A 110,383-nucleotide genomic window follows, 5' to 3' on the forward strand; every position below is an offset into this window, starting at 1 on the left:
ATCGCGCGAACTCACGTTTCGAAGGCTACCCAACGGTCAACCGGCGATTCGCGGTGGCCGTCGTTTGGGACGCGACTCACACTCCGGCCCGCCACCGCGGCCCCTTCCCCCGCCTTCCGCGGTCCGGCCCCGACCCCGCCGGAGGCCTGTCGCGCACCGCTGACGGGATCGGGACCGGGCCCGCTCGCTAATGTGTCTCGCATGACGAAATGGGAGTACTCGACGGTGCCGCTGCTGGTCCACGCGACCAAGCAGATTCTCGACAACTGGGGCCAGGACGGCTGGGAGCTCGTCCAGGTCGTGCCGGGGCCGAACCCCGAGCAGCTGGTCGCCTACCTGAAGCGTCCGAAGGAGTAGGGCCGGTGTCTCCGGAGGAGAAGCTGGCCGAGCTCGGCCTGACCCTGCCCGAGGTCGTGGCGCCGCTGGCGGCGTACGTCCCGGCCGTCCGCTCGGGCGACCACGTCTACACGTCGGGCCAGATCCCGATGGTGGACGGCAAGCTCGCGGCGACCGGCAAGGTCGGCGCCGAGGTGAGCGCCGAGGAGGCCCGCGAGCTCGCCAGGACCTGCGCGCTCAACGCCCTCGCCGCGGTCGCGTCGGCGGCGGGCGGCCTGTCCAACGTGGTCCGGATCGTCAAGGTCGTCGGCTACGTGGCCAGCGCCCCCGACTTCACCGGGCACCCGCAGGTCGTCAACGGCGCCAGCGAGCTGCTCGGTGAGGTGTTCGGGGAGGCCGGCAGGCACGCCCGCAGCGCGGTGGGCGTCGCCGTCCTGCCGCTGGACGCGCCGGTCGAGGTCGAGTTGATCGCTGAGGTCCGCTGACGCTCCGATTGTCCGGAGCGTGATCCGTACCACATGATGGACCGGAAAACCGAGTGATGTTCGGGTGAAAGGTTCGGATATGGGTGGAATTCCGCTCCCGGGGGAGCTCGGCGAGCGCGCACGCGACATCCTGGCCGGGCGGGTGGAGCCCGTCCCGGCCCGGGATGCCGCCACCGTGGTCGTCCTCCGGGAGGGCGTCGAGGTCTACCTGCTCCGGCGGAAGGCGAGCATGGCCTTCGCGGCGGGGGCCTACGTCTTCCCCGGCGGCTCGGTGGATCCGCGCGACGCCGACCACGCGATCGCCTGGGCCGGGCCCTCGCCCGCGGAGTGGGGCGAGGTCTTCCGCGCCGACGACAAGACCGCGCGCGGCCTGGTCTGCGCGGCGGTCCGGGAGACGTTCGAGGAGTCGGGCGTGCTGCTCGCCGGGCCGTCGCCGGAGTCCGTCGTGGCCGACACCACCGGGGACGACTGGGAGGCCGACCGGCTCGCCCTGATCGCGCGGAGCCTCTCCTTCGCCGACTTCCTGGACAAGCGCGGCCTGGTCCTCCGCGCCGACCTGCTCCGCCCCTGGGCGCACTGGATCACCCCCGAGGTCGAGAACAAGCGGTTCGACACCCGCTTCTTCGTCGCCGCGCTCCCTCCCGGCCAGCGCACCCGCGACGTCGGCGGCGAGGCCGACCAGGTGGCCTGGGTGCGGCCCGCCGAGGCGATCGAGCAGGCCGGGAGCGGCCGGATCTTCCTGATGCCGCCGACCCACCGCACCCTGAAGGAACTGGCCGCCTACGAGAAGGTCACCGACGTGCTCCAGGCCGAGCGGGAGATCGTCACCTTCATGCCGAGGATCGCCGAGGTGGACGGTGAGATGCACATCGTCCTCGACGACGACTACCGGTTCGGCGGCTCCTGACGTGAGCGGTCTGCGGATCCCGCTGGAGGGGCCGGACGGCGCCGGTACGGCGCACGCGCTCAACCTGCTCGCCCCGAACCCGTCGCCGATGACCCTGGACGGCACCAACACCTGGGTGATCGGGCGCGGGGAGGAGGTGCTGGTCGTCGATCCCGGCCCGGACGACGGGCGGCACCTGGCCCGGGTCGCCGACCACCTGCGCGACCGCAGGGTGGTCGCGATCCTGCTCACCCACGGCCACCACGACCACAGCGGTGGCGCGCGGGCCTTCGCCGGCCTGGTGGGGGCCCCGGTGCGGGCGCTGGACCCCCGGCACCGGCTCGGCGACGAGGGGCTCGGCGACGGCGACGTGGTCGCCGCGGGCGGGCTGGAGCTCCACGCGGTCGGCACGCCCGGCCACTCGTTCGACTCGCTCTGCTTCTGGCTGCCCGAGGACGGGGCGATGCTGACCGGGGACACCGTGCTCGGCCGGGGCACCACCGTGATCGCCCCGGACGGCGACCTGGCCGACTACCTCCGGTCCCTGGACCGGCTGCGCGCCACCGCCGAGCGGGTGGGGGCGCGGGCGCTGCTGCCCGGGCACGGCCCGGTGCTGTCCGACCCGATCGCCGCCCTGGACGGGTACCTCGCCCACCGCAGGCAGCGCCTGGACCAGATCCGGCGGGCGCGCGAGCGGGGCGCCGCCACGCCGCGGGAGATCGTCGAGGTCGTCTACGCGGAGGTGGACCGCTCGCTCTGGCCGGCGGCCGAGATGTCGGTCCGGGCCCAGCTCGACTACCTCGACGGGCTCCGGGGCTGAGTCCGGCACGCCGGGCGGGGCGGGAGCCGTCCCGCCGTCAGAGCAGGGTGCGCGCCATCTGGCTGACCAGGCACTCCTCCCCGTCGACGGACGACGGCGCGAGATGGTGGTTGATCTCGAGCGAGACCAGCCCGTGCATGGTGCCGAAGAGACCGAGCAGCCAGTGCCGCTCGTCGGCCGGCAGGCCGGAGAGCTCCTCGAAGCGGTAGGAGCGGCCTTTGACCTCGCCGATGACGGACAGGAACGGGCGGTAGACGGACCGCTCGGCGGACACGGTCGGTCCCTCGGCGGGTGCCGCGTAGCCGGGCAGCTGATCGGTCCAGATCAGGTTGAAGCGCCGGGGGTTGGCGACGGCCCAGGACCGGTAGGCCCGGACGCAGGCGAGGAAACGGTCGGCGGGAGCGGCGCCCTCGGCGGCGCGCCCCTCCTCGACGGCGGCGGCGAGCCGCTCGAAGCTGTCGGTGATCATGGCTGTGAACAGGTCTTCGAGGCTTGGGAAGTACGTGTAGAGCGACGCCGGGTTCATGCCGACCTCCCGGGCGATGCCGCGCCAGGACACGTTGTCGGGACCGCCCTCGTCGAGCCGGCGGAGGGCGATGGCGATGATCTCCGCGGTGAGTTCGCGGCGCTGGCGGCCCCGCCGCGACTCCTCTCGGTGCTCGTTCACCTGAGAGAGGTTATCCCGAACGCTCTTGACTTTCCAAACACTGTTGGGGCTTCTCATGCCAAACACCGTTTGAATTTCGAACGGTGATTGATCGTGCCGGTGTCGCCCGCGCCGCGCCGCGGCCCGCCGGCCCGGCCGTTCCCCGTGACCGACCAGCAAAGGAAACCGCCATGACCACCGTCGCGCTCGGACCCCTACCGGCATCGGGTGAACGCGTCCGAGGACTGCTCACCGTCGCCGTGAGCCTGCTCATCTTCGTGCCGCTGACCGTGCTCGGCGCCGCCATCGGCTGGCCGGCCTCGCTCGGCGACCCCGCCGAGACCGCATTGCCCCGGCTGCTCGAGAACGAGCTGCCGACCCGGCTGGGATATCTCGTGTACCTCGCCTACAGCGTCGCCTTCCTCCCGGCCGCCGTCGGCGTCTCGCTGTGGCGGAGGCAGGGGCCGGTCACGGTCGCCGTCTGGATCGCCGTCGGCGCCGCCGCCGCGTCCGCCCTCGCCCGGACGGTCGGGATCACGCGATGGCTGTCCACCGCGTTCCCGCTGGCCGAGCAGTGGCGGCGGAACCCGTCGCAGGCGACGAGAGAGGCGATCGCCGTCCAGTTCGGCACCCTGAACGACTTCGGCGGCGCCATCGGCGAGATCCTCGGGGTCAGCGTCTTCGCCGCGCTGTGGCTGGCCGCCACGATCGCCGGGCCGGGCCTGCCCCGGTGGGCCCGCCGCGCCGGTGTCCCCGTCGTCGTCCTGGTCGCCGCCCCGGCCGTCGAGCTGGCGGGCGTCGACTCCGGCGCCCTGGTCAGCCTGTCCAGCGCCTCGATCACCCTGTGGCTGGCCGCCGTCGGCGTCGCGATGGCGCGAGGCCGCGCCGATCGGGGGCGCGGCGCCGGGAGCGCGCAGGGCCGCGCTCCTCTGCCGGGCGGGCGGTGACGGGCCGCCCGCAGGAACGCCCGGTCCCGCTAGCGGGAGCGGTTGTGCAGGCGCTCGATGTCCATGATGACCACGGCCTTGGCCTCGATGCGCAGCCAGCCGCGCTGGGCGAAGTCGGCCAGGGCCTTGTTCACGGTCTCGCGCGAGGCCCCGACGAGCTGGGCCAGCTCCTCCTGGGTGAGGTCGTGGTGGACCCGGACGCCGTCGTCGACCTTCTGGCCGAAGCGGTCGGCCAGGTCGAGCAGGGCCTTGGCGACCCGGCCGGGGACGTCGGTGAAGACCAGGTCGGCCAGCACGTCGTTGGTACGGCGCAGCCGCTGGGCCAGGGCGCGCAGCAGGTGCAGGGCGACCTCGGGGCGGCCGGTCAGCCAGGGGCGCAGGTCGTCGTGGCCGAGCCCGGCGAGCCGGACGTCGGTCAGGGCGATGGCGGAGGCCGTACGGGGGCGGGGGTCGAACAGCGAGAGCTCGCCGAACATCTCGCTCGGCCCGAGCACGCTGAGCAGGTTCTCCCGGCCGTCGGGCGCGGTCCTGGAGAGCTTGATCTTGCCTTCGAGGACGACGTAGAGCCGGTCGCCGGTCTCGTTCTCGCTGAAGAGGGTCTGTCCCTTGGAGAGCCGGATCTCGGAGATGCTCGTGCGCAGGGCGGCGGCGCCCTCACGGTCGAGTGCGGCGAAGAGAGGGGCCTTGCCCAGCACGTCTTCGGTGTTCACGATGCCTCCTTGTTCACGGCTGACCTGTCGCCGGCCGGTTCGCCGCACTCATGTGGTGCTGTCGCGAACGCCGCGTTCTCCATCCCCGGTATCCGCAACAGCCATTGTGACCCATCCCACCGCCCGCTCTCCAAGGGCCCCGTGGGAACGGACGGGAGCGCATAAGGTGTCGGAATGCCCCGTGAAGACAGTCCGGCGGGCGAGTCCCGGCTGGCGCTGGTCCGCCGCGCCCGGCGGATGGACCGGATCCTGGCGGAGACCTACCCCGACGCGCACTGCGAGCTCGACTTCGGCGACCCGCTGCAGTTGCTCGTCGCCACGATCCTGTCCGCGCAGTGCACCGACAAGCGGGTCAACATGGTCACACCCGCACTTTTTGCGAAATATAAGTCTGCGGAAGACTACGCCGGGGCGGACCGGGCCGAGCTGGAGGAGGTCATCCGGTCCACCGGGTTCTTCCGGGCCAAGGCCGGCAGCATCATCGGCATGGCCCAGACCCTGTGCGACCGCCACGGCGGGGAGGTCCCGGGAAGGCTGAAGGACCTCGTGGCGCTGCCGGGCGTCGGGCGCAAGACCGCCAACGTGGTCCTCGGCAACGCCTTCGGCGTCCCGGGGATCACCGTGGACACCCACTTCCAGCGGCTCGTCCGCCGGTTCGGCTGGACCGCGGAGACGGACCCCGTCAAGATCGAGCAGGTCGTCGGCGGATTGATCCCGAAGCGGGACTGGACGATGGCCTCCCACCGCCTGATCTGGCACGGCCGCCGCATCTGCCACGCGCGCAGGCCCGCCTGCGGCGCCTGCCCGCTGGCCGCCCTCTGCCCGGCGTACGGCACCGGCCCCGCGGACCCCGCCGAGGCCGCGAAGCTGGTCCGCCCGGGCCCGTTCTCGTAGCCCCGGCCGGGCCGGCGGGCGTCCGCGGACCTGGAGAACCGGGCCGGCCGGGACCGCGAGCCCGGGAAGCACCGGCGGGCGACGCCGTGTTGGAGAGCATCGGAGGTGTGATCGTGGAAGTGCCTGGATGGTTGGAGACGCTGGCCGAGCGGGCCGCGAGGGCGACGGTTCCCGCGGAGCTGCGCCCGCCCCGGTCCGGAGGGCGGCCGGCCGCTGTTCTGCTGCTGTTCGGCGAGGGGCCGCTCGGCCCCGACGTGCTGCTGATCCAGCGCAGCTCGCGGGGGCGGCGGCACGCCGGGCAGCCCGCCTTCCCCGGTGGGGGAGTCGACCCCGCCGACGGCGGCCCGGTCGCCGCCGCGCTGCGCGAGGCGGAGGAGGAGACCGGCCTCGACCCGGCAGGCGTCCACGTGGTCGGCACCATGCCCGAGCTGTACGTCTGGCGCAGCGACAACCGGGTCACCCCGGTCATCGGCTGGTGGCACACGCCCTCGGCCGTGCACGCGGCCTCGCCCGACGAGGTGGAGGCGGTGGAGCGGGTCCCGATCGCCGAGCTGGTCGACCCGGCCAACCGGCTCAGGCTGAGGCACCCGAGCGGCTACTCCGGGCCCGCGTTCCGGGTGCGGAACCTGCTGGTCTGGGGGTTCACCGCGGGCGTGCTCGACGGGGTCCTCGCCGACTCCGGCTTCGCGCTCCCGTGGGACGCGTCACGGGTCGAGGACCTCCCGCCCGACGTCCTGGACCTCGCCTCCCGCGGCTAGCCGGCGCGGCCGGCGCCGGGCGACCGGCCCGGCTCCGCGCCGGCTCCCCCGTTCTCCGCGGGCGGGGAGCCGCCGACCAGGGCCATCCCGAGGCAGGCCCAGTCGGCGACGTCGTCGTCGGGGTCCGCGGCCAGGCGGCGCAGCGCGGCCAGCCCCGCCGGGTCGGGCGGGCTGCCGACGATGTTCGGCAGCGCGTAGGCGGCGCCGTACCGGACACCGGCGTCGGGGTGCTCGGACAGCGTGATCACCGAGGGCAGCGCGCGGGGGTCGCGCAGGTGGCCGAAGGCGATCAGCACCGAGTAGAGCACCATCGGGTCGTCCTCGCTGGCGGCCAGGTAGCGCAGCACCGGCAGGCTCCGGTCGGTGAAGCCGAGCCCGGCGAGGACGTCGATCCCGAGCATGCGCTCGGCCGCGCTCCCGCCCCCGCACAGCCGCCGCGCCGCGGTGAAGGTCTCCAGATCGGCGCGCTCGTGCAGGGCGGTGATCGCCTGCCAGCGGGCCGTACCGTCCTGGTCCGGGTCCCGCAGGGCCTCCTCGATCAGCGAGGAGACGGGCACCGGTCCCCCGATCGTCGCCATGAGGCCACGATAACCAGCACGCGGCCGCCGGAAGGAGTGCACGCGCGGCGCGGCGGCTGGATACCTTAAAGGGGTGAGCGGTGATCTCCTCGACCTCGTCCTGATCGCGTTGATGGTGGCCTTCGCCGTGTCGGGATACCGGCAGGGGTTCATCATCGGCGCGTTGAGCTTCGTCGGGTTCGTCGGCGGCGTGCTGCTGGGCGTCTTCATCGCGCCCCCGATCGCCGAGGCCGTGGTCGACGGCGACACCGAGCGGGCGCTGCTCGCCATCGTGATCGTCTTCCTCACCGCCATCGTCAGCCAGTTCGCGTCCTCGACGATCGGCGCGGTGGTCCGCAGCCACGTCACCTGGGAGCCGGCGAAGGTCGTCGACGCGGTCGGCGGCACGTTCGCCAGCGCCATGGCGGTGCTGATCGTCGCCTGGTTCATCGGCTCGCTGTTCGCCTCCTCGCCGTTCACGCTGATCAGTGAGCAGGTCAACAAGTCGCTGCTGCTGGGCGCCGTCGACCAGGCGATCCCCCAGGCGGCCAAGGACATCCAGAAGCCGATCAAGAACTTCATCGACACGTCGGGCTTCCCGCAGGTGTTCGAGAACATCGGGGCCGCCCAGTTCGTCGACGTGCCCCCGCCCGACCAGAGCACCTCCACGAGCCCGGAGCTGGCCCGCGCCCGCAAGGGCATCGTCAAGGTCCAGGGCGTCGCGTCGAGCTGCCGGCGGCACATCGAGGGCACCGGGTTCGTCTACGCGCCGAACAAGATCATGACCAACGCCCACGTGGTCGCCGGGGTGAACCAGGACCTCTCGGTCGTCGACTACCGCAACAACGTCCGCCCGGCCAGGGTCGTGCTCTACAACCCCGACCGGGACATCGCGATCCTGCACGTCGCCGACCTGAACCTGCCGCTCCTGAGGTTCGACGGCACCGCCTCCAAAGGCGACGACGCGATCGTGGCGGGCTTCCCGCACGGGAAGGGCTACACCCTCGACCCCGCCCGCATCCGGACCCGCCAGCGGGCCGTGGGCTCCGACATCTACGAGAGCAAGACGGTCAACCGCGACGTCTACTCGATCCGCGGCCTGGTCCGGCCCGGCAACTCCGGCGGGCCGCTGCTCACCCCCGACGGCCGGGTCTACGGCGTGGTCTTCGCCGCCGCGCTCGACCAGCAGGAGACCGGTTACGTCCTCACCGCCGGTGAGGTCGCCCCGGACGCCGACGACGGCTCCCGGCTGTCCAACCGGGTGGACACCCAGGAGTGCGACCACTGACCCCTACAGCAGGGCTCTGATCCCGGCGATCGCCACCGCGGCGTCCAGGCCCGACGGCTCCCGTGCGGCCAGTTCCCGGGCCGCCCGGGCGAGCGTCCCGTACGGCGCGCCGTACCGGCCGATCCGGTCGGCGCCGCGCGCCAGCAGCGCCGAGGCACCGCGCGGGTTGCCCCGCTGCAGGTGGGTGAGGCCGACGCAGATCTGCGCGAGCCCCTGCCAGAGCTCCCGCTCCTCGGCCGGGCCGGTCTTCCAGCGCGCCTCCAGCACCTCGTGCGCGTGGAAGGGCCGCTCCTCGCCGAGCAGGCGGCGCGCCTCGGCGAGCGCCTCCGCGGCGTCCGGGGCGTAGTCGTCGGGGATCCGCTCCACCCCCTCGGCGCCGTGCGGCAGGGGGCGCCCGAAGGCGTCCCGGGGCCGCTGGTTGCGGGCGCGCCCGTCCGGGTCGCGGTCCCTGGAGGGCGTCGGGCCCTCCGCGCGGGCGCCGGGGCCGCCGGAGGTCACCGGTCGGGCTCCTCGTCGGCGAGCCAGCCGATCAGCTCGGCGTCGAAGACCTCGGGCCGCTCCTCGTGCGGGAAGTGCCCGGCGCCCTCGACCAGCCGCCACCGGTAGGGGGCGGCCACGTAGCGGCCGGAGCCCTGGGCGGTGCGCGGCAGCATGCGCCCGTCGAGCGCGCCGTGCAGCTGCAGCGTGGGCGTCTCGATCTCCGCGCGCATGGTCCTGGCGTAGCGCAGCCCGTCCGGGCGGAACTGCGAGCGGGCGAACCAGCGGTGGTACTCCAGCGCGCAGTGCGAGACGTTGGGGACGCGGAACGCCTCGCGGTAGGTCCGCGAGACCTCCTCCTCCGGCCATCCGGGCCCGGACCACTCCCGCAGGAACCTGCCGACCAGGGCGGCGCCGGCGGCGGTCAGCCGGCGCTCGGGCAGGATCGGCAGCTGGAAGCCGAGCGCGTGGCGGCTCGCCCTGAGCTGGCCGAACGGCTCCGAACGCAGCGCGGAGCGGAGCCGGAGCGGGTGCGGCGCCGAGACCGGGACCAGCCGCCGGACCACCTTGGGGTCCAGGACGGCCATCGTCCAGGCCACCAGGCCGCCCCAGTCGTGACCGACGACCGTGGCCCCGGTCTCGCCCAGCGCGCGGACCAGCCCGGCCGCGTCGGCGGCCAGGGCGGGCAGGTCGTAGCCGCGCGGCGACTTGTCGCTCCCGCCGTAGCCGCGCAGGTCGACGGCCACGGCGCGGTATCCCGCCGCGGGCAGGGAGACGAGCTGGTGGCGCCAGCTCCACCAGAACTGGGGGAAGCCGTGCAGCAGCAGCACGAGCGGGCCCTCGCCGGCCTCCACGACATGGAAGCGGGTGCCGCGTGCGTGCACGGAGCGGTGGGTCCACGGGCCCTCGGCCCGGATCACGGACTCCTCGGACTGGTTCACTTCTCCGGACTCACCGACTCCCGGTGTGAGCCGAGCCGACCGGCGGTGGGCGGCGCGGGGACGGCGGCGGGGGCGGATTCGCTCTCGCCGCTCTTCAGGTGCTTCAGCGAGCGGATCGTCCGCCTCATTCCCGTGAGTCCCTTGAACCGCCGCACGCCGATGAAGACCAGCAGACCGGCGAGGATCACGTAGAAGCCGGTGACGGTGCCGAAGGCGGCGACCTCCGGCCAGTCGAACACGGCCACCAGGGCGTAGGCGATGACGAACGAGATGAGGATCAGGCACAGGTGGGCGATGAACGCCGCGGCGGCGAACAGCCCCACCGCCATGCCGACCCGCTTGGCGTCGAACCTGAACTCGGCCTTGGCCAGCTCGATCTCCGCGCGGACCAGGGTGGAGAGCTGTCCGGTGGCCGCGGCGACCAGGGCGCCCAGCGACTCCTCCTGCTGCGGCTCCGTGGCCGGATTCTGCGTCATGAACGTCTCCTATCGAGCGCGGGTGACAACATCATCCTGCGCGTTGAGGTGTTTGCGCACGCGCACCCTGAGCAGGACCGCCGCCAGAACCGAGGCGGTGAGGCTCGCCGCGAGCACGCCGGTGGTCACCGCGGCCGCCCTTTCAGGATCATCGCCGAAGGCGAGACCGCCGATGAGCAGCGACACGGTGAACCCGACTCCGGCCAGTATCGACACCGCGGCCATGTCCCGCCAGTGCAGTTCCTCGGAGAGTCTCGCCAGGCCGAGCCGTACGGCCAGCCACGCCCCGCCGAAGACGCCGAGGAACTTTCCGGCGACCAGACCGGCGATCACACCGAGGACGACCCTGTCGCCGGCGACCGCGCCGAGGCTGCCGGCGTCGAGGACCACCCCGGCGGAGAGGAAGGCGAAGACCGGGACCGCGAAGCCCGCCGAGACCGGCCGGAGGCGGTGGTCGGCCCGTTCGGCGGGGGAGCTCTCCTCGCCGGGGCCGCTGTGCACGCGGGTCATGAGGCCGAGTGCTACCCCGGCGACGGTCGCGTGAACGCCGCTGATCTCCACGAGGTACCAGGCGAGGACGGCCAGCGGAACGTAGATCCACGCTCCCCGGACCCGCCTGGCCTGCAGCAGGCCGTACAGGGCGATGACCGCCGCCCCGGCGGCCAGGGCGAGGAGGTTCAGGTGGTCGGTGAAGAAGACGGCGATGATGGTGATCGCGCCGAGGTCGTCGACCACCGCGCTGGTCAGCAGGAACGCCCGCAGCGCGGCGGGCAGCGCGCTGGCCGTCACGGCCAGTACGGCCAGCGCGAACGCGATGTCGGTGGCGGTGGGGACCGCCCAGCCCCGGCCGGCCTGCGGCGCGCCCCAGCTCACCGCGAGGTAGACGAGGGCGGGCATGATCATCCCGGCGACGGCGGCGAGGACGGGCAGGGCCGCCTTGCGGAGGTTGGCGAGCTCGCCGTGGACGAACTCCTCCTTGACCTCGATGCCCGCGACGAAGAAGAAGATCGCCAGCAGGCCGTTCTGGGCCCACTTGTAGAGCTCGAGGTCGAGGTGGAGGGCGTGCGGGCCCACGACGGTGGTGCGCAGCGCCTCGTAGGAGTCGTGGGACACGTTGGCCCACACCAGCGCGGCGACCGTGGCCAGGAGCATGATGACGCCGCCCACGGTCTCGGCGCGGAGCGCCTCGGCGAGCTGGCGGGCGTAGCGGACGGTGGGCTGGAAAGGCCACAGTTCGGCGGCGCGGCGCATGGAACCTCCGGGTCTACGGCGGAGGTCGGTTCCCCCACCGGCCGACCAGACTTCCCGGCACACCTGCCCCAATCCTACACAGACCACCCTAAATGATCTTTGCGGTGCCGGGGCGGACGGGAAGGGCCGCGCACGAGGAGGGGGTGCGGACCCGCGGGTCCGCGCCCCCTCCGGGAGCAGGTCAGTCCTCGCTCTTGGCGCTGGGCAGCTTCTCGGAGATGAGGTTCATCACGGTGCTGTCGGCCAGCGTGGTGACGTCGCCGATGCTGCGGTTCTCCGCGACGTCGCGGAGCAGGCGGCGCATGATCTTGCCCGAGCGGGTCTTCGGCAGCTCGGGGACGACCAGGATCTGCCGGGGCTTGGCGATCGGGCCGAGCGTCCTGGCCACGTGGTTGCGGAGCTCGGCGGCGATGTCCGCACCCTCCTCCGCGCTGCCGCGCAGGATCACGAACGAGACGATGGCCTGGCCGGTCACCGGGTCGGTCGCGCCGACCACGGCCGCCTCGGCGACCTTCGGGTGGGAGACGAGGGCCGACTCCACCTCGGTGGTCGAGATGTTGTGGCCGGAGACGAGCATGACGTCGTCGACGCGGCCGAGCAGCCAGATGTCCCCGTCCTCGTCCCGCTTGGCGCCGTCGCCCGCGAAGTACATCCCCTCGAACCGGGACCAGTAGGTGTCGATGTAGCGCTGGTCGTCGCCCCAGATCGTGCGGAGCATCGACGGCCACGGGTCGCGGATCGCCAGGAAGCCGCCGCCGCCGTTGGGCACGCTCTCGCCCTGGTCGTCGACCACGTCGGCGGTGATGCCGGGGAGCGGGCGCATCGCCGCGCCGGGCTTGGCGCTGGTCACGCCGGGGAGCGGGCTGATCATGACGGCGCCGGTCTCGGTCTGCCACCAGGTGTCGACGACCGGGGTGCGGTTGCCGCCGATGTGCTCGCGGTACCAGACGTAGGCCTCGGGGTTGATCGGCTCGCCGACGCTGCCCAGGATGCGCAGGGACGACATGTCGTACTTGGCGGGGATGTCGTCGCCCCACTTCATGAACGTGCGGATCGCGGTCGGCGCGGTGTAGAGGATCGTGACCTTGTACTTCTGGACGATCTCCCAGAAGCGGCCGCGGTGCGGGGTGTCCGGGGTGCCCTCGTAGATGACGCTGGTCGCGCCGTTGGCGAGCGGGCCGTACACGATGTAGGAGTGACCGGTCACCCAGCCGATGTCGGCGGTGCACCAGTAGATGTCGTTCTCGGGCTTGAGGTCGAACACCGCGTGGTGGGTGTAGGCGGTCTGGGTCAGGTAGCCGCCGGTGGTGTGCAGGATGCCCTTCGGCTTCCCGGTCGTGCCGCTGGTGTAGAGGATGTAGAGCGGGTGCTCGGCGTCGTGCGGGACCGGCGCGTGCTCGGCGCTCTGGCGGTCGACCAGGTCGTGCCACCAGACGTCCTTGTCGGTCCAGTCGACCTCCTGGCCGGTCCGGCGGACCACGAGCACGCGCTCGATGCCGGGGCACTCCTTGACCGCCTCGTCCACGGTCGGCTTGAGCGCGCTGGGCGCGCCGCGGCGGTAGCCGCCGTCGGCGGTGACCACGACCTTGGCGTCGGCGTCCTTGATCCGGCCGCTGAGCGCGCTGGCGGAGAACCCGCCGAAGACCACCGAGTGGATCGCGCCGATGCGGGCGCAGGCGAGCATCGTGATCGGCAGCTCGGGGATCATCGGCATGTAGACCGCGACCCGGTCTCCCTTGCCGACGCCCAGCTCGGTCAGGGCGTTCGCCGCCTTGGCGACCTCCCTCTGCAGGTCGGCGTAGGTGATCGTACGGCTGTCGCCCTCGGGCTCGCCCTCCCAGTGGTAGGCGACCTTCTCACCCAGCCCCGCCTCGACGTGGCGGTCGACGCAGTTGTAGGCGACGTTCAGCTCGCCGCCGACGAACCACTTGGCGAAGGGCGGGTTCCAGTCGAGGGCGGTGTTCCAGCGGGTGGACCAGCTCAGGCGGTCGGCCTGCTTCTCCCAGAACGCGAGGCGGTCTGCCTCGGCCTCGGTGTAGGCCTGCGCGGTCACGTTCGCGGCCGCGGCCAGCTCGGCAGGAGGAGCGAACCGCCGGGTCTCGTGCAGCAGGTTCGACAGCGTCTCCTGGGTCTCACGCGGTTCGGAACCAGGGGTCTCCGGGGCCACTACGCACTCCTTCTCGTACTGCTTGTCGGCTTTGGATGTGTCCCACTTCACCAGCCCGCAGGGGGCTGCCACAAGAGGTCTAGACAGGTCTGTACCAATCGGTGATGCGGGACGTGCGACTTCGCATCACTTCTAACGCTCAGTAGTCATCGCGGAGGAAATGTTGTGATTCCGACACCATAGAAATGTAGAAGGCGTTATTCCAGCGCATCTGGTACGGCTGTGCGCCGGATGGCCCGATGCGTTCGGTGAACGGTCGGGCGGCCGTTCTCCGGCGGATTCCCCGCGGATTCCCGGCGGATTCCACCGCGGCGTCGGGAGGCCGGTGACCGGCGGGTAGGGTCGGGGACCGTGAGCGACCCATTGGCTGCCATCGCCGACCTGCCCGGAGTGCCGGAGGCGGTGGCCGACGTGCGAAAGGCCGTGGACCGCCTCTACGGGCACCGCGTGCTGCGGCGCAAGAGCCCGGAGGTCTCGGCGAGGTCCGCCCTGCGCGGGGCCCGGGCGTCCGCCGCGCTCGACGGCGTGGACGTGCCGCTGGAGGCCATCCCCGAGGTCACCGACCCCGTGGTCCAGGGCGCGCTGCGCGTCTCCGCCGAACTGGGGCGGCTGGGGCCGACCTGGCGTACGGCGCCGCGCCAGGTGCTGGCCCGGCTGCACACGCTGGCCGCCGCCGGCCTGACCGAGGACCTCGGCCGCCCGCGGGCCTCCGCGGAGGCGCCCGATCCCCTCGGGCTGGGCCCCGCGCCCGGGCCCGAGGCGACCGTGGCCCGGGTGGACGGACTGGTCGGCCTGGTCACGGGGGCGTCCAGGGCGCCCGCGCTCGTGCTGGCCGCCGTCGTGCACGCCGAACTGGCCGTGCTGCGCCCCTTCGGCTCGGCGGACGGGGTCGTCGCGCGGGCGGCGGAGCGGCTGACGCTGGTGGAGTTCGGGCTGGACCCGAAGTCGCTGTCCGCGGTGGAGCTGGGGCACCTGGAGCTCGGGCCGGCCTACGGGGAGAGCCTGCGCGCCTATCTGACCGGCACCGCCGACGGGGTCGCGACCTGGGTGCGGCACTGCGCCTCGGCGGTCGTCCTCGGGGTGCGGGAGGCCACGGCGATCTGCGAGGCCATGCAGCGCGGCTGAGGTGTGCGGTGCGGCCGGAGCGATCTGCGAGGCCGGGGTGTGCGGCGCGGCGTGCGGGTGGCCGGTGGGCGCGTCCGGTGGGAGCTCGGCCGGCGGAGGAATTACGGACAGCCCGCGGGCACAAAGCGGACGGCGCCCCAACGAGGGGGCGCCGTCACCGGCACGTCTCATCGGGTTACCAAGCGTGCACCTGTATTCGTCGGACGGGACAAGCCCGTTTCGACGCGCCTCCCGCGGCTGGTCGCGCGTGGGTGCCCGATGGCCGTGCCCGGACACTTGGTCCGTGCCACCTTTGTACGTCGGATCCGGGCTGATGGGAACCCCTGGGAGCAAGACCTTTACGGATTGCGGGACATCCGGCGGCGAGCCGCCCCGGACGCCGCACGGCCGTACGGTCCCCGCCCGCGGGCCGATCCGGCGTCCCGGCATGATCACAGCCTGTGATCGGCAGTCCGCCGGTCCGGGCGGCGCCCGGACCGGCGGGCCGGACGGTACGGGCCTGCGGTCCGCTCGGTGGCCAGATTGTTATTTGAAAAAAACCAGCGGAAACCAGAGATTACTCCTCGACGAAATCCATACGATGGGGCAGCATACGGTTGTATCTCCAGAAACCGGGGCATTGTGTGCGGACTGCTCTACTGGTCTCTTGCCACACCCGGTCCATCTGTTGAAAGCTTTCTTCTGAAACGGGACCGGCTCTACCCCCCCGGAGCCGGACCGGTCGGCGGCCCCCGCTCTCCCCCCCAGCGGGGGTCGCCGTTCACTTCTCCACAGGCGGGCCGGTCGCCGGCCGTTCGTCCACAGAACGCCGCTCAGGGCCGTGACGGGACCGGCTCCTCCCGGAAGGTGGGTCTCCCACGCTTCAGGGAGGCACCCTTGGACCGCCCTCTGGTCATCACCGAAGACCACGATCTGCTCGACGACCTGCTCCGTGTCGCCGCCGCCGCCGGAGCGGAGCTCGACGTGGCCCACACACCCGCGCACGCCCGGCCCTACTGGACCCGCGCTCCGATGGTCGTCGTCGGCAGCGACCTGGCGGACGCCCTGGCGGCGACCGGTCCGCCGCCCCGCCACCGGGTCGTCCTGGTCACGCGCACGCCGGGAGACCCCGACACCTGGCGCCGGTGCGTCGCGGTCGGAGCCCAGGCGGTCCTGGAGCTGCCCTCCGCCGAGCGGCAGCTGGTCGACGAGTTCGCCGACGCGGTGGAGCCCGCGTCACGGGCCGGTCTCGTCGTCTGCGTCGCCGGTGGGCGGGGCGGAGCCGGAGCCAGCGTCCTGGCCGCCTCGCTCGCGCTGACCGCATCCCGCACGCATCTGCGCACCCTCCTCGTCGACGCCGATCCCCTCGGCGGCGGCCTCGACCTCCTGCTGGGCCAGGAGGAGGCGGCGGGCGCCCGCTGGTCCGACCTGGTCGCCCGGGAGGGCAGGGTCAGTTTCACCGCGCTCCGGGCGGCCCTGCCCAGGGTCTCCGAGCTGACCATGCTCTCCTTCCACCGGGGCGAGGCCCAGGACATCCCGGCCGAGGCGATGCGCTCGGTCCTCGACGCGGGCCAGCGGGGCTTCGACCTCGTGGTCGCGGATCTGCCCCGCCGGCCCGATCCCGCCGCGGTGGAGGCGCTGAGCCGGGCCGCCGTCACCCTCCTGGTGGTCACCGCCGACGTGCGCGGGGTGCTCGCCGCGGCCCAGGTGCTCAGCGGACTGCGGGAGCACACCGCCGAGGTCCGGGCGGCCGTCCGCGCGGGTGTCCTGGACGACGAGGTGGTCACCGCCTCCCTCGGAGTCCGGTGCGCCGGAGGCATCCCGGACCAGCCACGGCTCGCCTCCGCTCTGAACCGCGGCGACATCCCCCCGATCGGCCGCCGGACCCCGCTCGGCCGGTTCTGCGGGGCGTTCCTGCACTCCCTGCTCGAATCCGGGCCCTTCCCGGCGGGAACCGCCCGCCTCCCCGCACGGGCCGGGCAGCCCCCACGCGGCACCGGGCCCTCTCCGCTCGGGCCCGAGCCCTCTCCGCCCGGCACCGGGTCCTCCCCGTCCGCAGCGGGACGGCCCCTGCCCGGGGCGAGGAGATGAGCCGGCCCGCGCCCGGCGGCGCGGTCTCCCCCGACCTGGTCGAAGCGGTCCGGGTAAGGCTGGCCCGGACCGGCGTCGAGCCCAGCGCCGCGCATGTCGCCGTCGCGCTCCGGGCCGAGCGGGCGGTGCTGGGCGACGCGGAGGTCCTGGCGGTGGCCCGCGCCCTGTGCGCCGACCTGATCGGCGCGGGTCCGCTGGAGCCGCTCCTGGCGGAGGCCGAGATCACCGACGTGCTGGTGAACGGCCCGCGCGAGGTGTGGATCGACGACGGGCGGGGCCTGCGCCGGACCTCGGTCACCTTCCCCGACGAGGACGCCGTCCGGCGGCTCGCCCAGCGGCTGGCCGCGGCGGCGGGCAGGCGCCTCGACGAGGCCAGCCCCTACGTGGACGCCCGGCTCGCCGGCGGTGTCCGGCTGCACGCCGTGCTGCCCCCGCTCGCGCCCTGCGGCACCTGCCTGTCCCTGCGGCTCCCGCCGCGCCGCACGTTCGCCCTTCCCGAGCTGGTCGAGGCGGGCGCGATCAGAGCCGACACGGTTCCGGTCCTCGCCGCGGTGGTCGAGTCGAGACTCTCCTTCCTCGTGTCGGGCGGCACCGGCACCGGGAAGACGACGCTCCTGTCGAGCCTGCTCTCTCTGGCCGGCCCCGGCGAGCGCATCCTTCTCGTGGAGGACTCCGCCGAACTGCGGCCCCTGCACCCCCACGTGGTGCGCCTGGAGTCCCGCCCGGCCAACCTGGAGGGCGCCGGGGCGGTGGGCCTGCGCGACCTCGTCCGCCAGGCGCTGCGCATGCGCCCGGACCGCCTCGTCGTCGGGGAGGTGAGGGGCGCCGAGGTCGTCGACCTGCTGGCCGCTCTCAACACCGGGCACGAGGGCGGTTGCGGCACCCTCCACGCCAACGCGGCGGCCGATGTGCCACCTCGGCTGGAGGCGCTGGCCTGTGCCGCGGGGCTCAGCAGGGACGCGGTCCACAGCCAGATCGCCGCGGCGCTGGACGCCGTCGTCCACCTCACCCGGGACCACGCCGGCGGCCGTCGCAGGGTCGCCGAGATCTGCATGATGGTCCGCCGCCCCTCGGGCCTGGTCGAGGCCGAGCCGGCGCTCACCTTCTCCCCGGACGGCTCCGCCACCCCCGGTCCAGGCCTGGCCGCCCTCGCCGCCCGGGCTCCCGGCATCTCCGTGCGGTCATGACCGCGGCGGCCGTGGTCCTCACCCTGCTGGCGGTCTGGCTGTGGACGGGACCCGATCCGGGAACGCTCCGGCTCGCACGCCTGCTGCGGCGCGACCGTGCGGACCCCCGCCCTCGGCGGTGGTGGCCGAGCCGGGCCTCCTGGCCGGCCGGGCGGGCGGAGGCGTGGAGAGCGGCCTCGGCGGAGCTCTGCCAGGGACTCGCCGCCGAACTGGCCGCCGGGCGCACGGCGGGCGAAGCGCTGACCCGGGCCGTGGCCGCGGCGGCCCTCCCCGATCCGGTGGCGTTCCGCTCGGTGATCGCCGCGGCGAGAGACGGAGGCGACGTTCCCGCGGCGCTGCTGGCCGCGGCTCCGGACCGGGGAGGCGAAGGGCTCCGGCGGTTGGCGGTGTGCTGGCAGGCGAGCGCGACCGCAGGAGGAGGGCTCTCGGTTCTCGTCGACAGGGTGGCCGCCTCCCTCCGCGAGGCCGAGGCCCACCGGCGGGACGTCGCGACCCAGCTCGCCGGGGCGCGTGCGACCGCCCGCCTGCTCGCCGGGCTCCCGGCGCTGGGCCTGCTGATGGCGGCGGGACTCGGCATGCGTCCCTTCGGCTTCCTGTTCGGGGGACCGGCGGGTGCGGGCTGCCTGGTGCTGGGGGCCGCGCTCGACGGCTGCGGCCTGTGGTGGACCCACCGCCTGGTCACCCGGGCCGAGCAGGCCTGAGCCCGCCCGCATCCCGCCCGGGGGCGCGGGCCGAGGCTCCTTCGCTCCGCCCGGTGCGGGGCGGAGACCTCTCGGACCCCGCTCCGGGCAGGTCCCTGGAGGGCTTCGGCGGGACCGCGTCCGGAGGCGAGTCCCCACGCCGTTCCCACGTCGCCGATCTGGAGGAGTTCGATGCACGCGTTGTCGGCCGGTGCGGCGGCCGTACTGCTCACCGGGGCGGCCGTCTGGCTGTGGACGTCCTCCGGCGATCCCGTCCGCCGGCTGCGCCGGGCAGGCCCGCGCTCTCCGGCCGTTCCGGAGCCGCAGGCGGTGCGATCACGCACGGCGGGACCGGCCGCGCAGGGCGGTGCGGCGGGAGGCGCCGCCGGGAGGCGGCCGGAGCGGGGAGAGCTGGCCGTCGCGGTCGTCACGGGAGTGATGATCTTCCTTGCGGTCGGCGGTGTCGCCGGAGCCGTCGCGGGAGGGGCCGGATCCGCGGCCGTGGCCCTGATCCTCCGGAGGAGGGAGCCTCCGGCGTTGCGCCGGGAACGCGAGCGGATCACCGCGGACCTGCCGCTGGCGGCCGATCTCCTGGTGGCCTGCCTGCGTGCGGGGCAGCCGGTCACCGGGGCGCTCGACGTCACCGCCCAGGCGATCGGAGGGCCGCTCGGAGAGCGCCTCGCGTGGGTGGGCGGGCAGTTGAGGCTGGGGGCCGACCCGGAGGGCGCGTGGTCCGCTCTCGCGGGCGAGCGCGAGCTGGCCCCGCTCGCCCGGACCATGAGCCGGGCGGCGCTCAGCGGCGCTCCCGTGGCCGATGTGCTGGCCCGGTTGTCCGACGACGCCCGGCACGCGGCCCGGGCGATGTCGGCGGCCGCCGCCCGCCGGGTCGGCATCCAGGCGGTCGCGCCTCTGGGCCTGTGCTTCCTGCCCGCGTTCGTTCTCCTGGGCATCGTCCCGGTCGTGGCGGGACTCGCCGGAGAGATCTTGATTCCGTAGGTCGTCCACAGGCTTGGCGGCTTCTCCGGAAGTCGTCCACAGAACCCTGTTCGTATCCACAGGCGCATGCGCCCGTCGGAGAGCCTGGTCCGACCGACGCCGGGCACGGGGCCCGGCCTCGATCATGAGGAGGAACCGATGGCCGGATCGAGCACCGACGGTCTCCGGCGTGCGTCGTCGAGGTGGTGGCGGAGCCGCTGGACCCGGCTGACCACCGCCCAGGGCCGGGAGAGCGGCATGTCCACCGCCGAATACGCGGTGGGCACGATCGCCGCCTGCGCGTTCGCAGCCATCCTTTTCAAGGTGGTGAACAGCCCCGAGGTGCAGGAGATGGTCAGCAGCCTCATCGACCGGGCGCTGAACGTGGCCGGGTGAGCCAGGTGAGCCAGGTGACCCGTTCATCCGCTCCGTGCTTCTCCCGGGGGTCCGTGACCGCGGAGACCGTGGCGGTGCTGCCCGCCCTCGTCGCGGTTCTCGCCGCCGGGCTGTGGGCGGTGGCGGCGGTGGAGGCCCGGCTGGAGTGTGCCGACGCGGCCCGGGCGGGTGCTCGGGCCGCGTCCAGGGGAGAGTCGCTGGACCGCGTGCGGAGCGGCGTCCTGGCCGCCGCTCCGGCGGGGGCGCGGGCGGAGGTGGTCAGAGACGGCGAGCGGGTCCGGGTGGAGGTGTCCGTGGGGGTCAGACCCCGCTGGGGCGCCTCCCTCCCGGAGGTGGTCGTGCGCTCGACCGCCGTCTCCGTCGTCGAGCCGGGCGCGGGCCTGCCGGGCGGTCCCGGGGCCGGGCCGGGAGCGCCCGCCGCCGGCCCGGACGGCGGACGGCGGGATGACGTCGTGGAGCGGTGAGGCCGTGCGGAGTCCGGGGGAGCGGGGGTCGGCGACGATCTGGATGGCCGGGGTCCTGGCGGTGATCTTCGCGGTGGCGGCCGCGGCGGTGTTCGCGGGCGCCGCCCGGGTGGCGCGTCACCGGGTGCAGGCCGCCGCCGACCTCAGCGCGCTGGCCGCCGCCCGGCTGGCTTTCGCCGACCCTGTGCGCGGATGCTCTGAGGCGGCTTCACTCGCCGCGGAGAACGGGGCCAGGCTCATGGGATGCGCCGCCGGTGACGACGGCGTCGTCACCGTCCGGACGGCCTGCCGGTTCTCGCTGCCGGTGGTGGGCGAACGGGAGATCGCGGCATACGCGCGCGCCGGACCCGTCCACATCACCGGCCCCACCGGTTGAGGAAGGCCCGGGCCGGGGGACCTGCGACGGGTCCGGGATGCGGGATGCCCGAACCGCCCGGGGAGGCCGGAGGCGGCGGGGCCGCCCTCTCGCGGAAGGGCCATCCTCGGGCGGGGAGCCGCGCCTTTCCCGGTGCGGCGCTGCTCCCCCCATCGGGAACGCTCGGCCTGAGAGGGGCGGAGCCCTATGCCGTCGGGGCGCAGAACGGCCGTCCGGAAGCCAGGTCGCAATCGAATCACGACTTCTTGGACGACATGTCCAAGAGATGGAGGTCTCTCATAAGGTTCCGCTTACCTTTCGCCTCCGCTTTCCCGTCCTCGGGTCCGGGAAGGCGGGGCTGCGAGTCGCCCGGCAGGACGGCCGTCCCCGGTGGCCGGGCCCGCTCGCGGCCGTGGGTTCAGGAGGTCCGGGCCGGTGGGAGCCGGTCCGGAGGACTGGCGCGTCCGGACGCCCGTACGGCGGGCGGCCGGGGGCGAGCGGCTCTCGACGAAGGGAAGCGTCGTGACGACGGTTCGCAGGCTGGTCGCCGCGGCGGCGATCGCGCCCATCGTGTCCGTGTCCGCGGTGCTCGCCGCGGCGGCCCCGGCGCAGGCTCAGGCGCGCCTGGACATGCCGTCACGGGTCACCTCGGGCCAGGGGGTGACGATCTCCGGCAAGGTCGACTTCGCGTTCGACGCCATCCTCTACGTCAACGGCCAGGAGGTCGCCAAGGGAGACCAGCGCGTCTCCTACACCTGGGATCCCGGGGACCGCCCGAACGGCAGCTACAAGATCAGACTCGTCCAGCAGGGCAAGCTGCTGGGCGGCAAGTGGGACGAGACGTCCGAGACCCTGGTGCAGGCCGTTCCTCCGGCCACCCCCGGAGGGGTCGCCGTGCGCCTGCAGGGGGACCGGGCGGTGGTGACCTGGGACAAGGGGGCTGAGCCCGACCTGCGGAGCTACGAGATCTCCACGAGCGAGACCGGCAAGGTCGGCAGCGTGCAGGTGGACGGCGCGTGCGGGGGCGGTTCGTGCAAGGCGACCCTGGCCGTGCCCGCCAAGGCGGCCGGCCGGCGGATCGGGTTCACGGTGCGGGCGCTGCGGAGCGACGGCGGCGGCGGCACCCTGGCCTCGGGGCAGTCCGCCGCCGCCACGGTGAGCATCCCCGCCGCAGCGCCGCAGGGCACGGACGCCGGCGAGAACGGCACGTCCCGGAAGAGCACGGACGAGGGCGCCGGCACCCGGCGGAGCGACCAGAGCGGCGGCACGAAGAACAGCGGCGAGAAGAGCGGCGGCAAGCAGACCGGAATCGAGAACCTGCCCCAGCTGCCTCCGAAGAAGCCGGCGGCCGCTCCGACCCGGCCGGCGAAGACGGCGGCCGTGCCCACGAAGGTGCCCGCACTCCCCAAGGAGGTCCGGGAGGACGCCGCGCTCGCGACGGCGGGACCGGGGACCGGGAGCAAACCGGGGAAGGGCTCCGGGAGCGGTGGCAAGAACGGTACGGCGCCGCCCCTCGACCCGCAGACCGCCGGGACCGGTACGGACGTCGCGCCGGCCGTGGACACGAACATCACGGCGCGGTCGGCCGAGTCGCCGGCCGGCGGAATGGTCCAGGGCCTGTCCATCGCGGGCGGACTGGTCCTGCTGATCCTCGGAGCGCACTTCGGTGCATGGCTCCGCCGCAAGAGGCTGGTGGCGGTCGCGGGAGGTCCCGGCGCCGCGGGAGGCTCCGGGGCCCCGGCGGTGGACGGAGACCCGCGAGACGACTCCACGACCCGGGCCGGCAGGGACGCCCCCGCGGCGGCCGGTGCCGCCGCGGTGACCGGTGCCGCCGCGGTGACCGCCCGCCGCCCCGCGGTCATCCTCGCGGTGGCCAAGACCCCCCATATACAGCCGTCACCGGCGCAGTCCCCTCCCGCGTCCTCGCCGGCCCCCCGCCCCGAGACCCCCTCCGTCTCCCGCCCCGCGCCGTCCTCCCCGGATCCCGGGCCTCCGGTCTCCGCGACCCCGGCGGGCCGGCCGTTCTCCCCGCACACGGTGGACCGGCCGGTGAGCCCCGAGCCGGCCTCCGCTCCCGAACCGGTCGCCTCCCCGGGGCGGCCGGCCCGCGTCCCCGGGCGGCCGGTCCAGGGACCGGCGCCGGTCCCGGCGCCCGTCGTGCCCGCCGAGTCCATGCGGCTGGCGCTGCCCGCCGCCGCTCCGATCGCCGAGGTGGGCGTCGTGACTCCGGTGGCGGTCCGGATCGGCGACACTCCGGCCGCGGCCCGGACCGGCGACCGCTGGGACGACTACCTCCCGCCCGCCCCCCGCTCCATGGAGGACAGCGGGTTCTGGGAGCGGCCGCAGCCCGGCGCCGCGGACTTCTGGGCGGCCGACGAGGAGGACCCCGCCTACTCCGGCCGCCGGCCCCAGGGGGGCTGAGCGGCCCTGAGCCGTCCGCGGGCCCTGAACCGTCCGCGGGCCGAGCCGTCCGCGGGACCGGTGGCGGCTGCGGGGCCGCGGCCGTCGGCCGGGAGGGTCAGCCGGGATCCGGCGAGAGCAGGACGGCCAGCAGCCGTAGCGCTCCGGCCTTGTCCAGGGGCTCGTTGCCGTTGCCGCACTTGGGCGACTGGATGCACGAGGGGCAGCCGCGATCGCACTCGCAGGAGGCGATGGCCTCCCGCGTGGCGGTGAGCCAGTCGAGGGCGCGGGCGTAGCCGCGTTCGGCGAAGCCCGCGCCGCCCTCGTTCCCGTCGTAGACGAAGACGGTCAGCAGGCCGGTGTCGGCGTGGAGCTCGGTGGAGACGCCGCCGATGTCCCAGCGGTCGCAGGTGGCGAACAGCGGGAGCAGGCCGATGGAGGCGTGCTCGGCCGCGTGCGCCGCCCCGCCCAGGTCCGTCCCCGCCTCCGCCAGGGACGTGACCGCCGAGGCGGGCAGCGTCCACCAGACCGCCCGCGTGCGCAGCGTGCGCGGGGGCAGGTCGAGGTCCTCGTCGCCGAGCGGTTCGCCGCTCTGCAGGCGGCGCTTGAGGTAGGACACGACCTGGCGGGTGACCTCCACCGAGCCGAAGTGGAGCTCTCCCGGCCCGAGCGGCCGGGAGCGCAGGGACTCCAGGACGGAGATCTCGGTGACGTCCCTGGCGAAGGTCGTGTAGTCGGGCGCACCGGCCTCGACCAGAGCGACCCCCGCCTCCAGGTCGAGTTCCTCCACCATGAAGGTCTCCCCCCGGTGGATGTAGACGGCGCCGGTGTGCACGGTCGTGTGCGAGGCGGGCTCGTCCACGGTGCCCAGCAGCCGCCCGGTGGACGACTCGACGACCTGGACGGGCGAGCCGCCGGTGCCCCGGATGTCGGCGAGGTCGACGGCCCGCTCCCGCCTGGTCCAGAACCACCCCGTGGGACGCTGCCTGAGCATGCCCTCGCCCACCAGGCCGGTGATCACGTCCTTGGCGGCGGGGCCGAAGACCTCCAGGTCGTCTTCGGTGAGAGGGACCTCGGCGGCCGCCGCGCACAGATGCGGCCCGAGGACGTACGGATTGTCGGGGTCGAGGACGATCGCCTCGACCGGGCGGCCGAACAGGGCCTCGGGGTGGTGGACCAGGTAGGTGTCGAGCGGGTCGTCCCTGGCGATCAGCACCGCCAGCGCGTCCTGCCCGGCCCGGCCGGCCCGCCCGGCCTGCTGCCAGAGTGACGCGCGGGTCCCCGGCCAGCCCGCGATGAGCACGGCGTCCAGCCCCGACACGTCGACGCCGAGTTCCAGGGCGTTGGTCGTGGCCAGGCCGAGAAGCTCCCCGGAGCGCAGCGCCTTCTCCAGCTCCCGGCGCTCCTCCGCCAGGTATCCGGCGCGGTAGGCGTCCACCTTGCCCTGCGCGCCGTCCTGCAGGTCCGGGGGGAGGCCCGCGTCGGCGGCCAGGTCGGAGAGCCTGGCCCGGGCGGAGAGCGCCACGGACTCGGCGGCGCGCCGGGAGCGCACGAAGGCGAGGGTGCGGACGTCGGCGAGCACCAGGTCGGCGAGGAGGTCGGCGGCCTCGGCGGTGGCGGGGCGGCGCAGGGGCGCGCCGCGTTCGCCCCTCAGATCGGCCAGGGGAGGCTCCCAGAGGGCGAAGGTGATCGCCCCCCGGGGGGAGGCGTCCGTGGTCACCTCGGCCATCTGGAGGCCTGTCAGCCGCATGGCGAAGGTCCGGGGCTCGCTCGCGGTCGCGGAGGAGAGGAAGAAGACGGGGCGGGAGCCGTACCGGGCGCAGATCCGGCGCAGGCGGCGCAGGATCTGCGCCACGTGCGAGCCGAAGACGCCCCGGTAGCCGTGGCACTCGTCGACCACGACCATGCGCAGCCGCCGCCAGAAGGACGACCAGCGGGAGTGGCGGGGCAGCAGGACGCGGTGCAGCATGTCGGGGTTGGTCAGGACGTAGTTGGCGTGCTGCCGGATCCGGTCCCGCTCCTCGAACGGGGTGTCGCCGTCGAAGGTCGCCGCGCGGAGCTCGGGCGCGCCGAGGGACTGCAGGGCGCGGAGCTGGTCGGCGGCCAGGGCCTTGGTGGGCGTCAGGTAGAGGACCGTGCCGCCGTCGAGGACCGAGACGGCGGCGGGGACCTGGTAGGCCAGGGACTTGCCGGAGGCGGTGCCGGTGGCGATGATCACGTTTTGGCCACGGTGGGCGAGGTCGGCGGCCTCGGCCTGGTGGGGCCAGAGGCCCTGGACGCCCTGGTTCGCCCAGCGCGTAACCAGCGGTTCGGCGACCCAGTCCGGCCATCGGACTTGACCGGCCTGACGTGCTGGAACATGCTCCACATGAGTGACGCGCTCCCGACGTGCGGGAACGCCGAGCAGACAGGACAAGGGGAGGTCTGGGCGCAGGGGTGATGAAGAGGACGGACTCACTGGTTTTCAGTCTCGTATCTCTGGGCAGAGTCGCCGGGAATCGTGATTTCGTATAGACACTGAGCGTACGCATGGTTGAATGCCGCGCGTCGGGGCTTGTCGTCGCGGGACCTCCGGGTCCCAGAAGTCACGCCCGAATCGGTATTTTCGCAGGCAAGGCGCTGGAGGATCTGTGGATCTGAAGTTGGACCACCATTCCGAGGACCGTCTCACCATCGTCGAGGTCGAAGGTGAGATCGATGTCTACACCGCGCCCAGGTTGCGTGAGCTCCTGATCGACCTCGTCAACAAGGGCAACTTCCACCTTCTCGTCAACATGGAGAAGGTCGACTTCCTCGACTCCACGGGTCTGGGCGTCCTGGTCGGCGGGCTCAAGCGGGTCCGGGCGCACGACGGCTCCCTGGAGCTCGTGTGCACCCAGGAGCGCATTCTGAAGATCTTCCGTATCACCGGGCTGACCAAGGTCTTCGGCATCTACGCGTCGGTCGACGAGGCCAAGGAAGCGCACGGTCGAGACAAGTAGTCATGGCTACCGTCGAGCTGACGTTCAGCGCCCTTCCCGCTCACGTGCGTACGGCGCGCCTGCTCGCCACGGCGATCGCACGCCGCACCGGGGTGGAGGAGTCCCTGCTGGACGAGGTACGGCTCGCCGTCGGTGAGGCCTGCTCCCGGGCGGTCGAGGCGCACCGCCTCCACTGCCCGGGGGAGCCGATCCGCATCGAGCTGTGCGACGACTCCGGGCGGTTCGAGGTGATCGTCACGGACTCGGCCCCCAGCGACGAGCAGGGGCCGGAGTTCGGCGTGCCGCGCTTCGACGACATTCTCGGCCAGGGGCCCGGCGTGTTCATGCCCGGATTCGGCATCGCGGTCATCGCGGGGCTGGCCGACGACGTCGAGGTCTACCCCAGCCAGAAGGGCATGCGGATCCGGATGAGCTGGCCCGCGGCGGCGGGCGGCCTCTCCCCCGTCTGACGGCTGGAGAACCGTTCCGGCGGAGCGGTCACGCCTCCCTCGGGGCGGCCTCGGCGCTCCTCAGGGCCGGCCATGGGATCCTGCGGGGCGGCGGAATCCGCGGGGCCGGTCACGGGATCTCCTGGCGGCCGCCGATTCCTCTGCGGGGCGGGCCGGCCGCCTCCTTCCGCGGGGCCGGTCACGGGATCTCCTGGCGGCCGCCGATTCCTCTGCGGGGCGGGCCGGCCGCCTCCTTCCGCGGGGCCGGTGACGCGGCGCCGGGAGTGCCCGCGTGATGCCCGCCGCACCCGTGCGGGTCCGGACGGCACCGGTCGCGGAAGCGGGTTCCGGGCCGGGGGCGGGCGCCGCGCCGTACCGGTGACCGCCGGGAACGGCGGGCGGGCGGCTCGGGACGGCTCCCGCGAGCCCTGTGACCGGGCTCGGCACGAGGGCGTGTCCGGCTGCCATGCACGTCCCGGCAGGCGTGCCAGTCCTTCTCGCAGGCAGGCCGCGAATGAGGACGACCTTTTCCGCCTATACGGACAAACCGAAATATCGGTGGGACGGAAAGGTTGAGAAGTCCGAAGTGCCGATCTAAATGCCGATAAAGGAGATCGGCTGTCCGGGGATTAGCGGACACGTCATTAATTGGCCGCGTGTAGAGGCTTCATATCCGCGTCGCCGCTGCGTAGACTCCCGGCACCGGCCAAGGTTTGTCCTTCGGAACGGGCCGTGAACAGGCCCGATTCGCAAGGAAGTCTGCGGACGTAACCGGAAGCGGCACTGCCAACCACCCGGACGTGCGCCGCAGCCCGCCGACCCGTTCACCGCAGCGCACTCCGGGCAGGACGTGATCCCGTCTTGCCGAGGAGAGTCGGATGCCTGTGCTCCATCTCGCCGCTGTCGATGACACAGCGGTATCCCTGAGCGGTTCCCACCTCACGATAGTGATCGTGGTCGCCGCCGTCGCCCTGCTCGCGCTCGCCGTCGCCGGCGGGCTCGTGCGCGAGGTGCTCGCCGCCGACCAAGGCACCGAGCGCATGCGAAACATCTCGCGAGCCGTACAGGAAGGAGCCGCGGCCTACCTGACGCGGCAGTTCCGGACGCTCGCCCTGTTCGTCGTCCTGATCCCCTTCCTGCTGCTCCTGCTCCCGGCCGCCTCGACCGGCGTGCAGATCGGCCGGTCCGTCTTCTTCGTGGTCGGTGCGCTGTTCTCCGCGCTGACCGGTTTCATGGGCATGTGGCTCGCGGTCCGCGGGAACGTCCGCGTCGCCGCGGCGGCCCGCACGTCGGGCGAGAAGGCCGCCATGCGCATCGCCTTCCGCACCGGCGGCGTGGCGGGCATGTTCACCGTGGGCCTGGGCCTGCTCGGCGCCGCCATCGTGGTCTTCGTCTACAAGGGCGACGCCCCCGCGGTGCTGGAGGGCTTCGGCTTCGGCGCCGCGCTGCTCGCGATGTTCATGCGGGTGGGCGGCGGCATCTTCACCAAGGCCGCCGACGTCGGCGCCGACCTGGTCGGCAAGGTCGAGCAGGGCATCCCCGAGGACGACCCGCGCAACGCCGCCACCATCGCCGACAACGTGGGCGACAACGTCGGCGACTGCGCCGGCATGGCCGCCGACCTGTTCGAGTCCTACGCGGTCATGCTCGTCGCCAGCCTGATCCTGGGCAAGGTGGCCTTCGGCACCGAGGGCCTGGTGTTCCCGCTGATCGTCCCGATGATCGGCGTGCTCACCGCGATCATCGGCATCTTCGTCACCTCCCCGCGTGCCGGCGACCGCAACGGCATGGCCGCCATCAACCGCGGTTTCTTCATCTCCGCCGCGATCTCGGCGGTCCTGGTCGCCGGGGCCGCCTTCTTCTACCTGCCGAGCAGCTTCGCCGAGCTGAGCGGGGTGAGCCCGGAGATCGCGGCCGTCACCTCCGACCCCCGGCTCATCGCCATCGGCGCGGTGCTGATCGGCCTGGTCCTGGCCAGCGCGATCCAGGTCCTCACCGGCTACTTCACCGAGACCAACCGGCGCCCGGTGAAGGAGATCGGCGAGAGCTCCCTGACCGGCTCCGCCACGGTCATCCTGGCCGGCATCAGCGTCGGCCTGGAGTCCGCGGTCTACTCGGCGCTGATCATCGGCGGTGCGGTCTACGGCGCGTTCCTGCTGGGCTTCGGCAACGTCACCATCGCCCTGTTCGCCGTCGCCCTCGCGGGCACCGGACTGCTGACCACGGTGGGCGTGATCGTGTCCATGGACACCTTCGGCCCGGTCTCCGACAACGCCCAGGGCATCGCCGAGATGTCGGGCGACGTCGACGGGGAGGGCGCCGCGGTGCTCACCTCCCTGGACGCCGTCGGCAACACCACCAAGGCCATCACCAAGGGCATCGCGATCGCCACGGCGGTGCTCGCCGCGACGGCGCTGTTCGGCGCCTTCCGGACCGCGGTCGAGGGCGAGCTGACCGGGGCCACGCAGGCGGTGAAGGACGCGCTGGGCTCGTTCAGCTCGTTCAACCTCGGCGTGGACTCGCCGAACGTGCTCGTCGGCCTGGTGATCGGGGCCGCGGTCGTGTTCATGTTCTCCGGGCTCGCGATCATGGCGGTGGGCCGGGCCGCCATGCGGGTCGTCCTGGAGGTCCGCGAGCAGTTCCGCACCAGGCCCGGGATCATGGACGGCACCGAGCTGCCGGAGTACGGCCGGGTGGTGGACATCTGCACCCGCGACTCCCTGCGCGAGCTGGCCACTCCGGGCCTGCTCGCGGTGATGACGCCGATCGCGGTGGGCTTCGCCCTCGGGTACGCGCCGCTGGGAGCCTTCCTCGCCGGCGCGATCGCCTGCGGCACGCTGATGGCGGTGTTCCTGGCCAACTCCGGTGGCGCCTGGGACAACGCCAAGAAGCTGGTCGAGGACGGCCACCACGGCGGCAAGGGCTCGGCCGCCCACGAGGCCACCATCATCGGTGACACCGTCGGCGACCCGTTCAAGGACACCGCGGGTCCCGCCATCAACCCGCTGATCAAGGTGATGAACCTGGTGGCGCTGCTGATCGCTCCCGCGGTCGTGGCGACCGCCGACAACGTCGGGCTGCGGGTCGGCATCGCGCTGGCCGCGCTGGCCGTGGTGATCGCCGCGGTGGTCGTCTCCAAGCGGCGCTCGGCGGGCGCCTCTCCGAGCGAGAGCAACAACCACGACCGCGAGCCGGAGCCCGAGCCCGAGCCGATAGCGGGCTGAGTTCCGCCTGGCCGGAACGGCGGGCTGAGTTCCGCCTGGCCGGAACGGCGGGCTGAGCTCGGCCCGACCGGAACCGCCGGAGGGGTGCGCGGGAATCGCGCACCCCTTTCGCGGGCGCGGGACGTGCCGGTGGGAAACTGTCGGGCATGGAACAGCAGCCCTCCGGGGGAAAGACGCTCGTCATGATCCTGCTGGGGATGGCCGCGGTGTTCGCGGTGATCATCGGGATCGCCATCTGGGCGGCGAGGTGATGACGAGGTGTCAGTGAGGTGACGATGCGTACGCTGATCGTGCTGCGGCACGCCAAGGCGGTCCACACTCCCGGACTCGCCGACCCCGAACGCCCGCTCACCGACCGGGGCGAGCGGGATGCCCGCAGGGTCGGGGAGACCCTCGCGGCGATGGGGCTCCGGCCCGACCTGGTGCTCTGCTCACCGGCCGTGCGAACCCGCCGTACGGCGGAGCTGGCCCTGCCCGGCGAGCCCGTCGAGTTCGAACGGGACATCTACGAGGCGTACGCCGACGAACTGCTCGCGCTGGTGCGGCGGGCCGATCCCGAGGTACGCACGCTGCTCCTGGTCGGGCACAACCCCGGCGTCCACGAGCTCGTCCTGGGCCTCACCATGCACGCCGGGGACCCGGGATTCCCGCCCGGCGCGTTCGCCGTCATCGAGACCGGCGACGAATGGGCCGAGCTGGAGTCGGGGCGCGCGGTCACCCGATGGAGCCCGAAGGACAACTGATCCGGGGCGACGACTGATCCGGGGCGACGACGCCGGTCTCCCTCCGCGGCGGGCGGCGGGAGACCGGGCGGGGGGTCAGGGCCCCGGGGGGACGTCCACGTCCTCGGCGTCGGCGGCCTCGACCTCGGCACGGGAGATGCCGAGCAGGTAAAGGATCGAGTCGAGGTAGGGCACGTTGACCGCGGTGTCGGCGGCCTGACGGACCACCGGCTTGGCGTTGAACGCGATGCCCAGCCCGGCCGTCGCGATCATGTCCAGATCGTTGGCGCCGTCGCCGATGGCCACGGTCTGGCTGATCGGGATGCCCGCCTCGCGGGCGAAACGCTCCAGGGCGCGGGCCTTGCCGGGACGGTCGACGATCTCGCCGATGACCCGGCCGGTGAGCACGCCGTCCACGACCTCCAGGGTGTTGGCCGCGGAGTAGTCGATCCCGAGGTCCTCCACGAGGGCGTCGGTGAGCTGGGTGAAGCCGCCGCTGACGATCGCGAAGCGGTAGTCGAGCCGCTTGAGCGTGCGGACGAGCGTGCGGGCCCCGGGGGTGAGCACGACCTCCTTGCGGACCTTCTCGAAGACCTCCTCGGACAGGCCCTCCAGCAGCGCCACCCGGCGGCGGAGCGACTCGGCGAAGTCGAGCTCGCCGCGCATCGCCTCCTCGGTGACCCGGGCGACCTCGTCCAGGCAGCCCGCGTGCGCGGCCAGCAGCTCGATCACCTCGGCCTGGATGAGCGTGGAGTCCACGTCCATCACGATCAGCCGCTTGGCCCTGCGGTACAGGCCGGCCCGCTGCACGGCCACGTCGACCTGCTGGGCGTGCGCCTCGGCGGCCAGGTCGGCGCGGAGGGCGTCCGGGTCGGCGCCGGAGACGGCCAGCTCGATGCAGGTCACCGGGTAGCTGGAGAGCCGCTCGATCCGGTCGATGTTGGCTCCGGCGGCGGCGATCCGGCCCGCGATGCCCGCCATCGCCGCGGGCTGCAGGGGCGAGCCCAGTACGGTGACGTGCAGGCGCCCGCGCCGCCGCTTCTCCTTGGTGTCGGAGCTGGTGGACAGCTCCACCTCCAGTCCCAGGTCCTCGGCGGTCCGCTCGACGGCGGTCCACAGGGCGCCGAGGGTTCCGCCGGTCCCGGTCGGGGTGTCGCCGGCGTAGGCGACGAGGACACCGAGGGTCAGCCGGCCGCGGATGACGACCTGCTCGATGTCGGCGACGACGACGGGGAAACCGGCCAGGACGGCGAAGAGCCGGGAGGTGACGCCCGGTCGGTCGGGGCCGGTCAACGTGATCAGAAGCGTGCGCTGGTTCATCGCCCCCTACGCTACTTGGCCTCGGAAATGACCGTGAATGCGGTTCATCATCCGGACGCCTGACGTTCGCGGTCCTCCCTGCTCCGGCGTTACCCTCGGCTGGCTTCATGAGGTCATGACGACCATTCCCGCAGAGCCGCGCATCGCTCGCTACACCGCCGGGCTGGCCCGTACCGCCGCAGAGCTGCGGGAGGCCCAGCGCCTGCGCCACCAGGTCTTCGCCGAGGAGATGGGCGCCCGGCTGGACACCCCCCTCACCGGCCTGGACGTCGATCCGCTCGACGCCTACTGCGACCACCTGCTCGTACGGCACGGCGGGACGGGCGAGGTCGTCGGGACCTACCGGCTGCTGGCGCCCGGGCGGGCCGACCGGCTCTACGCCGAGTCCGAGTTCGACCTGGGGGCGTTGGCCGCCCTCCGGCCGGACCTGGTCGAGGTGGGCCGGACCTGTGTGCACGCCGGCCACCGGAACGGGGCGGTGGTCGGGCTGATGTGGGCGGGCATCGCGCGCTACATGGTCGAGGGCGGGTACGGCTGGCTGGCCGGATGCTGCTCGGTGCCGGTGTCCCAGGCGGCCGGGGTCATGGACCGGGTGCCCCTCGGACCCCCGGAGTACCGGGTGGCTCCGCTCCGGCCCTGGCGGGAGGCGGGGCGCGGCGGGGCGGCGCGCGGCGGGGCGGGGCGCCCGGCCACCGGTACCGGCTCCGCGGCGCCGGGTGGCGCCGGAGAGGCTCGGGGCCGTGCGGGAGAGGCGCCGGGCGGGACGCGGCCGGGAGCCGCGCGTCCCGCCTGGGCGGGCCTGCCGCCGCTGCTCCGGGGGTACCTGCGGCTGGGCGCGTGGGTCTGCGGCCCGCCCGCGGACGATCCGGACTTCGGCGTCGCCGACTTCTTCGTCCTGCTCCCGATGGCCGGGATGGACCCCCGCTACCTGCGTCACTTCCTGGGAGCGGCGAGATGAGCCCGCCGCCCGCGGCGCTTGCGCGGACCCCCGCGGCGGACCCGCTCCCCGCGGTCCTCTCCGGGAGCGACCGGGCGAACCCGTGGCTCCCGGCGGCGCCCTGCTCGCCGGCCGCCTGCATCGCCCCTCCCTCCGAGACGGCGGCCCGGCCGCGCCGGGCGCTGCGCCTGCTGGCCTCCGCGGTGCTGGTGCTCGCGGGGGCGGTGCTCGCGCCCGCCGCCCGGGGGCTCGGTACGGCCCGGCGGATCCGGCTGACGAGCGCCTGGTCGCGCCTGCTGCTGAGGGCTCTGGGCGTGCGGGTCGAGGTACGGCGGGGCTTCGCCTTCCTGGCGGGTTCGGCGGCGGGGGCCGCCACGGCTCCCGGGGTCCGCGCCGTGCCCGGTCCCCGCGCCGCTCCCGGACGGGGATCCGCCGCCGCGGGTGCCGCCTCCGGCGTCCGCGCCGCGGTTCCCGGCACGGCCCCGCTGCTCGTGGCCAACCACGTGTCCTGGCTCGACCCGCTCGTCATGGCCGCCGCGCTGCCGTGCCGCCTGCTGGCCAAGCGCGAGGTCCGGACCTGGCCGGTGGTCGGCGGGCTGGCGGCCGGGTCGGGCGCGCTGTTCATCGACAGGGACCGGCTGACGGCGCTGCCCGGCGCCGTCGGCGATGTCGCGGAAGCGCTTGCCGAGGGGCATCCGGTGGCGGCCTTCCCGGAGGGCACCACCTGGTGCGGCCGGGGGATGGGCCCCTTCCGGCCCGCGGTCTTCCAGGCGGCGCTGGACGCGGGAGCCCCGGTGCTGCCGGTGGCGATCCGCTACCTGGACGCGTACCGGGCACCGGAGACCGGCCCCGTCTTCGTCGGAGACGACACCATCCTGGCCTCCATCCGCCGGGTGGCCGCGGTCCGGCGGATGACCGTGGAGGTGACGGTGCTCCCCCGGGTGACGGCCCGGGACCGCAGGACGCTGGCCTGGAGGGCGGAGTCCTCGGTCGCCTCGGCGGCCGCCGTCCCGGCCGGACACGGTGCTCCGGCCGTGCCGGCGCCGATCCTGCGGGATCCGGACGGCGCGGGACGGGCGGCGGCCGCCCTCCGGTGACCGCGGCCGCCGCGCGGGGCCGTGAGAACGGGCGGAGCCCCCGGCCTGGGACAGGACGGGGGCTCCGGAGCGCGACTAGCGGACGATCTTGGTCTTGACCTTCTTCAGGAAGTACCAGGACTTGATGCCCATGCGCTTGAACTCGTCGCGGTCCAGGTTCTCCGCGCCGGTCGGCAGGTCGACGGAGTCGACCCCCCAGTACCCGGTGGCGGTGCCCCTGGCCTTCTTGCTGAGCTTGACCACGACCCGGATGGCCGTGCGGTCGTCGACCTCCAGGGCCTGGGGGACGATGCACCAGTAGCCGTCGTCGAACCAGGCGCACCGGGTGCCCTCGGGGCCGTAGATCGCGGTGATCTTCGAGCCCTTGGGGGGGACTCCGCCGATCCAGTAGGAGTCGGCGAGGTGCGGCCCCACGTTGGTGGCCTGGATGGTGTAGGAGATCTTGCCGCCGGCCCGGACCTTCTTGGGGGCGGACACGCGGACGTCGAACGAGGAGTAGGGGTCGTCGGCCTTCTTGACGGCGGCGGCGGGCGCCTTCGAGGGAGCGGCCGAGGCCGCGGGGGCGAACAGCACGCTGCCCGCGAGAGGAGCGACCAGGGCAAGAGCGGCGATCTTGGCGATCGGGTGGCGCATCGAACGTCTCCCAGTTGAGGGGGCTCGGGGAACGCTGCGACCGTCCCCCGATAAAGTCCGCAGCGTTTTATCATGATTCGCAGAAGAAAGTAAATTTATATCTTTGCACGTTTTATAGAGGAGTGTCCGGCACGGCCGTGCCGGAGGAGCCGACGGTCCCGCACCGGCCGGACCCGCCCGCACGCGCCGCCCGCCGGACACCCCGCCTCCAGAATGCGGGGGCCGGTTTGCGGATATCTTGCAGATCACTGCACGGGCTTGCAGATCACTGCACGGGCTTGCGGATCACTGCACGAGCCCGCGGATCACCGGGCGGACCCGCGGTCAGGGCAGGATCAGGTGGAGGTCGCCGAACTCGTGCCAGCGGTACCCCTCCCGCAGCGCCTCCCGGTAGGACCGGGCGAGCAGTTCGTCCCCGGCGATCGCCGAGAGCATCAGCAGATGGCTGGAGCGCGGCTCGTGCAACCCGGTGACCAGGCCGTCCACCGCCCTCACCCCGGTCCCGGGGGTGACGACGTGCGAGGTCCAGCCGCGCGCGGGCCGCACCTCGCCGCCGGGCGGCGCGGCCGTCTCCAGCGCCCGCACCACGGTCGTGCCCACCGCGATCACCCGGCCGCCCGTCCGCCGGGCCAGGTTCACCTGGCGCGCGGTGGACTCCGGGACCTCGAACCGCTCCGGGTACGGGGGCTCGTCCTTCTCCGGCGAGGCCACCCCGGTGTGCAGCGTGATCGGCGCGATCCCGATCCCGCGGGACACCAGGCCGGTCACCAGCCCGGTGGTGAACGGCCGCCCGGCGCTGGGCATCTCCGCGCTCCCGGGGACCACCCCGAACACGGTCTGGTAGTCGGCCAGCGGCCAGTCCCGCGCCACGTAGGAGTACCGGATCGGCACGCCGTACCGGTTCAGGTAGGCGGGGACCGGACGGTCCAGCCTGGCCCGCCACAGGCGCGGCGTGTGGCGCTCCAGCAGCCGCAGGGTGGCCCCGCCGGGCAGCGGGAGCCACTCGCCGCCGGCGCCGCCGGGGTAGGGCTCGGTGGCCGAGGCCGTACGGCGGCGCAGCTCCACCAGCCACGTGCCGTCCTCGCGCTCGGTCGAGAAGTGCACCGCGAGCCGGTCCAGCCGGACCGCGGCGGGGAGCGTGGCGGAGTTGTTGACCACGAGCAGGTCACCGGGGCGGAGCAGGTCGGGCAGATCGGTGAACGGGTGGTGGCCGATCTTCCCGGTCCCGCCGTGCGAGACCAGCAGCCGGACCGCGTCGCGCGCCGCTCCCCGCGCCTCCGGCGGCTCGTGCGCCTCCAGCTCGGGCGGGAGCACGAAGCCGCCGTCCAGGATGCCGTCCGCGAGTCCCCTCCCGCCGGCGCTCACGGGTGGCTCACCCGCCCGCTGGCCGGACGGGTCTCGATGAGGCGGAGCAGCGTGGGGACGACCGTCTCGGGCCCGGGAGCCGCCGCGGCCTCCTCGGCTCCGACCGCGTCGGCCAGCATGGCGGTGTCCATCTCGCCGGGGTCCACCCACCAGACCGCGACCTCGGGCTCCTCGGCGGCCAGGATGTGGGAGATCTGGTCCAGCGCGGCCTTGGTCGCGCCGTACCCGCCCCAGCCCTCGTAGGCGCCGGTGGCGGCGTCGGAGGAGATGTTGACCACCGCCCCGCCGCGCTCCCGCAGGTCCGGCAGGACCGCCTGGACCAGCGCCAGCGGGGCCAGCACGTTGGTGCGGAACAGGTCAGCCAGGACGTCCAGCGGGTAGGAGGCCAGCGGTGGGAGCGGGACCGCGCCGAGCCCGGAGGCGTTGTTGACCAGCAGGTCCAGACCGCCGTGGTCCCGTACGGCCCGCGCCAGCCGGTCCTGGTGGGCCGGGTCGGCGACGTCCCCGGCGAGGGCGAGGGCGCCGAGCTCGTCCGCGGCGGGCTTGAGCGCGTCGGCCCCCCGCGCGGTGAGGATGAGGCGCCAGCCGCGGGTGGCCAGGGAGCGGGCCAGCGCCAGGCCGAGCCCGCGGGAGGCGCCGGTGATGAGTGCCGTCTTCGTCATGTCTCCGACGCTAGGAACCGCGCGCCCGGCGCACATCGGCCCGGGGACCGGTCCCGGCCCGGATCGATGGGCCTAGGCCGGGCGGCCCGGAGGCCTAGGACCGATGGAGCGGTGCGGTCACCGGCCCGGCTGCCTAGAGTTTGCCCGTGAGCTCCATGAGTGAGGATCCGGGCCGCCGGTCCCGCGGGACCGGCCGCGGGCGGGGGACGGGATCGCCTACGGGCGGGGCCGGTGAGGACCGGGACGCCGTCCTGCAGGCGGTGAGTTCCGCCGTGCTGGCGGTGACCAGGCACCTGTCGGTCCGCGAGGTGCTCCAGGTGATCGTCCGCTCGGCGCAGCGGCTCCTGGACGCCCGCTACGCCGCGCTCGGCGTGCCCGACGAGGAGGGCGCGTTCGCGGAGTTCGTCGCCGAGGGCATCTCCGACGAGGAGTGGGAGGCCATCGGCCCGATGCCCCGCCAGCACGGGATGCTCGGGGCGATGCTCCGCGAGGGGGCGCCCGTCCGGCTGCCCGACATCCGCCGCGACCCCCGGTTCGACTCCTGGCCGCGCGCGCACCCGGTGCTGAAGGACTTCCTCGGGGTGCCGATCCGGGACGGCGACCGGGTGCTCGGCATCATCTTCCTGTCCGACAAGCGGATCCCCGGCGGGTTCACCGAGGCCGACCAGCGGCTGCTGACCGTGTTCGCCGCGCACGCCGCGATCGCCCTCACCAACGCCCGCCTGTACGAGCGGAGCCGGGAGCTCGCGCTGGTGGAGGAGCGCACCCGGATGGCGCGGGAGCTGCACGACGCGGTGACCCAGAAGCTGTTCTCCCTGCGGCTCACCGCGCAGGCGGCGGCCTCCCTGGTCACCCGCGATCCGGGCAGGGCGCTGGGGGAGCTGGAGCGGGTGGAGCGGCTGGCGGGCGAGGCCCTGGCAGAGCTCCGCGCGGTGATCGTCGAACTGCGTCCGGCGGAGCTCGACCGGCACGGCCTGGCCGAGACGCTCCGCAAGCAGGTCCGCCTGCTCGACCGGCTCCATCCTGCGTCGTTCACGTTCGAGGAGCACCCGGTCTGCGTGCCCGACCCGGCGACCGAGGTGGCCGTCCTGCGGGTGGCCCAGGAGGCGCTGCACAACGCCTCCCGGCACGCGGAGGCGGGGACGGTGGCCGTACGGCTCGGCTGCGAGGAGGGCCGTGTCTTCCTGGAGGTGCGCGACGACGGGACCGGGTTCGACGTGGCGGCCGCCGCGGGGCGCGGGCTGGGCATCGCGTCGATGGGCGACCGGGCGCAGGCGCTGGGCGGGAGCGTCTCGGTGACCTCGGAGCCGGGGCGCGGCACGCTGGTGCGGATGGAGGTCCCGGTATGAGACCGTGCGGCGGCGCGGCGGGCGGCCCGGACGGCCGGCGGGACGGGAGCGGCCGGGCCCGGCGGGACGGGACGCCGGCGGCGGGGAGGGCGGCGGGGTGATCCGGGTGCTGATCGCGGACGACCATCCGGTCGTCCGGCAGGGGCTGCGCACGTTCCTGGAACTGCAGGACGACCTCGACGTCGTGGGTGAGGCCGCGGACGGGGCGGAGGCGGTGGAGCTGGTGGAGTCCCTCTCCCCGGACGTGCTCCTGCTCGACCTGAAGATGCCGGTCCTCGACGGGCTCGGCACGCTCCTGCTGCTGGCCGGGCGGGAGCGGCCGCCGAAGGTGCTGGTGCTGACCTCGGTCGGCGACCGCCGGGACGTGGCCCCGGCCATGCGGGCCGGCGCCGCCGGGTTCCTCTACAAGGACGTCGAGCCCACCGCGCTCGTCCAGGCCATCCGCGCGGTCCACGGCGGCCAGGTGCTGCTGGCCCCCGAGGCCGCCGAGGCGGTGCTGGCCGGGGTGTCCGGCACGGGGGAGCGGGCGGGGCCGGTGGCGGCGCTGACCGACCGGGAGCGCGAGGTGCTCGCGCTGATCGCCTCCGGCCGCTCCAACCGCGAGATCGCCCGGGAGCTGGCGGTGGCGGAGAAGACGGTGAAGACCCACGTCTCCAACGTGCTGATGAAGCTCGGCGTGCAGGACAGGACCCAGGCCGCGCTGTACGCCGTACGGCACGGCCTGGCCTGAGGCCCCCGCGGCCTCAGGTGTCCTTCTTCTCCTCGCGCCGGTCCGGCGGCGGCGGGGGCTGCGGCGTCGGAGGCGGCGTGTAGGTGCTGCCTCCCCCTCCCCTGCGCGGCGGGGCCGGGTGAACGATCTTGGTCTTCACCGTCTTGAGGAAGTACCAGTGCGGGAAGGCCAGGCGCTTCCACTCGGAGCGGTCCAGCTTCTCACCGCCGGTGGGGACGTTCCAGGTGTCCACGCCGAGCTTGGCGACGGCGGTGCCCTTGGTGCCCTTCTTGAGCTTGACCCAGATCTTCACCGACTCCGAATCGCCCTTTTCGAGGATCCAGGGCGTTATGCACCAGAAGCCGTCATCGTAGAAGTCGCAGTCGGTGCCCTTGGGCCCCTTGTAGTAGACGGTGTCGTTGATCCCCTTCGGCAGGCCGGTCCCGCCGATGAAGAAGAAGTCGGCTTTGTGGGGACCCCGGTTGGTGACCTTGACCTCGTACATGAACTGCTGGCCGTTGCGGACCCGCTTGGGGGCCTTGACCGAGACCTTGAAGGAGGACCAGGGCGTGTCCAGCGCGGTCTGCGAGGCCGCCGCGGCCGGTACGGCGGGTGCGGCGGAGGCCGCGGCCGGTACGGCGGGCGCGACGGACAGGGGGACGAGGAGGCCGAGGCCTAGGAGCGTGCCGGATGTTCGGCGCATGGGCGTCTCCGCGCGCTAGGGAACGGGGGAATCATCATTAGCAAGGAGAAGTATCACTTAAGTAGGACGATCTCAAAGATAGGATGATCTACCTGGGCTTTGCCGATTCGCATATGTTGGGTGTTCTCAGGGGACTCCGGCGACTCACGGCTCAAGGACGGGGAGGTTCACGTGCCGGATACGCAGCCGCTGCGCCAGGGAGACCCACGGACTCTGGGCTCGTACCAGGTGGTCGGGCGGCTGGGCGAGGGCGCCCAGGGCATCGTCTACGCCGGGCGGGCCGCCGACGGGACGATGGTCGCGATCAAGCTGCTCCACCCCCGCCTGAGCAACACCGGCATCGACGGGGACCGTTTCCTCCGCGAGGTCGCCGCCGCCCGCAGGGTGGCCCAGTTCTGCACCGCCCAGGTCATCGGCGCCCACATGGAGGGCGACAGCCCCTACATCGTGAGCGAGCTCGTCGAGGGCGTCTCCCTGCAGAAGGTCGTGCAGACCGAGGGGCCGCGCGCCGGCAACGCCCTGTACCGGCTCGCGGTCGGCACGGTCACCGCGCTGGCCGCCATCCACCGGGCCGGGATCGTGCACCGCGACTTCAAACCGAGCAACGTGCTGCTCGGCTCCGACGGCCCGCGGGTCATCGACTTCGGCATCGCCAGGGCGCTGGACTCGGCGCTGACCATGACGAGCGGCGTGGTCGGCACTCCGGCCTACATGTCGCCGGAACAGGTCGCCGGGCAGCGCGTCGAGCCCCCCTCGGACATGTTCAGCTGGGGGCTGACCATGGCGTTCGCCGCGACCGGGCGGCCCGCCTTCGGCCAGGACAGCCTGCCCGCCGTCATCTACCGGGTCATGAACGAGGACCCGGACCTGTCCGCGCTCCCGGACAACCTGCGGCCCATCGTGACCGCCTGCCTGAGCAAGCGGGCCGAGGAGCGGCCGAGCGCGTCCGAGGTGCTGTTCGCCCTGCTGGACAGCCAGGCGGAGGAGACGGCGGCGGCCGCCGATGCCGACCTCGACCGCTCCCTGGACGCCGGTTCCCGGGCCGCGGCCGGCTCGCACCCCGCCCCGGACCCCGGTCCGCCCCCCGCTCCCGGGCCGGGCCCGGTGTTCGCTCCGCCGCACGCGGGACCGCGAGCCGAGGAGACCCGCTGGGTACGGCCCTCCGGCCTGGACCCGGTGAGCGCCTTCGACGCCGGGGGAGGCCGGGGCGCCCCGCCGTCCGGCACCCCCTTCGCGTCCTCCGCCGGGTACCCGCCGGGCTCCCCCTACGGCCACCCCCAGGGAGCCCCGGCGGCGGGTGCGTTCCCCCCTCCGGCACCCGGGATCCTGCCCGGCGCGGTCCCCGGCCCGGCGGGCGAGGGACGGTCGCGGCGCAGGCGGGCCCTCCTGGTGGCCGGGGTGCTGACGGGCGCGCTCGCCCTGGCCGCCGGGGTGCTGGTGACCGTGCCGAACACGCTGGACCACTCTCCGGACCCCGTCGTGCGGCAGAACGCACAGGCCGAGAGCAGCGCGCAGCAGGCCCCGGCGCGGACCCCCTCCTCCACCCCCGCGCCCGCCTCGACGCCCGCCCCGGAGCAGACGCCCGTTCCCGAGCAGACGCCCGCGACGGTGGCCTTCGACGGGCAGGACGGCAAGGCGCTCAAGGGCCACGGCAAGGCCGTCCAGTCGCTCGCCGACACCAAGATCGGTGATCGGCGGGTCGTGGTCTCCGGCGGGCAGGACGGGACGCTGCGCATCTGGGATCCGGCCGCGCACAAGACGCTGCACCGGCTCCGCGGCCACCAGGGCGAGATCTACGCGGTCGCCGCCGTCACCGTCGGCGGCACGCCGTACGCGGTGACGGGCGGCTACGACCACACCGTCCGCCTGTGGAACCTGAAGACGCGCAAGGGCAGGCTGCTGGGTCACCACCCCATCGCGGTCTTCGCGGTCGCGGCCGGCCAGGTCAACGGCGCGCCGGTGGCCGTCACCGGCGACGGCGACGGCATGCTGTACGTCTGGAACCTCAAGAGCCGCCGGCAGACCAAGGCGATCCGGGCGCACCGCAACGACGTCAACTGGCTGGCCTTCGGCAAGGTCGGCGAGCGCACGGTGGTCGTGTCCGCCAGCGCCGACAAGTCCCTCAAGGTCTGGGACCTGACCCGCAAGAAGCAGTACGGCAAGACCTACAAGGGCCATGACAAGGCGGTCTTCTCCGTCGCCACGGGCACGCTGGGCGACCGGCCGGTGGTCGCCTCGGGCGGCAAGGACAAGCAGATCAGGATCTGGGACCCGAAGACGGCCAAGACCATCGGCAAGCCCCTCAAGGGCCACAAGGGCAACGTCTACTCCCTGGCCTTCGGCCAGGTGGAGGGCCGCACGGTGCTGGTCTCCGGGAGCACCGACGGCACCGTCAGGCTCTGGGACCCGGTGGCCCGCGAGCCGCTCGGCAAGGCCGTCAAGGCGCACAAGGGCGGCGTCTACTCGGTGGACGTCGTCACCGTGGACGGCCGCCCCGCCGTCGTCTCGGCGGGCAAGGACCGGACGGTCAAGATCTGGAAGCTGGCGCTGAGCTGACCGGGGGGCCGGTCAGACGAGCTCGGTGATGGCGTGGTGGGCGGCCACGCGGGCCCGCCGCACCGCGCGGTCGAGGTCGCGCAGGGCCTGGCTCCGCACGGCCACCTGGCCCGAGGTGAGCCCCCGGTCGTCGGCGGCCCGCAGCGCGGCGGACAGGCGGGCGGCCAGGGCGGCGACCCGGTGGGCGCGGGCGGGGTACCCGGGAGCGAGGCCCTCGCTCCCGACCGTCGTCCGCCGGTGGCCCTGGGCCGGCCCCTCCACGCCGCGCAGGGCGTCGGTCGCCGCGTGCATCGTGAGGGTCAGGTCGCGCTCGGCCTCGGCGAGGGAGGGCACGTCGGGGACGGCGGGGGAGGCCTCGAACACGCTCCAGCGCACTCCGGCGTACGATGATCCGCGGCGGTCCCGCACCGGGACCAGTCCGAGGCACCTGCCGGGAAGCACGGCCACCGCCGCCTGCCCGGCCTCGATGGCCGCGGCGTTGAAGGGGGGCGGGCCGGTGAGCCCGAGCGGGTCGCCCGCGACGGGGAGGGCCAGGCGCAGCGACGCCAGACCCTCGCCGCGCAGCCCGGCCAGGAAGCTCCGGAGCGGGACGTCGCCGTCGGCGGCGGCGACGAGCTGGGGGCCGGCCTGCCGCTCCGCGCGGTCGACGGCCTCGTCGAGACCGGCCTGCCGGGTGAGCCAGGCGTTGCCCCAGCAGACCAGTGTGGCCGAGATCGGTGAATCAGGGTGCACCGGTCCACGATATGTCCTCGCCCTGCAATAGGTTTGTACGAGCGATCCAAGGAGGCGTGGGGCATGGGCGGTCAGGTGCTTCGGCTACAGGACGTCACCGTCCGCAGAGACGGGGCGGCCCTGCTGAGGGACATCGACTGGACCGTCCACGAGGACGAGCGCTGGGTCGTCATCGGGCCCAACGGCGCGGGGAAGACCACGCTGCTCCAGGTCGTCGGGGCGATGCTGTTCCCCACCGAGGGCGTCGTGGAGATCCTGGGCGAGCGGCTCGGGCAGACCGACGTGTTCGAGCTGCGGCCCCGGATCGGGCTGGCGAGCGCGGCGCTGGCGGAGAAGGTGCCGCCGGACGAGAAGGTCATCGACCTGGTGCTCACCGCGTCCTACGCGATCCTCGGCCGCTGGACGGAGGAGTACGACTCCAACGACGTCACCCGGGCCGTCGAGCTGATCGACCAGCTCGGCTGCGCCCACCTGATCAGGCGCCGGTTCGGCACCCTCTCGGAGGGCGAGCGCAAGCGGGTGCAGATCGCCAGGGCGCTGATGCCCGATCCCGAGCTGCTCCTGCTGGACGAGCCCGCCGCCGGGCTGGACCTGGGCGGCAGGGAGGACCTGGTCCGCCGCCTGTCGACCTTCGCGAACGACCCCAAGGCCCCCTCGATGGTGCTGGTCACCCACCACGTGGAGGAGGTGCCCCTGGGATTCACCCACGCCCTGCTGCTCCGGCACGGCTCCGTGGTCGCCCAGGGCCCGATCGAGCACGTGATGACCGCCGACAACCTCGCCCGCACCTTCGGCATCCCGCTGGGCCTGGAGCGCGGATCCGACGGCCGCTGGTACGCCCGCGCGCATCAGTTCTGAGTCGTTACGGCGTGCTCCGCGTCAAGAAAAGTAAAACGAAATATCATTTCGGGGACGAGAGATCCACCTGACTCGACCGTCCGGAGTGGCCATATGGGACCATCGCTCATCGCCGCCCTCGTCGTGGTGGCCGTCGCAGGGTTCGCGCTGATCCGGACGGTCCGCATCGTCCCGCAGGCCACCGCGGGGATCGTGGAGCGGCTCGGAAGATACCACCGCACGCTCCTGCCCGGGCTCAACCTGGTGGTCCCCTTCATCGACCGGATCAAGGGCACGATCGACCTGCGCGAGCAGGTCGTCTCGTTCCCGCCGCAGCCGGTCATCACCTCCGACAACCTCGTGGTCTCCATCGACACGGTGATCTACTTCCAGGTCGTCGACCCGCGGGCCGCCACCTACGAGATCGCCAACTTCCTGATCGGCGTCGAGCAGCTCACCGTGACGACGCTGCGCAACGTGGTCGGCGGCATGGACCTGGAGCGCACGCTGACCTCCCGCGAGGAGATCAACACCGAGCTCCGCGGGGTCCTCGACGACGCCACCGGCAGGTGGGGGATCCGGGTCAACCGGGTCGAGCTCAAGGCGATCGATCCGCCGGCCTCCATCCAGGACTCGATGGAGAAGCAGATGCGCGCCGACCGCGACAAGCGGGCCGCCGTGCTCGCCGCCGAGGGACAGAAGCAGGCGGCGATCCTCACCGCCGAGGGACAGAAGCAGGCCGTGGTCCTCAAGGCGCGCGGCGACGCCGAGGCCGCGGTGCTCAAGGCCCAGGCCGAGGCCGAGGCCAAGGCGATGCGGGCCAAGGGAGAGGCCGACGCGATCGCGATGGTGTTCCGGGCCATCCACGAGGGCAAGCCCGACCAGCAGCTCCTCGCCTACCAGTACCTGCAGATGCTCCCGAAGATCGCTCAGGGCGGCGCCAACAAGCTGTGGATCGTGCCCTCGGAGATGGGCAGGGCCCTGGAGGGGCTGGGCGGCCTGTTCGCGAACGCCGCCGGCACGGCCGGCGACACGACCGGCGGCGACGGGATCCCGGGGGTCCCGGAGCCCAGGTCTCCCGGGGCCGCGGGCATCGACCGGGCCGACCTCCCCGGCCGGGACCTGCCGGGAAAGGACACCCCCGCCGCCGGGTAGGGACGTCCCTCTCCTAAGGTGCGGTGAAGTGCCGTGCACCGGTCACGGGCGCGAGCCGTACGAGTGAGGAGGGCGTTCATGACGCCGTGGGAGGCGGTCGCGATCTTCGCGGCCGGAGTCGGGGCCGGGGGCATCAACGCCGTCGTCGGTTCCGGATCGCTGATCACGTTCCCGACGATGGTGGCGGTGGGGCTGCCGCCGATCGTGGCCAACGTCTCCAACAACATCGGGCTGGTGCCCGGTTCGCTGACCGGGGCGCTCGGCTACCGCGCCGAGCTGAAGGGGCAGCGCGACCGGCTGGTCCGGCTGGGGCTCGGGTCGCTGCTCGGCTCCCTCATCGGCGGCGTGCTCCTGCTCTCCCTGCCCGAACGCACCTTCACCGTGGTCGTGTCGCTCCTGATCGGCCTGGCGTGCGTGCTGGTCGTCCTCCAGCCGAGGCTCGGCGCCTGGGTGAGCGCCCGGCGCGAGCACGACCACCCGCACGGCGGCCCCTGGCTCTGGCTCGGCGTCTTCGCGGCCGGGATCTACGGCGGCTACTTCGGCGCGGCCCAGGGCGTGCTGCTCATCGGGCTGCTCGGCATCTTCCTCGACGACGACCTGCAGCGGGTCAACGCCGCGAAGAACGTGCTCTCCCTCCTGGTCAACGCGATTGCGGCGGTGCTGTTCATCCTCGCCGACACGCTGGACCTGTTCGCCGCCGCCTCGGTGAGCTGGACGGCGGTGCTGCTGGTGGCGGCGGGCGCGACGATCGGCGGCTTCCTCGGCGCCCGGGTGGGCCGGAAGCTGCCGGCCCCGGTGCTGCGGGGGTTCATCGTCTGCGTCGGCGTCGCCGCCATAGTCAAACTGGTGTACGGGTAAAACAACCAGCTACGGGTATAAATCCGGCGTGAAGGGTGACAGGGTAGAGATCGTCATCGACGCGGGGGACACCTCGCGAACCTACGAGGTCGAAGCGACCAAGGCGGGCCGCCGGGTCGAGATCGCCAACCAGCGCGGCGGCGTGGTCGAGGTGAGCGAGGTCACCCGGAGCGGTACGGCGGTGCGGACCGCCAGGTTCATGTCGAGCCGGATCCTCGCCCTCGTCGAGCATCCCGCGGACGGCGCGGCCGACGACTGACGCCGGACCGGGCCCGGGCGGTCCCGAGGCGTTCGGCGGCTCGGGAACCCCGCCCGCAGCGCCCCGGCGGGCGGGGTGGGCGGTACGGGGCCGCCGGCACGGGACCCGGTGGCGCGGTCCCGCCCCGGGCTCACGCCTGCGCGGGGCGGACCTGGATGATGCCGTCGCGGCGGATCCGCGTCTCGAAGGCCGGCTGGGGGGCCGTGCCGGGACCGTGCACGACGGCCCCGTCCGAGAGCCGGAAGGTGCTCCCGTGCCACGGGCAGACCACGCAGGTGGTCCCGTCGTCGGCGATCAGCCGCCCCTGGTGGAGCGGGCCGGCCAGGTGCGAGCAGCGGTCGGCCAGCACGTTCACCGTCTCGCCGACCCGGAGCACGAACAGGTCGATGTAGCCCAGCCGCCGGGCGACCGGACGGCCGTCCGGCAGGTCCTTCAGGGCGCATAGGTCGTGCCAGCCGAGCGGGACCAGGTGGGTGACCGACTCGGCGTGGTTGGCCCCGGCCGCCTGCCGGTAGGCCAGGTGCCCGCCGAGGTAGCCGCCCAGGCCCGCCGCGGCCAGCCCGGCGAACGACAGGCTCCGCCCGGTCCGCTCGCGTCCGGCCAGGCGCATCGCCAGTGAGCCGGCGTAGAGGCCGATCGCGGTCACGTTGGCGAGCGCGTGCACGAATCCGACGCGCTGCTGCTCCCGGTGGAGGGAGGACCAGTCGGTGATCCCGGCCGCCGCGGTGGGCAGCACTCCGCCGAGCCCGGTGGCGAGCATCACCCGCGCCGCGCGGGGCTCCACCCTGGCCAGGTCCAGCACGGCGGTGGCCAGCAGGCAGCCCAGGCTGAAGGTGGCCAGCGGGGGATGGAGGGGCTTGCCGGTCGGGACCCCGTGCAGCGCGTCGCGCAGCGGCCCGGGGCCGAGTTTCCGGCGCACGGCCTTGGCGAGCCCGCGGATCGGCCGGTCCATCCGTGACGATCTCTCGATCCGGCCGGGGAGATCGATCGGGGGCACCAGTCGTCTGAGGCTCCGGCGCCCCGTGTTCACTGTTTCCTTCACCATCGCCCCCTCTCAAGCAATTAGGGACCTACCCCAGGAGCGCGTTATGCACGCGCCAGATGTCCACGCCTGACGGAGAGCTCGATGATCTCGGTGGCGTAGGCGCCGAGCGTCGGCGAGCCCTCCTCGATGATCCGCACCTTCTCCAGCACCTGCTCGGCGGTGACCTTGTAGAGCGACCAGGTGCCGCCCTCGTTGTGGTGGTTGGCCATGATCGGCGCGATCCGGTCCAGGGCCTTGGCGAAGCGGGCCTCGGGCGTCACGCGCTCCTCGAACTCGTCCCAGAGCGCGCGCAGCCGCTTGGCCTGGTCCTCGGGGAGCAGCCCGAAGATCCGGTCGGCGGCCTTGCGCTCGATGCCGAGCTGGGCCTCCACGGCCGGGCTGTCGTAGATGAACGTGTCGCCGGCGTCGATCTCCACGATGTCGTGGACGAGCAGCATCGCGACGACCCTGTCCATGTCCGTCCCCGGAGGAGCGTGCTCGGCCAGCACCATCGCCAGCATGCCGACGTACCACGAGTGCTCGGCGTCGTTCTCCCGCCGCGACCCGTCCATCAGGGTGTTGCGGCGGACGATGCGTCTGAGCTTGTCGATTTCCATGGCGAAGGCGAGCTGGGCGTGCAGGCGGTCCTGTCCTGGAGGGGTGGTCACCTGCGCAAGCCTAGTCCGAGCCGGAGGTTCTTTCCCGATCGGCCATGCGGTCAGGCGGGAGTGAGCGTGACCGGAACCCCGTTGAACACGGCGTTGCCCGAGGGCACGTCGACCGCGGACTCGTCCGTCAGCGCGTTCACGCTGACCCCGGCGTGCTCGGCCGCGACCCGCTGCCCGGTCCCGGCGTGCCCCCAGCCGTGCGGGAGGCTCACCACACCGGGCATGATCGTGTCGGTCGGCTCCAGCGGCACGGTCAGCTCCCCGGCCGCGCTGCGCACCAGGGCGTGCCCGCCGAGCCCGAGCCGGGCCACGTCCGCCGGGTTGATCTGCAGCGTGCACCGGTTGCTCCCGCCGACCAGCGGCCCCACGTTGTGCAGCCAGCTGTTGTTGGAGCGCAGGTGCCGCCGCCCGATCAGCACGATCTCCGCCGGCGGCGCGTCCAGCCGCCCGCGCAGCCGTGCGACGTCCTCGACCAGCTGCGGCGGGGCCAGCTCGACCCGTCCCGAGGCGGTGCGGAGCACCTCCGCCAGCCGGGGCTGCAGGGGGCCGAGGTCGATGCCGTGCGGGTGCTCGCGCAGCGCGGCCAGCGAGAGCCCGTAGGGGCCGAGCTTGAGCATCGCGTCCAGCCGGAGCTCCGCCCCGCTCTCCCCGTCCAGCCCGGCGCGGAGCTCGGCCGCGTCCCGGCCCTCGACGGACGAGCCGGGCGTCTCGACGGCCCGGCGCAGCATCTGGTCGAGGATCAGCTCGTCCAGCAGGGCCGGGTCGGCGCCCGCCCCCTGCCCCGAGGCGATCATCGCCAGCCGGGCGAGGATCTCCGACTCCGAGGGCCGCCCCGGCTCCGGCGGCAGCACCGGCGGGGAGAACCTGGCGTAGTTGCGCACCGCCACGAACAGCAGGGACAGGTCGTAGTGCGGTGAGCGCAGCACCGGGGGCGGCGGGAGGATGACGTGCGCGTGCCGGGTCGTCTCGTTGAGGTACGGGTCGACGGCGACCATGAACTCCAGGCCGGCGAAGGCCCGGTCCAGCCGGGTCCCGTTCGGCGCCGAGAGCACAGGGTTGCCCGCCACCGCGACCAGCGCCCTGACCTGCCCCTCGCCCGGCGTCTCGATCTCGTCGGCGAGGGTGGCCACCGGCAGCTCGCCGTTGGCCTCCGGCAGGCCGCGCACGCGGCTGCGCCAGCGCCCGGTGGTGTACGGCCTGCTCCTGCGGCCGAGCTCGACGGCCGTCTTGGCGAACATGACGCCGCCGGGGCGGTCGAGGTTGCCGGTCAGCACGTTGATCACGTCCACCAGCCACTGCGCGATGGTGCCGAACTCGGCGGTGCAGGTGCCGATGCGGGCGTAGACGGCGGACGTGGGGGCCGCGGCCAGCTCGTGCGCGAGCCGCACGATCGTCTCGGCGGGCACTCCGCAGACCTCGGCCACGGCCTTGGGGGAGAACTCCCCGGCCAGCTCGCGGAGCTCCGCCAGGCCCGCGGTCTCCACCCGGACCGCGGCGAGGTCCTCGGCGAGGAGCGTGTGGACGATGCCGAACAGCAGGTAGGCGTCGGTGCCGGGCCGTACGAACAGGTGCTCGTCGGCGAGGGCCGCGGTGCGGGTGCGGCGGGGGTCGACGACCACGAACCGGCCGCCGCGCCGGCGCAGGGCCTTCAGCCGGCCGGGGAAGTCGGGGGCGGTGCAGAGCGAGCCGTTGGACTCCAGCGGGTTGGCGCCGAGCATCAGCAGGTAGTCGGTGCGGTCCAGGTCGGGCACCGGGATGGCGAGCGGGTCGCCGAACATCAGGCCGCAGGAGACGTGCTTGGGCATCTGGTCGGCGGTGCTGGCGGAGAAGACGTTCCGGGTGCCGAGCGCCTTGATGAGCGGGGGGTTGTACAGGGCCCCGGCCATGGTGTGCGCGTTCGGGTTGCCGAGGTAGACCGCCACGGCCTGGCGGCCGTGGGCCTCGGTCACGGAGGCGAGGCCGCGCTCGACGGCCTCGAAGGCCTCGTCCCAGCCGGCCTCGCGCCACTCGCCGCCGGTGCGGATCATCGGGACGCGCAGCCGGTCGGGGTCCTCGTCGAGGGCGCCGAGGCTCGCGCCCTTGGGGCAGATGAAGCCCTTGGAGAAGGGGTCGTCGGGGTCGCCCTTGACCGAGGTGACGTGCCCGGTGTCGTCGAGCGTGAGCCGCAGGCCGCAGACGGCCTCGCAGAGGGGACAGGTCCGGTGCGCGGTTCTCATCGGGACTCCTGGGTTCGACGAATGGACTCATCATGACCGGGAGCCTGGACGAAGGGAAGCCCCGGATCCCCGTCCGGGGCTTCCACGCGGGCGGTCAGGCGGCCCGCGGAAGGTGGCGGTCGTCCGGCGGGTCCTGCCCGCGCGGAGCGGTCATTCCGGCCTCCAGGTAGAGCCGCTCGAAGTCGGCCGAGAGCCCGTCAGGGGTGGTGGCGCCCCTGCGGACGATCTCTACGACGACCGTGTTCGGCCATCTGGGGTGCCGGGTGACGACGGCCCGCCGGGCGAAGCACGCCGCCGCGATCTCCTCGGCGTGCGCCCGGACGTCGGACGCGCAGATCCCGGCCCTGAGCATGATCACGGCTCTCTCGCCCGCGGCGGTGGGGCTGATCCGCAGGATCAGCGGGATGCGGCCGGTCCGGGTGTGCATGGACGTCTCCAGGCAGACCCGCTGGATCCGGTGGCGGGAGGTCAGGCAGTTGAGGCGGGAGCGGACCCGGTCGCGTCCCGAGCGGCTGGCGGCGGGGACCGAGACGGTGCTCGTCAGCGCGAGGAAGGGCCACCAGTCGCCCTCGCGCAGGGCGGCGGCCGCCAGGACCGCGACGGCGGCGACGACGGCCGCGAGGACGATCTCCGTCCGCCACCGCCAGAGCCGTACCAGAAGCGCGGGCCGCTGGAGCGGTCCGGCGCCGCCCAGCGGCCGGTAGGGGTCGTTCCGGGGGTTACGCGGCGACATTCTCCACGTCCCCGGAGTAGATGCGCTCTGCTTTCTGCAGATCGAACAGGGGATTGCGGTAGTGGCGGGCGCCGAAGCCGGTCCTTCTGACGGTCCAGCCCAGTCGGTAAGCCCATTCGTCCTGGTCCATGCAGAGTTCTCGGTCCGCCCGGTCGATCAGGCGGGCGACCCATGTTTTGACTCCGGAGATCCCATTGATACCGTGGACGTACATGGGAGGCTCCTTCCGTGGCGTCGATGCGGAGCTCTTGTGGCAACCGGGCTGGTGGCCGCCGGCCCGGTGCATTGTTGGCCCGTTAGGGGTTCCTTGCGATGCGTGCGACCGTGAGCCGTCGCCTGCTTTTCTCTTCCCGTCTCCCTGAACGTGAGCCTCCCCGGAAGTCGCCGGCGGATCCGAGACGCCCCCGTGGTCGCGGCGTAAGCGGACCCTTCCTAAGCAGATGGTCCCTCTAAATGTCAAATCCGACAACAGCTGCGCTCAAGGTTTTTTCGATAATTCCAGCGCAACCTGTCGTGCAAGTTGCATGAACGGGAGGGTCCGGAAGAACGGCGCGCCGCCGCGGGCGACGGACGGGAGGAGAAGCGGCTCCTGAGCCGCAGGGTGCCGCTGATGCGGAGGAAATCCTCACGCCACCCCTCTCCCGACCGTGCGAAGGTTCTATAGACAACCCTCTTCTCACGGAAGCCTTGTGGCAAGGTTCGGAGGAGTAATACTGAGAGAACGGGCGCAGCATTCCCTGCAACTTGCAGTGTACGATGAGCGCGCGAGTCTCCGATCGGGACTCTTGAGGAGCCCTGTGGCGATACACCTTCATATCGTGAGGGGGGCGGACGGTGCCCGAGCGTGGGAGCCCAACGCTTCGTCGGCTCAGGCTCGGCCAGGAGCTGCGCCGGTGGCGTGAGCGCCGCGACCTGAGCGGTGAAGACGTCGCGACGAGGTTGAAGTGGTCGGCGTCCAAGGTCAGCCGGATCGAGAACGCCAAGACCATGCCTCGCAAAAGCGATGTCGAAGCCCTCACCCAACTGTATGAAGTCGGCGATGTTCACCGGCGCGAGCTGCTAGAACTTCATCGGGACGCCACCCGCAAGGGCTGGTGGGAAGACTATTCCGACTCCCTGCCCCAGGAATACACCACGCTGCTGGGGCTGGAGGTGGAGGCGGTGTCGGCCAGGAGCTGGGAACCCCAGCTGGTACCGGGCCTCCTGCAGACCGAGGAGTACGCCCGAGAGGTCATCCGCGCCACACAGGCGATCACGCGGATCCCTCCCGGCGAGTTCCGCAGCCGGGTCGAGGCACGGATGGCCCGGCAGGACCTCATTCTGCGGAACACCGATCCGCTCACGTTGTGGATGGTGCTGGACGAGTCGGTGCTCCTGCGCCGTTTCGGCGGCGCGTCGGTGATGAGCGGTCAGCTCGAGCGGTTGGTCGAGCTGTCGCGACGGCCGAACATCCGGCTGCAGATCCTGCCGCTGAACAGTGAGCACCCGGTGAACACCGGTTCCTTCTTCCACCTGAAGTTTCCCGAGTTCCACGACGTCGTGTACCTCGAGTCACTGCACAGTGCCCGGTTCGTGGAGGACGAGGAGATGGTCTTCGGCTACGAGATCGCCTTCGGCCATCTCCAGGCGGAGGCCTTCGGCGCCGACGCCTCTCGGGAGCTCATCGAAAAAACCATCGAAGAACGTTGGAGATAGACGGCATTTCGTGCGGCCGTCCCAGCGGGAATCGAAGACGCTTCCCGTTAAAGGAGAGAGTGACATGTACGAAGCCGATCTGTCAGGCGCCGTCTGGCGGAAGAGCGCGCGCAGCGCCGCCAACGGCAACTGCGTGGAGATCGCCCACCTTCCGGGCGGGCGCGTCGGCGTCCGGGACAGCAAGAACCGGCAGGGGCCGGTCCTGGTCTTCACCCCCGGGGAGTGGGACGCCTTCGTCGGCGGTGTCAAGGACGGCGAGTTCGACGTCTGACAGACGCATGGGAACGGGTACGGCCTGCACCTCGCGAGGCAAGGCACAGGCCGTACCTCAACGGATTGACCGGACGGATCGATCAGACGGGACGGAGGCCCCGGCCGAGGTCCCCGCCGCGGTCGCGGATGGGCGAGTCGTCCCACTCACCGCGCCCGGGATGGCATGCTCGGAGAGCGATGAACACGTATACCCGCCGCCTCGGTGTGGCCTCCGCCGCCGCTGTCTCCCTCCTGCTCGCCGCGGCCTGCACCGCGGCCGAGTCCTCCAGCCCGGAAGCGGCGCCGGACGTCGCCGAGAAGCCGACCGCCTCGGCCGAGGCGACCCCCACTCCCGAGCGCAGGCCGTACACCATCTCCTTCGGCGGCGACGTGCACTTCGAGGGGGTCCTGCGGACCAGGCTCGACGCGAACCCGCGCACCGCGCTGGGCCCGATCGCCAAGGTGCTGCGCAGGGCCGACCTCGCCATGGTGAACCTGGAGACCGCGATCACCACCGGCGGCACCCCCGCCCCCGGCAAGCAGTACACCTTCCGCGCCCCCGCCAACGCGCTCACCGCGCTGAAGGCGGCCGGGGTGGACGTGGCGTCCCTGGCCAACAACCACGGCATGGACTACATGGAGAGCGGGCTGGCCGACTCGCTGGCCGCGATCAAGCGCTCGAAGTTCCCGGTGGTGGGCGTCGGCAAGAACGAGGCCGAGGCGTACAAGCCGTGGCGGACGACCGTCAACGGCAACCGGGTGGCGGTCATCGGCGCGACCCAGGTGCTGGACGCCGAGTTCATCACGGCCTGGACGGCGAAGGGGAACAAGGGCGGGCTGGCCTCGGCCAAGAACGAGGCGAGGCTCATCCAGGAGGTGCGCAGGGCGCGCAGGGACTCCGACACCGTCATCGTCCACCTGCACTGGGGCACCGAGCTGCAGAAGTGCCCGAACGAGGCGCAGCGCGGCCTGGCGCCCAAGCTGGTCGCGGCGGGGGCCGACGTGGTGGTGGGCGGGCACGCGCACATCCTGCTGGGCGGCGGCTACCTGAAGAAGGCCTACGTCAACTACGGCCTGGGCAACTTCGTCTTCTACAACTGGGGACCCGAGACCGGCAGGACCGGCGTGCTCACGCTGACGATCAACGGCCGTGACGTGCTCAAGGACCAGTGGACCCCGGCCGTCATCCAGGGCGGCGTGCCGGTCCCGCTCACCGGCACCGCCCAGCGGCAGGCCGTCGCGGGCTGGAAGGCGCTGCGCGGGTGCACGGGACTGAGCGCGAAGCCGGGCAAATCTGCCGATTGATCCGTAGGGCCTGACCCGGAGGGAATCGGCGGGCAAGATGGTGGGGTGTCCACCCTGCCTGTCGAGGAACCCGGTGAAGTTCCCCTGCGGCGTCAGCCCACCCAGAGGCGGAGCGCGCGGCGCGTCGAGCGCATGCTCGACGCGTGCGCCGATCTGCTGGACGAGATCGGCTACGAGGCGCTGTCCACCACACGGATCGCCGAGCGCGCCGGTGTCGCGATCGGTTCGGTCTACCAGTTCTTCCCGGACAAACGGGCCATCACCCAGGCGGTGACCCGGCGTCACGTGGAGCGGTTCATGTCCCGGATCGGCAGGCGCTTCCTCTCCGAGGACTACGGCGGCTGGTGGGACGCGGTCGACGCGATCATCGACGAGTACGTCGAGATGCACCGCACGGTGCCGGGCTTCCGCGTCCTGCACTTCGGCGACGTGGTCGACCTCCACCTGCTCGACGGGGTCTCCGACAACAACACGGTGATCGCCGGGCGGCTCCGCGGCCTGCTCCTGAAGGAGTACGGCCTCGCCGACAGCGAGGAGTTCGACCTGGCCATCATGGTCGCGGTCGAGGCCGGCGACGCCGTGCTGAAGCTGGCCTTCCGCCACGACCCGGACGGCGCGCCGCAGATCGTGGCGGAGGCCAAACGGCTGATCCGCGGCTACCTGAACCGCCAGTTCGCCGGCGCCGCGGGCTGAGGCCCTCAGCCCAGCGGGATGCGGGAGGAGCGGAAGCCGCCGGAGGTCTCCGCCAGCGGCCTGCCGGACGGCGGCCCGGCCTGTCCCGGCCCGGTGCCGTGCTCCCTGGCGATCGTGCCGCGGATGGCCTCCCGGACCGAGGAGATCAGCTCGGTGCGCTCCTCCCGGACCCTGCGCCGGTGCTCGCGCTCCTCCGCCCTGGCTTCCTGCTCGCGGGCGCCGGCCGTCGCGGGGACGACCTCGGCGGGCGGCGGTGCCGGCCGCGGGCGCGACGGAGTCTCGCAGGGGATGGGGACGGCCGCCACGGTCATCCGCGCCTGGGTGGTGTTCGCCTCGCGCAGCCGCTCCTCCAGGGCGGAGAGCCTGAGGTGGGCCTGGTCGAGCGCCTCCATCCGCGCCGAGAGGTACCCGGCGCAGCCGGGGACGAGGACGGACAGGAGGGCCACGCAGGCCAGGGTGAAGGTCGCCTGCCTGGACACACCCATCGCAGCTCCTTCGTACGGCATCACCCCGGCCACCGGGAGACGCCCCTCATATGCCCGTCTGCCCGAGGGTGGACGCACTGCACCGTCAATTACGGACATGTGGTTGCTTAACCGATACCTGCTATTGGGCGGACGGGACAGAGCCTCGCTCGGTACGCTCACGCTGTGGCGCATGTGACACGTGAGCACCTTGATCGACTGCTTGAGCGGGCACTCCTCGCCGACGACCACGAAAGCCTCGCCCGGAGGCTGGAGGCCCTGGTCGAGGCCTACGTGTCCGGCGACGTCCCGCGGGCGGCGATCCTCGTGCTGGCCGCGGAGGCGTGGCGGCAGGCCGGGCAGCCGGCCCGCGCCCTCGACTGCTTCCAGAGGGCGGTGGACGACGGCGGGGAGACGGGTGCCGATCCGCGGGCGGGGATCGCCGACACCCTCTTCGAGCTCGACCGGCCGGACGAGGCCCGCGAGGTGATCGGTGCGCTCCGGGGCGGCGGCGAGGTCTCCCCCGCCACCGCGCTCACCGTCGCCGAGACCCTGGCCGCCTACGGGCACCTGCGGGAGGCCCACGTGTGGGCCACGGAGGGCGCCCGCGCGGCGGCACGGGACAGCGGGGAACGCGCCGCGCTGCTCCGTACCCGTTACCTGATCCGGGTGGATCTCGGTCTCCCGGAGGACGAGCTGGACGCGCTGCTCGACCTCTCGCTCTGAGCGCCGGGATCAGCCGAGGGACAGCTCGGGGAGGACCCGGCGCAGGATCGGCCGCGGAGCGTCCCTGCGCTCCTCCGGCATGGTCGTGGCCGCGGGCGGCGCCGGCTCGCCCGCGCGGTCCCTCGCGGCCGGCCGGGGGACCGGCCCGGCCGAGGGCCGCGGGACCGGCGGCTGCGGCGCCGGCAGGGCCAGGACCGTCCCGTTCGACAGCACGCCGGCCGCGTCCCGCAGCTCGGGGATCGACGGCACGCCGGCGCGGAAGAAGTACGGCCCCGGCGCGCCCGGCAGTCCGGGCAGGTCCGGGATGGGGGCGAGGATCTCCACCCCGCTCAGGCCGGGATAGCCGGGCAGCCCGAACGGCAGGGCGGGGAAGCCGATGCCCGCCGCGACACCGCCCGCGTCGGCCAGGCTGATGACGGCGGAGGCGCGGGAGAGGCCCCGCAGGTCGGCGAGGCGCGCGAGCCGGTCCACCGGCGAGAGCGGCATGCGGTCGCCGGGGACCTGTGCCCCGTCGGCGGCCGCCGCCCGGACCGCGGCATCCGCGGCCGGGCCGGTCGCCGCCGTTCCCGCCCCGGCCACGAGTGCCGCGAGCGTCACGGTCGCAAGGACCCCGCGGATGTTCCTCGATGCGTTCGACACGCGCACCCCCCTGTCACCTTCGGTAGTCCGCCGACTGCCGAAGGTAACATCCAGGGCCTTTCCCGGGGCGCTCTTGACTTTACGCTGGTCAATCCCTTACCGAGGTGATGGAGAGCGAGTCCCTCGCCTCGTCGAGGTCCACCACGACCTCGTCGCCGTCCTGGACCTCTCCGGAGAGGACCTTCCTGGCCAGCGGGTCGCCGATCGCCGACTGCACCAGCCGGCGCAGCGGGCGGGCGCCGTACAGGGCGTCGTAGCCGGTCAGCGCCAGCCACTCGCGCGCCGCCGGGCACACGGTGAGGGTGAGGCGCCGGTCGGCCAGGCGCCTGGCCAGGTGCGCCACCTGCAGGTCCACGATCCTGGACAGCTCCTCGGTGCCGAGCGCCTCGAACAGGATCACGTCGTCGAGCCGGTTGAGGAACTCCGGTTTGAACCGCCCCCGCACCGCCTCCATCACGGAGTCGTGCTGGGCCTCCTTGCTCAGCTTCGGGTCCACCAGGAACTGCGAGCCGAGGTTGGAGGTGAGGATCAGGATCGTGTTGCGGAAGTCGACCGTGCGGCCCTGCCCGTCGGTGAGCCGCCCGTCGTCCAGGACCTGGAGCAGGATGTCGAAGACCTCCGGGTGGGCCTTCTCGACCTCGTCCAGCAGCACCACGGTGTACGGCCTGCGCCGCACGGCCTCGGTGAGCTGGCCGCCCTCCTCGTAGCCGATGTAGCCGGGCGGGGCGCCGACCAGCCGGGCCACGCTGTGCTTCTCGGCGTACTCGCTCATGTCGATGCGGGTCATCGCCCGCTCGTCGTCGAACAGGAAGTCCGCCAGCGCCTTGGCCAGCTCGGTCTTGCCGACGCCGGTGGGGCCGAGGAACAGGAAGCTGCCCGTCGGCCGGTCGGGGTCGGCGATGCCCGCGCGGGCCCGCCGCACCGCGTCGGAGACGGCCCGGACGGCCTCGTGCTGGCCGATCAGGCGGCGGCCCAGCTCCTCCTCCATGCGCAGCAGCTTGGCGGTCTCGCCCTCCAGCAGGCGGCCCGCGGGGATGCCGGTCCAGGCCGAGATGACCTGGGCGATGTCGTCGGAGCCGACCTCCTCCTTGACCATGGCCTCCTCGGGCTCGGCGGCGGCGCTGGCCGCGGCCAGCTCGGCCTCCAGCTTGGGCACCTCGCCGTACATCAGCCGGGAGGCGGCCTCGAAGTCGCCGTCGCGCTGGGCCCGCTCGGCGGCGATCCGCGTCTCGTCGAGCTGCTTCTTGAGGTCGCCGACCCGGTTGAGCCCGGCCTTCTCCCGCTCCCAGCGGCCCACCAGGCCGTTGAGCTCCTCCTGCCGGTCGGCGAGCTCGGCGCGGAGCCGCTCCAGCCGCTGGATGCTGCCCTCGTCGGTCTCCTTGGCGAGCGCGAGCTCCTCCATCTTCATCCGGTCGACGTTCCGCTGGAGCTGGTCGATCTCCACGGGACGGGAGTCGATCTCCATGCGGAGCCGGGAGGCGGCCTCGTCGACGAGGTCGATCGCCTTGTCCGGCAGGAACCGGGAGGTGATGTAGCGGTCGGAGAGCGCGGCGGCGGCGACCAGCGCGCCGTCGGAGATCTGCACCTGGTGGTGGGCCTCGTAGCGGCCCTTGAGCCCGCGCAGGATCGCGATCGTGTCCTCGACGCTGGGCTCGCCCACGTAGACCTGCTGGAAGCGGCGCTCCAGCGCGGGGTCCTTCTCGATGCGCTCGCGGTACTCGTCGAGGGTGGTGGCGCCGATCATCCGCAGCTCGCCCCGGGCCAGCATGGGCTTGAGCATGTTGCCCGCGTCCATCGCGCCCTCGGCCGCGCCCGCGCCGACCATGGTGTGCAGCTCGTCGATGAAGGTGACGACCTGGCCCTCGCTCTCCTTGATCTCGGTGAGCACGGCCTTGAGCCGCTCCTCGAACTCGCCGCGGAACTTCGCGCCGGCGACCATCGCGCTCAGGTCGAGGGCGACCAGGCGCTTGTCCTTCAGGCTGGAGGGCACGTCGCCGGCGACGATCCGCTGGGCGAGGCCCTCCACGACGGCGGTCTTGCCCACGCCGGGCTCGCCGATGAGGACCGGGTTGTTCTTGGTCCGGCGGCTGAGCACCTGGATGACCCGGCGGATCTCCGAGTCGCGGCCGATGACCGGGTCGAGCTTGCCGGCACGGGCCCGCTCGGTCAGGTCGACGCCGTACTTCTCCAGCGCCTTGTAGGTGTCCTCCGGGGTCGCGCTGGTCACCCGGGCGTGCCCGCGGACCTTCTCGAACGCCTCCAGCAGCGTCTCCGGGGTGGCCCCGCGCGACTTCAGCAACTGGGCCACCGGGCCGCCGTCGGCGGCGAGGCCGACCAGCAGGTGCTCGGTCGAGACGTACTCGTCCTGGAGCTGGCGGGCCCGCTGCGCCGCGGTGTTCAGCGAGGTGAGCAGCTGCCGGGAACTCGACGGGGCGCCGACCGTGGAGCCCTGCGCCTTGGGCAGGGCGGCGAGCTGCTGCTCGGCCTCGGCGCGCAGCTGCTTCCAGTCGGCGCCGACGGCCTCCAGCAGGGGTACGGCGGTGCCGCTGGGCTGGGCGAGCAGGGAGGTGAACAGGTGGACCGGCGCGACCTCGGGGTTGCCCTCGGCGGCGGCGCGCCGGATGGCGGAGGAGACCGCCTCCTGGCTTTTCTGCGTGAGTTTGTAGTCCATGTACGGAATCCCCCGGATTCGTATGCAGTTGTCGGGCGGACAGCGGCTGGTGGCCTGCCCGGCGCACGGCCGGTCAGGCAGGCGGCAACTGGTAGCGGATCAGGGCGCGGATCGTGGCCATCTCGGCCCGGAGCCGGTGGTTCTCCTCGCGCAGGCGCAGGGTCTCGGTCTCCAGCGACAGGATCCGCTTGATGCCCGCGAGGTTGATGCCCTCCTCCTGGGAGAGCCGCTGGACCTCGCGGAGCATCACGATGTCGCGGGTGGAGTAGAGCCGCCCGCGCCCGGCCGTACGGCCCGGGCTGACCAGGCCGAGACGGTCGTACTGCCTCAGGGTCTGCGGGTGCAGCCCGGAGAGCTGGGCGGCGACCGAGATCACGTAGACCGGGGTGTCGTCCGACAGATCGAAGTAGTTGGCTTCCATCGGCTACTCGCTTCTGGCCTGTTGGATCAGCTCGGCCCTCGGGTCACCGCCCGCGGTGGCGTCGCGGAAGTCCTCCAACGCGCCGCGCGCCTTGTCGTCGAGGCGCTGGGGCACCAGCACCTCGACCGTGGCGAGCAGGTCGCCCTTGGTGCCGTCCTTGCGGGTCACGCCGCGGCCCCGCACCCGGAAGGTGCGGCCGTTCGGGGTGCCCTCGGGGATGCGCAGCGTCACCGGCATGCCCTTGAGGATCGGCACCTTGATCTCGGCGCCGAGCGCGGCCTCGGCGAAGGTGACCGGGACGGTGATCGTCAGGTTCTCGCCGGAGCGGCCGAAGACCGCGTGCGGCTTGACGTGGATCTGGACGTACAGGTCGCCCGCGGGGCCGCCGTTCTCGCCCGGCGCGCCCTTGGCCTTGAGCTTGATGCGCTGGCCGTCGCCGACCCCGGCGGGGATGCGCGCCTGGATGGTGCGGGTGCTCTTGCCGCGCCCGCTCCCCTCGCACACCGGGCAGGGGTCGTCCACCAGCAGGCCGCGGCCCTTGCAGTCGCGGCACGGTTCGGAGAAGGCGAAGTTGCCCAGGTTCCGGCTGGCCGCGCCGGTGCCCTCGCAGGTCGGGCAGACCCGCGGGGTGGTTCCGGCCTTGGCGCCGGTGCCGGAGCACACCGTACAGGCCGAGGAACTGGTCAGCCGGAGCGAGACGGTGGCGCCCTCCACCGCTTCGGTGAAGGAGAGCGTGACCTCGGACTCGATGTCCTGGCCGCGCCGCGCCCGGGCGGTGGTCCCGCCCGTGCGTCCCGCGCCGCCCCGGTTGAACAGGCCGCCGAAGATGTCGCCGATGCGATCCCCGGCGCCCGGCTGCTGCCCGGTGCCGCCGAACAGGTCCCCGAAGTCGAAGGGGAACCCGCCGCCGCGGGGAGCCCCCCCGGCTCCCGCGTAACCGCCGAGTCCCGAGCCGAACAGGGTCCGCGCCTCGTCGTACTCCTTGCGGCGCTTGGTGTCGGACAGGACGTCGTAGGCCTCGGAGACCTCCTTGAACTTCGCCGTGCTCTCAGAGTTGCCCGAGTCCCCGGGATTGGCATCCGGATGGTACTGCCTGGCCAGCTTCCGGTACGCCTTCTTGATCTCTTCGGCGGTGGCGGACTTGGGCACACCAAGGACGGCGTAGTAGTCCTTCTCCAGGTAGTCCTTGGTGCTCATCTATCTTCCTTCGTGAAAGGGCGGGACGGATCAGTTGTCGGCCGGGGAGGGCTCTTCGGGTTCGGCGACCGCGACCCGCGCGGGGCGGAGCACACGCTCGCCGATCCGGTAGCCGGGCTGCAGGATCTCCACGCAGGTCGGCTCGGCGACGTCGGGAGAGTAGCTGTGCATCAGCGCCTCGTGCACCATCGGGTCGAATGCCTCGCCCTTGGTGCCGAACGCGCTCAGCCCGAGCTTCCCCGCGGCCGCCTCCAGCGACTCGCCGACCTTGGCGAAACCGCCGGTGAGCTCCCCGTGGTCGCGGGCCCGGCCGATGTCGTCGAGGACCGGCAGCAGCTCGGCGAGCACGCCGGCCACCGCCTGCTCCTTGACCGCCACCCGGTCCCGCTCCACCCGCTTGCGGTAGTTGGAGTACTCCGCCTGGAGGCGCTGCAGGTCCGCCGTGCGCTCGGCGAGCTGGGCGGCCAGCCCGACCGAGGCGAGGTCGGCGCCTGCGGCGGCGCCCGGAGCGGAGCCGGCCGCCTCGGCGGCCTGCTCCTGCTGCTCCTTGCCCGCCTCGCGAGCCTCCCCGGTCTCCGGGTCGATCTTGCGGTTGTCGCGGATCACCGGCTCCTCCTCGGAGCCGTTCTCACGCGTGTTCACGCTCGTGCTCCCCTCGGCTTCTCCGGCCGTCACTTGCCTTCTTCACGCTTCGGCTCGTCGTCCACGATCTCGGCCTCGACCACGTCGTCGTCCGCCTTCTGGCCGCCCGCCGCCTCCTCGGCGCCGGGCGCGCCGCCCGGGGCCTCGGAGCCCTGCGACTGGGCGTAGATCGCCGAGCCCATCTTCTGGCTGACCGTGGCGAGCTTCTCCGCGGCGGCGCGGATCGCGGCCGAGTCGGTGCCCTCCAGGGTCTTCTTCAGGTCGGCGACGGCCTCGTTGACCTCGGTCTTGATGTCGTCCGGGATCTTCTCGCCGTTGTCGGCGACGAACTTCTCGGTCTGGTAGACGAGCGCGTCGGCGTTGTTGCGCGTCTCGGCGTCCTCGCGGCGCTTCTTGTCCTCCTCGGCGTAGGACTCGGCCTCGCGCATCATGCGCTCGATGTCCTCCTTCGGCAGCGCGGAGCCGCCGGTGATGGTCATCGTCTGCTCCTTGCCGGTGCCGAGGTCCTTGGCGGAGACGTTGACGATGCCGTTGGCGTCGATGTCGAAGGTGACCTCGATCTGCGGGATGCCGCGCGGCGCCGGGGCGATGCCGGTCAGCTCGAAGGTGGCCAGCTTCTTGTTGTAGGCGGCGATCTCGCGCTCACCCTGGTAGACCTGGATCTGCACCGACGGCTGGTTGTCCTCGGCCGTGGTGAAGACCTCCGAGCGCTTGGTCGGGATCGTCGTGTTGCGCTCGATGATCTTGGTGAAGATGCCGCCCTTGGTCTCGATGCCCAGCGAGAGCGGGGTCACGTCGAGCAGCAGGACGTCCTTGACCTCGCCCTTGAGCACGCCGGCCTGGAGGGCGGCGCCGATGGCCACGACCTCGTCCGGGTTGACGCCCTTGTTGGGCTCCTTGCCGGTCATCTCCTTGACCAGGTCGGCCACGGCGGGCATGCGGGTCGAGCCGCCGACGAGCACCACGTGGGCGATGTCGGAGACCTTGATCCCGGCGTCCTTGACGACCTGGTTGAACGGGCCCTTGCACCGCTCGAGCAGGTCGGCGGTGATCCGCTGGAACTCGGCGCGGGTGAGCTTCTCCTCCAGATGGAGGGGGCCCTCGGCGGAGGCGGTGATGTAGGGCAGGTTGATGGAGGTCTCCGACTGGCTGGAGAGCTCGATCTTGGCCTTCTCCGCCGCCTCGCGCAGGCGCTGGAGGGCCATCTTGTCCTTGGTCAGGTCGACGCCGTGGGCGTTCTTGAACCGGGTGGCGAGCTCGTCGACGACGCGCTGGTCCCAGTCGTCGCCACCGAGGTGGTTGTCGCCGCTGGTGGCCTTGACCTCGACGAAGCCGTGGCCGTCCTCCTGGCCGACGTCGAGCAGGGACACGTCGAAGGTGCCGCCGCCGAGGTCGAAGACGAGGATGGTCTCGTCCTTCTCCTTGTCGAGGCCGTAGGCGAGGGCCGCGGCGGTGGGCTCGTTGATGATGCGCAGGACGTTGAGGCCCGCGATGGTGCCGGCTTCCTGGGTCGCCTGGCGCTGGGCGTCGTTGAAGTAGGCCGGGACGGTGATGACGGCGTCGGTGATCTTCTCACCGAGGTAGGCCTCGGCGTCCTGCTTGAGCTTCTGCAGGACGAAGGCGCTGATCTGCTGCGGGGAGAACTTCTTGCCGTCGATCTCGGTGGACCAGTTGGTGCCCATCTCCCGCTTGACCGAGCGGATCGTCCGGTCGACGTTGGTGACGGCCTGCCGCTTGGCGACCTCGCCGACGAGGACCTCGCCGTTCTTCGCGAAGGCGACCACGGACGGCGTGGTCCGCGAGCCCTGCGCGTTGGCGATGACGGTGGGCTCACCGCCCTCGAGGATCGAGACGACGGAGTTGGTCGTCCCCAGGTCGATACCTACCGCACGTGCCATGAGTACGTCCTTGTAGTCAAAGTTGAGTCGGTCTGACTCATAGTCGGACATCGGGAGTTGCTTGTCAAACGACTTGAGCCTACTGGACTCAACCTTTCGGGGGCGCGAAAGGTTCCCGATATCCGGGAAACAACGGGAGCTTCCTACCCCAATGCGTCCAACGAAGGAACATGCGTGATCGATCCCTCTGGGCCCGTGCCGCCCCGCGGGTACGGCTCCCGGCGGAGCCGTACCCGGGGCGCCGGGAGGTCAGCGCTTCGCGCCGTCCACGATCTTGCGCCCGCCGAGGGGCTTCTTGAGCTTGACGGTCGTCACCTTCTGGATGGCGATCTCGATGCAGACGGCGTTCTTGACCTTGCTGCTCGGGCCCTCCCAGAGGGTGACGGTCACCTTCTTGGACGTCTCCTTCACGGTGACGCGGTCGAGGACGTTGCAGGGCTCCACCCCGGACCACCAGACGACCCGCAGGCTCCGGCGGTCCTTGGCGGGCGTGGCCTTCAGCCAGCGGACCTTGCGGGGGCCGTCGGCGTCGCCCGTCGGCTTGGTCGGCCTCGGGCCCTGGGTGGGCTCGACCTTCGGCGGGACGGTGTGGCTCACCGGCTGCGAAGGGCCGTTCTCCGCCGTCGCGGAACTCGGACCGGTGCTCGAACCGGTGACGGCCCCGGTCCCGCAGCCCATGGCCAGAAGCAGGGTCCCCGTCGCAAGCGGGGTCGCGATCCTACGCATACCCCTAAGACGGATCGGCCCCCGGGACGGTTCAGGGGGTGCTGGTAAGAAGCGTCTCATGAGCCCAGAACGGCGTTGATCTCGCTGGGACTTGCCTGGTCGATGCTGCGTGGTCATGAACCGCTCGCTGGCGTGACCTGGGTGCCGCTCCAGCCCGGCCCGGTTGTGCCCGAGCCCGCAGACCGGTCAGGCGCGCAGCCGCTCCAGACGGCGGCTGATCTTCGTGCTCCCCCAGGCCGAGCGCACCCCCCGCACCGCGAGGTCGTAGCGCTCGATCCACACGCCGAGATCGTCGTCAGCCGGGTCGAGCCCGCCGGACGGGCCGACGACCTTTCGTGAAGTGATTTTGCGGCGGTCCTGCCCTTCGGAGGGAACTCCCGAGCTGGGTTTCTGGGAGGACACGAGACCAGATTACTTCGCAGAAGAGCCGTTTCCTGAAGCGAACCGTCGGCGTCCAGGAGGCGTCTAACAGACGATGTCGCGTACAGAGGTCCGGCAGCACCTCCGAGGAGAGCGCCGGCACCCCCGGAGAAGGGCAAGCGTATGGAGCCAGGGGTGGTGCTGGCCGAGCGCTACCAGATGGCGCGACGGCTCGGCGAAGGCGGTATGGGTGAGGTATGGCTCGCCGAAGACCTGCGACTGCGACGGCGAGTCGCGGTGAAGATCGTGCTGTCGTACCTGGGGGCCGAGCCGATGCGGGCGATTCGGCTGCGCCGGGAGGCCGAAAGCGCCGCCCACCTGCAGCATCCGGGGATCACCGTGGTGCACGATGTCGGTGAGCACGAGGGACACCCGTTCTTTGTGATGGAACTCCTGGACGGCATCGATCTGGCCACCCTGCTTGCCGGTAGTCCCGGCGGCCTGCCCGTCGATCGGGTGATGGCGCTGGGCGCCGAGATCGCCGGTGCATTGGCCTATGCCCATCGCAAGGGGGTGGTGCATCGCGACATCAAGCCCGCGAACCTGATGGAGCTGGCTGAGGGCGGGGTGAAGATCTGCGACTTCGGGATCTCCCGTTATGCCGAGGCCACCAAGGGACCGACCTCATCCGGTCAGCCGATCGGCACCTATACATACATGGCGCCCGAGCTTTTCAAGGGAGAGCCCGCAGACGAACGCTCGGACGTCTATTCCTTCGGCTGCACTCTGTACGCCCTGCTGACCGGGCGCCCGCCGTTCACCGCCTCCACGCCCGCCCCAGTGATCAACAGGCACCTGAATGACGCCCCGGTCGGCCTCAGCGAAGCCCGGGCCGAGATCCCCGTGGAACTCGACGAACTTGTGCTACGGCTCCTAGCGAAAAATCCCGCCGAACGGCCGACACTCGATGAGGTCGTACACCGACTGCGGACACTGACTCGCGCGGCAACCGCACAGTCCTCAGCCGACTCCCGATCGAAGCCGGGTACGTCCCCATCTGCCGGATCGACCGGCCGGACTGCATCTGGTGCCGAGATCCGCGCCGTACACGGCGGTACGGCGTCAGACCCCGCCTCATCGCAGACCGCGCAGCATCGCGAGCCGTTGAAGTCGCCCCATCCCAACCGCCGGACGGTACTGGCCGGCGGTCTTGCCACTCTCGCCGTCATTCCTGCTGGACTATGGGTGCGCAGCGCCATCTGGCCTCCGGACGTTAGCATCGCGCGTCTCACCGGCCATGCTCATCCCGTTACGTGTCTGGCGTTCAGCCCGGATGGCCGGATGCTGGCCAGCGCGGCACGTCCCGCTGTCAGCGATGCGCGAGCCGACGGCGTCTGGTTGTGGGACGTGGCGTCCCGGAAGAAGATCGCAATTCTCGATACCGGCAGCCCCTACATTGCTTCTGCGGCCTTCAGCCCGGACGGCCGTACCCTGGCCACCGTCGGCAGCGAAACCTTCGACGCGTCGTACTCCACCCAGCTATGGGATGTGGGCTCGCGAAAGAAGACCGCCACGCTCGGTGATGACGTTCATGCGGTGGCGTTCAGCCCGGATGGCAAGATCCTCGCCGGTTACGGCAGGACCGGTGAGACCGGCCCAGAGGGCTGGCCTCGCTATGCGATCATGCTGTGGGATGCGGCCTCCCGAAAGAAGATCACCACCTGGGGAGCCGGCGTATCCGTGGACGAGCTGGCGTATAGCCCAAACGGCAGGCTCCTGGCGGTCCGGGGCACCGGCGGGGTCGGGATTCCCCTGTGGGATGTGGTTTCCCGGCAGAAGATCGCCGTCCTCGGAGGCACAGGAGAGTATCACCAGGTGACGTTCAGCCCGGACGGCAAGATCCTCGCTGCCGCGGCTGAAGGCGGCCAGGCCGTGTTGTGGGATGTGGCTTCCCGAAAGGAGATCGCCAGCCTCAGCAAAGTACTCGGCATGGCGTTCAGTCCTGACAGCCGGACGCTGGCCGTATGCGGCTGGAGCGCAGACGTCCGACTCTGGGATGTGGCTTCTCGCGATACCAGGGCATCCCTCACCGGCCGTAGCGATGGTGCGCTCTCAGTGGCATTCAGTCCGGGCGGCGAGATCCTGGCCAGCGGCGGCGACGATCACACGATTCGGCTGTGGCGCCCACTCTGACCCCACCACAGGGGCGAGCCTCTCCCGTCGCACAGGGCAGGCCGCTGGGCCGGGGCGCTTCGGGCCACACCCTGATGCAAGACCTCCATCCTGGTCGGCGGGCATGCACCAAGATCAATTAGGTCTGGGGTGCCAAGGCTCGTGGGTGCTGCACCTGCCGACGGCGCCAGGCGTCCCAGTCCGGCGGCGTGGGCGTTCCCGGCGTGGCGAATGGCGGTCAGGAGCCGTACCGGGGCGGGGGATCTGGAAGAGGCGTTCCTGCGGCTCATCGCGGAACGCGAGAAAGCGGGCGGACGGCTGTGAGCAGGAGTGAACCCGACGCAGCGAGTGGAGCGGTCCGCGAGGGACGAGTGGCCCGCGCAGCGAATGAGGAGCGGTGAACGACCATGAGTACCGTGATCACCCTTGCCACGGCGAGGCGCATCCTGACCCAGCTCAGGCATGACCGGCGCACGGTCGCGATGATGGTCCTGGTCCCGACGCTGGTGATGGTCCTGCTGTACTACGTGATCGGCGACCAGCGGTCGTTCGACGCCTGGACGCCGGTGCTGCTGTGCGTCTTCCCCTTCCTGGTGATGTTCCCTGGTCACCTCGATCGCCACCCTCCGCAGGCGGACGCCGTAGCCGTCAGGGAATCCGGATGTCGCGTTGCCGGACCTCGGTCATGACCGCCGAGGCCGTGACGAAGTCGTTGCCGACGTGCAGCACCGTGAGCCCGTGGTGGACGGCGGTGGCGCACAGGAGGAGATCGATCGCTCCCGCCGAGCGGTGCCGTCCCTTCAAAGTGAGTTTGTACTGGGCGTTCTCGACCCAGCGCCATGCGTTCTTGGGGACGGCGGCGAGCTGACAGAGATCGTTCAGCTCCGTCTCCAACTCGTCGCGGTGCGCGGGACCGGTCGCCGAGTGGAGGAACTCCGTGCGGGTGGGCTCGCAGATGCTCAACGCCCTGGAGGTGATGCGGTCGGCCCACGCCTCCTGCGTCTCGGGCGTGCGGAGCAAGTGCCACAGCGCGGAAGTGTCGATGAGGTATCCCGTCAAGAGAAGGCGTCCTTCCGCGCCTGCTTCGCCCTCTCATGGGCCGCGACGGCTTCGTCGAACTCTCCGCGTGCCGCGCGGGCGGAGAGTTTCTCAAGCGCCTCGATGCGCTTGACGCGGGCGACATACTCCCGCAGGGCCGCGTTCACGGTGTCCTTCTTCGTGGTGGTGCCCAGCATGCGCATGGCCTCAGCGAGGGCTTCGTCATCGATGTCGATCTGGGTGACGGTCATGTCCCCCTCCAATGTTGGTCGGCACTAAATTCAACGTACGTGACCATTATTGAATGAGGGGGTGACGCGTCTCCGCCGGGGACGAACGCACCTCGTAAGCTGGTCCTCCTCCATCCCCTAGGCAAGGTGTGTCGACATGATCGCGATTCTCGGGACCGGCAAGATGGGCGAGGCGCTGCTGTCCGGGCTGCTCCGGGCCGGGTTCAAGCCGGGTGACGTGATCGCGACCGCGCGCCGCGCCGATCGGGCCGAGGCGCTGCGGGAGCGGTACGGCGTGCGGGTGCTGTCCAACCCCGAGGCCGCCAAGGAGGCCGGGACGATCATCCTCGCGGTCAAGCCGCAGGACATGGCCTCGCTGCTGGCCGAGGTCGCGCCGCACATCGCCGAGGACCGCCTGGTGATCTCGGCCGCGGCCGGCATCACGACCGCCTTCGTGGAGTCGCACCTGCCCGGGGAGGTCCCGGTGGTCCGGGTGATGTCCAACACGCCGATCCGGTTCGACGAGGCGATGAGCGTGATCTCGGCCGGCGCGTACGCCGGGGAGGAGCACCTGCGGCGCACCGAGGACCTGCTGAAGCCGGTCGGCAAGGTGCTGCGCATCCCCGAGTCCCAGCAGGACGCGGCCACCGCGCTCTCCGGCAGCGGCCCGGCCTACTTCTTCTACCTGGTCGAGGCCATGGTGGACGCGGGCATCCTGCTCGGCATGCCGCGCGCCGCCGCCCTCGACATGGTCACCCAGTCGATCGTCGGCGCCGCCGTCATGCTCCGCGACTCGGGTGAGCACCCGGTCATCCTGCGCGAGGCCGTCACCTCCCCGGGCGGGACCACCATCGCGGCCATCGCCGAGCTGGAGCGGCACAGCGTGCGGGCCGCCTTCCTGGCCGCCATCGAGGCCGCCCGGGACCGGGGCCGCCAGCTCGCCGAGGGCTGAGCCCGCGGCCGCCGCCGAGCCTGGACCGGGCGCGGCGGCGGGGACATAATATTTAGGAAACCTTCCTGTTTTAAGGCATCATTTCCGTCGGAGCCGAGACGGAAAGAGGGCCAAGGTGTCGCAGGCCGTACGAGCGGATGAGCAGGCGCAGCGGACGGGGCCCGCGGTCTGGTCGAGGGACTTCACGCTCTTCTTCACCGCGCGCTCCGTCTCGATGCTGGGCGCCGCGATGATCCCGCTCGCGACCGCGCTCGCGGTGAAGGGGCTGGGCTACGGCGCCACCGGCGTCGGACTGGCGCTGGCCGCGTGGATGGGGCCGTTCGCGGTGCTCATCCTCTTCGGCGGGGTGTTCGCCGACAGGTTCACGCCGCGCCGCATGATGATCGGCGCCGACGTGGTCAGGACCGTCACCCAGGGCGGTCTCGCGGCGCTGTACATCTTCACCCACCCGCCGCTCTGGCAGATCCTGGTCCTGTCGGCCGTCAGCGGCACGGCCGCGGCCATGTACCAGCCCGGCGTGTCCAGCACCGTCCCCCGCGTGGCCCGGGACGTGCAGAAGGGCAACGCCACCCTGCGCGTCTCCGAATCGATCATGATGTTGATGGGCCCGGCGGTCGCGGGCGGCATCATCGCGGCCTCCGGAGCCGGGGCGGTCTTCGCGATCGAGGCCGCGGGCTTCGCGGTCAGCGCCCTCTGCCTCCTGGCGCTCCGCCTGCCCCCGCTCCCGGCCGGGGCCGCCGCGGCCGAGGAGTCGATGTGGCGCAACCTGCGCGGCGGCTGGCACGAGTTCCGCTCCCGGACCTGGATGTGGAGCGTGATCCTCATCTGGGTGGTCTTCGGCGTCACGCTGTTCGGGCCGATCATCCCGCTCGGCGCGGTGCTCGTCAGCGAGGACCTCGGTGAGGCCGCCTACGGCCTGATCCTGTCCGCCTCCGGGGCGGGCACCATCGTCGGCGGCCTGGTCGCGATGCGGGTCCGGCCGGGCAGGCCGCTCGCGGCCGGGGCGGTCGCCCTGTTCGGCATGGCGCTGGAGCCGCTGTCCATCGCCACCGCGATGCCGCTGGAGGCCGTCATGGCCGCCCACGTGGTCGGCGGCACGGGGTGGGCGTTCTGGTCGGTCATGTGGGCCACCAGCATCCAGACCCAGGTGCCGCCGGAGGCGCTCAACCGGGTCACCGCCTACGAGGTCGGCGGATCGACCATGGCCGTCCCGGTCGGCCAGGCGATCGCCGGCCCGATGGCCGCGCTGGTCGGCGCCCGCGAGATGCTGGTCGTCTCCTCGGTCGTGGCGGTGTGCGGCTGCACCTGCCTGCTCCTGATCCCGGCGGTCCGGCGCCTGCGGAGGGTCGCGATCGCCTGACGCGGGCACGGCCGGGAAGCCGGGACCTCCGCGCCGCGGGCCGGGGAGGCCATACTGACCCGATTCCCCGCGAGGGGATCACCGTCCTCCTACGATGGGTCGTGTGACCATCCGTCGCGGAATCCCCCCGCTGGTCCCCGTCCTCCTGCTCACGGTCCTCCTGCTCGCCTCCTGCACCGCGGAGGAGCCCTCCCCGGTACGGCTCGACACGGTGCGGCGCGCCCCGGTCACCGAGGTCGTCGAGGCCCCCGCCACGGTCGCCGCCCGCGCGACGGCCACCCTGCGCTCACCGGCCCAGGGCACGGTCAGGAAGCTCTACGTCCGGGACGGGCAGCGGGTCGACAAGGGCGAGATCCTCGCCAGGATCGGCTCCCCGCAGGCCGAGGACCAGTTGAGGCGGGCGCGCCGGGCGTCGGAGTCGGCCTCCCGGAGCGGCCCCCCGGTCCGGCTGGGCGGTGCCTCCCCCGGCTTCCGGCTCGCCTCGGGGTTCGAGGTGAAGGACGACCCGCGGGTACGGCGCGGCTTCGCCAAGGCGCGCGCCGCGGCCCGCGAGGTCGAGGACCCGAAGATCCGCAGGCAGCTGCTGGCCGCCCTGGACGCCGCAGAGGCCCAGCACCGCGCCCACCGGGAGGCGCTCGCCAGGGCGGCCCGCGGCCTCACCGACTCCCTCAACCGCGCGCTCGGCCAGGCCCTCGCCCAGGTGACCAGCCAGATGAGCGCGGGCCTGGGCGGGCTGACCACCTCCATGGCCTCCCTGCAGGAGGCGTCCCGTTCGCAGGCGAAGGCCGCCGTCGCGGTCGCCCGCCGGACCGTGGACGGGCTGACGATCAGGGCCCCGTTCGACGGGGTCGTCACGCTCGGGCGGACCTCCGGCGGCGGGGCGCCGGACCTGGGCGCCCTGCTCCCGCAGGGGGTCGCCGGAGCCGCGCAGTTCCCCGGCTCCGGGTCCCGGGTCCCGTCCGGCTCCGCCACCGCGATCGCCGCAGGCGTCCCGGTGGCGGCCGGCGACACGGTCGTCACCGTCACCGACGTCTCCGAGCTGACCCTCTCGGCGGACGTGGACGAGACCGACGTGCTGCTGGTCGAGCGGGAGGCGGAGGCCGAGGCGGAGCTCGACGCCGTCCCCGGGGCCGTCTACCCGGCCGAGGTGACCGGGGTCGGGATCACGCCCGCGGAGGGCGCCACCGGAGGGACGAGCTACCCGGTCCAGCTCTCCCTCGGCGCCGGGAGGTTCGACGACGGGAGCAGGGCTCCCGCGCCCAAGCCCGGGATGAGCGCGGTCGTCCGGCTGACGGTCCGGGAGTCCCCCGACGCGCTGGCCGTGCCGTCCTCCGCGATCGTCACCAGCGGGCGCGACAGCGTGGTCTGGGCCGTCCGCGACGGCATGGCCGAGCGGCGGGTGGTCAAGCTCGGCGCCCAGGGCGAGGCCATGGTGGAGATCCGCTCCGGCCTCGCGCCGGGCGAGCGCGTCGTCGTCCGGGGCGCCGACACCGTACGGCAGGGCCAGACCCTCCCATGATCCGCGGAGAGCGTCCCGGCCGGGAGGCCCCGGCGTTCGAGGCGGTGGGGCTGACCAGGTCCTACCAGCTCGAAGGGATCGCGGTGGACGCGCTGCGCGGGGTGGACCTGCGGATCGGGCCGGGGGAGTCCGTGGCGATCGTCGGGCCGTCGGGGTCGGGGAAGTCCACGCTGATGCACCTGCTCGGCTGCCTGGACCGGCCGACCTCGGGAACCCTGCGGGTGAACGGGACGGACGTCTCCACCCTCTCCGACACCGAGCTGGCCGAGCTGCGCAACAGGGCCGTCGGGTTCGTCTTCCAGTCGTTCCACCTGCTGGCCAGGACCCCGGCGATCGACAACGTGGCGCTCCCGCTGATCTACCGGGGGGTGCCCAGGGCGGAGCGGCGCGAGCGGGCGCGCGCGGCGCTGGAGTCCGTGGGGCTCGGGCACCGGCTCGGCCACCGCCCCTCGCAGATGTCCGGAGGCGAGCAGCAGCGGGTGGCCATCGCGCGGGCCCTGGTCGGCGATCCCCGGGTGGTGCTGGCCGACGAACCGACCGGCAACCTCGACAGCCGCAACGGCGCGGAGGTGATGGCCATCCTGGAGCGGCTCAACGCCGAGCGCGGCGTCGCGATCGTCCTGGTCACCCACGAGCCCGAGGTCGCCGCCAGGGCCCGCCGCCAGATCCACGTGCGCGACGGGCTCATCGAACTCGACTCCGGTACGGCGGGCGGCTCGGAAGAGCCCGGCGGGAGCCGTACCGGGGGGCCGGGCGGGGGAGAGGGCGGGAGCCGTACCGAGGCGGGGGAGGCGGAGTGAGGACGGCGGAGGCGTTCCGGATGGCGCTGGAGGCGCTCCGGACCAACCGGCTGCGCAGCGCCCTCACCATGCTCGGCGTGATCATCGGCGTCTCGGCCGTGGTGGTCCTGGTCGCGGTCGGCACCGGCGCCAAGAACGCGGTGGAGAGCGAGATCGCCGGGCTCGGGAGCAACATCATCCTGGTCGTCCCCGGCCGGCTCGGCGTCGGCGCGCTGCCCACCCAGAGCCGCCTGGACCTGTCCGACGTGGCCTACGTGCGCCGGGTGGTCGGCGACCCCGGGAAGGTCACGGTCTCGGTCAACTCGGGGGAGACGGTCCGGGTCGGCCGGGCCGAGGCGTTCGTCACGGTCGTCGGCACCGACGAGAACCTGCCCAACATCTTCGACCGGCCGCTGCGCCGCGGGCGGTACCTGAGCGAGACCGACGTGGACACCCGCCGCCGGGTGGCGGTGCTCGGCTCGGAGGTGGCCGAGAAGCTGTTCGGCGACGTCGACCCCGTCGGCAGGCAGGCGACGATCTCCGGGGCCAGGTTCCGGGTGGTCGGGGTCTACGAGGCGGTCGGCGCGACCTTCGGGGTCGCCCGCGACCAGGAGATCCACGTCCCGGTCACCACCGCCCAGCGCCTGCTCGGCGTCACCCGGATCAACGGGATCGCGGTCGGCGCGTCCGGGCCCGACCAGATCGAGCCGCTCCAGCAGCGGGTGGTGGACGCGCTCGCCGAGCGGTATCCGGGGGAGCGCTTCTCCGCCGTCACCCAGACCCAGCTCCTCGGCACGATCGGCACCGTGCTCGGCATGCTCACCGGCGTGCTCGCCGCCATCGCGGGCATCTCGCTGCTGGTCGGCGGGGTCGGGGTCTCCAACATCATGCTGGTCAGCGTCCGCGAGCGGACCAGGGAGATCGGCCTGCGCAAGGCCCTGGGCGCACGGCAGCGGGACGTGCTGGCGCAGTTCCTGATCGAGGCCGTGCTGCTGACCACGATCGGCGGGGTGACCGGCATCCTGCTCGGCGTCGGCGGGGCGCTGCTCATCGCGGCGCTCTCCCCGGTCCCGGCGGCGATCACGTGGTGGTCGCTCGCGCTGGCCTTCGGCGTCTCGGTCGCGGTCGGGGTCTTCTTCGGCGTCGCCCCCGCCCGCCGGGCCGGACGCCTGGACCCGGTCGTCGCCCTGCGCGCCGAGTGACCCGGCTCCGCGATGCGGGAGCCACGCCTCATACGGAGAGGTGTGGCTCCCGCGTCGCATGGGCGCGTTTTTCGCGTACGCTGAGTACGTGAAGTACCTCTCGGCCTCGGCGGCCGGCACGGGCGGGCCACCGGGGAACCCGAGCCGCGCCTGCAGGGCGAAGGCGGCCTTCCCCGCCGCGTACCCGAGAAACAGCACCGCCACCGCATGGGCCGGCCGGCGTCGCCGGTGAGCAGAATCAGTCATGACCGCGACCGTAGCCACCGCATGCCGGGCCTCAGTCCCGAGAGCGAGTGAGGCGCCTCCCCACGCGGGGAGCAGGAGAGCCCTCTCGGGCGAGCCGATGCCCGCCACGGTGCGACCACCCGCTCGACAAGCTCGCCGTGCGACACGAAGGCACGCCCTGGGTCGTCATGATCAACGATTGTCCATGGATTCACTTTTCGAATTCGGGGAGACCCGCATCGCCGAGCCCGAGTCCGTCAAGCCGTCCCTGCAGTCGGCACTGGTCGCTCTCGGCTATGCCTTCGGCCACGCCGAGGAGAATCTGACGGCCCGGCCCCCGACATCCTTCGAGTACGACACCCTGGAGCTCGAACCGGGGGAGTGGGTCGTGCAGGTTCTGCGGGCCGGCTACTCCAGCGAGGACACGCCCGTCCACGTCCTGGAAACGATCTGCGCCGCGACCAGGCACATCTTCCCGATCGGCCAGGTCTCCGGATACGACGAGTTCTGAACGGTTCCCCGGCCGGTCGGGGTCATGGCATCCGGCTTTCTCCTGCTCGAGCAGATCTTCGCCGTCCGGGCCGACCGGTCCGCTACGGTCGCGGCCCATGAGGATCCTCATCGTGGGCGGCAGCGGCTTCCTCGGCGGCGAACTCGTGCGGCAGTCCGCAGCGGACGGCCATGCCGTGGCCGCGACCTATCTGACCCGGCCGGGAACGGCGGCGGGAGCCGACTGGCTGCCGCTCGACGTCCGCGACCGTACGGCCGTGGCCGAGCTGGTCGGCGCGTTCGGCCCCGACGTCGTCGTCAACGCGGCCTACCGTCAACCGGACTGGGTGACGACGGCCGTGGGCGCCGCCCACGTGGCCGTCGCGACCTCCGGGAACGGCGGACGCCTGGTGCACGTGTCCAGCGACGCCGTCTTCTCAGGTGAGGCGATCACCTATGCCGAGGACCGCGTCCCCGATCCGGTCTCGCCGTACGGCGCGGCGAAGGCGGCCGCGGAGACGGCTGTTCAGGCGATCGATCCTGCGGCGGTGATCGCGCGGACGTCTCTGATCATCGGTGACGGCGGCTCTCCGCATGAGGGCCTGGTGCACTCGCTGGCCGCGGACGGCATGCCCGGAGTGTTGTTCACCGACGACGTGCGCTGCCCGGTGCATGTCCGCGACCTGGCGGCGGCCCTGCTGGAGCTCGCGGACTCCGGCCGCGCGGGGATCCACCACGTGGCCGGGGCGGACGCGATGAGCCGGTACGAGCTCGGATGCCTCATCGCGCAGCGCGACGGACTGGACCCGGCCCGGCTGCCGTCCGGCCGGCGTGCCGACACCGGCGTGCCCGGGCCGCTCGACGTGCGGTTGGACTGCGGCCTGACACAGCGGCATCTGAGGACCAGGCTGCGCGGTGCGCGGGAGTTCGTGAAATAGCCCGGCGGCGGCCGTCACCGCCTCCACCGGTCGGTGGCTGTACGGCGCGTCGGCTCCCGTCTACCACCGCCCGTGAATTCCGGGACGAACCTCCTTGGCCGACTGAGAACGCTCCGTCGTCTCCACCGTGATCGAGTCCAGGTATTCCGCCAGGTCGCCCTCGACGGGGACGGTCACGATCTCCGGCGTCTCGTAGGAGCGCACGGCCTTCACCGGCGAGACGAGGTCGTCCAGCCGGTCCCTGCCGGTCTTCATGGTGCGGATCATCACCGGGTAGACGATCAGGCGGTGGCCGTACGGTAACGTCGCGGAAAAAGGGGCGGACCGAGGAGAGTGCGGATGAGCCGGTCGGTACGGGTTGTCTGGGACGACGCGCTCATCTCTTATGACTTCGGGCCGGGGCACCCGCTCGCGCCTGTCCGGGTGGAGCTGACCATGGCGCTCGCCCGGGAGCTGGGCGTGCTCGACGCGGTCGAGACGGCCGGCTGCGCGCCCGCCACCGACGACGAGCTGGCGCTGGTCCACAGGCGCGACTACATCGAGGCGGTCAGGCGGGTCTCCGCGACCGGGCGGCCCGACCGGGCCGCCGGGCTCGGCACCGAGGACAACCCCGCCTTCGCCGGAGTGCACGAGGCCTCGGCGCTCATCGCCGGGGCCACCCTGGCCGCCGCCCGCGCGGTGTGGACGGGCGAGGCCGAGCACGCGGCGAACGTCGCGGGAGGGCTCCACCACGCCATGGCGAACACCGCCAGCGGCTTCTGCGTCTACAACGACCCGGCGGTGGCCATCGCGTGGATGCTGGAGCAGGGCGCCACCCGGATCGCCTACGTGGACGTGGACGTGCACCACGGGGACGGCGTGCAGGCGCTGTTCTACGACGACCCCAGGGTGCTGACCATCAGCCTCCACGAGAGCCCGCGCACCCTCTTCCCGGGCACCGGGTTCCCCGAGGAGGTCGGCGCGGAGGGCACGGCGGCCAATGTGGCCCTGCCCGCCGGTTGCGGCGACAGCGGCTGGCTGAGGGCCTTCCACGCGGTGGTGCCGCCGCTGCTGCGGGAGTTCGCCCCGGAGGTCCTGGTGACCCAGCACGGGTGCGACAGCCACGCGCTCGATCCGCTGGCCAACCTGATGCTCAGCCTGGACGGCCAGCGGACCGCCTACGCCGCGCTGCACGAGCTCGCCCACGAGACCGCGGGCGGGCGGTGGATCGCGACCGGCGGCGGCGGGTACGAGCTGGTGCAGGTGGTGCCGCGGGCCTGGACCCACCTGCTCGCCGAGGTCGCCGGGCGCCCGCTCGACCCGGCCACCGCCACCCCGCAGGAGTGGCGGAGGTTCGTCAGGGAGCGGACCGGCCAGACGCCGCCTCTGACGATGACGGACGGCAGAAAGCCGGAATTTCAGGACTTCGCCGGCGGTTATGATCCAGCGGACCCCATCGACCGGGCCATCCTGGCGACCAGGAAGGCCGTGTTCCCCTTCCACGGACTGGATCCGCTGCCATGACCGCGCCGACTCCCGCGACTCCGCCGACGCCGGCCGTCCCGGCCCCGCTGTCCCGCGACGCGCTCCGCGATCACCTGATCCGCACCCGGATCGCCGGCGACGTGGCGACGAGCAGGGAGAACAACCTCGACCACTACCGGTCGCTGGCCAACCGGGACCCGCACCACCTGTTCGGGCTGACCCTGGAGCGGGACTGGCCCTACCGGGACGTGCTGGCCCTGATGGCCAAGTCCGCCGGGGTGGTCGCCGACCCCGGGCACCGCGCGGGCCAGGACACCATCGACCCGGAGCGCACGATCGAGGCGACCGAGGCGATGGGCGACGTGATCGCCGGGGTGCTCCGCACCGGGAGCCCGAAGATCCTCCTGGCCACCGGGCACCCCACCGGGCTGCTCGTCGTCCACCTGGCGCTGGCGAGGCTGGCGCGCGAGCGGGGGGCGGTCCTGATGGGTCCCGCCGAGGACTGGTCCTACTGGGGCTCCGGGTTCGGCCGCAGACGCAAGATCCGCTATCTCGACGACGTCGCCATGCTGGACGACAAGGGCGCCTTCGTGCACACCCACGACCCGGCCCCGATGCAGGCCATGATCGCCGAGATGGGCGACGACCGCCCCGACCTCGTGATCGCCGACCACGGCTGGGCGGGGGCGGCCGGTGAGGCCGGGATCCTCACCGTGGGATTCGCCGACAGCAACGACCCCGCCCTGTTCGTCGGGGAGGCCGAAGGCAAGATCGCGGTGACCGTGCCGCTCGACGACAACGTGTTGCCGAGGGATTACGCTCCGCTGACCCGGCACCTCGTCGAGAGGGTCCTGAGCGGCCTCTGAGACAGGGGTGGCGCCAATCTGGCTGTCCCTATACGTCCTTTTCGCGCCTGCATTCCCCGCCGCCCGCCAACCGTTTGCCAACTTTTTGACGATTGTGGGCGACTCTAATGAGAGACAGTTGGTCCGTTCCAAGATCGGTGCGAGGGTGGCGGACCAGCCGCTGGCCAGCAAGTTTCTTCGTTTTGCTGACATGGGACTACGGAGACTGAGAAAATAGGGGGTTTGCGCGCTCGGAGTCCCGCCTTACGCTGACGTCAGTAGACGTGCGTGAGCGATGGCACCAGTGGGGATAACCCGGAAACACGTGCGGAAGAGGCGTCCGATGGGTGCAGGCGAAAGACCTCTCAGCGAGGTGAAGTTCCTGACGGTGGCAGAAGTGGCCACGGTCATGAGGGTGTCCAAGATGACGGTGTACCGGCTCGTGCACTCGGGCGAGTTGCCGGCCATCCGGGTCGGCCGGTCCTTCAGAGTGCCGGAGCAGGCGGTCCACGACTATCTCAGGGACGCCTACATCGAGGCGGGTTGAAGCGATCCATGAGCCCGGCCCCTCCGGCTGGCGGCGGGCTCACGCTTCACTGGGGTAGCGGCGTGCCGGTCACGTCGTGAGTTCGAGTGCCGGGGCTCCCGGCCCCCGCCTCCGTGACGAGGCGAGAAGACCCGAGGGGCGGGGCCGGGGGCGATCCACAGCGGATCGCCGGTAGTCTGTTGAACCGGTGTGCTACGCGCGCCGGTTCGGCAATCTCCGCTACCAGCTACCTGGGGGTCCCGTGGGCTCTGTGATCAAGAAGCGCCGCAAGCGCATGGCGAAGAAGAAGCACCGCAAGCTTCTCAAGAAGACCCGTATTCAGCGGCGTAACAAGAAGTAGCAACGCGGATCTGCGAGGCGTCGATGACCCATACCGTGCTTGTCACCGGGGTCTCGCGCCACATCGGCGCCCGAGTGGCGAGCGTTCTCGCGGCCGACCCGGATGTCGACCGGGTCATCGGAGTGGACACGGTGCCGCCGCCTTCGCTCTCACGTGATGGCGGCGTACCTCTCGGCCGGACGGAGTTCGTCCGCGTCGATCTGCGCAGTCCCGACATCGCCCAGGTGATCGCGGCCGCCGACGTCGACACCGTCGTTCACATGAGTCTGGTGAGCGCTCCCCCGCGGAGCGGCGGCCGGGCGCTCATGAAGGAACACAACGTCATCGGCACCATGCAACTGCTCGGTGCCTGTCAGCGGTCCGCGACGATCCGCCGTGTCGTCGTGCGCTCCACCACCGCGGTGTACGGCTCCTCGCCGCGCGACCCGGCCGTCTTCACCGAGGACGCCGAGCCCGGCGAGTCTCCCAGCCACGGCTACGCCAAGGACGCCTCGGAGGTGGAGGGCTACGTCCGCGGCTTCGCCAGGCGGCGCCGGGACGTCGGCGTCTCGACCCTGAGGTTCGCCAACTTCATGGGGCCGGGCGTCGACTCGCCGCTGACCCGCTACTTCTCCCAGCCGGTGCTGCCGAGGGTGCTCGGCTTCGATCCGCGGCTGCAGTTCGTCCACGAGGACGACGCGGTCGAGGTGCTGCGCCGGATGGCGATGGAGGACCACCCCGGCACGTTCAACGTGGCCGGGGACGGCGTGCTGCTCCTGTCGCAGTGCGTACGGCGGGCCGGCCTGCTCTCGCTGCCGCTCCCGGCCCCGGCCTTCGGCCTCCTCGGCGACCTCGCCCGCGGGGCGGGGATGGTGGACTTCTCCCCCGAGCAGCTCCGCCTGATGTGCCACGGCCGCGCCGTGGACACCACCCGGCTGGTCGCCGCCCTGGGCTGGAAGCCCAAGTTCTCCACGGGCGCAGCCTTCGAGGACTTCCTCCGCTCCCGCGGCCTGGCCGGAGGGCTCCCCGGCGCCGTGCTGGACATGCTCTCCCATATGGTGGCGAGGTGAGCGAGATGGCGGGCGCCGGTGAGGGGTCCTACGAGGCCCGGGTGATCCCCATCGACCGGGCCCGCTCCCCGTACGACCCGCCCGGCGCGGAGGAGGACGCGGACCACCGCCTCGCCGAGTTGCTGGCGTTCCTGCGCCGCCGCCTCACCGGGGAGTACGAGGTCGACGAGTTCGGCTTCGACGCCGAGCTCACCGACAAGGTGCTCCTGGAGCTCATCCGCCCGATCTACCGGCACTGGTTTCGCGTCGAGACCGTCGGCGTCGGGAACGTGCCGGGCGACTCCGGCGCCCTGGTCGTCGCCAACCACTCGGGCACGGTCCCGGTGGACGCGCTCATGCTCCAGGTGGCCCTGCACGACGAGCACCCCGACCGCCGCGCGCTGCGCCTGCTCGGCGCGGACCTGGTCTACCAGCTTCCGCTCCTGGGCCACCTGTCCCGCAAGACGGGCCACACCCTGGCCTGCCGGGAGGACGCCGACCGGCTCCTGCGCAAGGGCGAGCTCGTCGGGGTCTTCCCCGAGGGGTTCAAGGGCGTGGGCAAGCCCTTCTCGGAGCGGTACCGGCTCCAGCGGTTCGGCCGCGGAGGGTTCGTCGCCTCGGCGATCCGGGCCGGAGTCCCGATCGTTCCCTGCGCGATCGTCGGCGCCGAGGAGATCTATCCCAAGATCGGCGACCTGCGCTTCCTCGCCCGGGCCCTCGGCCTGCCGTACCTGCCGATCACCCCGCTGTTCCCCTGGTTCGGCCCGCTCGGGCTGGTCCCGCTCCCGTCCAAGTGGCTGATCGGCTTCGGCGAGCCCATCCGCACCGACGAGTACGACCCGGCCGACGCCGACGACCCGATGCTGGTCTTCAACCTCACCGACCAGGTCCGCGAGGTCATCCAGCAGCAGCTGAACGAGCTGCGCCTGCGGCGGGGGCACGCCTTCCCCCCGTTCTTCTGAGCGCCCCGCCCTGACCCCCGCCGGCGCCCGGCCCTTCCTGTCGGTCCCGGCCCCTGTCTCTCCTGCCGGTCCCGGCCCCGCCCGTGCCTCCCGAACGGCAGTCCCGCGCGGTCCGAGTCTTCCCCGGGCGAGTTTTATTAGTCACAGCGTCTAACAACGAGTGCTTTCGGCCGGTATGGTGTGGTCAGCACTGGGCTTCCGAGCATGGGGAGTGGTCATGGGCGCACGCCGTACCGCGACGAGGGCCGCGATCGCCGGGCTGGCGGTCGGGGTGGTGCTGGGCACCGCCCGGCGGCGGAGGGCCCGGGGGCGGGACGGATCGGTGCTCGGCGGGCACCGCGGCCGGGCGGTCACCGTCACCACCGACGACGGCGTCCATCTCGCGGTGGACGTCGAGGAGGCCGAGTCGCCGGAGTTCGCCGTGGTCTTCGCGCACGGCTGGGTGATGAACCGGCACTGCTGGCACTTCCAGCGGGAGGCGCTCAAGGGCAGGGCGACCCTGGTCTTCTACGACCAGCGCGGGCACGGCGGCTCGTCGGCCGGGGCGTTCGACGCCTGCACCGTCGACCGGCTCGGCGACGACCTCGCCGCGGTGATCGAGCAGGCCGTGCCGGAAGGGCTCCCGGTGGTCCTGGTCGGGCACTCGATGGGCGGCATGACGATCATGGCCTTCGCCGGGCGGCATCCCGAGGCCATGGCCGCCCGGGTGGCGGGCGTGGCGCTGCTCAGCACGTCCTCGGGCGGGCTGCGCGACAGCCGGTTCGGGCTGTGGGGGCCGATCGGGCGGCTCGCGCCGGTCGTCACCCCGGTCGTGTTCGACCGCATGCTCGCCCGTGCCTCGCTGATCGACCGGAACACCGCGGTCAGGACGCGCACCAACCTGCCGGTGACCCGCTACGTCGCCTTCGGCCCCGGCGCCCGCCGCGAGCACGTGCGGTTCGTCAACGACATGGCCGTGGCCACGCCCACCGAGGTGATGGTCGGCTTCTTCAACGACTTCCTCGTCCACGACAAGTCCACGGCGCTGGCCGCGCTCGGCTCGGTGGAGACCCTGGTCATGGTCGGCTCACGCGACCGTATGACGCCGCGGGCGCACAGCGACCGCATCGCCGCCGCCGTGCCGGGAGCCCGCCTCCGGGTCGTTCCCGGCGCCGGCCACATGATCGGCCTGGAACGTCCCGAGGCCGTCAACCGGGCGCTGTGCGACCTGTTCGACCGGGCGCTGCCGAAGCACGCCCCGGCGGAGTAGGCGCCGTCCGGCGGGGCCCGTCGCCGGGTCAGGGCGAGCGGTAGTGGCGGCGCAGGGCGATGGCGGCGGCCACGCCGCCCGCCACGGCCCCGGCCCCGGCGGCGATCGGGAGGCCGATCATCGTGGCCTTCCGGCCGGTCCGGAAGTCCTTGATCTCCCACTTGCTGTCCCTGGCGTGGTCCCGCAGCTCCGCGTCGGGGTTGATCGCGGTGGGGTGGCCGACGAGGGAGAGCAGCGGCAGGTCGTTGGCCGAGTCGCTGTAGGCCGAGCAGCGGGTCAGGTCGAGCCCCTCCCTGCGGGCCAGCGCCCGTACGGCCTCCGCCTTGGCCGGCCCGTGCAGCAGGTCGCCGACCAGGCGGCCGGTGTAGACACCGTCCACGGTCTCGGAGACGGTGCCGAGGGCGCCGGTGAGGCCGAGCCGCTGGGCGATCACGCGGGCGAGCTCGACCGGGGTCGCGGTGACCAGCCAGACGCGCTGGCCGGCGTCCAGGTGGCTCTGGGCGAGGGCACGGGTCCCGGCCCAGATGCGGTCGGCCATGGCCTCGTCGTAGATCTCCTCGCCGAGGCGGACGATGTCCTCCACCTTGCTGCCCGCCACGAACGCCAGCGCGGTCTCCCTCGCCTCGGCGATGTGCTCGGGGTTCTCGTCACCGCGGACGCGGAAGACCGCCTGGCCGAGCGCGAACCTGACCAGGTCCTTGGTGGTGAACAGGCCCCGGGAGGCCAGGCCGCGGGCGAAGTGGTAGATCGAGGCGCCGCGCATCATGGTGTTGTCGACGTCGAAGAAGGCGGCGGCGGTCGGATCGGGTTCGGCCATCGGCATGGCGATGGCCGCCGCGGCCGCCACCTCTCCGGCCGCCTGTGCCTCACTCCGTCGTCGTATCAGCCGCTTCATAACAAATCAGCTTAACTGGCACAGGCCGGTGGAATCGGTATACACCACGTTAGCGAGGTGTGACGTTTCGCTTATTCCTCACTCGGGCGGCGCCAGGCCCTCGATGTAGTTGAGGTACCCGTTGGCCCTGCGCTGCGCGTCCTCGTCCATCTTGGGGAGCATGCCCTCGATCTGGTCGCGCTGCTTCTGGACGAAGCGCTTGAGACTGCTCGTGACCTTCGCGTCGTCGCGCCGTACCCGGGTGAGCGCGGTGACGGCGGACCGGGTGGTGTCCTCCATCTCCTTGAGGGTCTCGCCGACCAGCCGGCTGTCGGAGCGGGTGGCGGAGCCGAGCAGTTCCTCGACCTCGTCGGCCCGGGTGGAGGCGGAACTGAGCTCGCGGTCGGCCCGCTCGGCGTCGTCGGCGCTCAGCCTGAGCATGGTGTTCTCGGCGGCGCGCTTGAGCGGGTAGAGCGTGTCGCCCGGGACGGACCTGTAGGTGGCCAGGCCCGCGGCGACCATGGCGGTGGCCAGTCCCAGGCTCAGCAGCCGCGGGAGGAGCGACGGCAACCGCAGGCGTGCCCCGCGCGGCCGGACCCGCTCGGCCGGGGATCCGGCGGCGGGCCCGGTCCGGGCGGGAGCGGCCTCCTCGCGAGGCGCGTTCATGAGGCGTTCCCGCAGCTCGGCCCGGAACTCCGGCCGGGGGGCGGTGCCGGGTATGCGGGCGCCGAGCCGCGACACGCGGCGCTGGACGCGTGCCCGCGACCTCCGCGAGATTCCGGGCAGCCACTTACCCATCAGCACTCCCTGCCGCCCCAGGATGATGATCCGCCGGTGCTACCTGCCTAACGACGGCTCGCCGTCCGAGGTTACGAGGCACGTCACCGCCGGCATGCCGTCGCCGGCACGTCACAGCCGCTGCATCCCACGATGTCCTGTCACGTCCCTCATGTCCTCGCCTCCTCGTGATCCTCCCGCCGCATCCGCGCCATGTCGCGACCGGCCCGGTCAGCCGAGATCCGGGGGGAGCGCGCGGGCGAGCGCCCGGATGGCGCGGAACTGCAGGGCCTTGATGGCGCCGCTCTTCTTCCCCATGATGAGCGCGGTCTCGGCCAGGGACATGCCGTGCAGGAACCGCAGGACCACGCACTCCTGCTGCTCGGGACGGAGGGAGCGGACGGCGCTGAGCACCCGGTGGTTGACCATCGCGGCGACGACGGCGTTCTCCGGGATGTGCGGGCCGTCGAGCGGGGTCTCGAACACCTCGGCGGTCGAGATCTCCAGCCGGTGGCGGCCGGACTTGAAGTGATCGGTGACGAGGTTCCTGGCGATGGTCACGAGCCAGGCCCCGAAGTCACGTCCTTGCCAAGTGAAGTCGGCGATTCGGCGAAGCGCGCGGAGGAAGGTCTCGCTCGTGAGATCCTCGGCGAGCGGGTGGGATCCGACCCGGAGAAGAATGTAGCGGTAGACCAGGTCGAGATACCGGTCGTAGAGCGTGCCGAACGCCTCTGTGTCTCCTGTCTTGGCGCGGAGGACGAGGGTGCGCAGTTCCTCCGAGGCGTCCTCGTGCACGAGGAGGTCGTTGCCGCGGGCGGGCTGGGTCACCCCGGCGGCGGTGGGGAGCGGCCCGGCGAACGGCCACGTGTCTGGCATCCGGTGTCCCTGGGGAGAAGGGTGCGGCGTGCCCGCCCACTCTAGAAATCATCGCGAAATTCCACAATCCACTTGGCGCTGTCGTGACTGCGGGTAGTCGGCGTATACCGTGTGACGCCGGATGTGTCCGGGATCGGTCCACGGGGGCGTGATCACCGGTCCGGCTACCGGTCGAGGGGCAATGTCCGGCAGCATTGGAGACACCATGGAAGTCCTCGTCGCCGTTATCGCGTCCGTCGGAGCCCTGCTCGCCGCCATCGCCACGGTCGCTCTGCTCAGCAGGCTCCGCAGCGAGCCGAAAGGCTGGCTGGCAGCCTGGAGCGCCGCCACCGCGGCGCTGTGCGTGTCACTCGGCGTAGTCGCCGCGGGCCACCTGATCGGGTTCGGAGCGGGCACGTTCCGCGTCTACCAGCTGGCGGGGTCGTTGCTGGCGCCCCTGTGGCTGGCGGCCGGAGTGATGCAGCTGCTGGCGCGCAGGCCCGCCGCCCGGCTGGCCTCCTGGCTGCTGGCGGGCGCGTTCACCGTCATCGCCCTGGTGATCATCCTGCTCGACCCGATCCGGCAGGAGGGGAAGTTCGGCAAGACCCTCCCGGCCGCCGGTCAGCACTGGAGCTGGCCGCCGTCCTACCTGCTCCTGGCCGTCCACGTGATCGCCGCGGTGATCCTGCTGGCCGGTCTCGCGCTGGCCGTCATGCGCTGGCGGGGAGGTGACGAGTACGACACCGACAACATGCACGCGCTCCTGGTCCTCGGCCCCACGGGCCTCGCCCTGGTCGGAGCCGTCAGCTTCCCGGTGGCGGGGATGTTCACGGTGCTGCTGCTCCTCGTCACCGCCGCCGCCGTCTGGTACGTCGTGCTCCGCCCCCTCGCGCCCTACGAGGACGAAGACGAGGACGACTTCGACGACGACTGGGACGACCAGCGCCCGAGCCGGCGTCCGATGCCCGATCCCGCCAACGACGTCCGGGTCGCGGGCCGCCGCGCGCCGTCCGAACCCCCGCCGCCCCTGGTCCCCGAGCAGTCCGCCCGCCGCTCCGGTCTCGGCGACCTCGTCGCGGAGTACCGTGCGGGAGAGCAGAACGTCGACTACGCGGCGCGCATGCAGGGGGACCCGTCCTCCGACGACCCGTTCGGCGGCCCCGCCACCGGCACCTTCATGGCCGGCGAGTACGGCATGCCGTCCGCGGGGCACCCCTTCGGCGGCGACGACCGCGACCGGAACCTCCCGATGACCGGGCAGTTCGGCATGCCCCCCGCCGACCCGTCCCTCGGCGGCCCGGTGACCGGCGAGTTCGGCGTCCCCGGCCTCTCCTCCGGCGAGCCCGGCAGGCCCGAGCAGGGCCCCGGCGCCCAGTCCGCGCCCAGCCTCCGCCCGATGCCCGCGGAGCAGGCGTTCGGCGTCCCGCCCGCCCACGCGCCCACCCCGGCGTATCCGGGGCCGGTCGCCGAGCGGCCCGGTGGCGCGGGCGGCTCCAGCAGGCCGTCGCCGAGCATCTTCGGCCTGCTGACCGTGTTCACCCTGATCGACGGGACCGGCGAGATGTTCGACCGGCTGGCCGAGGAGACGGTCGAGGCCGTCCGCCGGGGCGAGCCCGACACCCTGATCTACACCTGCCACTCGGTGAAGTCCGCCCCGCTCCAGCGCATCGTCTACGAGATCTACCGGGACGAGGTCGCCTACGCCGACCACCAGCGCCAGGCCCACGTGGAGCGGTTCGTCGCCGAGCGGCAGAACATGGTGCTCGCCACCAACGTCATCGAGCTCAACGTGAACGCGGCGAAGGTGCTCCCGCTGCCGACGGCGTTCAGGATCTGACGCCGGCCGCGCCCGGCGCCCGGGCCACCGGGACCGGGCGCGGTCAGGCGCCGAGGGCGGCGCGCAGGCGGTTCTCGTCGACGCGCCAGAAGTCGTGCTGCACGCCGTCGACGAATGTGACCGGAATCATCTCCCAGTACTTCTCCCGGTCCTCCTCGGAGGCGGTGATGTCGCGTTCCTCCCAGGGGACGCCCAGCTCGGCGGCGACCCGCCCGATCACGGCCCGCGCGTCGTCGCACAGGTGACATCCGGGCTTTCCGAGCAAGGTGATGCGGTGGTCCTGCGGTGCCATGCCCGCAACGCTAGCGCCCGCGGCGGCCGTCCGGCGCACCCCGTACGGCCGTGCGCGCGCCCGTGCCGACAGGCTGGTCAGCACCCACTTTGTGCATCGGTTCACAAAGGGACTAACCTGGATGACAGTGGCCTCACCTCGTCATCCGTCGCGTCCGGGCCGCGCCGGTCGCCTGTCCCCCTGGAGTTCCGGCACGTGATCCGCCGTCTGTCCCAAGCCCGCGAACGCGGCATCCCCGAGGCGACCGTCGCCCGGCTGCCGCTCTACCTGCGGGCGTTGAACGGTATGGCCGAGCGGGGCCTGGCGACCGTGAGCTCCGAGGATCTGGCCGTCGCCGCGGGGGTGAACTCGGCCAAGCTCCGCAAGGACCTCTCCCACCTGGGCTCCTACGGCACGCGCGGGGTCGGCTACGACGTCGAGTACCTGATCTACCAGATCTCCCGTGAGCTGGGCCTGACGCAGGACTGGGCCGTGGCCATCGTCGGGGTCGGCAACCTCGGGCGGGCGCTGGCCAACTACGGGGGCTTCGTCTCACGCGGATTCCGCGTCGCCGCGCTTCTCGACGCCGACCCCGAAGTGGTGGGCGACCGCATCGCGGGATTGAATGTGGAGCACATCGACGAACTGGAAACCGTGATAAGGCGACGGGGAGTGTCGATCGTGGTGCTCGCGACGCCGGCCGCGGCGGCCCAGCAGGTGGCCGACCGGGTCGTCGCCGCAGGGATCACCAGCATCTTGAACTTCGCCCCCGTCGTGCTTTCCGTGCCCGAAGGCGTCGATATCCGTAAGGTCGACCTATCGATTGAGCTGCAGATCCTCGCGTTCCACGAGCAACGCAAGACGGATCGGATGACTGGGGGGCCCGCGATGGCCGAGGAATGGCCCGAGGCGGTGGATCTGTGACCTCACACAGAGTGGGAGGGGATCACCGCGACGGCGCGTTCGCGAACGCGGACTCCGCGCCGCCGGGCGAGGAGATCGTATGAGCGCGATCGTTGTCGGCCTGAGCCACCGGACGGCCCCGGTGGCCCTGCTGGAGCGGGTGTCCGTCTCCGGCGACGCGCTGGTCAAGCTGCTCCACGACGTCCAGCAGACCGGCTGCGTCGCGGAGACCATGGTCGTCTCGACCTGCAACCGGGTCGAGGTCTACGCGGTCGTGGACCGGTTCCACGCGGTGGTGAACGAGGTCTCCGCGCTGCTCAGCGTGCACTCGGGCGTCCCCGTGGAGCAGTTGGCGCCGCACCTCTACGTGCACTACGAGGACCGCGCCGTCGAGCACCTGTTCTCGGTCGGCGCCGGACTCGACTCCATGGTCGTGGGCGAGGGGCAGATCCTCGGCCAGATCCGCCAGGCGCTCAGGCTCGCCCAGGAGCAGGGCACGCTGGGCACGACGCTCAACGAGCTGGTCCAGCAGGCGCTGCGGGTGGGCAAGCGCGCCCACGCGGAGACGGGCATCGACCGCGCGGGCGCGTCCCTCGTCGGGGTGGGCCTGGCCCTCGCCGAGCGCGCCCTCGGGCCGATCGGGGGCCGGCGGGCCCTGGTGGTGGGCGCGGGCTCGATGAGCGCGCTGTCGGCCGCGACCCTGCAGCGGGCGGGCGTCACCGACATCGTGGTGGTCAACCGGACCCACGAGCGCGCCGTACGGCTGGCGCAGACGGTCGGCGGCCGGGCCGCGCGCTTCGACGACCTGGCCGCGGAGCTGGCCGGGGCCGACCTGGTCATCTCCTGCACCGGCGCCACCGACGTGGTCATCACGGCGGACATGATCGCGCGCGGTGACGCGGCGGCCGGGCCCGGGGAGCTGTTCCTGCTCGACCTCGCCCTGCCCCGGGACGTGGACCCCGCGGTACGGCGGCTGCCCGGCGTCACGCTCGTGGACCTGGAGTCCATGCAGGAGGGCGGCGCCGACGCGGGCACCGACGACGGCGGCCGGGCCGAGGCGGTGACCGCGGTGCGCGGGCTCGTCGCCGGGGAGGTCGCGGCCTACCTCTCGGCCGAGCGGGCCGCGCGGGTGACGCCGACCGTGGTCGCGCTGCGGAGCAAGGCGGCCGACGTGGTGGAGGCGGAGCTCGGCCGGCTCGTCGGGCGGGTCCCCGAGATCGAGGGGCGGATCCGCGACGAGGTCGCCCAGACCGTCAGGCGGGTGGTCGACAAGCTTCTCCACGAGCCGACCGTGCGTGTCAAACAGCTCGCGGAATCCCCGGCGGGCGATCATTATGCGGAAGCGCTGCGGGAACTGTTCAATTTGAACCCGAAGGTGCCCGACGCGGTCCGACGCGCCGGGACGATCGACATGGAGGTGGACCGGTGACGGGGCCCCTGCGGATGGGAACGCGCCGGAGCCTCATGGCGACGACGCAGTCGGGGCTGGTCGCGGCCCGCCTGACCGAGCTGACCGGCCGGGCCGTGGAGCTCGTCGGCGTCACGACCTTCGGGGACGTGACCAAGGCCGCTCTCACGCAGCTCGGCGGGACCGGGGTCTTCGTCAGCGCGCTGCGCGACAAGCTGATCGAGGGCGAGGTCGACTTCGCGGTGCACTCGCTGAAGGACCTGCCCACCACGCCCGACCCGCGCGTGGTCATCGCCGCGATCCCGCCGCGCGACGACCACCGGGACGCCCTGGTCGCCGGCGCGAAGCTGGCCGATCTGCCGTCCGGCGCGAGGATCGGCACGGGATCTCCGCGCAGGATCGCCCAGCTCCGCATGCTCCGTCCCGACATCGAGTGCGTCCCGATCCGCGGCAACGGCGAGACCCGGATCGGTAAGGTGACCTCCGGCGAGCTGCACGGCGTGGTCCTGGCCGCGGCCGGGCTCCGGAGGCTCGGCCGGGAGGCCGAGATCGCCCAGTTCCTGGAGGTCGAGGAGATGCTCCCGGCCCCCGGGCAGGGCGCGCTGGCCGTGGAGGTCAGGGCCGACCGGGCCGACCTGCTGGAGCTGCTGGGCGTGCTCGACGACCCCGACACCCGCACCGCCGTCACCGCCGAGCGCACGGTGCTCAACGCCCTGGAGGCGGGTTGCGCCGCTCCGGTGGGTGCGTACGCGGCCGTCGACGGGCAAGATCTGAACCTGACCGCGACCGTCGTCGCCATCGACGGCGGGCGCGCGGTCCGCAAGTCCACCGCCGGGACCTCTTCGGCGGCCGTGGATCTCGGCCGCGACCTCGCGGCCGAGATGATCGCCGAAGGGGCAGGCACGTTGATAGGGGAGCAAGCGCATTGAGCTCCGGAAGTACCACCTTCGAGCGCCCCGCCGGGTTCGTCGCCTTCGTCGGCGCGGGACCCGGTGACGAGGGTCTGCTCACGCTGCGCGGGGCCGACCTGCTGGCGAAGGCCGACGCCGTCGTGCTCGACCAGGAGGCGTACGGCCCTCTGCTGCGGCACTGCCGGGAGGACGTCGAGGTCGTCGACGCGGCCGAGGAGGGCGCGGTCTCGCTGAAGGCCGTCACCGCGGCCAAGGCGGGGCGCGGCGTCGTACGGCTGTGCGCGGGCGACCCGATGTTCTTCTCCTCGATCACCGAGGAGGTCGCGTCCTGCGTCAAGGCGGAGGTGGACTTCGAGATCGTGCCGGGCATTCCCCCGGCGACGGCGGTGCTCGCCTACGCGGGCATCCCCGCGGCGGTCTCGGTGCCCGAGTTCAGGGTCGTGGACGCGACGATGGTCGACGACTGGAGCGCGCACGCGGCCGGGGCGGGCACCCTGGTGATCTACAACGGGGTCGCCGAGGCGGTGGCGATCGGCAAGGCGCTCGTCGCCGCGGGCCGCCCGGACTCCACACCGGTCGCGATCAGCAGCTCGGGCACCACGACGGAGCAGTACACCGTGGTGACCACGCTCGGCCGGATGGCGCCCGACCTCAAGCACGCCGGGATGACCGAGCCCGCCCTGATCGTGGTCGGCGAGGCCGTCGGCATGCGCGACCGGCTCTCGTGGTTCGAGACCAAGCCGCTGTTCGGCTGGCGGGTGCTGGTGCCCAGGACCAAGGAGCAGTCCGCGGGCCTGGTCGAGCAGCTGCGCTCCTACGGCGCGGTGCCCGAGGAGGTCCCGACGATCTCCGTCGAGCCGCCCAGGACTCCGCAGCAGATGGACCGGGCGATCAAGGGGCTGGTCACCGGGCGCTACGAGTGGGTGGCGTTCACCAGCGCCAACGCGGTCAAGGCGGTCCGCGAGAAGTTCGAGGAGTACGGCCTGGACGCCCGCGCCTTCGCCGGGCTGAAGGTCGCCGCCGTGGGCGAGGCCACCGCGCGCGCCCTGGTGGAGTTCGGTGTGAAGCCGGACCTGATGCCCTCGGGGGAGCAGTCCTCGGAGGGCCTGCTGGCCGAGTGGCCGCCGTACGACTCTATGCTCGACCCGATCAACCGGGTCCTGCTGCCGCGCGCCGACATCGCCACCGAGGCGCTCGTCGCGGGACTGACCGAGCTCGGCTGGGAGTGCGACGACGTCACCGCCTACCGGACCGTGCGCGCGGCCCCGCCGCCCGCCCCGATCCGGGAGGCGATCAAGAGCGGCGGCTTCGACGCGGTCCTGTTCACCTCCTCCAGCACGGTCCGCAACCTGGTGGGGATCGCCGGCAAGCCGCACAACGTCACGGTCATCGCCGCGATCGGCCCGCAGACCGCCAAGACGGCCGAGGAGTTCGGCCTGCGCGTCGACGTCATGGCCGACAAGGCGTCGGCTTCGGCCCTCGCGGCCGCGCTGGCCGAGTATGGTGCCAAGCAGCGGCAGGCCGCGCTGGCGGCCGGCGACGTTCCGCGCAGGCCCTCCCAGAACCGGCGGGGGGCCCGCCGCCGCGCCAAGTGACCGCCGCGCCGTACGGACGCCGAGCCGAGCGGCGTCACGCCGCCTGACCCCAGGGGAGAGACCGTCATGACCGCCCAGTTCCCCGCCGCGCGTCCGCGCAGGCTCCGCCGTACCGCGCCGATGCGCCGGATGGCGGCAGGGACCCGGCTGCACCCGGCGGAGCTGGTGCTGCCGGTGTTCGTCAAGGAGGGCCTCACCGAGCCGAACCCGATCGGTTCGATGCCCGGCGTCTTCCAGCACACCCGCGACTCGCTGCGCAAGGCCGCCCACGAGGCGGCCGAGGCGGGGGTCGGCGGGCTGATCCTGTTCGGCGTCCCGGCGGTGAAGGACGCCCGCGGCTCGGCCGCCGACGACCCGGCCGGGATCGTCCAGCAGGCGGTCGCGGACCTGGTCTCCGACGTCGGCGACACGCTGGTCGTGATGACCGACACCTGCCTGGACGAGTTCACCGACCACGGCCACTGCGGCATCCTCACGCCCCGGGGCGAGGTCGACAACGACGCCACCCTGGAGCGCTACGCCGCCGCGGCGGTGGCCCAGGCGCGGGCGGGATCGCAGGTCATCGCACCGAGCGGGATGATGGACGGCCAGGTCGCGGCCATCCGCGCCGCGCTGGACGCCGACGGCTTCGAGCAGATCCCGATCCTGGCCTACTCGGCGAAGTACGCCTCGGCGCTCTACGGCCCGTTCCGCGACGCCGCCGAGTGCGCGCCGCAGTTCGGCGACCGCAGCGCCTACCAGCAGGACCCCGCCGGGCCGGTCGGCGAGGCGCTGCGCGAGGTCCGGCTGGACCTCGACGAGGGCGCCGACGCGGTGATGGTCAAGCCCGCCATGTTCTACCTCGACATCCTGCGCCAGGTGCGCGACCTGGTGGACGTGCCGGTGGCGGCCTACCAGGTCAGCGGTGAGTACGCCATGGTCGAGGCCGCCGCGGCGAACGGCTGGATCGACCGGGACCGGGCGATCACGGAGTCGCTGGTCGCGATCCGCCGCGCCGGCGCGGACATGATCCTCACCTACTGGGCGACCGAGGCGGCCCGCAGGCTGCGCTGACGGCGACGCTGCGCGTCGCGGCTCGGGGGCTGGTGACCGGCGCCCCCGAGCAGGTCATGGACCGGGGTGAGATGCTTCGCACATGCCCAGAACTGGGGGTTTGCCACCTGTCGGTGGGAAGCGTGCGTTAGAGTTCAGAGACCGGTGCGGATGTGTCCCAGGTGGCGTAGACCTCTGAGTGTCTCCCTTTGTCAGCTAAAAGGCGGATATGTCACCGCATCCGGGTATGACGCGGGGAACGCGCACGACGGAGGACGCAATGGTCGGGGTACCACTGGCTCGTCGCACCAGACGACGGGCTCATCCGAAACAGCAGATGATCACGTCCGTGCTGGAGTACGCCTCGCTCGGCTGGGCGAGCTGCCTGGGCGCGCGGCCGCTCAGGAACGGTCCGCGGGCCTGCTCCTGCGACCGCGTCGGCTGTCCCGACACGGGCAACCACCCGCTCTCGCGCGCCTGGCAGATGCAGGCCACCACCGACCCCGCACTGCTCACCCACTGGTGGCAGAGCGAGCCCGAGGCGAACGTGATCCTGCCCACGGGACGGGTCTTCGACGTCTTCGACGTACCGGTGGCGGCGGGGCTCACCGCCCTCGCCGCCATGGACTCCGCCGGAACCGCCTCGGGCCCGGTCGCCGCGAACGGCGACCGGGTCCTGTTCTATGTGGCGACCCGCAACGCCTCCGAGGATGAGGACGAGTGGTGGTCCTGCCCCCTCGACTACGGGCCCGCGACCATCGAGGAGATGCCCGGCCTGCGCTGGCACTGCCGCGACAGCTTCGTCCTCGCCCCGCCGTCGATCCTGCCGACCGGTCAGCCCGCCTCCTGGCTCCGCGCTCCGGACGGCCGCCCGCTGCCCGACCCGCTCCGCGTCCTCGACCGGCTCGCCGACGCCTGCGAGTAGTCCCCGGCGCGCGGCGCCGTCCGGGCCGTCACCGCGAGCCCGCGACGGCGACCCGGCCCACCGGCCCTTAATCTGGGACGGTGAGCCGTACTGAGAACTCCGAGGACCTGTTCGCCCGCGCCCGCGAGATCGTCCCGGGAGGCGTCAACTCCCCGGTCCGCGCCTTCGGCGCCGTCGGCGGCACCCCCCGCTTCATGGCCTCCGGCCAGGGGCCGTACATCACGGACGTCGACGGCAACCGCTACGTCGACCTGGTCTGCTCGTGGGGGCCCATGATCCTCGGGCACCGGCACCCGGCCGTGGTCGAGGCCCTGCAGGAGGCGCTGTCCCACGGCACCTCGTTCGGCACGGCCACGCCCGGCGAGGTCGAGCTCGCCGAGGAGATCGTCGCCCGCATGGCGCCGGTGGAGAAGGTCCGCCTGGTCAGCTCCGGGACCGAGGCCACCATGTCCGCGGTGCGGCTGGCCCGCGGCTTCACCGGCCGGACCAAGGTCGTCAAGTTCGCCGGCTGCTACCACGGCCACGTGGACGCCCTGCTCGCCTCCGCCGGGTCCGGCCTGGTCACCTTCGGCCTGCCCGACACCCCCGGCGTGACCGGCGCCTCGGCCGCCGACACCGTGGTCCTGCCGTACAACTCCGTCGAGGCCGTGACCGAGGCGTTCGCCGCGTTCGGCGGTGAGATCGCGTGCGTGATCACCGAGGCGTGCCCGGCCAACATGGGCGTCGTCCCGCCGCTGGAGGGGTTCAACGCCAGGCTCCGCGAGCTGTGCACCGCGCACGGCGCGCTGCTGATCGTCGACGAGGTGCTGACCGGCTTCCGGGTCTCGCGCTCCGGGTGGTACGGCCTCGACCCGGTCGACGCCGACCTGATGACCTTCGGCAAGGTCATGGGCGGCGGCCTGCCCGCCGCCGCGTTCGGCGGCCGGGCCGACGTGATGGCCCAGCTCGCCCCCGAGGGGCCGGTCTACCAGGCCGGCACCCTGTCCGGCAACCCGCTGGCCTGCGCCGCCGGCCTGGCCACGCTGCGCGCCTGCGACGACGAGGTCTACGACCGGGTGGACGCCTCCGCCCTGGTCATCGGCCGCGCCGCCGCCGACGCGCTGGCCGCCGCCGGGGTGCCGCACCGCCTGCAGCGCGCGGGCAGCCTGTTCTCCGTCTTCTTCACCGAGGACCGGGTCACCGACTTCACCGCGGCGCAGACCCAGAACACCGCCGCCTACCGGGCCTTCTTCCACGCCATGCTGGAGCAGGGCGTCTACCTGCCCCCGTCGGCCTACGAGGCGTGGTTCCTGTCGGCCGCCCACGACGACGAGGCCCTGTCCCGCATCGCCGAGGCCCTCCCCGTCGCCGCCAAGGCCGCCGCCCAGGCGCTCTAGCGGGGCAGCCCGTCCAGGTCGACGTCGATCGGGAAGGGGACCGGGACGGTCAGCCGGCCGTGGTGGATGCCGGTGAGGCCGTACGCGCGGGTGGCCGGGTCGAGCTCGTAGACGTAGACGACGGGCTTGCCGCCGTTGTTCTCGACCCGCCACAGGTGGGCGATCCCGGCCTCGGCGTAGCGGGCCGGCTTGGTCTTGCGGTCGCGGTCCTCCGACTCGGGGGAGACCACCTCGACGACGAGGTGCACCTCGTCGGGGGTGTAGCAGGTGCGCTCGTCGTCGTCGGCCGCCGCCGCGTCGACCACCAGCACGTCGGGGCAGGGCCGCATTCGGTGGCCGAGTTTGACGTCCATCTGGTCCACTGCGGACATCTGCTCGGGGGCCAGGTCGCCGAGGACCGCGGTGAGGCCGCGGATCATGCGCTGGTGGAAACGCTTCTGGGGGGACATGAAGACGAGGACTCCATCGATCAACTCGACGTGCTTGAAGAAGTCGGGCTCGCCGTTCGGTCCCTCTGGCGGGAGCCGGTCGAGGTCGTCGGCGGTCCATCCCCACGGCGGCGGGGAGGGCCAGTACTCAAGCGCGCTGCTCACGTCGGTCACCGTAGCATCGTCTCCGTCACCGTGTGTGTCCATTCAAACCGCTTCCGTCGCCCTCTCCATATTGTCCCTCGCCCCATCATGAGGGGAAGCGGTACGGCGCGGGCGGGTGCCGGCGTACAGCACGCCGGAGAGGATCAGGACGGCGGCGGCCAGCTTGACCGCCGAGACCGGCTCGCCGGTGGCCAGGGCGGCGGAGGACATGCCGAAGACCGGGACGAGCAGGCTGTACGGCGCGACCACCGAGGCGTCGTAGCGCTTGAGCAGGAAACCCCACACGCCGAAGCCGCCGAGGGTGGAGACCAGCGCCACGTAGAGCACCGACAGGCCGCCCTCGACGGAGAACTCCAGCCGGGGCACGCCCTCGACCAGCAGGGACAGGGCCGCCATGGGCACCGCGGCGACCGCGCTCAGCCAGACCATGAACCGGAAGGAGTCGGGCGGGGCGGCCTTCCTGACCGCGATGTTCCCGGCCCCCCAGGCGAAGGCCGCCCCGACGACCAGGAGGAACGCGCCGACCGGCCCGCCGCCGCCCAGTTCGGCCGCGATCAGCGCCAGCCCGGCGAACGCCACCGCCATCCCGGTCACCCGGCGGGCGGTGATCCGCTCCCTCAGCAGGACGGCCGCGAGGACCACGGTGAAGACGGCCTGGACCTGGACGACGAGTGAGGTGAGCCCGGCGGGCATCCCGGCGCGCATCCCCAGGAGCAGCAGGCCGTACTGGGCGACGCCGAGGGTGGCTCCGGCGGCGAGGACCCTGCGCCAGGGCACTGCCGGTCCTCCCGTGAACAGCAGGGCGGGGAAGGCCGCGACGCCGAACCGGAGCGCGACGTAGAGCAGCGGCGGGAAGTGCCTGAGGCCGACTTCCATGACGACGAAGTTGAACCCCCAGACGGCGGCGAGGCCGACGGCGAGCAGGACGTGGCGGGTGCGCATCCCTCCAGCGTGGGTTTCCCGAAGATTCAGCACAAGCGAGAATTTCTTCAGTCAAGCGTTTAGAATCACTACATGTTGGATCTCAACCGCCTGAAGGCCCTGCACGCCGTGGCCGTCTACGGGTCGGTGGGCGCGGCGGCCGACGCGCTCATGGTGACCCCGTCCGCGGTCTCGCAGCAGCTCGCCAAGCTGGAGCGGGAGACCGGCGCGACCCTGCTGGAGCGCAACGGCCGCGGGGTCCGGCTGACCGACGCGGCCGGGCTCCTGGCCGACCACGCCGAGCGCATTCTCGCCCTGGTCGAGACCGCCGAGGCCGACTTCGAGGCGTTGCGCGGCGAGGTCGTGGGGCGGCTGAGCATCGGCGCGTTCCCCACGGCCGCCCGGGGGCTGCTCCCGCAGGCGCTCCGGCTGCTGCAGGAGCGCCACCCCGACCTGGGGCTCCGGCTCCACGAGCGGGAGCCCGAGCGGCAGCTCCGCGAGGTCTCCCGGGGCGAGCTCGACCTGGCGGTGATCCAGGACTGGATGAACCGGCCGATGGCCGTCCCCGACGGGCTGTCCCGCGCGGTGCTCTTCGACGACCTCGCCGACGTGGTCCTGCCCGCCGGGCACCCGCTGGCGGACCGCGCCGAGATCGAGCTGTCCGAGCTGTCCGGGGACCGCTGGATCAGCGGCTCGCCCGGCACGGTCTGCCACGACTGGCTGGTCTACACCCTGCGCGCGGCCGAACTGGAGCCGGAGATCACCTGCATGGCCGACGAGTACCCGACCCAGCTCGCCCTCGTCGCCGCCGGGCAGGGCTGCGCGATCGTCCCCCGCCTGGGCCGCGGAGCCTTCCCCGAGGGGGTCCGCGCCGTCGCGCTCCTGCCCCGGCCGACCCGGAGGATCTACGCGGTCTGGCGGAGCGACGCGGCCCGCCGCCCGGCGATCCGCGCCGCCGTCGACGCGCTCAGGGCGGCCTCGGCGGACCTGCCCTCCCCGGCGGAGACCGGCTGAGACGGCGGTCCGGCCACCGGTGTCTGGGGCCGCTACCAGTGGGTAGGCTGTCGGCACCATGGCTGAGACCACCGTCGTTCATCTCCTGCGCCACGGCGAGGTGCACAACCCCGCCAACGTCCTGTACGGCAGGCTGCCGGACTACCACCTGTCGGAGAACGGCAGGCTGATGGCGGAGACCGTCGCCAAGGCGATCGCCGGCCGCGACGTCGTCGCCCTGTTCTCCTCCCCGCTGGAACGCGCCCGGGAGACCGCCGCCCCGCTCGCCGCCGCCTTCGGCCTGGAGGTCGGGCTCGACGAGCGGCTCATCGAGGCCGCCAACGTCTTCGAGGGCATCCGCGTGGGCAACGGCGACGGGGTCTTCCGCAACCCGCGCTACTACCGCCACCTGTGGAACCCGCTCCGCCCCTCCTGGGGCGAGCCGTACGCCGAGGTGATCGCGCGGATGCGCGGCGCGATCCTCGCCGCCCGCGCCGCGGCGCGCGGCCACGAGGCGGTGCTGGTCAGCCACCAGCTCCCCATCTGGATCATCCGGCTCGCCGCGGAGGGCAGGCGCCTGGCGCACGACCCCCGCCGCCGGCAGTGCGGGCTGGCCAGTCTCACCAGCTTCACCTTCGAGGGAGACCGCCTGGCCGGTGTGGGGTACGGCGAGCCGGCGGCCGCGCTCGTCAAGCGCCCCACTGTGCCGGGCGCGTGACCCCGCCGGTAGAGTGGCTGCTCTACCGGTTGTAGTATAGGGAGATCCTTCCGCCGATGCGCGCCAAACCGCTCGCCGCCGCCGCGCTGCTCGCCACCGCCGTCGCCACGGCCGGTTGCGCCGGGAGCCAGGCGTCGCAGCCGCAGGCGGGGGACACCCGCTTCGTGGCCGGGGACGGGAAGATCACCCTCTTCGCGGCCGCCGACCGCAAGACCGCCCCCGCGGTCGAGGGGACGACCCTCACCGAGGGCACCGCCTCGCTCGCCGCGCACAAGGGCAAGGTCGTGGTGCTCAACTTCTGGGCCTCCTGGTGCGCGCCCTGCCGGGCCGAGGCCCCGGTGCTCAAGGACATCGCCGCCAAGACCAGGGCCGACGGCGTGGAGTTCCTCGGCGTCGACTTCAAGGACGACAAGGCCAGGGCGCTCGCCTTCGAGAAGAACCAGCAGCCCGGCTACCCGAGCATCTTCGACCAGCCGGGCAGGGTCGCCCTCGCCTTCCAGGGCACGGTCCCCCCTGCGGCCATCCCCTCGACCCTGATCATCGACCGCCAGGGCCGCATCGCCGCCCGGGCCCTCGGCGCGGTCAGGTACACCGACCTGCTCGACGCGGTCACCAGGATCAGCGATGAGAAGTAGGACGGAACCGTCCCCGCGGCGCCGGGCGGGGACGCGGCGGCCGGAGCCCCCGCGGTGAACGCCGACCTGGCGGGCACGGTGGCGAGCGGCTCCCTCGCCCTCGCGCTGCCGATCGCGGTCGCCGCCGGGCTGGTCTCCTTCCTGTCGCCGTGCGTGCTGCCGCTGGTCCCCGGATACCTGTCCTACGTCACCGGGATGAGCGCCGACCCGCGTCGGGGCCGCATGACGCTGGGCATGGTGCTGTTCGTCCTCGGCTTCGCCGCGGTGTTCGTGGCGACCGGGGCCCTGTTCGGCGGGCTCGGCTCGGCCCTGCTCGGCAACGCCGACGTCATCACCCGGGTGCTCGGCGCGCTGACGATCCTGCTCGGGCTGGCCTTCATGGGCTTCGTGCCCGGCCTGCAGCGCGACGTCCGCATCCACCGCCTCCCGGCGGCGGGACTGGCCGGGGCGCCGCTGCTCGGGGTGGTGTTCGGCCTCGGCTGGACCCCGTGCATCGGGCCGACGCTCGCGGTGGTGCTCACCCTCGGCCTCAACGAGGGCAGCGCCGGGCGCGGCGCGGTCCTCGCCTTCGCCTACGCGCTCGGCCTCGGCCTGCCGTTCGTGGTCGCCGGACTGGCCTACCGCCGGGCACTGCACACGTTCAAGGCGCTCCGCCGCCACTCGCAGCTGATCACCCGGGTGGGCGGGGCCATGCTGGTCGCCGTCGGCCTGCTGCTCGTCACGGGTCTCTGGACGGACCTCGTCGTGACGATGCAGGGGTGGATCGGCGGATTCCAGCCGGTGATCTGATGACTGCCACCGATACCGAGACGAAGACGGCCGGACCCCGGCCCGCGAAGCTGGGCGCCGTGGGCTGGGCGCGCTGGTTCTGGCGCACGCTCACCTCGATGCGGACCGCGCTGATCCTGCTCTTCCTGTTCGCCCTCGCCTCGGTCCCGGGATCGGTCTGGCCGCAGCGCGGCGTCTCCGACGGCAAGGTCGCCCAGTACTACGCCGACAGCCCCGAGCTCGCCGAGTGGCTGGACCGGTTCTGGCTGTTCGACGTCTTCAAGGCGCCCTGGTTCGCCGCGATCTACCTGCTGCTGTTCGTCTCGCTGATCGGCTGCGTGCTCCCGCGCACCGCGGCCCACCTGCGCGAGCTGCGCAGGAGGCCGCCCGCCGCGCCGCGCAACCTCTCCCGGCTGCCCCAGCACGCCGTACTCGACGCGGACCTGACCGTCGAGGAGGCGGCCGGGCGGCTGCGGAGGCTGCGCTTCCGGGTCGACACCGGGCCGGACTGGGTCGCCGCCGAGAAGGGCTACCTGAAGGAGACGGGCAACCTGCTGTTCCACGTCGCGCTGGTCGGGGTGCTGGTCGCGGTCGGGATCGGCGCGCTGTACGGCTACCGCGGAAACGTGCTCGTCGTGGAGGGCGACGGCTTCGCCAACACCGTCGCCGCCTACGACCGCTACACGCCCGGCCGGCAGGTGAGCGCCGAGTCGCTGGAGCCGTTCTCGTTCACGCTGAAGGACTTCCAGGCCACCTACATCGCCCAGGGCGAGAAGCGCGGCCAGGCGCTCGACTACGCGGCGACGCTCGCGGTGCACGACAGCCCGGAGGCCCCCGAGCGGACGTACGCGCTCAAGGTCAACGAGCCGCTCGACGTGAACGGCACCCTGACCTACCTGATCGACCACGGCTACGCCCCCACCCTGAGGATCACCGACGGCAGCGGCCAGGTCGCCTTCGAGGGCGCGGTGCCGTGCCTGGTCGTGCAGCCGGCCACCTTCGCCTCCGAGTGCGTCATCAAGATCCCGGACGCCCGGCCGGAGCAGCTCGGCATCCTGGCCGCGTTCCTGCCCACCACCGTCCCGCTCCAGGGCGGGGAGTGGACCTCGGTCTTCCCCGGCGCCGCCAACCCGACCGTCCAGGTGTACGGCGCCTTCGCCGGCGACCTGGGCATGCGCAACGGCGTCCCGCAGTCGGTCTACGAGATCCCCGCCGAGGTCCTGAAGAAGCTGAGGCCGCTGACGATGAAGGCCGAGCCGCTGGCCGTGGGCGAGAAGCTCGACCTGCCGGGCGGGGCCGGCTCGATCGAGTTCACCGGCGTCAAGGAGTGGATCGCCCTGCAGATCTCCCACGACCCCGGGCGCCTGCCCGCGCTGATCGCCGCAGGGCTGGCCACCGTGGCCGTGGTGTTCTCCCTGACCGTCCGCCGTCGCCGGGTGTGGGTGCGGATCGGGGACGGCGGAGCGGAGGCGGGCGGTCTCACCCGCACCGAAGGCGGCGACTTCGGCGAGGAGTTCGCCGAGATCGTCGCCGCCCTGAATCACGGCTCGAACCCTGGAGTGAAGGATGCCCGCTGAGGTCGATCCCGGTCTCGCCGCGCTGAGCGACCAGCTCATCCTGGTGACGGTGGTCCTCTACGCCATCGCGATGATCGGTTACGCGCTGGACCTCGCCTTCGGCCGGACCCGGTCCGGATCCCCGGCGAAGGCGGCGGCCGAGCCCGCGCTCGCCGCGGTCGGCGCCGGCACGGCGGCCTCCGCGGAGGCCGGTGCGGCCGCGGCTCCCGGCGGGAGCGGATCCGGCACGCCCGCGGAGGCCGCCGGGGACGGCGGCGCGGAGAAGGCCCCGCCCTCCTGGGTGATGCGGGCCGGAACGGCCGCGACCGTGCTGGCCTGGCTGGGCTTCGCGGTGAACCTGGGCTCCGTCCTCACCCGGGGCCTGGCGACCGGCCGGTGGCCCTGGGGCAACATGTACGAGTTCGTGGTGGCGATGTGCCTGGCGGCCATGGGCGCGTTCCTGCTGATGCAGCTGCGCTACCCGGTCCGGTTCCTGGGCGCCTTCGTCTCGGCCGCCGCGGGGCTCGGGATCGGCTACGCCGTGCACTCCCTGCACGTGGCGGCCGGGCCCGCGATGGTCGCGCTGAACTCCTACTGGATCGCGATCCACGTCTCGGCGGCCATCATCGCCAGCGGCCTGTTCATCGTCGCGGGGGCCTGCGGCGTCATCTACCTGATCAGGCACGACGCCGCAGACCACCTGCCGACCCGGCAGGAACTGGAGCGGGTCGCGCACCGGGCCATCGTGATCGGCTTCCCGATCTGGACCTTCGCCGTGATCGCCGGTGCGCTCTGGGCCGACAAGGCGTGGGGCCGCTACTGGGGCTGGGACCCCAAGGAGATCTGGGCGTTCATCACCTGGATCGTCTACGCCGGCTACCTGCACGCCCGCGCCACCGCCGGCTGGAAGGGCAGGGCGGCGACGGCCGTGCAGCTCGTCGCCTTCGCCAGCCTGCTGTTCAACCTCATCGGCGTGAACATCTTCTTCGAGGGCCTGCACTCCTACGCCGAGCTCCCCGACTAACCCGGACCTCCCCTCCCGCCGGGGAGAATCCGGCGAACCACTCCGCCGATCGGCTCGTCAAACCCTCCGGTGAACGGAGGGCGGATGAGCACGGGGCTGATCGACGGGGATCCGCAGCGGCTGGGCGGCTACTGGCTGGCGGGGCGGCTGGGCGCGGGCGGCCAGGGGGTGGTCTACGAGGCGTACGACCCCGGGGGCACCCGGGTGGCGATCAAGGTGCTGCACGGGGACGCCGGCACCGACGCCGAGCTGCGCCAGAGGTTCGGCCGCGAGGCGACCGCCGCGCGGAAGGTCGCCTCGTTCTGCACGGCGGCCGTGCTCGACGTCGACCTGGGCGGCTCCCGGCCGTACATCGTCTCCGAGTACGTGGAGGGCCCCAGCCTGCGCAGGGCCGTGAGCGAGGGGCGCCGGTTCGGCGGCGGCGACCTGCACCGGCTGGCGACGGCGATCGCCACGGCGCTGACGGCGATCCACGACGCGGAGGTGATCCACCGCGACCTGAAGCCGGACAACGTGCTGCTCGGCCCGGACGGCCCGCGGGTGATCGACTTCGGGGTGGCCAGGACGGCGGACATGTCGCTCACCGCGACCGGGATGGTGGCCGGCACCCCGACCTACATGGCCCCCGAGGTGTTCACGGGGAAGCGGGCGGGACCGGCGGCCGACGTGTTCGCCTGGGGCGGGATCATGGTCTTCGCCGCGACGGGGACGGACCCGTTCCAGGCCGAGACGCTGGGCGCGGTGATGCACCGGGTGCTCTCGACCGAGCCGCCGCTGGACGCGCTGCCCGAGGCGCTGCGCCCGCTGGTCGCCGCCGCGCTCGCCAAGGACCCGCACGCCAGGCCGTCGGCCAGGGAGCTTCTCCTCGCGCTGACCAGCCAGGACGGCAGGCTCGACACCGCCCGCCTGCTCGCGGTGGGCAGCGGCGTCGGCGCCGGGATCCAGGCGGACGCGGCCGATCCCGCGCTGGGCACCCTCGCCGAGGACTGCTACGCCGCTCTGGGACCGGCCGAGCGGGACCTGGCCCCCGAGGTGTTCCTCCGGCTGGTGGCGGTGACCGACGACGGCCGGCAGGTCCCCCGGCGGGCGCAGTGGGCCGAACTCCTCGACGGGCGGGGGGAGGAGCAGGCGGACGCCGTCCGGCGGCTGCTGGAGACCTTCGCCTACCTGGTCTCCCGGAGCGACCGGGAGGTGTGGCTCTCGCGGCCGGCGCTCCCGCTGGCCTGGCCCCGGCTGCGCCAGTGGGTGCGGGCCAACTGGGACGGCCTGGTGGCGCACCGGGAGATCCTCGCCGCGGCGTGGCGCTGGCACGAGCAGGGCCGCCGGGACGGCGACCTGTTCCAGGGCGGCAGCCTGGAGACGGCGATGACCTGGGCGGCCGCCGGACGCCGCAATATCACGCTCAGCGCGGTCGAGCGCGACTTCCTGGAGGCCGGGGCCGCCCTCGCCCGGCGCCGCGCCCGCCGCGACCGCCTGGTCCTGTCGGCGCTGGCGGTCCTGCTGGTGGCGGCCCTGGTGGCGGGGGTGATCGCCGTACGGCAGAGCAGGATGGCCGACGAGCGCGCCGTCACCATCGCGGCCCAGCGCGATGAGGCCCTGGCCCGCCAACTGGCGGCCGCGGCCGAGTCGCTGCGGGCGTCGGACCCGGTGCGGGCGATGCTGCTGAGCGTAGCCGCCTGGCGGCTGGATCCGGACGTGGTCGAGGCCCGCGCGGCCCTGACCGGCTCGCTCTCCCGCCGGGAGACCGCCGTCTTCCGGGACCCGGCCACCTCGGCGCGGACGGTGCGGGCGCTCAGCCGCGACGGGCGCGTCCTCGCCAGCGCGAGCGAGGGCCGGGTCCGCCTCTGGGACGTGCGGACCGGCAGGCAGATCACGAGCTTCTCCGGAGTGGACGACGACCTGCGCCAGATCGTGCTCAGCCCGAGCGGCCGGCTGCTGGTCACGGTGGGCAGGGAGGAGATCCGGAGCTGGGAGGTGGCGACCGGCAGGCCGTACGGCCCGGTGCGGGCCTACCCCGGCCAGGCGGACCTCGACCTCGGTGTCTCCTTCGGCCACTCCGAGGACCGGGTCGCCGTCTACGGCGGCCAGGGGCTGTCGGGCGTCCTGCACATCGGGACCGGTGAGGCCCGGGAGACGTCGGCGTCCGTCCTCGGGGGGTACGCCGACATCTCCCCCGACGGGCGCCACCTCGTCACCGGCGGTTTCCAGAGCAGGCCGGTGCTCGTCGACCTCGGCACGCTGCGAACCACCCCGCTGGGCGCCGGCTGCCGGTGCTCCTCGCCGGTCGCCTACAGCCCGGACGGCCGGACCGTCGCGCTCGGCAAGGGCGAGCGGGTGGAGCTGTACGACGCGGCCACCGGAGCGATGACGGCCCACCTTCCCGGCAGGGGGGACGAAGGGCCCCTGCAGTTCAGCGCCGACGGGCGGTTCCTGACGGCGGTGGACGCGACCGGTGCCGTCAAGATCTGGCGGCTGGAGGACCGGCGGCTGCTGCTGACGCACAAGACCGGCGCGCAGGAGCTGCCCTCGACGGCGTTCGACCCGGACGGGCGAACGCTGCGCTATCTCGCCGAGGACGGCGTCACGGCCCTGGACCTCTCCCCGGTGACCGGCTCCGGCGTCCCGGGGCGGGAAATCCCCGAGGACGCGGTGCTGAGCCCCGACTGGCGCCTGGCCGCCGTCAAGGAGTACGGCGAGAGCCGGGTCCGGCTCCTGGACGTACGCGAGCGCACCCCCGTCGCCACCCTGGAGCTGGGAGCGGGCACGGCGGACGAGTACGCCACGATGGTCTTCAGCGGCGACGGCAGGCGCCTGGCGGTCAACGCCGGGACGACGGGTGAGATCACCGTCTGGGACACCGCGACCTTCCGGCGGGTCGCCGTCCTGTCCGCGGGGGAGGAGCTCGTCGTGGGGGAGGTGGCGGTGGACGCCACCGGGACCACGGTGGCCGCCCACATCAGCGGGTTCCTCGACGAGCCGGCGCGCGGCGAGATCCGGCTGTGGGAGCTGCCCGCCGGCCGGCAGCGCTGGGTCCGGAGGGAGGCGGACTCCGACGACATGGTGTTCACCCCGGACGGCCGGGCCCTGGCGGTCACCTTCGGCGACCGGAGGCTGCTGGACGTCTCGACCGGCAGGCCGTTCGGCGCGCCGTACGGTCCGCCGATCAGCACGAGCAGGATCGCGCTCACCTTCGACCGGACGGGTTCACGTTTCGCCGTCGTCGACTCCGCGGGGCGCCTGTCGGTGTGGGAGGCCGGGAGCAGGGAACGGGTGGGGCCGGTGATCCGGGTCCGCGCCGAGGAGGACGGGGAGCTGTCGGTCGCCTTCTCCCCCGCGGGGGACGTGATCGCGGTGATGTCCGGCCCCCGGACGGTGGGGCTCTGGCACATCGCCACCGGCAGACGGCTGGGCGGGGCGCTCGCCGTGGGGAGCGGGGAACTGGTCGGCATGGCCTTCACGGCGGACGGCTCCCGGCTCGTCACCCTGGACCGCGACGGCACCAGGATCGGGTACCCGGTCGATCCGGAGCAGACGGCCGCGGCGGTCTGCTCGCGGGCCGGGCGGACGCTGACGTCCGAGGAGTGGCGGGCGCACCTTCCCGGCCTGCCCTACCGGGACGTGTGCGCGGTCCGGCGCTGAGCCCGAAGCGCACCGGAGGCGGGCCCGGCGACAGGGGGCCCGGCCGGTGCTCCGGCAGGGGCTCCGCCCGGAGGGGGCGGGGGTCCCGCCCGGCGGATCAGTCCTCGTCGCGCAGACGGCGGTCGAGGTCCTTGAGGAAGTCGGGGTCGTCGTCGGGCCCCTTCGGGGCCTCGGGGCGGGGTTTCGGGGCGGTGCCGTCGCGGAAGACCGCGCGCGGCGCGCGGGGACCGAGGGGACGGCCGAGCAGCAGCCAGAACAGGCCGCCCACGGAGAACGTGAGCACCACGACGAGCACCCAGAGAATCTTGGGCAGGTTCCTGGCCTCCTCGTCCGGCGTGGTGATGACGTCGAACAGGCAGTAGAGCCAGAAGGCGAGCAGAGCCAGGCCGAGAAGCACGGACATGCCCGAACTGTAAGCCATTGCGGGCACAGCTGCGCCCGGGACCGCCATTCGGGATGACGCGCGGAGATCCACCCCGTACGGTGGAACCCGTTGCCGCTTTCCCGAGGGGGCGTTATGACGCAGTCGAGTGATCGCGCGCGATGACCACCGACAGGGGCCGCCACCGGCGGCGATGGTGGCAGCGGGGGCCGGCCCAGCGGATGGACGGCACGGTCAGGGAGGCTCCGCGCGAGGTTCCCCGCGAGCCGGAGCGGCGGGTGCGGGCGGTGGCCGCGCCTCCGGCCGACCGCCCGCAGTACACCTGGCGCGACTTCGAACTCGCGGACGACCGTCCCCGGGCGCAGCCCAACCCTCCCGACGTCCCGGACCTGGGCGACGGCCTGCGTCACTGCGGGCCGCTGGAGCGCGTCCTGCACCGTCAGTGGGACGCGCGCAAGGGCCCGCCCCCCGCCGAGGTGGTGCGGGCGGTGGAGAGCCTGGCGAGGCTGCCCGAAGGGCTGAAGGCCAGGCTGGCGGAGGGGCTCGACGGCATCTACGTCGGCGCGGGCGGTGTGCCCGACCTGGACGACATGGGCTACCTGCGCGGCGCGCCGCTGCCCTCGGGCCGGGCGACCTGGGACATCTGCGCGGGGGCGTACGGCGACCGCAAGGTGGTGGTGGGGGACAGGCCCTCACCCACGCCCGACGTGATGATGCACGAGATCGGCCATGCCCTGGACGACGTGAGCGCGCCGCACGAGGAGTGGGTCTCCGACTCCCCGGAGTTCGCCGCCCTCTACGAGCGGTGCGTCCCCGCCCTGGCCTCGTCCTTCCACCTGCAGCCGGGGAACCTGGGGCGCAAGGAGTTCTTCGCCGACGCCTTCGCGGCCATCGCCTCCCGGCAGCGCCCCGCCCTGGTGGACATGCTGGGCGGTGACACGCGGATGGCCCTCGATGTCATGCTGTTCTTCAACCGGCGCTACGGAATCTAGGTGATCTGGGATGTACGTCATCCGGCTCGCTGACGGGACCCTGCGCGTGCCGCAGAGCCTGTCCAGCGATGACGGGCGTCTGATCGGCAACGCGTACGTGGAGGTCTCTCCGGGGGATCCGGACTACGACCGCTGGCTGCCCGAGGCGCTCACGGAGGAGGAACTGGCCGAGCGGCGCCGCAGGTGGCGCGAGGACAACGACGAGCTGGAACGGGAGTTCCTGGCGTTCAAGGCCGAACGGGACGGCTAGGACCGCTCCGGCGGGGAGCACGGCCGGAGCCGGACAGGGCGTCGGGGGACGCCGGATGACTCCACGGTGACCCTGCGGCTTCCGGGTAAGGCACGCAGGATCACCGGTGGTGCGACGTCGTGAGCCGTCACACGCGGGGAGACTCGCCCGCCGGCCGTTCGGCCGTCAGGACGTCCTCACCGCGCAGAAGGGCGTGCACTTCCGACTCGCGGAAACGCCGGTGCCCTCCGGGGGTACGGATGCTGCTGATGCGGCCTGCCGCGGCCCAGCGCGTAACCGTCTTTGGGTCGACCCGGAAGAGGGCGGCAACCTCTCCAGGTGTCAGCAGACGCTCGCTGCTACTCTCCACAATCTCTCCCCCTCGCATCCCGCTTCCTGCCAGCGGGCGGACAGGTAACCAGTGTGCCGAGCGAAGCCTGATTTATCCGTGCTTTCCATCAAAGATCACGGGTTGTTATCGACTGACTGCCCGATTGTTATATGATAGAGCCTCTTTGAGGCTCTCGTGGGTGTTTCTTTACGTAACTGATGTGTTGGGAACACTAGCAGCGCTCGTGCCAGATGCGAAGAGCCGACCTCTCCAGGTCATGCCCACGCCGCGGACAGAGTGCCGTAGCCTCGATGTCGTGCATCCCGCTTTCGTCTACACCGCATCCCGGCTCGGCCTGCTGGCCGTGAGCATCGGCGTGCTCTACCTGCTCGGCCTGCGTGAACCCTTCATCCTGCTGGTCGCTGCGTTCCTCGTCAGCGGCGTGGTCAGCTATGTCCTGCTGTCCAGGCAGCGCGACGCGCTGAGCGCGCGAATCGCCAAGAATCGGGAGTGATCACGGTAACGGGAACATGCCGATCCGGGCATGGTACTCGCGACCGAGCCGGATTGTGTCACTACCGACGAGTAATCCGCCCGGGTGGGCGAGAAACGCTTTGACGCCGATTCCGCGCTCCCTGGTGGGATTCCACGGCAGAGCCCGGCCGGTGACCGGATGGATCGCGCCGATCCCCTGCCGCTCCACCGCGCCCGGGCCCGCCGAGTCGCTGCCCCGGGGGTTGTCCAGCCAGCGCTGGTGCCCGCCCACGTAGACGGCGCTCCCGGTCACCGCGACCGAGTACAGCGAGTCGCCGCCGGTGAAGTTGACCCACGTGGGCCGGGCCGTGCCCCGGGCGCGGGTCTCGAATCGCGCGGCGGTGTCGCACATCTTCCGCGGCCCGCCGGGACCGCCGCTCGTGACCACCACGAAGTAGCTCCCGTCGGGGGCGAAGTCCAGGCCCCTGACGTAGCTGGGGAAGGCGGGCATGCAGTCCGCGGCGTACGCGTCCGTCCGCCAGCCGGCGACCCGCGCGCGCGAGGCGCTCACGTCGATGAGGCCGAGCTGGGGGCGGGAGAGCCCGTCGAGGGTGGTGAAGTTGCCGTCCACCGCCAGCCGCCCCCTGCTGAGCGCCATCGCGTACACCCTGACCCGGGCGCTCCTCGGGGATCCCGGCTTGATCGTGAAGGCCGGGTCGACGGCGCCGGTGGTGGCGTCGACGCGGGCGAGAGCCGTACGGGAGACCCGTCCGACATGGGTGAAGTCACCGCCGAGGTAGAGCTGGGAGCCGTACCGGACCAGGCTGGTGACCGAGCCGCCGAACGCGTGGGCGCCGAAGGCGGTCACCGGGGCGCCGTCGGAGAGCCGGAGGCGGGCCACCTTGTGCACGGCGGCACCCTCGACCGCGGTGAACGCGCCGCCCGCGTAGACGGTGCCGCCGGTGCCCGCGGCGAGGGCCTGGACGGGGCCGTTGAGCTCCGGCGCGAAGTCCCGGAGGATCCGCCCGGTGGCCAGGTCGTAGGCGAATATGTTGTCGCGCATCAGGACGGTGGAGCTTCCGGCGTCGCTCACTTCACTGAACGAGCCGCCGACGACGACCGCGCCGCCCACCAGGGCGATGGCGTTGACGATCCCGTCGAGCACGTGGGGGGTGGTGTCCACCGGGTCGGCCGAGACGACTCCGCTGTGCGCGACGGTCCCGGCGGCGGCGGTGCCGCCGGGGGTCGCCAGGAGCAGAGCCGCGGCCAGCGCGGGGACGGTTCTGGCAAACATTCGCCAAGTTCTAGCAGACTCTTGGTAGTCGCATCGCTACTTTCCGTGGATTGTCCGGCCGGCTCTAGGCTTGTCCTCATGACGCGCGCTTCGCTGGACAAGCAACCGCACGAGGTCGCCTCGATGTTCGATCGCACGGCCCGGCGCTACGACCTGATGAACGACGTCCTCTCCCTGGGGCAGGACCGGTTCTGGCGCAAGGCCACGGCGGCCGCGGTCGACGCCGGCCCCGGCGAGCTCGTGCTCGACCTGGGCGCGGGCACCGGCACCTCGACCGATGCCTTCACCTCGCTCGGCGCCCGGGCCATCGCCTCCGACTTCTCCCTGGGGATGCTCCGCACCGGCGTCGAGCGGCGCGGCGGGTCGGGCCTGTCCGGCGGCGGGGTGCGCGGGGTCACCTTCATCGCGGGGGACGCGCTGCGCCTGCCGTTCGCCGACGACAGCTTCGACGCGGTGACGATCTCCTTCGCGATCCGCAACGTCAACGACACCGAGCAGGCGCTGCGCGAGATGCTCCGCGTGGCCAGGCCCGGCGCCCGGCTGGTGGTCTGCGAGTTCTCCCGTCCGACGATCAGGTCCTTCGACGTCGTCTACACGCAGTACCTGATGCGGATGCTGCCGGTCGTGGCCCGGACGGTCAGCTCCAACCCCGACTCCTACGAGTACCTCGCGGAGTCGATCAGGTCCTGGCCGGACCAGGAGGCGTTCGCGCGGATCATCCAGCGGGCGGGCTGGCAGAAGGTCGCCTGGCGCAACCTCTCGCTCGGCATCGTCGCCCTGCACCGCGGTTACAAGCCGGGGGCCTGAGACTCTCCGGCCCCGGGCGGGCCGCCGCGGGTCCGCTCGGGAGGGTCCCGGGGCCGGGCCCCGGTCCGGGCGGCTCCGGGAAGCGGGGAGGGAGGCGCGGGGTCCGGTATATACGTCGGACACGCCCGCCGGCCCGACCCGAGGCGCCGTTGCCCCGGGTCTCCTCCTGCGGCTACCGCCGGAGCTCGACGACGAGGACGTGCCCCCAGCGGTCGTGGGGGCGGACGGTCACCACGGGGGCGAAGCAGGCGACCCTGATCTCGGGGATGTGGTCCACGAAGAGTTCGAGGCTCATCCCCGTCCTGCACCACAGATACATCTCCGTACGGCCGTCGCGGTGCGGGACCGTGCCGAGCACCAGCGGCAGCCATCCCCGCGGGGTCCGGAGCGGGCTCTTCAGGCACAATCCCTGGAAGCGGTGCCTGACGGCCAGCCCCCGGAACTGCCCTCCCGCCGCCCGCCGTGCCTGCGGGCAGCCGATCGCGGCGACGAGCGGCAGCAGGTAGACGGGGATCCAGGCGGGCCGGTCGGGCAGCAGCGAGAGCAGGGAGAGGCCGCCCGCGGTCGCGATGATCTCGATGCGCCAGCGGATGATCCGCCCGACCCAGACCAGCGGGCCCCGCGCCGGGGGGATCGGCGGGTAGCGGCGGTGCCCCGGCCGGACGGGCGGGCCGCTAACCACGGAACCCGCCCGCGAGCCGCAGACCGCCCCCGGCCGGAATCCCGTCTTCCGCCGCGACCGGGATCTCCTCCCGTCCGGCGTCCGGGTCCAGGGC

114 protein-coding genes (2 of these 114 running past the window's edge) are annotated in these 110,383 nt (G+C 72.6%); 70 read left to right on the forward strand and 44 right to left on the reverse strand.

The features are described from left to right. On the reverse strand, window positions 1-15 hold the 5' end (the start) of the coding sequence (gene bagA / locus FHS22_RS01695) for an ATPase BagA (RefSeq protein ID WP_184937684.1). 990 nt of this gene lie to the left of the window's left edge; 15 of the gene's 1,005 nt are visible here — the first part of the coding sequence; the start codon lies at window positions 13-15; the stop codon falls past the left edge of the window. A 186-nt stretch (window positions 16-201) separates the two neighbouring features. On the opposite strand from bagA, the gene FHS22_RS01700 reads away from it, so the two are divergent. The 4 genes from FHS22_RS01700 to FHS22_RS01715 all read left to right on the forward strand — a co-directional run bounded on the left by FHS22_RS01700 (window position 202) and on the right by FHS22_RS01715 (window position 2,527). After that, window positions 202-357, forward strand: coding sequence for a Sp36 family protein (locus FHS22_RS01700; RefSeq protein WP_141703503.1), 156 nt, complete (start codon window positions 202-204; stop codon window positions 355-357). 5 nt (window positions 358-362) lie between these two features. Then, complete coding sequence (locus FHS22_RS01705) at window positions 363-821, forward strand: RidA family protein (protein ID WP_184937686.1); 459 nt, start codon at window positions 363-365, stop codon at window positions 819-821. Window positions 822-900: 79 nt separating this feature from the next. Then, on the forward strand, window positions 901-1,728 hold the full coding sequence (locus FHS22_RS01710; RefSeq protein WP_184937688.1) for an NUDIX hydrolase: 828 nt from the start codon (window positions 901-903) through the stop codon (window positions 1,726-1,728). Between the two features lies 1 nt (window position 1,729). After that, entirely contained in the window at window positions 1,730-2,527 is a 798-nt protein-coding gene (locus FHS22_RS01715; protein ID WP_338047553.1) for an MBL fold metallo-hydrolase, read from the forward strand. Window positions 2,528-2,564: 37 nt separating this feature from the next. Here FHS22_RS01715 and FHS22_RS01720 read toward each other — a convergent pair whose 3' ends face one another. Next, window positions 2,565-3,194, reverse strand: a complete 630-nt coding sequence (locus tag FHS22_RS01720; RefSeq protein WP_221473084.1) for a WHG domain-containing protein — start codon at window positions 3,192-3,194, stop codon at window positions 2,565-2,567. Between the two features lie 170 nt (window positions 3,195-3,364). Here FHS22_RS01720 and FHS22_RS01725 point away from each other — a divergent pair, with 170 nt between their 5' ends. Continuing rightward, window positions 3,365-4,120, forward strand: a complete 756-nt coding sequence (locus FHS22_RS01725) for a DUF4386 family protein (protein WP_184937692.1) — start codon at window positions 3,365-3,367, stop codon at window positions 4,118-4,120. 29 nt (window positions 4,121-4,149) lie between these two features. On the opposite strand, the gene FHS22_RS01730 is transcribed toward FHS22_RS01725, so the two are convergent. Then, window positions 4,150-4,830 carry a Crp/Fnr family transcriptional regulator gene (locus tag FHS22_RS01730; RefSeq protein ID WP_377295984.1) on the reverse strand — a complete coding sequence of 227 codons (681 nt, stop codon included), beginning with the start codon at window positions 4,828-4,830 and terminating at the stop codon, window positions 4,150-4,152. 174 nt (window positions 4,831-5,004) lie between these two features. On the opposite strand from FHS22_RS01730, the gene nth reads away from it, so the two are divergent. Next, entirely contained in the window at window positions 5,005-5,724 is a 720-nt protein-coding gene (nth, locus tag FHS22_RS01735; protein WP_184937694.1) for an endonuclease III, read from the forward strand. Between the two features lie 110 nt (window positions 5,725-5,834). Continuing rightward, window positions 5,835-6,482, forward strand: coding sequence for an NUDIX hydrolase (locus FHS22_RS01740; protein WP_377295994.1), 648 nt, complete (start codon window positions 5,835-5,837; stop codon window positions 6,480-6,482). Here the strand turns inward: FHS22_RS01740 and FHS22_RS01745 are convergent. Further along, complete coding sequence (locus FHS22_RS01745; protein ID WP_184937698.1) at window positions 6,479-7,060, reverse strand: HEAT repeat domain-containing protein; 582 nt, start codon at window positions 7,058-7,060, stop codon at window positions 6,479-6,481. The two genes, FHS22_RS01740 and FHS22_RS01745, sit on opposite strands and share 4 nt — an antisense overlap. 73 nt (window positions 7,061-7,133) lie before the next feature. Here FHS22_RS01745 and FHS22_RS01750 point away from each other — a divergent pair, with 73 nt between their 5' ends. Continuing rightward, window positions 7,134-8,327, forward strand: coding sequence for a MarP family serine protease (locus tag FHS22_RS01750; RefSeq protein ID WP_184937700.1), 1,194 nt, complete (start codon window positions 7,134-7,136; stop codon window positions 8,325-8,327). Between the two features lie 3 nt (window positions 8,328-8,330). On the opposite strand, the gene FHS22_RS01755 is transcribed toward FHS22_RS01750, so the two are convergent. The 5 genes from FHS22_RS01755 to acs all read right to left on the reverse strand — a co-directional run bounded on the left by FHS22_RS01755 (window position 8,331) and on the right by acs (window position 13,639). After that, window positions 8,331-8,825: a DUF309 domain-containing protein gene (locus tag FHS22_RS01755; protein WP_184937702.1), complete on the reverse strand. Its 495-nt coding sequence runs from the start codon at window positions 8,823-8,825 to the stop codon at window positions 8,331-8,333. Next, window positions 8,822-9,745, reverse strand: coding sequence for an alpha/beta fold hydrolase (locus tag FHS22_RS01760; RefSeq protein WP_184937704.1), 924 nt, complete (start codon window positions 9,743-9,745; stop codon window positions 8,822-8,824). Before FHS22_RS01760 ends, FHS22_RS01755 begins: the two co-directional genes overlap by 4 nt. Continuing rightward, window positions 9,742-10,221: a phage holin family protein gene (locus FHS22_RS01765; RefSeq protein WP_184937706.1), complete on the reverse strand. Its 480-nt coding sequence runs from the start codon at window positions 10,219-10,221 to the stop codon at window positions 9,742-9,744. Before FHS22_RS01765 ends, FHS22_RS01760 begins: the two co-directional genes overlap by 4 nt. Before the next feature lie 9 nt (window positions 10,222-10,230). Further along, window positions 10,231-11,472, reverse strand: a complete 1,242-nt coding sequence (nhaA, locus tag FHS22_RS01770; RefSeq protein ID WP_184937708.1) for a Na+/H+ antiporter NhaA — start codon at window positions 11,470-11,472, stop codon at window positions 10,231-10,233. A 181-nt stretch (window positions 11,473-11,653) separates the two neighbouring features. Beyond that, the gene (gene acs / locus FHS22_RS01775; RefSeq protein WP_184938331.1) at window positions 11,654-13,639 is read right to left on the reverse strand and encodes an acetate--CoA ligase; all 1,986 of its coding nucleotides are present in this window, start codon (window positions 13,637-13,639) and stop codon (window positions 11,654-11,656) included. Window positions 13,640-13,990: 351 nt separating this feature from the next. Between acs and FHS22_RS01780 the strand changes: the two genes are divergently transcribed. From FHS22_RS01780 to FHS22_RS01820, 9 genes are all read left to right on the forward strand, one after another. After that, window positions 13,991-14,764, forward strand: a complete 774-nt coding sequence (locus FHS22_RS01780) for a Fic family protein (RefSeq protein ID WP_184937710.1) — start codon at window positions 13,991-13,993, stop codon at window positions 14,762-14,764. An 876-nt stretch (window positions 14,765-15,640) separates the two neighbouring features. Continuing rightward, the gene (gene ssd, locus FHS22_RS01785; protein WP_184937713.1) at window positions 15,641-16,834 is read left to right on the forward strand and encodes a septum site-determining protein Ssd; all 1,194 of its coding nucleotides are present in this window, start codon (window positions 15,641-15,643) and stop codon (window positions 16,832-16,834) included. Beyond that, entirely contained in the window at window positions 16,831-18,021 is a 1,191-nt protein-coding gene (locus tag FHS22_RS01790; protein ID WP_184937715.1) for a TadA family conjugal transfer-associated ATPase, read from the forward strand. Before ssd ends, FHS22_RS01790 begins: the two co-directional genes overlap by 4 nt. Continuing rightward, on the forward strand, window positions 18,018-18,722 hold the full coding sequence (locus FHS22_RS01795; protein WP_184937717.1) for a type II secretion system F family protein: 705 nt from the start codon (window positions 18,018-18,020) through the stop codon (window positions 18,720-18,722). The genes FHS22_RS01790 and FHS22_RS01795 overlap by 4 nt, the downstream gene beginning before the upstream one ends. 171 nt (window positions 18,723-18,893) lie before the next feature. Then, window positions 18,894-19,697, forward strand: coding sequence for a type II secretion system F family protein (locus FHS22_RS01800; protein WP_260407565.1), 804 nt, complete (start codon window positions 18,894-18,896; stop codon window positions 19,695-19,697). 138 nt (window positions 19,698-19,835) lie between these two features. Then, a complete protein-coding gene (locus FHS22_RS01805) occupies window positions 19,836-20,072 on the forward strand; it encodes a DUF4244 domain-containing protein (RefSeq protein ID WP_184937719.1) in 237 nt (78 codons plus the stop codon). Between the two features lie 14 nt (window positions 20,073-20,086). After that, a complete protein-coding gene (locus FHS22_RS01810; RefSeq protein ID WP_221473085.1) occupies window positions 20,087-20,536 on the forward strand; it encodes a TadE family type IV pilus minor pilin in 450 nt (149 codons plus the stop codon). Between the two features lie 4 nt (window positions 20,537-20,540). After that, entirely contained in the window at window positions 20,541-20,912 is a 372-nt protein-coding gene (locus tag FHS22_RS01815) for an Rv3654c family TadE-like protein (protein ID WP_184937721.1), read from the forward strand. Between the two features lie 414 nt (window positions 20,913-21,326). Beyond that, the gene (locus FHS22_RS01820; RefSeq protein WP_184937722.1) at window positions 21,327-23,312 is read left to right on the forward strand and encodes a hypothetical protein; all 1,986 of its coding nucleotides are present in this window, start codon (window positions 21,327-21,329) and stop codon (window positions 23,310-23,312) included. 97 nt (window positions 23,313-23,409) lie between these two features. Here the strand turns inward: FHS22_RS01820 and FHS22_RS01825 are convergent, their stop codons facing one another. Beyond that, entirely contained in the window at window positions 23,410-25,707 is a 2,298-nt protein-coding gene (locus tag FHS22_RS01825; RefSeq protein WP_377295976.1) for a DEAD/DEAH box helicase, read from the reverse strand. A 214-nt stretch (window positions 25,708-25,921) separates the two neighbouring features. On the opposite strand from FHS22_RS01825, the gene FHS22_RS01830 reads away from it, so the two are divergent. The 4 genes from FHS22_RS01830 to FHS22_RS01845 all read left to right on the forward strand — a co-directional run bounded on the left by FHS22_RS01830 (window position 25,922) and on the right by FHS22_RS01845 (window position 30,667). After that, window positions 25,922-26,272 carry an STAS domain-containing protein gene (locus FHS22_RS01830; protein ID WP_030916965.1) on the forward strand — a complete coding sequence of 117 codons (351 nt, stop codon included), beginning with the start codon at window positions 25,922-25,924 and terminating at the stop codon, window positions 26,270-26,272. A 2-nt stretch (window positions 26,273-26,274) separates the two neighbouring features. Beyond that, window positions 26,275-26,721: an ATP-binding protein gene (locus FHS22_RS01835; protein WP_184937724.1), complete on the forward strand. Its 447-nt coding sequence runs from the start codon at window positions 26,275-26,277 to the stop codon at window positions 26,719-26,721. 857 nt (window positions 26,722-27,578) lie between these two features. Continuing rightward, window positions 27,579-29,924, forward strand: a complete 2,346-nt coding sequence (locus FHS22_RS01840) for a sodium-translocating pyrophosphatase (protein ID WP_184937725.1) — start codon at window positions 27,579-27,581, stop codon at window positions 29,922-29,924. 275 nt (window positions 29,925-30,199) lie between these two features. Continuing rightward, a complete protein-coding gene (locus FHS22_RS01845; protein ID WP_184938335.1) occupies window positions 30,200-30,667 on the forward strand; it encodes a SixA phosphatase family protein in 468 nt (155 codons plus the stop codon). 75 nt (window positions 30,668-30,742) lie between these two features. Here FHS22_RS01845 and serB read toward each other — a convergent pair whose 3' ends face one another. Continuing rightward, complete coding sequence (gene serB, locus FHS22_RS01850; protein WP_184937726.1) at window positions 30,743-31,966, reverse strand: phosphoserine phosphatase SerB; 1,224 nt, start codon at window positions 31,964-31,966, stop codon at window positions 30,743-30,745. A 115-nt stretch (window positions 31,967-32,081) separates the two neighbouring features. Between serB and FHS22_RS38880 the strand changes: the two genes are divergently transcribed. Further along, window positions 32,082-32,924, forward strand: a complete 843-nt coding sequence (locus FHS22_RS38880) for a GNAT family N-acetyltransferase (RefSeq protein ID WP_221473086.1) — start codon at window positions 32,082-32,084, stop codon at window positions 32,922-32,924. Beyond that, window positions 32,921-34,000, forward strand: a complete 1,080-nt coding sequence (locus FHS22_RS01865; protein WP_184937728.1) for a lysophospholipid acyltransferase family protein — start codon at window positions 32,921-32,923, stop codon at window positions 33,998-34,000. The genes FHS22_RS38880 and FHS22_RS01865 overlap by 4 nt, the downstream gene beginning before the upstream one ends. Before the next feature lie 75 nt (window positions 34,001-34,075). Here FHS22_RS01865 and FHS22_RS01870 read toward each other — a convergent pair whose 3' ends face one another. The 3 genes from FHS22_RS01870 to FHS22_RS01880 all read right to left on the reverse strand — a co-directional run bounded on the left by FHS22_RS01870 (window position 34,076) and on the right by FHS22_RS01880 (window position 36,660). Further along, the gene (locus FHS22_RS01870; RefSeq protein WP_184937730.1) at window positions 34,076-34,633 is read right to left on the reverse strand and encodes a hypothetical protein; all 558 of its coding nucleotides are present in this window, start codon (window positions 34,631-34,633) and stop codon (window positions 34,076-34,078) included. A gap of 324 nt (window positions 34,634-34,957) precedes the next feature. Next, the gene (locus tag FHS22_RS01875) at window positions 34,958-35,998 is read right to left on the reverse strand and encodes an S-adenosylmethionine:tRNA ribosyltransferase-isomerase (RefSeq protein WP_338047554.1); all 1,041 of its coding nucleotides are present in this window, start codon (window positions 35,996-35,998) and stop codon (window positions 34,958-34,960) included. Then, entirely contained in the window at window positions 35,995-36,660 is a 666-nt protein-coding gene (locus FHS22_RS01880) for an SDR family oxidoreductase (RefSeq protein ID WP_184937732.1), read from the reverse strand. Before FHS22_RS01880 ends, FHS22_RS01875 begins: the two co-directional genes overlap by 4 nt. Before the next feature lie 260 nt (window positions 36,661-36,920). Here FHS22_RS01880 and FHS22_RS01885 point away from each other — a divergent pair, with 260 nt between their 5' ends. Together FHS22_RS01885 and FHS22_RS01890 are read left to right on the forward strand one after the other, a co-directional pair. After that, window positions 36,921-38,009: a GAF domain-containing sensor histidine kinase gene (locus FHS22_RS01885; RefSeq protein ID WP_338047555.1), complete on the forward strand. Its 1,089-nt coding sequence runs from the start codon at window positions 36,921-36,923 to the stop codon at window positions 38,007-38,009. A 97-nt stretch (window positions 38,010-38,106) separates the two neighbouring features. After that, window positions 38,107-38,739, forward strand: coding sequence for a response regulator (locus FHS22_RS01890; RefSeq protein WP_184937734.1), 633 nt, complete (start codon window positions 38,107-38,109; stop codon window positions 38,737-38,739). 13 nt (window positions 38,740-38,752) lie between these two features. On the opposite strand, the gene FHS22_RS01895 is transcribed toward FHS22_RS01890, so the two are convergent. After that, complete coding sequence (locus FHS22_RS01895; protein WP_184937736.1) at window positions 38,753-39,421, reverse strand: hypothetical protein; 669 nt, start codon at window positions 39,419-39,421, stop codon at window positions 38,753-38,755. 171 nt (window positions 39,422-39,592) lie between these two features. Here FHS22_RS01895 and FHS22_RS01900 point away from each other — a divergent pair, with 171 nt between their 5' ends. Then, window positions 39,593-41,977 (forward strand): serine/threonine-protein kinase, encoded by a 2,385-nt coding sequence (locus tag FHS22_RS01900; RefSeq protein ID WP_184937738.1) that lies wholly within the window; start codon window positions 39,593-39,595, stop codon window positions 41,975-41,977. A gap of 12 nt (window positions 41,978-41,989) precedes the next feature. Here FHS22_RS01900 and FHS22_RS01905 read toward each other — a convergent pair whose 3' ends face one another. Beyond that, window positions 41,990-42,709 carry a hypothetical protein gene (locus tag FHS22_RS01905; RefSeq protein ID WP_184937740.1) on the reverse strand — a complete coding sequence of 240 codons (720 nt, stop codon included), beginning with the start codon at window positions 42,707-42,709 and terminating at the stop codon, window positions 41,990-41,992. Between the two features lie 63 nt (window positions 42,710-42,772). On the opposite strand from FHS22_RS01905, the gene FHS22_RS01910 reads away from it, so the two are divergent. The 4 genes from FHS22_RS01910 (at window position 42,773) to FHS22_RS01925 (ending at window position 45,818) form a co-directional block, all read left to right on the forward strand. Further along, on the forward strand, window positions 42,773-43,567 hold the full coding sequence (locus tag FHS22_RS01910; protein ID WP_184937742.1) for an ABC transporter ATP-binding protein: 795 nt from the start codon (window positions 42,773-42,775) through the stop codon (window positions 43,565-43,567). Between the two features lie 93 nt (window positions 43,568-43,660). Then, a complete protein-coding gene (locus tag FHS22_RS01915; protein ID WP_184937744.1) occupies window positions 43,661-44,701 on the forward strand; it encodes an SPFH domain-containing protein in 1,041 nt (346 codons plus the stop codon). 78 nt (window positions 44,702-44,779) lie between these two features. Beyond that, window positions 44,780-45,559, forward strand: a complete 780-nt coding sequence (locus tag FHS22_RS01920) for a sulfite exporter TauE/SafE family protein (protein ID WP_184937746.1) — start codon at window positions 44,780-44,782, stop codon at window positions 45,557-45,559. Window positions 45,560-45,587: 28 nt separating this feature from the next. Continuing rightward, window positions 45,588-45,818 carry a hypothetical protein gene (locus FHS22_RS01925; RefSeq protein WP_184937748.1) on the forward strand — a complete coding sequence of 77 codons (231 nt, stop codon included), beginning with the start codon at window positions 45,588-45,590 and terminating at the stop codon, window positions 45,816-45,818. Between the two features lie 130 nt (window positions 45,819-45,948). Here FHS22_RS01925 and FHS22_RS01930 read toward each other — a convergent pair whose 3' ends face one another. The 5 genes from FHS22_RS01930 to FHS22_RS01950 form a co-directional block, all read right to left on the reverse strand. Further along, window positions 45,949-46,770, reverse strand: a complete 822-nt coding sequence (locus FHS22_RS01930; RefSeq protein WP_260407568.1) for a Rieske (2Fe-2S) protein — start codon at window positions 46,768-46,770, stop codon at window positions 45,949-45,951. Between the two features lie 134 nt (window positions 46,771-46,904). Then, a complete protein-coding gene (locus FHS22_RS01935; RefSeq protein WP_260407617.1) occupies window positions 46,905-47,459 on the reverse strand; it encodes an HD domain-containing protein in 555 nt (184 codons plus the stop codon). Window positions 47,460-47,560: 101 nt separating this feature from the next. After that, complete coding sequence (locus FHS22_RS01940; RefSeq protein WP_184937754.1) at window positions 47,561-49,726, reverse strand: molybdopterin-dependent oxidoreductase; 2,166 nt, start codon at window positions 49,724-49,726, stop codon at window positions 47,561-47,563. Window positions 49,727-49,820: 94 nt separating this feature from the next. Further along, window positions 49,821-50,459, reverse strand: a complete 639-nt coding sequence (locus FHS22_RS01945; RefSeq protein WP_184937756.1) for a hypothetical protein — start codon at window positions 50,457-50,459, stop codon at window positions 49,821-49,823. Further along, a complete protein-coding gene (locus FHS22_RS01950) occupies window positions 50,446-50,673 on the reverse strand; it encodes a hypothetical protein (protein WP_184937758.1) in 228 nt (75 codons plus the stop codon). Before FHS22_RS01950 ends, FHS22_RS01945 begins: the two co-directional genes overlap by 14 nt. 620 nt (window positions 50,674-51,293) lie before the next feature. Between FHS22_RS01950 and FHS22_RS39120 the strand changes: the two genes are divergently transcribed. The 4 genes from FHS22_RS39120 (at window position 51,294) to FHS22_RS01970 (ending at window position 54,404) form a co-directional block, all read left to right on the forward strand. Next, window positions 51,294-52,154: a helix-turn-helix domain-containing protein gene (locus tag FHS22_RS39120; RefSeq protein WP_184937760.1), complete on the forward strand. Its 861-nt coding sequence runs from the start codon at window positions 51,294-51,296 to the stop codon at window positions 52,152-52,154. Between the two features lie 64 nt (window positions 52,155-52,218). Then, window positions 52,219-52,425 carry a DUF397 domain-containing protein gene (locus tag FHS22_RS01960; protein ID WP_184937762.1) on the forward strand — a complete coding sequence of 69 codons (207 nt, stop codon included), beginning with the start codon at window positions 52,219-52,221 and terminating at the stop codon, window positions 52,423-52,425. 179 nt (window positions 52,426-52,604) lie between these two features. Continuing rightward, complete coding sequence (locus tag FHS22_RS01965) at window positions 52,605-53,711, forward strand: CapA family protein (protein WP_184937764.1); 1,107 nt, start codon at window positions 52,605-52,607, stop codon at window positions 53,709-53,711. 45 nt (window positions 53,712-53,756) lie between these two features. Further along, complete coding sequence (locus FHS22_RS01970; protein WP_184937766.1) at window positions 53,757-54,404, forward strand: TetR family transcriptional regulator; 648 nt, start codon at window positions 53,757-53,759, stop codon at window positions 54,402-54,404. A gap of 5 nt (window positions 54,405-54,409) precedes the next feature. On the opposite strand, the gene FHS22_RS01975 is transcribed toward FHS22_RS01970, so the two are convergent. Next, the gene (locus tag FHS22_RS01975; protein ID WP_184937768.1) at window positions 54,410-54,889 is read right to left on the reverse strand and encodes a hypothetical protein; all 480 of its coding nucleotides are present in this window, start codon (window positions 54,887-54,889) and stop codon (window positions 54,410-54,412) included. Between the two features lie 165 nt (window positions 54,890-55,054). On the opposite strand from FHS22_RS01975, the gene FHS22_RS01980 reads away from it, so the two are divergent. Beyond that, window positions 55,055-55,594, forward strand: coding sequence for a tetratricopeptide repeat protein (locus FHS22_RS01980; protein ID WP_184937770.1), 540 nt, complete (start codon window positions 55,055-55,057; stop codon window positions 55,592-55,594). 9 nt (window positions 55,595-55,603) lie between these two features. Here FHS22_RS01980 and FHS22_RS01985 read toward each other — a convergent pair whose 3' ends face one another. The 8 genes from FHS22_RS01985 to FHS22_RS02020 form a co-directional block, all read right to left on the reverse strand. Beyond that, window positions 55,604-56,233, reverse strand: a complete 630-nt coding sequence (locus FHS22_RS01985) for a hypothetical protein (protein ID WP_184937772.1) — start codon at window positions 56,231-56,233, stop codon at window positions 55,604-55,606. Window positions 56,234-56,321: 88 nt separating this feature from the next. After that, entirely contained in the window at window positions 56,322-58,904 is a 2,583-nt protein-coding gene (gene clpB, locus FHS22_RS01990) for an ATP-dependent chaperone ClpB (RefSeq protein WP_184937774.1), read from the reverse strand. 73 nt (window positions 58,905-58,977) lie between these two features. Further along, window positions 58,978-59,325, reverse strand: coding sequence for a heat shock protein transcriptional repressor HspR (locus tag FHS22_RS01995; protein WP_184937776.1), 348 nt, complete (start codon window positions 59,323-59,325; stop codon window positions 58,978-58,980). Window positions 59,326-59,328: 3 nt separating this feature from the next. After that, window positions 59,329-60,522: a molecular chaperone DnaJ gene (gene dnaJ / locus FHS22_RS02000; protein WP_184937778.1), complete on the reverse strand. Its 1,194-nt coding sequence runs from the start codon at window positions 60,520-60,522 to the stop codon at window positions 59,329-59,331. Between the two features lie 30 nt (window positions 60,523-60,552). Then, window positions 60,553-61,164 carry a nucleotide exchange factor GrpE gene (gene grpE, locus FHS22_RS02005; protein WP_184937780.1) on the reverse strand — a complete coding sequence of 204 codons (612 nt, stop codon included), beginning with the start codon at window positions 61,162-61,164 and terminating at the stop codon, window positions 60,553-60,555. 29 nt (window positions 61,165-61,193) lie between these two features. After that, window positions 61,194-63,062 carry a molecular chaperone DnaK gene (gene dnaK / locus FHS22_RS02010; protein ID WP_184937781.1) on the reverse strand — a complete coding sequence of 623 codons (1,869 nt, stop codon included), beginning with the start codon at window positions 63,060-63,062 and terminating at the stop codon, window positions 61,194-61,196. Window positions 63,063-63,311: 249 nt separating this feature from the next. After that, on the reverse strand, window positions 63,312-63,788 hold the full coding sequence (locus tag FHS22_RS02015) for a hypothetical protein (RefSeq protein WP_184937782.1): 477 nt from the start codon (window positions 63,786-63,788) through the stop codon (window positions 63,312-63,314). A 186-nt stretch (window positions 63,789-63,974) separates the two neighbouring features. Then, the gene (locus FHS22_RS02020) at window positions 63,975-64,190 is read right to left on the reverse strand and encodes a hypothetical protein (RefSeq protein ID WP_184937783.1); all 216 of its coding nucleotides are present in this window, start codon (window positions 64,188-64,190) and stop codon (window positions 63,975-63,977) included. A 153-nt stretch (window positions 64,191-64,343) separates the two neighbouring features. Between FHS22_RS02020 and FHS22_RS02025 the strand changes: the two genes are divergently transcribed. Next, window positions 64,344-66,341, forward strand: a complete 1,998-nt coding sequence (locus tag FHS22_RS02025) for a protein kinase domain-containing protein (RefSeq protein WP_184937784.1) — start codon at window positions 64,344-64,346, stop codon at window positions 66,339-66,341. Between the two features lie 386 nt (window positions 66,342-66,727). Next, window positions 66,728-67,009, forward strand: coding sequence for a hypothetical protein (locus tag FHS22_RS02030; RefSeq protein ID WP_184937785.1), 282 nt, complete (start codon window positions 66,728-66,730; stop codon window positions 67,007-67,009). On the opposite strand, the gene FHS22_RS02035 is transcribed toward FHS22_RS02030, so the two are convergent. Beyond that, window positions 66,969-67,379, reverse strand: coding sequence for a PIN domain-containing protein (locus tag FHS22_RS02035; RefSeq protein WP_184937786.1), 411 nt, complete (start codon window positions 67,377-67,379; stop codon window positions 66,969-66,971). The genes FHS22_RS02030 and FHS22_RS02035 overlap by 41 nt on opposite strands. Then, window positions 67,376-67,609, reverse strand: a complete 234-nt coding sequence (locus FHS22_RS02040; protein WP_184937788.1) for a type II toxin-antitoxin system VapB family antitoxin — start codon at window positions 67,607-67,609, stop codon at window positions 67,376-67,378. Before FHS22_RS02040 ends, FHS22_RS02035 begins: the two co-directional genes overlap by 4 nt. 136 nt (window positions 67,610-67,745) lie before the next feature. On the opposite strand from FHS22_RS02040, the gene proC reads away from it, so the two are divergent. The 7 genes from proC (at window position 67,746) to FHS22_RS02075 (ending at window position 75,052) form a co-directional block, all read left to right on the forward strand. Beyond that, on the forward strand, window positions 67,746-68,540 hold the full coding sequence (gene proC, locus FHS22_RS02045; protein WP_184937790.1) for a pyrroline-5-carboxylate reductase: 795 nt from the start codon (window positions 67,746-67,748) through the stop codon (window positions 68,538-68,540). Between the two features lie 115 nt (window positions 68,541-68,655). After that, window positions 68,656-69,900 (forward strand): MFS transporter, encoded by a 1,245-nt coding sequence (locus FHS22_RS02050; RefSeq protein WP_184937792.1) that lies wholly within the window; start codon window positions 68,656-68,658, stop codon window positions 69,898-69,900. A gap of 103 nt (window positions 69,901-70,003) precedes the next feature. Continuing rightward, the gene (locus tag FHS22_RS02055; RefSeq protein ID WP_184937794.1) at window positions 70,004-71,419 is read left to right on the forward strand and encodes an efflux RND transporter periplasmic adaptor subunit; all 1,416 of its coding nucleotides are present in this window, start codon (window positions 70,004-70,006) and stop codon (window positions 71,417-71,419) included. After that, window positions 71,416-72,219 (forward strand): ABC transporter ATP-binding protein, encoded by an 804-nt coding sequence (locus FHS22_RS02060; protein WP_184937797.1) that lies wholly within the window; start codon window positions 71,416-71,418, stop codon window positions 72,217-72,219. The genes FHS22_RS02055 and FHS22_RS02060 overlap by 4 nt, the downstream gene beginning before the upstream one ends. Next, window positions 72,216-73,400: an ABC transporter permease gene (locus FHS22_RS02065; protein ID WP_184937799.1), complete on the forward strand. Its 1,185-nt coding sequence runs from the start codon at window positions 72,216-72,218 to the stop codon at window positions 73,398-73,400. The genes FHS22_RS02060 and FHS22_RS02065 overlap by 4 nt, the downstream gene beginning before the upstream one ends. 430 nt (window positions 73,401-73,830) lie before the next feature. After that, entirely contained in the window at window positions 73,831-74,136 is a 306-nt protein-coding gene (locus tag FHS22_RS02070; protein ID WP_184937801.1) for a UTRA domain-containing protein, read from the forward strand. Between the two features lie 97 nt (window positions 74,137-74,233). Beyond that, entirely contained in the window at window positions 74,234-75,052 is an 819-nt protein-coding gene (locus tag FHS22_RS02075; RefSeq protein ID WP_184937803.1) for an SDR family oxidoreductase, read from the forward strand. A gap of 60 nt (window positions 75,053-75,112) precedes the next feature. Here the strand turns inward: FHS22_RS02075 and cutA are convergent, their stop codons facing one another. Further along, on the reverse strand, window positions 75,113-75,307 hold the full coding sequence (cutA, locus tag FHS22_RS02080; protein ID WP_184937805.1) for a divalent cation tolerance protein CutA: 195 nt from the start codon (window positions 75,305-75,307) through the stop codon (window positions 75,113-75,115). 84 nt (window positions 75,308-75,391) lie between these two features. Between cutA and FHS22_RS02085 the strand changes: the two genes are divergently transcribed. The 7 genes from FHS22_RS02085 to FHS22_RS02115 all read left to right on the forward strand — a co-directional run bounded on the left by FHS22_RS02085 (window position 75,392) and on the right by FHS22_RS02115 (window position 81,487). After that, window positions 75,392-76,555, forward strand: a complete 1,164-nt coding sequence (locus FHS22_RS02085) for an acetoin utilization protein AcuC (RefSeq protein WP_184937807.1) — start codon at window positions 75,392-75,394, stop codon at window positions 76,553-76,555. Beyond that, entirely contained in the window at window positions 76,552-77,382 is an 831-nt protein-coding gene (locus FHS22_RS02090) for a phosphatase (RefSeq protein WP_184937809.1), read from the forward strand. Before FHS22_RS02085 ends, FHS22_RS02090 begins: the two co-directional genes overlap by 4 nt. A gap of 322 nt (window positions 77,383-77,704) precedes the next feature. Continuing rightward, a complete protein-coding gene (locus FHS22_RS02095) occupies window positions 77,705-77,908 on the forward strand; it encodes a helix-turn-helix domain-containing protein (protein ID WP_012887307.1) in 204 nt (67 codons plus the stop codon). A gap of 241 nt (window positions 77,909-78,149) precedes the next feature. Continuing rightward, entirely contained in the window at window positions 78,150-78,248 is a 99-nt protein-coding gene (locus FHS22_RS02100; RefSeq protein ID WP_018654693.1) for a 30S ribosomal protein bS22, read from the forward strand. A 23-nt stretch (window positions 78,249-78,271) separates the two neighbouring features. Then, the gene (locus FHS22_RS02105) at window positions 78,272-79,297 is read left to right on the forward strand and encodes an NAD-dependent epimerase/dehydratase family protein (protein WP_184937811.1); all 1,026 of its coding nucleotides are present in this window, start codon (window positions 78,272-78,274) and stop codon (window positions 79,295-79,297) included. 5 nt (window positions 79,298-79,302) lie between these two features. Continuing rightward, on the forward strand, window positions 79,303-80,238 hold the full coding sequence (locus FHS22_RS02110) for a lysophospholipid acyltransferase family protein (RefSeq protein WP_184938342.1): 936 nt from the start codon (window positions 79,303-79,305) through the stop codon (window positions 80,236-80,238). A 217-nt stretch (window positions 80,239-80,455) separates the two neighbouring features. Beyond that, window positions 80,456-81,487, forward strand: a complete 1,032-nt coding sequence (locus tag FHS22_RS02115) for an alpha/beta fold hydrolase (protein WP_184937813.1) — start codon at window positions 80,456-80,458, stop codon at window positions 81,485-81,487. Between the two features lie 28 nt (window positions 81,488-81,515). Here FHS22_RS02115 and FHS22_RS02120 read toward each other — a convergent pair whose 3' ends face one another. From FHS22_RS02120 to FHS22_RS02130, 3 genes are all read right to left on the reverse strand, one after another. Continuing rightward, window positions 81,516-82,382 carry an HAD family hydrolase gene (locus tag FHS22_RS02120; RefSeq protein WP_184937815.1) on the reverse strand — a complete coding sequence of 289 codons (867 nt, stop codon included), beginning with the start codon at window positions 82,380-82,382 and terminating at the stop codon, window positions 81,516-81,518. Window positions 82,383-82,460: 78 nt separating this feature from the next. Beyond that, window positions 82,461-83,159: a DUF5667 domain-containing protein gene (locus FHS22_RS02125; RefSeq protein ID WP_184937817.1), complete on the reverse strand. Its 699-nt coding sequence runs from the start codon at window positions 83,157-83,159 to the stop codon at window positions 82,461-82,463. 210 nt (window positions 83,160-83,369) lie between these two features. Next, window positions 83,370-84,014 carry a sigma-70 family RNA polymerase sigma factor gene (locus tag FHS22_RS02130; protein ID WP_184937819.1) on the reverse strand — a complete coding sequence of 215 codons (645 nt, stop codon included), beginning with the start codon at window positions 84,012-84,014 and terminating at the stop codon, window positions 83,370-83,372. Window positions 84,015-84,219: 205 nt separating this feature from the next. Here FHS22_RS02130 and FHS22_RS02135 point away from each other — a divergent pair, with 205 nt between their 5' ends. Then, window positions 84,220-85,830, forward strand: a complete 1,611-nt coding sequence (locus FHS22_RS02135) for an antibiotic biosynthesis monooxygenase (protein WP_184937821.1) — start codon at window positions 84,220-84,222, stop codon at window positions 85,828-85,830. 43 nt (window positions 85,831-85,873) lie between these two features. On the opposite strand, the gene FHS22_RS02140 is transcribed toward FHS22_RS02135, so the two are convergent. After that, window positions 85,874-86,122, reverse strand: coding sequence for a glutaredoxin family protein (locus FHS22_RS02140; RefSeq protein ID WP_184937823.1), 249 nt, complete (start codon window positions 86,120-86,122; stop codon window positions 85,874-85,876). A gap of 195 nt (window positions 86,123-86,317) precedes the next feature. On the opposite strand from FHS22_RS02140, the gene FHS22_RS02145 reads away from it, so the two are divergent. From FHS22_RS02145 to hemL, 7 genes are all read left to right on the forward strand, one after another. Continuing rightward, entirely contained in the window at window positions 86,318-87,025 is a 708-nt protein-coding gene (locus FHS22_RS02145; RefSeq protein ID WP_184937825.1) for a redox-sensing transcriptional repressor Rex, read from the forward strand. A gap of 79 nt (window positions 87,026-87,104) precedes the next feature. After that, window positions 87,105-88,433 (forward strand): glutamyl-tRNA reductase, encoded by a 1,329-nt coding sequence (locus FHS22_RS02150; protein ID WP_184937827.1) that lies wholly within the window; start codon window positions 87,105-87,107, stop codon window positions 88,431-88,433. A 35-nt stretch (window positions 88,434-88,468) separates the two neighbouring features. Next, the gene (hemC, locus tag FHS22_RS02155) at window positions 88,469-89,341 is read left to right on the forward strand and encodes a hydroxymethylbilane synthase (protein WP_377295960.1); all 873 of its coding nucleotides are present in this window, start codon (window positions 88,469-88,471) and stop codon (window positions 89,339-89,341) included. Then, window positions 89,338-90,918 (forward strand): bifunctional uroporphyrinogen-III C-methyltransferase/uroporphyrinogen-III synthase, encoded by a 1,581-nt coding sequence (locus FHS22_RS02160; RefSeq protein WP_184937829.1) that lies wholly within the window; start codon window positions 89,338-89,340, stop codon window positions 90,916-90,918. The genes hemC and FHS22_RS02160 overlap by 4 nt, the downstream gene beginning before the upstream one ends. A 66-nt stretch (window positions 90,919-90,984) precedes the next feature. Next, a complete protein-coding gene (gene hemB, locus FHS22_RS02165; protein WP_184937831.1) occupies window positions 90,985-91,971 on the forward strand; it encodes a porphobilinogen synthase in 987 nt (328 codons plus the stop codon). A 259-nt stretch (window positions 91,972-92,230) separates the two neighbouring features. Next, a complete protein-coding gene (locus tag FHS22_RS02170) occupies window positions 92,231-92,875 on the forward strand; it encodes a bifunctional DNA primase/polymerase (protein ID WP_184937833.1) in 645 nt (214 codons plus the stop codon). A gap of 80 nt (window positions 92,876-92,955) precedes the next feature. Beyond that, entirely contained in the window at window positions 92,956-94,251 is a 1,296-nt protein-coding gene (gene hemL / locus FHS22_RS02175) for a glutamate-1-semialdehyde 2,1-aminomutase (protein ID WP_184937835.1), read from the forward strand. Here hemL and FHS22_RS02180 read toward each other — a convergent pair. Continuing rightward, window positions 94,248-94,844, reverse strand: coding sequence for a Uma2 family endonuclease (locus tag FHS22_RS02180; protein WP_338047556.1), 597 nt, complete (start codon window positions 94,842-94,844; stop codon window positions 94,248-94,250). The genes hemL and FHS22_RS02180 overlap by 4 nt on opposite strands. A 42-nt stretch (window positions 94,845-94,886) precedes the next feature. Next, window positions 94,887-95,786: an EamA family transporter gene (locus FHS22_RS02185; RefSeq protein ID WP_184937837.1), complete on the reverse strand. Its 900-nt coding sequence runs from the start codon at window positions 95,784-95,786 to the stop codon at window positions 94,887-94,889. 72 nt (window positions 95,787-95,858) lie between these two features. Between FHS22_RS02185 and FHS22_RS02190 the strand changes: the two genes are divergently transcribed. The 7 genes from FHS22_RS02190 to FHS22_RS02220 all read left to right on the forward strand — a co-directional run bounded on the left by FHS22_RS02190 (window position 95,859) and on the right by FHS22_RS02220 (window position 105,098). After that, entirely contained in the window at window positions 95,859-96,779 is a 921-nt protein-coding gene (locus FHS22_RS02190) for a LysR family transcriptional regulator (protein ID WP_184937838.1), read from the forward strand. Window positions 96,780-96,837: 58 nt separating this feature from the next. Further along, complete coding sequence (locus FHS22_RS02195) at window positions 96,838-97,476, forward strand: histidine phosphatase family protein (RefSeq protein WP_184937839.1); 639 nt, start codon at window positions 96,838-96,840, stop codon at window positions 97,474-97,476. Between the two features lie 56 nt (window positions 97,477-97,532). Then, window positions 97,533-98,111, forward strand: a complete 579-nt coding sequence (locus FHS22_RS02200; protein WP_184937840.1) for a TlpA family protein disulfide reductase — start codon at window positions 97,533-97,535, stop codon at window positions 98,109-98,111. Between the two features lie 54 nt (window positions 98,112-98,165). Further along, window positions 98,166-98,900, forward strand: a complete 735-nt coding sequence (locus FHS22_RS02205; protein ID WP_184937841.1) for a cytochrome c biogenesis CcdA family protein — start codon at window positions 98,166-98,168, stop codon at window positions 98,898-98,900. Next, the gene (gene resB / locus FHS22_RS02210; RefSeq protein WP_184937842.1) at window positions 98,900-100,456 is read left to right on the forward strand and encodes a cytochrome c biogenesis protein ResB; all 1,557 of its coding nucleotides are present in this window, start codon (window positions 98,900-98,902) and stop codon (window positions 100,454-100,456) included. The genes FHS22_RS02205 and resB overlap by 1 nt, the downstream gene beginning before the upstream one ends. Beyond that, window positions 100,446-101,459 (forward strand): c-type cytochrome biogenesis protein CcsB, encoded by a 1,014-nt coding sequence (gene ccsB / locus FHS22_RS02215; RefSeq protein WP_184937844.1) that lies wholly within the window; start codon window positions 100,446-100,448, stop codon window positions 101,457-101,459. Before resB ends, ccsB begins: the two co-directional genes overlap by 11 nt. A gap of 84 nt (window positions 101,460-101,543) precedes the next feature. Continuing rightward, window positions 101,544-105,098: a WD40 repeat domain-containing serine/threonine protein kinase gene (locus tag FHS22_RS02220; RefSeq protein WP_184937846.1), complete on the forward strand. Its 3,555-nt coding sequence runs from the start codon at window positions 101,544-101,546 to the stop codon at window positions 105,096-105,098. Window positions 105,099-105,195: 97 nt separating this feature from the next. Here FHS22_RS02220 and FHS22_RS02225 read toward each other — a convergent pair whose 3' ends face one another. Then, on the reverse strand, window positions 105,196-105,501 hold the full coding sequence (locus FHS22_RS02225; RefSeq protein ID WP_377295955.1) for a PLD nuclease N-terminal domain-containing protein: 306 nt from the start codon (window positions 105,499-105,501) through the stop codon (window positions 105,196-105,198). Between the two features lie 140 nt (window positions 105,502-105,641). On the opposite strand from FHS22_RS02225, the gene FHS22_RS02230 reads away from it, so the two are divergent. Together FHS22_RS02230 and FHS22_RS02235 are read left to right on the forward strand one after the other, a co-directional pair. Continuing rightward, on the forward strand, window positions 105,642-106,472 hold the full coding sequence (locus tag FHS22_RS02230) for a hypothetical protein (protein ID WP_184937850.1): 831 nt from the start codon (window positions 105,642-105,644) through the stop codon (window positions 106,470-106,472). A 10-nt stretch (window positions 106,473-106,482) separates the two neighbouring features. Next, window positions 106,483-106,722 carry a hypothetical protein gene (locus FHS22_RS02235; protein WP_184937852.1) on the forward strand — a complete coding sequence of 80 codons (240 nt, stop codon included), beginning with the start codon at window positions 106,483-106,485 and terminating at the stop codon, window positions 106,720-106,722. Window positions 106,723-106,849: 127 nt separating this feature from the next. On the opposite strand, the gene FHS22_RS02240 is transcribed toward FHS22_RS02235, so the two are convergent. After that, window positions 106,850-107,089 carry a BldC family transcriptional regulator gene (locus tag FHS22_RS02240; RefSeq protein WP_012887349.1) on the reverse strand — a complete coding sequence of 80 codons (240 nt, stop codon included), beginning with the start codon at window positions 107,087-107,089 and terminating at the stop codon, window positions 106,850-106,852. 259 nt (window positions 107,090-107,348) lie between these two features. Here FHS22_RS02240 and FHS22_RS02245 point away from each other — a divergent pair, with 259 nt between their 5' ends. Further along, the gene (locus FHS22_RS02245; RefSeq protein WP_184937854.1) at window positions 107,349-107,546 is read left to right on the forward strand and encodes a DUF4229 domain-containing protein; all 198 of its coding nucleotides are present in this window, start codon (window positions 107,349-107,351) and stop codon (window positions 107,544-107,546) included. Here FHS22_RS02245 and FHS22_RS02250 read toward each other — a convergent pair whose 3' ends face one another. Continuing rightward, on the reverse strand, window positions 107,547-108,800 hold the full coding sequence (locus FHS22_RS02250; RefSeq protein WP_260407571.1) for a hypothetical protein: 1,254 nt from the start codon (window positions 108,798-108,800) through the stop codon (window positions 107,547-107,549). A 78-nt stretch (window positions 108,801-108,878) separates the two neighbouring features. On the opposite strand from FHS22_RS02250, the gene FHS22_RS02255 reads away from it, so the two are divergent. Next, the gene (locus FHS22_RS02255; RefSeq protein WP_184937856.1) at window positions 108,879-109,607 is read left to right on the forward strand and encodes a demethylmenaquinone methyltransferase; all 729 of its coding nucleotides are present in this window, start codon (window positions 108,879-108,881) and stop codon (window positions 109,605-109,607) included. Window positions 109,608-109,779: 172 nt separating this feature from the next. Here FHS22_RS02255 and FHS22_RS02260 read toward each other — a convergent pair whose 3' ends face one another. Then, entirely contained in the window at window positions 109,780-110,289 is a 510-nt protein-coding gene (locus FHS22_RS02260; protein ID WP_184937858.1) for a hypothetical protein, read from the reverse strand. Next, window positions 110,282-110,383: the 3' portion of a hypothetical protein gene (locus FHS22_RS02265; RefSeq protein ID WP_221473087.1), read on the reverse strand. It continues 177 nt past the right edge of the window; the window shows 102 of its 279 coding nt (coding positions 178-279); its start codon lies off the right edge, out of view; it ends in the stop codon at window positions 110,282-110,284. Before FHS22_RS02265 ends, FHS22_RS02260 begins: the two co-directional genes overlap by 8 nt.

This window comes from Thiemannella venezuelensis (genome assembly GCF_014203605.1).
Classification (GTDB): domain Bacteria; phylum Actinomycetota; class Actinomycetes; order Streptosporangiales; family Streptosporangiaceae; genus Planomonospora_A; species Planomonospora_A venezuelensis.

Coding starts and splice junctions, on each gene's coding strand:
- FHS22_RS02195 (WP_184937839.1), top strand. CDS start 96,838: ATGGCTGAGACCACCGTCGTTCATCTCCTGCGCCACGGCGAGGTGCAC.
- nth (WP_184937694.1), top strand. CDS start 5,005: ATGCCCCGTGAAGACAGTCCGGCGGGCGAGTCCCGGCTGGCGCTGGTC.
- proC (WP_184937790.1), top strand. CDS start 67,746: ATGATCGCGATTCTCGGGACCGGCAAGATGGGCGAGGCGCTGCTGTCC.
- FHS22_RS02225 (WP_377295955.1), bottom strand. CDS start 105,501: ATGTCCGTGCTTCTCGGCCTGGCTCTGCTCGCCTTCTGGCTCTACTGC.
- FHS22_RS01765 (WP_184937706.1), bottom strand. CDS start 10,221: ATGACGCAGAATCCGGCCACGGAGCCGCAGCAGGAGGAGTCGCTGGGC.
- FHS22_RS01840 (WP_184937725.1), top strand. CDS start 27,579: ATGCCTGTGCTCCATCTCGCCGCTGTCGATGACACAGCGGTATCCCTG.
- FHS22_RS02150 (WP_184937827.1), top strand. CDS start 87,105: ATGAGCGCGATCGTTGTCGGCCTGAGCCACCGGACGGCCCCGGTGGCC.
- dnaK (WP_184937781.1), bottom strand. CDS start 63,062: ATGGCACGTGCGGTAGGTATCGACCTGGGGACGACCAACTCCGTCGTC.
- FHS22_RS01745 (WP_184937698.1), bottom strand. CDS start 7,060: ATGGCGACGATCGGGGGACCGGTGCCCGTCTCCTCGCTGATCGAGGAG.
- FHS22_RS01790 (WP_184937715.1), top strand. CDS start 16,831: ATGAGCCGGCCCGCGCCCGGCGGCGCGGTCTCCCCCGACCTGGTCGAA.
- FHS22_RS01835 (WP_184937724.1), top strand. CDS start 26,275: ATGGCTACCGTCGAGCTGACGTTCAGCGCCCTTCCCGCTCACGTGCGT.
- FHS22_RS02130 (WP_184937819.1), bottom strand. CDS start 84,014: ATGCCAGACACGTGGCCGTTCGCCGGGCCGCTCCCCACCGCCGCCGGG.
- FHS22_RS01895 (WP_184937736.1), bottom strand. CDS start 39,421: ATGCGCCGAACATCCGGCACGCTCCTAGGCCTCGGCCTCCTCGTCCCC.
- FHS22_RS01725 (WP_184937692.1), top strand. CDS start 3,365: ATGACCACCGTCGCGCTCGGACCCCTACCGGCATCGGGTGAACGCGTC.
- FHS22_RS02135 (WP_184937821.1), top strand. CDS start 84,220: ATGGAAGTCCTCGTCGCCGTTATCGCGTCCGTCGGAGCCCTGCTCGCC.
- dnaJ (WP_184937778.1), bottom strand. CDS start 60,522: ATGAGCACCAAGGACTACCTGGAGAAGGACTACTACGCCGTCCTTGGT.
- FHS22_RS02060 (WP_184937797.1), top strand. CDS start 71,416: ATGATCCGCGGAGAGCGTCCCGGCCGGGAGGCCCCGGCGTTCGAGGCG.
- FHS22_RS02120 (WP_184937815.1), bottom strand. CDS start 82,382: ATGAAGCGGCTGATACGACGACGGAGTGAGGCACAGGCGGCCGGAGAG.
- FHS22_RS01965 (WP_184937764.1), top strand. CDS start 52,605: ATGAACACGTATACCCGCCGCCTCGGTGTGGCCTCCGCCGCCGCTGTC.
- FHS22_RS02115 (WP_184937813.1), top strand. CDS start 80,456: ATGGGCGCACGCCGTACCGCGACGAGGGCCGCGATCGCCGGGCTGGCG.
- hemC (WP_377295960.1), top strand. CDS start 88,469: ATGGCGACGACGCAGTCGGGGCTGGTCGCGGCCCGCCTGACCGAGCTG.
- FHS22_RS02095 (WP_012887307.1), top strand. CDS start 77,705: ATGGGTGCAGGCGAAAGACCTCTCAGCGAGGTGAAGTTCCTGACGGTG.
- FHS22_RS02185 (WP_184937837.1), bottom strand. CDS start 95,786: ATGCGCACCCGCCACGTCCTGCTCGCCGTCGGCCTCGCCGCCGTCTGG.
- FHS22_RS02085 (WP_184937807.1), top strand. CDS start 75,392: ATGAGCCGGTCGGTACGGGTTGTCTGGGACGACGCGCTCATCTCTTAT.
- FHS22_RS01880 (WP_184937732.1), bottom strand. CDS start 36,660: ATGACGAAGACGGCACTCATCACCGGCGCCTCCCGCGGGCTCGGCCTG.
- nhaA (WP_184937708.1), bottom strand. CDS start 11,472: ATGCGCCGCGCCGCCGAACTGTGGCCTTTCCAGCCCACCGTCCGCTAC.
- FHS22_RS01915 (WP_184937744.1), top strand. CDS start 43,661: ATGGGACCATCGCTCATCGCCGCCCTCGTCGTGGTGGCCGTCGCAGGG.
- FHS22_RS02090 (WP_184937809.1), top strand. CDS start 76,552: ATGACCGCGCCGACTCCCGCGACTCCGCCGACGCCGGCCGTCCCGGCC.
- FHS22_RS02230 (WP_184937850.1), top strand. CDS start 105,642: ATGACCACCGACAGGGGCCGCCACCGGCGGCGATGGTGGCAGCGGGGG.
- cutA (WP_184937805.1), bottom strand. CDS start 75,307: ATGAAGACCGGCAGGGACCGGCTGGACGACCTCGTCTCGCCGGTGAAG.
- FHS22_RS01960 (WP_184937762.1), top strand. CDS start 52,219: ATGTACGAAGCCGATCTGTCAGGCGCCGTCTGGCGGAAGAGCGCGCGC.
- FHS22_RS01710 (WP_184937688.1), top strand. CDS start 901: ATGGGTGGAATTCCGCTCCCGGGGGAGCTCGGCGAGCGCGCACGCGAC.
- FHS22_RS02110 (WP_184938342.1), top strand. CDS start 79,303: ATGGCGGGCGCCGGTGAGGGGTCCTACGAGGCCCGGGTGATCCCCATC.
- FHS22_RS01975 (WP_184937768.1), bottom strand. CDS start 54,889: ATGGGTGTGTCCAGGCAGGCGACCTTCACCCTGGCCTGCGTGGCCCTC.
- FHS22_RS02220 (WP_184937846.1), top strand. CDS start 101,544: ATGAGCACGGGGCTGATCGACGGGGATCCGCAGCGGCTGGGCGGCTAC.
- FHS22_RS02170 (WP_184937833.1), top strand. CDS start 92,231: ATGGTCGGGGTACCACTGGCTCGTCGCACCAGACGACGGGCTCATCCG.
- clpB (WP_184937774.1), bottom strand. CDS start 58,904: ATGGACTACAAACTCACGCAGAAAAGCCAGGAGGCGGTCTCCTCCGCC.
- FHS22_RS01945 (WP_184937756.1), bottom strand. CDS start 50,459: ATGTCGCCGCGTAACCCCCGGAACGACCCCTACCGGCCGCTGGGCGGC.
- FHS22_RS02200 (WP_184937840.1), top strand. CDS start 97,533: ATGCGCGCCAAACCGCTCGCCGCCGCCGCGCTGCTCGCCACCGCCGTC.
- FHS22_RS02240 (WP_012887349.1), bottom strand. CDS start 107,089: ATGCGAGGGGGAGAGATTGTGGAGAGTAGCAGCGAGCGTCTGCTGACA.
- FHS22_RS02030 (WP_184937785.1), top strand. CDS start 66,728: ATGAGTACCGTGATCACCCTTGCCACGGCGAGGCGCATCCTGACCCAG.
- FHS22_RS01930 (WP_260407568.1), bottom strand. CDS start 46,770: ATGGACCGGCCGATCCGCGGGCTCGCCAAGGCCGTGCGCCGGAAACTC.
- FHS22_RS02070 (WP_184937801.1), top strand. CDS start 73,831: ATGGATTCACTTTTCGAATTCGGGGAGACCCGCATCGCCGAGCCCGAG.
- FHS22_RS01950 (WP_184937758.1), bottom strand. CDS start 50,673: ATGTACGTCCACGGTATCAATGGGATCTCCGGAGTCAAAACATGGGTC.
- FHS22_RS01795 (WP_184937717.1), top strand. CDS start 18,018: ATGACCGCGGCGGCCGTGGTCCTCACCCTGCTGGCGGTCTGGCTGTGG.
- FHS22_RS01910 (WP_184937742.1), top strand. CDS start 42,773: ATGGGCGGTCAGGTGCTTCGGCTACAGGACGTCACCGTCCGCAGAGAC.
- FHS22_RS38880 (WP_221473086.1), top strand. CDS start 32,082: ATGACGACCATTCCCGCAGAGCCGCGCATCGCTCGCTACACCGCCGGG.
- FHS22_RS02075 (WP_184937803.1), top strand. CDS start 74,234: ATGAGGATCCTCATCGTGGGCGGCAGCGGCTTCCTCGGCGGCGAACTC.
- FHS22_RS01800 (WP_260407565.1), top strand. CDS start 18,894: ATGCACGCGTTGTCGGCCGGTGCGGCGGCCGTACTGCTCACCGGGGCG.
- hemB (WP_184937831.1), top strand. CDS start 90,985: ATGACCGCCCAGTTCCCCGCCGCGCGTCCGCGCAGGCTCCGCCGTACC.
- FHS22_RS01700 (WP_141703503.1), top strand. CDS start 202: ATGACGAAATGGGAGTACTCGACGGTGCCGCTGCTGGTCCACGCGACC.
- ccsB (WP_184937844.1), top strand. CDS start 100,446: ATGCCCGCTGAGGTCGATCCCGGTCTCGCCGCGCTGAGCGACCAGCTC.
- FHS22_RS01845 (WP_184938335.1), top strand. CDS start 30,200: ATGCGTACGCTGATCGTGCTGCGGCACGCCAAGGCGGTCCACACTCCC.
- FHS22_RS02105 (WP_184937811.1), top strand. CDS start 78,272: ATGACCCATACCGTGCTTGTCACCGGGGTCTCGCGCCACATCGGCGCC.
- FHS22_RS01805 (WP_184937719.1), top strand. CDS start 19,836: ATGGCCGGATCGAGCACCGACGGTCTCCGGCGTGCGTCGTCGAGGTGG.
- FHS22_RS01935 (WP_260407617.1), bottom strand. CDS start 47,459: ATGGAAATCGACAAGCTCAGACGCATCGTCCGCCGCAACACCCTGATG.
- FHS22_RS01940 (WP_184937754.1), bottom strand. CDS start 49,726: ATGAGAACCGCGCACCGGACCTGTCCCCTCTGCGAGGCCGTCTGCGGC.
- FHS22_RS01865 (WP_184937728.1), top strand. CDS start 32,921: ATGAGCCCGCCGCCCGCGGCGCTTGCGCGGACCCCCGCGGCGGACCCG.
- FHS22_RS01870 (WP_184937730.1), bottom strand. CDS start 34,633: ATGCGCCACCCGATCGCCAAGATCGCCGCTCTTGCCCTGGTCGCTCCT.
- FHS22_RS02190 (WP_184937838.1), top strand. CDS start 95,859: ATGTTGGATCTCAACCGCCTGAAGGCCCTGCACGCCGTGGCCGTCTAC.
- FHS22_RS01995 (WP_184937776.1), bottom strand. CDS start 59,325: ATGGAAGCCAACTACTTCGATCTGTCGGACGACACCCCGGTCTACGTG.
- FHS22_RS02140 (WP_184937823.1), bottom strand. CDS start 86,122: ATGGCACCGCAGGACCACCGCATCACCTTGCTCGGAAAGCCCGGATGT.
- resB (WP_184937842.1), top strand. CDS start 98,900: ATGACTGCCACCGATACCGAGACGAAGACGGCCGGACCCCGGCCCGCG.
- FHS22_RS02235 (WP_184937852.1), top strand. CDS start 106,483: ATGTACGTCATCCGGCTCGCTGACGGGACCCTGCGCGTGCCGCAGAGC.
- FHS22_RS01920 (WP_184937746.1), top strand. CDS start 44,780: ATGACGCCGTGGGAGGCGGTCGCGATCTTCGCGGCCGGAGTCGGGGCC.
- FHS22_RS02040 (WP_184937788.1), bottom strand. CDS start 67,609: ATGACCGTCACCCAGATCGACATCGATGACGAAGCCCTCGCTGAGGCC.
- FHS22_RS02250 (WP_260407571.1), bottom strand. CDS start 108,800: ATGTTTGCCAGAACCGTCCCCGCGCTGGCCGCGGCTCTGCTCCTGGCG.
- FHS22_RS02255 (WP_184937856.1), top strand. CDS start 108,879: ATGACGCGCGCTTCGCTGGACAAGCAACCGCACGAGGTCGCCTCGATG.
- FHS22_RS02015 (WP_184937782.1), bottom strand. CDS start 63,788: ATGCGTAGGATCGCGACCCCGCTTGCGACGGGGACCCTGCTTCTGGCC.
- FHS22_RS02125 (WP_184937817.1), bottom strand. CDS start 83,159: ATGGGTAAGTGGCTGCCCGGAATCTCGCGGAGGTCGCGGGCACGCGTC.
- serB (WP_184937726.1), bottom strand. CDS start 31,966: ATGAACCAGCGCACGCTTCTGATCACGTTGACCGGCCCCGACCGACCG.